Annotated in this window: 101 protein-coding genes, 1 tRNA gene and 1 pseudogene; 44 read left to right on the top strand and 59 right to left on the bottom strand. The window is 61.3% G+C overall.

The genetic code is table 11. The features are described 5' to 3' along the window. The 4 genes and pseudogenes from ACROHD_RS09050 to ACROHD_RS09035 form a co-directional block, all read right to left on the bottom strand. A pseudogene (locus ACROHD_RS09050) lies at positions 1–450 on the bottom strand (efflux RND transporter periplasmic adaptor subunit); the annotation flags it as partial. 85 nt (positions 451–535) lie between these two features. Beyond that, complete coding sequence (moaB, locus tag ACROHD_RS09045; RefSeq protein ID WP_432677329.1) at positions 536–1,078, bottom strand: molybdenum cofactor biosynthesis protein B; 543 nt, start codon at positions 1,076–1,078, stop codon at positions 536–538. Beyond that, positions 1,075–1,674 carry a metallophosphoesterase family protein gene (locus ACROHD_RS09040; protein ID WP_432677328.1) on the bottom strand — a complete coding sequence of 200 codons (600 nt, stop codon included), beginning with the start codon at positions 1,672–1,674 and terminating at the stop codon, positions 1,075–1,077. The genes moaB and ACROHD_RS09040 overlap by 4 nt, the downstream gene beginning before the upstream one ends. Beyond that, a complete protein-coding gene (locus ACROHD_RS09035) occupies positions 1,671–2,441 on the bottom strand; it encodes a uracil-DNA glycosylase (RefSeq protein WP_432677327.1) in 771 nt (256 codons plus the stop codon). Before ACROHD_RS09035 ends, ACROHD_RS09040 begins: the two co-directional genes overlap by 4 nt. A 75-nt stretch (positions 2,442–2,516) precedes the next feature. Between ACROHD_RS09035 and ACROHD_RS09030 the strand changes: the two genes are divergently transcribed. The 8 genes from ACROHD_RS09030 (at position 2,517) to ACROHD_RS08995 (ending at position 7,769) form a co-directional block, all read left to right on the top strand. Next, positions 2,517–2,978 carry a hypothetical protein gene (locus tag ACROHD_RS09030; protein WP_432677326.1) on the top strand — a complete coding sequence of 154 codons (462 nt, stop codon included), beginning with the start codon at positions 2,517–2,519 and terminating at the stop codon, positions 2,976–2,978. Further along, a complete protein-coding gene (locus ACROHD_RS09025; protein WP_432677324.1) occupies positions 2,975–3,421 on the top strand; it encodes a GNAT family N-acetyltransferase in 447 nt (148 codons plus the stop codon). Before ACROHD_RS09030 ends, ACROHD_RS09025 begins: the two co-directional genes overlap by 4 nt. A gap of 246 nt (positions 3,422–3,667) precedes the next feature. Continuing rightward, positions 3,668–4,618 (top strand): aspartate carbamoyltransferase catalytic subunit, encoded by a 951-nt coding sequence (locus ACROHD_RS09020; protein WP_432677322.1) that lies wholly within the window; start codon positions 3,668–3,670, stop codon positions 4,616–4,618. Further along, complete coding sequence (locus tag ACROHD_RS09015; protein WP_432677320.1) at positions 4,611–5,015, top strand: hypothetical protein; 405 nt, start codon at positions 4,611–4,613, stop codon at positions 5,013–5,015. The genes ACROHD_RS09020 and ACROHD_RS09015 overlap by 8 nt, the downstream gene beginning before the upstream one ends. Then, a complete protein-coding gene (locus tag ACROHD_RS09010; protein ID WP_432677319.1) occupies positions 5,012–5,587 on the top strand; it encodes a hypothetical protein in 576 nt (191 codons plus the stop codon). Before ACROHD_RS09015 ends, ACROHD_RS09010 begins: the two co-directional genes overlap by 4 nt. Beyond that, positions 5,584–6,864, top strand: a complete 1,281-nt coding sequence (gene pyrC / locus ACROHD_RS09005; protein WP_432677318.1) for a dihydroorotase — start codon at positions 5,584–5,586, stop codon at positions 6,862–6,864. The genes ACROHD_RS09010 and pyrC overlap by 4 nt, the downstream gene beginning before the upstream one ends. 2 nt (positions 6,865–6,866) lie before the next feature. After that, a complete protein-coding gene (gene plsY / locus ACROHD_RS09000; protein WP_432677337.1) occupies positions 6,867–7,475 on the top strand; it encodes a glycerol-3-phosphate 1-O-acyltransferase PlsY in 609 nt (202 codons plus the stop codon). Positions 7,476–7,478: 3 nt separating this feature from the next. After that, on the top strand, positions 7,479–7,769 hold the full coding sequence (locus ACROHD_RS08995; RefSeq protein WP_432677316.1) for a hypothetical protein: 291 nt from the start codon (positions 7,479–7,481) through the stop codon (positions 7,767–7,769). Here ACROHD_RS08995 and ACROHD_RS08990 read toward each other — a convergent pair. Beyond that, entirely contained in the window at positions 7,766–8,011 is a 246-nt protein-coding gene (locus tag ACROHD_RS08990; RefSeq protein ID WP_432677315.1) for a hypothetical protein, read from the bottom strand. The two genes, ACROHD_RS08995 and ACROHD_RS08990, sit on opposite strands and share 4 nt — an antisense overlap. 229 nt (positions 8,012–8,240) lie before the next feature. Here ACROHD_RS08990 and ACROHD_RS08985 point away from each other — a divergent pair, with 229 nt between their 5' ends. Then, positions 8,241–8,816 carry a DUF805 domain-containing protein gene (locus ACROHD_RS08985; RefSeq protein ID WP_432677314.1) on the top strand — a complete coding sequence of 192 codons (576 nt, stop codon included), beginning with the start codon at positions 8,241–8,243 and terminating at the stop codon, positions 8,814–8,816. Positions 8,817–8,819: 3 nt separating this feature from the next. Here the strand turns inward: ACROHD_RS08985 and ACROHD_RS08980 are convergent, their stop codons facing one another. The 3 genes from ACROHD_RS08980 to ACROHD_RS08970 all read right to left on the bottom strand — a co-directional run bounded on the left by ACROHD_RS08980 (position 8,820) and on the right by ACROHD_RS08970 (position 11,510). Further along, positions 8,820–10,190, bottom strand: coding sequence for a glutamate--cysteine ligase (locus ACROHD_RS08980; RefSeq protein WP_432677313.1), 1,371 nt, complete (start codon positions 10,188–10,190; stop codon positions 8,820–8,822). Positions 10,191–10,251: 61 nt separating this feature from the next. Beyond that, the gene (locus ACROHD_RS08975) at positions 10,252–10,785 is read right to left on the bottom strand and encodes a hypothetical protein (RefSeq protein WP_432677311.1); all 534 of its coding nucleotides are present in this window, start codon (positions 10,783–10,785) and stop codon (positions 10,252–10,254) included. Next, positions 10,782–11,510 carry a 16S rRNA (uracil(1498)-N(3))-methyltransferase gene (locus tag ACROHD_RS08970; protein ID WP_432677309.1) on the bottom strand — a complete coding sequence of 243 codons (729 nt, stop codon included), beginning with the start codon at positions 11,508–11,510 and terminating at the stop codon, positions 10,782–10,784. The genes ACROHD_RS08975 and ACROHD_RS08970 overlap by 4 nt, the downstream gene beginning before the upstream one ends. A gap of 12 nt (positions 11,511–11,522) precedes the next feature. Between ACROHD_RS08970 and ubiA the strand changes: the two genes are divergently transcribed. From ubiA to ACROHD_RS08955, 3 genes are read left to right on the top strand one after another with little or no spacing between them, the layout of a single operon-like run. After that, positions 11,523–12,494 carry a 4-hydroxybenzoate octaprenyltransferase gene (gene ubiA / locus ACROHD_RS08965; RefSeq protein WP_432677307.1) on the top strand — a complete coding sequence of 324 codons (972 nt, stop codon included), beginning with the start codon at positions 11,523–11,525 and terminating at the stop codon, positions 12,492–12,494. 52 nt (positions 12,495–12,546) lie between these two features. Continuing rightward, entirely contained in the window at positions 12,547–14,481 is a 1,935-nt protein-coding gene (locus tag ACROHD_RS08960; protein WP_432677306.1) for an OmpA family protein, read from the top strand. After that, on the top strand, positions 14,478–14,804 hold the full coding sequence (locus ACROHD_RS08955) for a hypothetical protein (protein WP_432677305.1): 327 nt from the start codon (positions 14,478–14,480) through the stop codon (positions 14,802–14,804). Before ACROHD_RS08960 ends, ACROHD_RS08955 begins: the two co-directional genes overlap by 4 nt. A 390-nt stretch (positions 14,805–15,194) precedes the next feature. Here the strand turns inward: ACROHD_RS08955 and ACROHD_RS08950 are convergent, their stop codons facing one another. The 11 genes from ACROHD_RS08950 to ACROHD_RS08900 all read right to left on the bottom strand — a co-directional run bounded on the left by ACROHD_RS08950 (position 15,195) and on the right by ACROHD_RS08900 (position 25,143). Then, a complete protein-coding gene (locus ACROHD_RS08950) occupies positions 15,195–15,650 on the bottom strand; it encodes a molybdenum cofactor biosynthesis protein MoaE (RefSeq protein WP_432677304.1) in 456 nt (151 codons plus the stop codon). A 1-nt stretch (position 15,651) separates the two neighbouring features. Further along, positions 15,652–15,900 (bottom strand): molybdopterin converting factor subunit 1, encoded by a 249-nt coding sequence (moaD, locus tag ACROHD_RS08945; RefSeq protein WP_432677303.1) that lies wholly within the window; start codon positions 15,898–15,900, stop codon positions 15,652–15,654. Continuing rightward, entirely contained in the window at positions 15,893–16,564 is a 672-nt protein-coding gene (gene pgsA / locus ACROHD_RS08940) for a CDP-diacylglycerol--glycerol-3-phosphate 3-phosphatidyltransferase (RefSeq protein ID WP_432677302.1), read from the bottom strand. The genes moaD and pgsA overlap by 8 nt, the downstream gene beginning before the upstream one ends. A gap of 76 nt (positions 16,565–16,640) precedes the next feature. Then, entirely contained in the window at positions 16,641–18,509 is a 1,869-nt protein-coding gene (gene uvrC, locus ACROHD_RS08935; protein WP_432677301.1) for an excinuclease ABC subunit UvrC, read from the bottom strand. 310 nt (positions 18,510–18,819) lie between these two features. After that, positions 18,820–19,596 (bottom strand): SDR family oxidoreductase, encoded by a 777-nt coding sequence (locus tag ACROHD_RS08930; RefSeq protein WP_432677300.1) that lies wholly within the window; start codon positions 19,594–19,596, stop codon positions 18,820–18,822. 13 nt (positions 19,597–19,609) lie between these two features. Further along, entirely contained in the window at positions 19,610–20,572 is a 963-nt protein-coding gene (locus ACROHD_RS08925; RefSeq protein ID WP_432677335.1) for a calcium/sodium antiporter, read from the bottom strand. Positions 20,573–20,575: 3 nt separating this feature from the next. Then, positions 20,576–20,779 carry a hypothetical protein gene (locus ACROHD_RS08920; RefSeq protein WP_432677299.1) on the bottom strand — a complete coding sequence of 68 codons (204 nt, stop codon included), beginning with the start codon at positions 20,777–20,779 and terminating at the stop codon, positions 20,576–20,578. Between the two features lies 1 nt (position 20,780). Then, on the bottom strand, positions 20,781–21,581 hold the full coding sequence (locus ACROHD_RS08915; protein WP_432677297.1) for a S49 family peptidase: 801 nt from the start codon (positions 21,579–21,581) through the stop codon (positions 20,781–20,783). A 99-nt stretch (positions 21,582–21,680) separates the two neighbouring features. Then, the gene (locus ACROHD_RS08910; protein ID WP_432677296.1) at positions 21,681–22,484 is read right to left on the bottom strand and encodes a 3-hydroxybutyrate dehydrogenase; all 804 of its coding nucleotides are present in this window, start codon (positions 22,482–22,484) and stop codon (positions 21,681–21,683) included. Further along, entirely contained in the window at positions 22,481–23,983 is a 1,503-nt protein-coding gene (locus ACROHD_RS08905; protein ID WP_432677295.1) for an AMP-binding protein, read from the bottom strand. Before ACROHD_RS08905 ends, ACROHD_RS08910 begins: the two co-directional genes overlap by 4 nt. Further along, positions 23,983–25,143 (bottom strand): acetyl-CoA acetyltransferase, encoded by a 1,161-nt coding sequence (locus ACROHD_RS08900; RefSeq protein WP_432677293.1) that lies wholly within the window; start codon positions 25,141–25,143, stop codon positions 23,983–23,985. Before ACROHD_RS08900 ends, ACROHD_RS08905 begins: the two co-directional genes overlap by 1 nt. A 125-nt stretch (positions 25,144–25,268) precedes the next feature. On the opposite strand from ACROHD_RS08900, the gene ACROHD_RS08895 reads away from it, so the two are divergent. Continuing rightward, a complete protein-coding gene (locus ACROHD_RS08895) occupies positions 25,269–25,811 on the top strand; it encodes a helix-turn-helix domain-containing protein (RefSeq protein ID WP_071691335.1) in 543 nt (180 codons plus the stop codon). 4 nt (positions 25,812–25,815) lie between these two features. Here ACROHD_RS08895 and hpaH read toward each other — a convergent pair whose 3' ends face one another. The 4 genes from hpaH to ACROHD_RS08875 form a co-directional block, all read right to left on the bottom strand. Next, on the bottom strand, positions 25,816–26,616 hold the full coding sequence (gene hpaH / locus ACROHD_RS08890) for a 2-oxo-hept-4-ene-1,7-dioate hydratase (protein ID WP_432677292.1): 801 nt from the start codon (positions 26,614–26,616) through the stop codon (positions 25,816–25,818). Continuing rightward, positions 26,610–27,488, bottom strand: coding sequence for a fumarylacetoacetate hydrolase family protein (locus ACROHD_RS08885; protein ID WP_432677290.1), 879 nt, complete (start codon positions 27,486–27,488; stop codon positions 26,610–26,612). Before ACROHD_RS08885 ends, hpaH begins: the two co-directional genes overlap by 7 nt. Before the next feature lie 12 nt (positions 27,489–27,500). After that, positions 27,501–28,481 (bottom strand): 3,4-dihydroxyphenylacetate 2,3-dioxygenase, encoded by a 981-nt coding sequence (gene hpaD / locus ACROHD_RS08880; protein ID WP_432677289.1) that lies wholly within the window; start codon positions 28,479–28,481, stop codon positions 27,501–27,503. 125 nt (positions 28,482–28,606) lie between these two features. Next, positions 28,607–29,062, bottom strand: coding sequence for an Lrp/AsnC family transcriptional regulator (locus tag ACROHD_RS08875; protein WP_432677288.1), 456 nt, complete (start codon positions 29,060–29,062; stop codon positions 28,607–28,609). Between the two features lie 110 nt (positions 29,063–29,172). On the opposite strand from ACROHD_RS08875, the gene ACROHD_RS08870 reads away from it, so the two are divergent. The 4 genes from ACROHD_RS08870 to ACROHD_RS08855 all read left to right on the top strand — a co-directional run bounded on the left by ACROHD_RS08870 (position 29,173) and on the right by ACROHD_RS08855 (position 35,246). Then, positions 29,173–30,375, top strand: a complete 1,203-nt coding sequence (locus tag ACROHD_RS08870) for a methionine gamma-lyase (protein WP_432677287.1) — start codon at positions 29,173–29,175, stop codon at positions 30,373–30,375. Positions 30,376–30,429: 54 nt separating this feature from the next. Further along, positions 30,430–31,542 (top strand): glycine cleavage T C-terminal barrel domain-containing protein, encoded by a 1,113-nt coding sequence (locus ACROHD_RS08865; protein WP_432677286.1) that lies wholly within the window; start codon positions 30,430–30,432, stop codon positions 31,540–31,542. Positions 31,543–31,604: 62 nt separating this feature from the next. Beyond that, positions 31,605–33,926, top strand: a complete 2,322-nt coding sequence (locus ACROHD_RS08860; RefSeq protein ID WP_432677284.1) for a transketolase — start codon at positions 31,605–31,607, stop codon at positions 33,924–33,926. 66 nt (positions 33,927–33,992) lie between these two features. Then, entirely contained in the window at positions 33,993–35,246 is a 1,254-nt protein-coding gene (locus ACROHD_RS08855; protein WP_432677283.1) for a DNA polymerase IV, read from the top strand. A gap of 42 nt (positions 35,247–35,288) precedes the next feature. Here ACROHD_RS08855 and ACROHD_RS08850 read toward each other — a convergent pair whose 3' ends face one another. Further along, positions 35,289–36,164 (bottom strand): N-formylglutamate amidohydrolase, encoded by an 876-nt coding sequence (locus ACROHD_RS08850; RefSeq protein ID WP_432677282.1) that lies wholly within the window; start codon positions 36,162–36,164, stop codon positions 35,289–35,291. A gap of 136 nt (positions 36,165–36,300) precedes the next feature. Here ACROHD_RS08850 and ACROHD_RS08845 point away from each other — a divergent pair. Together ACROHD_RS08845 and ykgO are read left to right on the top strand one after the other, a co-directional pair. After that, positions 36,301–36,375, top strand: a tRNA-Val gene (locus tag ACROHD_RS08845). A 66-nt stretch (positions 36,376–36,441) separates the two neighbouring features. Then, positions 36,442–36,567: a type B 50S ribosomal protein L36 gene (ykgO, locus tag ACROHD_RS08840; RefSeq protein ID WP_012177066.1), complete on the top strand. Its 126-nt coding sequence runs from the start codon at positions 36,442–36,444 to the stop codon at positions 36,565–36,567. A 114-nt stretch (positions 36,568–36,681) separates the two neighbouring features. On the opposite strand, the gene ACROHD_RS08835 is transcribed toward ykgO, so the two are convergent. The 9 genes from ACROHD_RS08835 to ACROHD_RS08795 all read right to left on the bottom strand — a co-directional run bounded on the left by ACROHD_RS08835 (position 36,682) and on the right by ACROHD_RS08795 (position 47,514). Beyond that, a complete protein-coding gene (locus tag ACROHD_RS08835; protein WP_432677280.1) occupies positions 36,682–38,751 on the bottom strand; it encodes a peptidoglycan-binding protein in 2,070 nt (689 codons plus the stop codon). A 33-nt stretch (positions 38,752–38,784) separates the two neighbouring features. After that, on the bottom strand, positions 38,785–39,981 hold the full coding sequence (locus ACROHD_RS08830) for a phenylacetate--CoA ligase family protein (RefSeq protein WP_432677279.1): 1,197 nt from the start codon (positions 39,979–39,981) through the stop codon (positions 38,785–38,787). Positions 39,982–39,995: 14 nt separating this feature from the next. Continuing rightward, positions 39,996–40,856: an ABC transporter ATP-binding protein gene (locus tag ACROHD_RS08825; protein WP_432677277.1), complete on the bottom strand. Its 861-nt coding sequence runs from the start codon at positions 40,854–40,856 to the stop codon at positions 39,996–39,998. 77 nt (positions 40,857–40,933) lie between these two features. Continuing rightward, on the bottom strand, positions 40,934–42,217 hold the full coding sequence (locus ACROHD_RS08820) for an ABC transporter substrate-binding protein (protein ID WP_432677276.1): 1,284 nt from the start codon (positions 42,215–42,217) through the stop codon (positions 40,934–40,936). An 87-nt stretch (positions 42,218–42,304) separates the two neighbouring features. Then, the gene (locus tag ACROHD_RS08815) at positions 42,305–43,381 is read right to left on the bottom strand and encodes a branched-chain amino acid ABC transporter permease (RefSeq protein WP_432677274.1); all 1,077 of its coding nucleotides are present in this window, start codon (positions 43,379–43,381) and stop codon (positions 42,305–42,307) included. A gap of 3 nt (positions 43,382–43,384) precedes the next feature. Continuing rightward, positions 43,385–43,603: a hypothetical protein gene (locus ACROHD_RS08810; RefSeq protein WP_432677273.1), complete on the bottom strand. Its 219-nt coding sequence runs from the start codon at positions 43,601–43,603 to the stop codon at positions 43,385–43,387. Between the two features lie 4 nt (positions 43,604–43,607). Further along, positions 43,608–44,618 carry a branched-chain amino acid ABC transporter permease gene (locus ACROHD_RS08805; protein WP_432677271.1) on the bottom strand — a complete coding sequence of 337 codons (1,011 nt, stop codon included), beginning with the start codon at positions 44,616–44,618 and terminating at the stop codon, positions 43,608–43,610. A 101-nt stretch (positions 44,619–44,719) separates the two neighbouring features. Continuing rightward, entirely contained in the window at positions 44,720–45,535 is an 816-nt protein-coding gene (locus tag ACROHD_RS08800; protein WP_432677333.1) for an ABC transporter ATP-binding protein, read from the bottom strand. Positions 45,536–45,537: 2 nt separating this feature from the next. Further along, positions 45,538–47,514, bottom strand: a complete 1,977-nt coding sequence (locus ACROHD_RS08795; RefSeq protein WP_432677269.1) for an AMP-binding protein — start codon at positions 47,512–47,514, stop codon at positions 45,538–45,540. A 205-nt stretch (positions 47,515–47,719) separates the two neighbouring features. Between ACROHD_RS08795 and ACROHD_RS08790 the strand changes: the two genes are divergently transcribed. Then, a complete protein-coding gene (locus tag ACROHD_RS08790; RefSeq protein ID WP_432677267.1) occupies positions 47,720–49,648 on the top strand; it encodes a hybrid sensor histidine kinase/response regulator in 1,929 nt (642 codons plus the stop codon). Beyond that, a complete protein-coding gene (locus tag ACROHD_RS08785; protein ID WP_432677265.1) occupies positions 49,645–50,346 on the top strand; it encodes a response regulator transcription factor in 702 nt (233 codons plus the stop codon). Before ACROHD_RS08790 ends, ACROHD_RS08785 begins: the two co-directional genes overlap by 4 nt. 10 nt (positions 50,347–50,356) lie before the next feature. Here ACROHD_RS08785 and ACROHD_RS08780 read toward each other — a convergent pair whose 3' ends face one another. Both ACROHD_RS08780 and ACROHD_RS08775 read right to left on the bottom strand, forming a co-directional pair. Next, positions 50,357–51,064 (bottom strand): hypothetical protein, encoded by a 708-nt coding sequence (locus ACROHD_RS08780; protein WP_432677264.1) that lies wholly within the window; start codon positions 51,062–51,064, stop codon positions 50,357–50,359. Positions 51,065–51,169: 105 nt separating this feature from the next. Then, on the bottom strand, positions 51,170–52,039 hold the full coding sequence (locus ACROHD_RS08775; RefSeq protein WP_432677262.1) for a LysR family transcriptional regulator: 870 nt from the start codon (positions 52,037–52,039) through the stop codon (positions 51,170–51,172). Between the two features lie 119 nt (positions 52,040–52,158). Here ACROHD_RS08775 and ACROHD_RS08770 point away from each other — a divergent pair, with 119 nt between their 5' ends. Beyond that, the gene (locus ACROHD_RS08770; protein ID WP_432677261.1) at positions 52,159–52,419 is read left to right on the top strand and encodes a DUF1330 domain-containing protein; all 261 of its coding nucleotides are present in this window, start codon (positions 52,159–52,161) and stop codon (positions 52,417–52,419) included. A 26-nt stretch (positions 52,420–52,445) separates the two neighbouring features. On the opposite strand, the gene ACROHD_RS08765 is transcribed toward ACROHD_RS08770, so the two are convergent. Beyond that, positions 52,446–53,660 (bottom strand): hydantoinase/carbamoylase family amidase, encoded by a 1,215-nt coding sequence (locus ACROHD_RS08765; protein WP_432677259.1) that lies wholly within the window; start codon positions 53,658–53,660, stop codon positions 52,446–52,448. A gap of 37 nt (positions 53,661–53,697) precedes the next feature. Between ACROHD_RS08765 and ACROHD_RS08760 the strand changes: the two genes are divergently transcribed. The 4 genes from ACROHD_RS08760 (at position 53,698) to ACROHD_RS08745 (ending at position 56,811) form a co-directional block, all read left to right on the top strand. Then, positions 53,698–53,859, top strand: coding sequence for a hypothetical protein (locus ACROHD_RS08760; protein ID WP_432677257.1), 162 nt, complete (start codon positions 53,698–53,700; stop codon positions 53,857–53,859). Positions 53,860–53,928: 69 nt separating this feature from the next. Further along, positions 53,929–54,588, top strand: a complete 660-nt coding sequence (locus ACROHD_RS08755) for a histidine phosphatase family protein (protein ID WP_432677255.1) — start codon at positions 53,929–53,931, stop codon at positions 54,586–54,588. A gap of 14 nt (positions 54,589–54,602) precedes the next feature. Next, positions 54,603–55,646 (top strand): saccharopine dehydrogenase, encoded by a 1,044-nt coding sequence (locus ACROHD_RS08750; protein WP_432677253.1) that lies wholly within the window; start codon positions 54,603–54,605, stop codon positions 55,644–55,646. A 25-nt stretch (positions 55,647–55,671) separates the two neighbouring features. Further along, the gene (locus ACROHD_RS08745) at positions 55,672–56,811 is read left to right on the top strand and encodes a saccharopine dehydrogenase family protein (protein WP_432677252.1); all 1,140 of its coding nucleotides are present in this window, start codon (positions 55,672–55,674) and stop codon (positions 56,809–56,811) included. A 24-nt stretch (positions 56,812–56,835) separates the two neighbouring features. On the opposite strand, the gene ACROHD_RS08740 is transcribed toward ACROHD_RS08745, so the two are convergent. From ACROHD_RS08740 to ACROHD_RS08730, 3 genes are all read right to left on the bottom strand, one after another. Continuing rightward, positions 56,836–57,153, bottom strand: coding sequence for a DUF3775 domain-containing protein (locus tag ACROHD_RS08740; RefSeq protein ID WP_432677251.1), 318 nt, complete (start codon positions 57,151–57,153; stop codon positions 56,836–56,838). Positions 57,154–57,198: 45 nt separating this feature from the next. After that, positions 57,199–57,918 carry an SDR family NAD(P)-dependent oxidoreductase gene (locus tag ACROHD_RS08735; protein WP_432677250.1) on the bottom strand — a complete coding sequence of 240 codons (720 nt, stop codon included), beginning with the start codon at positions 57,916–57,918 and terminating at the stop codon, positions 57,199–57,201. Positions 57,919–58,044: 126 nt separating this feature from the next. Further along, complete coding sequence (locus tag ACROHD_RS08730) at positions 58,045–58,209, bottom strand: hypothetical protein (protein WP_432677249.1); 165 nt, start codon at positions 58,207–58,209, stop codon at positions 58,045–58,047. A 124-nt stretch (positions 58,210–58,333) separates the two neighbouring features. Between ACROHD_RS08730 and ACROHD_RS08725 the strand changes: the two genes are divergently transcribed. Beyond that, positions 58,334–58,606, top strand: a complete 273-nt coding sequence (locus ACROHD_RS08725) for a hypothetical protein (RefSeq protein WP_432677248.1) — start codon at positions 58,334–58,336, stop codon at positions 58,604–58,606. Between the two features lie 38 nt (positions 58,607–58,644). After that, positions 58,645–59,295, top strand: coding sequence for a pseudouridine synthase (locus ACROHD_RS08720; RefSeq protein ID WP_432677246.1), 651 nt, complete (start codon positions 58,645–58,647; stop codon positions 59,293–59,295). Between the two features lie 67 nt (positions 59,296–59,362). Here ACROHD_RS08720 and ACROHD_RS08715 read toward each other — a convergent pair whose 3' ends face one another. Both ACROHD_RS08715 and ACROHD_RS08710 read right to left on the bottom strand, forming a co-directional pair. Further along, positions 59,363–60,394, bottom strand: a complete 1,032-nt coding sequence (locus ACROHD_RS08715; protein WP_432677244.1) for a serine/threonine protein kinase — start codon at positions 60,392–60,394, stop codon at positions 59,363–59,365. Between the two features lie 73 nt (positions 60,395–60,467). Beyond that, on the bottom strand, positions 60,468–61,913 hold the full coding sequence (locus ACROHD_RS08710; protein ID WP_432677243.1) for an aldehyde dehydrogenase family protein: 1,446 nt from the start codon (positions 61,911–61,913) through the stop codon (positions 60,468–60,470). 226 nt (positions 61,914–62,139) lie between these two features. On the opposite strand from ACROHD_RS08710, the gene ACROHD_RS08705 reads away from it, so the two are divergent. Then, positions 62,140–62,793, top strand: coding sequence for a peroxiredoxin (locus ACROHD_RS08705; protein WP_432677241.1), 654 nt, complete (start codon positions 62,140–62,142; stop codon positions 62,791–62,793). Positions 62,794–62,865: 72 nt separating this feature from the next. Here ACROHD_RS08705 and ACROHD_RS08700 read toward each other — a convergent pair whose 3' ends face one another. Further along, positions 62,866–63,426 carry a L,D-transpeptidase gene (locus tag ACROHD_RS08700; protein ID WP_432677240.1) on the bottom strand — a complete coding sequence of 187 codons (561 nt, stop codon included), beginning with the start codon at positions 63,424–63,426 and terminating at the stop codon, positions 62,866–62,868. A 205-nt stretch (positions 63,427–63,631) separates the two neighbouring features. On the opposite strand from ACROHD_RS08700, the gene ACROHD_RS08695 reads away from it, so the two are divergent. Next, positions 63,632–65,542 carry a PhoX family protein gene (locus tag ACROHD_RS08695; protein WP_432677239.1) on the top strand — a complete coding sequence of 637 codons (1,911 nt, stop codon included), beginning with the start codon at positions 63,632–63,634 and terminating at the stop codon, positions 65,540–65,542. A 74-nt stretch (positions 65,543–65,616) separates the two neighbouring features. On the opposite strand, the gene ACROHD_RS08690 is transcribed toward ACROHD_RS08695, so the two are convergent. The 3 genes from ACROHD_RS08690 to ACROHD_RS08680 form a co-directional block, all read right to left on the bottom strand. Beyond that, positions 65,617–66,285 (bottom strand): glycosyltransferase, encoded by a 669-nt coding sequence (locus ACROHD_RS08690; protein ID WP_432677238.1) that lies wholly within the window; start codon positions 66,283–66,285, stop codon positions 65,617–65,619. Between the two features lie 154 nt (positions 66,286–66,439). Beyond that, on the bottom strand, positions 66,440–68,569 hold the full coding sequence (pnp, locus tag ACROHD_RS08685; protein WP_432677236.1) for a polyribonucleotide nucleotidyltransferase: 2,130 nt from the start codon (positions 68,567–68,569) through the stop codon (positions 66,440–66,442). Positions 68,570–68,756: 187 nt separating this feature from the next. Further along, positions 68,757–69,638 (bottom strand): LysR family transcriptional regulator, encoded by an 882-nt coding sequence (locus ACROHD_RS08680; protein WP_432677235.1) that lies wholly within the window; start codon positions 69,636–69,638, stop codon positions 68,757–68,759. 93 nt (positions 69,639–69,731) lie between these two features. Between ACROHD_RS08680 and ACROHD_RS08675 the strand changes: the two genes are divergently transcribed. The 3 genes from ACROHD_RS08675 (at position 69,732) to ACROHD_RS08665 (ending at position 71,454) form a co-directional block, all read left to right on the top strand. After that, a complete protein-coding gene (locus tag ACROHD_RS08675) occupies positions 69,732–70,154 on the top strand; it encodes a GFA family protein (RefSeq protein ID WP_432677234.1) in 423 nt (140 codons plus the stop codon). A gap of 26 nt (positions 70,155–70,180) precedes the next feature. Continuing rightward, a complete protein-coding gene (locus ACROHD_RS08670; RefSeq protein ID WP_432677233.1) occupies positions 70,181–70,375 on the top strand; it encodes a DUF1059 domain-containing protein in 195 nt (64 codons plus the stop codon). 101 nt (positions 70,376–70,476) lie between these two features. After that, entirely contained in the window at positions 70,477–71,454 is a 978-nt protein-coding gene (locus ACROHD_RS08665; protein ID WP_432677232.1) for an asparaginase, read from the top strand. Positions 71,455–71,457: 3 nt separating this feature from the next. Here the strand turns inward: ACROHD_RS08665 and ACROHD_RS08660 are convergent, their stop codons facing one another. Then, on the bottom strand, positions 71,458–71,913 hold the full coding sequence (locus tag ACROHD_RS08660) for an Lrp/AsnC family transcriptional regulator (RefSeq protein ID WP_432677231.1): 456 nt from the start codon (positions 71,911–71,913) through the stop codon (positions 71,458–71,460). Between the two features lie 146 nt (positions 71,914–72,059). Here ACROHD_RS08660 and ACROHD_RS08655 point away from each other — a divergent pair, with 146 nt between their 5' ends. The 5 genes from ACROHD_RS08655 (at position 72,060) to lpxK (ending at position 76,776) form a co-directional block, all read left to right on the top strand. Further along, positions 72,060–72,494, top strand: a complete 435-nt coding sequence (locus ACROHD_RS08655) for a universal stress protein (RefSeq protein ID WP_432677229.1) — start codon at positions 72,060–72,062, stop codon at positions 72,492–72,494. A 19-nt stretch (positions 72,495–72,513) separates the two neighbouring features. Next, positions 72,514–74,058 carry an alanine/glycine:cation symporter family protein gene (locus ACROHD_RS08650; RefSeq protein ID WP_432677227.1) on the top strand — a complete coding sequence of 515 codons (1,545 nt, stop codon included), beginning with the start codon at positions 72,514–72,516 and terminating at the stop codon, positions 74,056–74,058. 177 nt (positions 74,059–74,235) lie between these two features. Continuing rightward, positions 74,236–74,481 carry a DUF4170 domain-containing protein gene (locus tag ACROHD_RS08645; protein WP_071691491.1) on the top strand — a complete coding sequence of 82 codons (246 nt, stop codon included), beginning with the start codon at positions 74,236–74,238 and terminating at the stop codon, positions 74,479–74,481. Positions 74,482–74,494: 13 nt separating this feature from the next. Next, positions 74,495–75,793 (top strand): 3-deoxy-D-manno-octulosonic acid transferase, encoded by a 1,299-nt coding sequence (locus ACROHD_RS08640; protein WP_432677225.1) that lies wholly within the window; start codon positions 74,495–74,497, stop codon positions 75,791–75,793. After that, positions 75,793–76,776 (top strand): tetraacyldisaccharide 4'-kinase, encoded by a 984-nt coding sequence (gene lpxK / locus ACROHD_RS08635; protein ID WP_432677224.1) that lies wholly within the window; start codon positions 75,793–75,795, stop codon positions 76,774–76,776. Before ACROHD_RS08640 ends, lpxK begins: the two co-directional genes overlap by 1 nt. Before the next feature lie 12 nt (positions 76,777–76,788). Here lpxK and ACROHD_RS08630 read toward each other — a convergent pair whose 3' ends face one another. The 4 genes from ACROHD_RS08630 to ACROHD_RS08615 form a co-directional block, all read right to left on the bottom strand. Continuing rightward, a complete protein-coding gene (locus ACROHD_RS08630; RefSeq protein WP_432677332.1) occupies positions 76,789–78,423 on the bottom strand; it encodes a thioesterase domain-containing protein in 1,635 nt (544 codons plus the stop codon). A 63-nt stretch (positions 78,424–78,486) separates the two neighbouring features. Beyond that, a complete protein-coding gene (locus ACROHD_RS08625) occupies positions 78,487–79,596 on the bottom strand; it encodes a CaiB/BaiF CoA transferase family protein (RefSeq protein WP_432677222.1) in 1,110 nt (369 codons plus the stop codon). Then, positions 79,593–80,306, bottom strand: coding sequence for a DsbA family protein (locus ACROHD_RS08620; RefSeq protein ID WP_432677221.1), 714 nt, complete (start codon positions 80,304–80,306; stop codon positions 79,593–79,595). Before ACROHD_RS08620 ends, ACROHD_RS08625 begins: the two co-directional genes overlap by 4 nt. A gap of 11 nt (positions 80,307–80,317) precedes the next feature. Further along, the gene (locus ACROHD_RS08615; RefSeq protein WP_432677219.1) at positions 80,318–80,845 is read right to left on the bottom strand and encodes a DUF721 domain-containing protein; all 528 of its coding nucleotides are present in this window, start codon (positions 80,843–80,845) and stop codon (positions 80,318–80,320) included. Between the two features lie 80 nt (positions 80,846–80,925). Between ACROHD_RS08615 and mutY the strand changes: the two genes are divergently transcribed. Beyond that, a complete protein-coding gene (gene mutY / locus ACROHD_RS08610) occupies positions 80,926–81,984 on the top strand; it encodes an A/G-specific adenine glycosylase (RefSeq protein ID WP_432677218.1) in 1,059 nt (352 codons plus the stop codon). Between the two features lie 91 nt (positions 81,985–82,075). After that, positions 82,076–83,212: an alkane 1-monooxygenase gene (locus ACROHD_RS08605; protein WP_432677330.1), complete on the top strand. Its 1,137-nt coding sequence runs from the start codon at positions 82,076–82,078 to the stop codon at positions 83,210–83,212. A 2-nt stretch (positions 83,213–83,214) separates the two neighbouring features. On the opposite strand, the gene ACROHD_RS08600 is transcribed toward ACROHD_RS08605, so the two are convergent. The 5 genes from ACROHD_RS08600 to ACROHD_RS08580 all read right to left on the bottom strand — a co-directional run bounded on the left by ACROHD_RS08600 (position 83,215) and on the right by ACROHD_RS08580 (position 86,982). Then, entirely contained in the window at positions 83,215–83,883 is a 669-nt protein-coding gene (locus ACROHD_RS08600) for a cupin domain-containing protein (protein ID WP_432677217.1), read from the bottom strand. Then, positions 83,880–84,449, bottom strand: a complete 570-nt coding sequence (locus ACROHD_RS08595; protein WP_432677215.1) for a TetR/AcrR family transcriptional regulator — start codon at positions 84,447–84,449, stop codon at positions 83,880–83,882. The genes ACROHD_RS08600 and ACROHD_RS08595 overlap by 4 nt, the downstream gene beginning before the upstream one ends. 147 nt (positions 84,450–84,596) lie before the next feature. After that, positions 84,597–85,700, bottom strand: coding sequence for a site-specific DNA-methyltransferase (locus ACROHD_RS08590; protein ID WP_432677213.1), 1,104 nt, complete (start codon positions 85,698–85,700; stop codon positions 84,597–84,599). An 89-nt stretch (positions 85,701–85,789) separates the two neighbouring features. Further along, positions 85,790–86,410, bottom strand: a complete 621-nt coding sequence (rnhB, locus tag ACROHD_RS08585) for a ribonuclease HII (RefSeq protein WP_432677211.1) — start codon at positions 86,408–86,410, stop codon at positions 85,790–85,792. Positions 86,411–86,511: 101 nt separating this feature from the next. After that, positions 86,512–86,982: a hypothetical protein gene (locus ACROHD_RS08580; RefSeq protein WP_432677210.1), complete on the bottom strand. Its 471-nt coding sequence runs from the start codon at positions 86,980–86,982 to the stop codon at positions 86,512–86,514. 187 nt (positions 86,983–87,169) lie between these two features. Between ACROHD_RS08580 and ACROHD_RS08575 the strand changes: the two genes are divergently transcribed. Beyond that, positions 87,170–87,448, top strand: a complete 279-nt coding sequence (locus ACROHD_RS08575) for a hypothetical protein (RefSeq protein ID WP_432677209.1) — start codon at positions 87,170–87,172, stop codon at positions 87,446–87,448. Further along, complete coding sequence (locus ACROHD_RS08570) at positions 87,420–88,124, top strand: winged helix-turn-helix domain-containing protein (protein ID WP_432677208.1); 705 nt, start codon at positions 87,420–87,422, stop codon at positions 88,122–88,124. Before ACROHD_RS08575 ends, ACROHD_RS08570 begins: the two co-directional genes overlap by 29 nt. A 12-nt stretch (positions 88,125–88,136) precedes the next feature. Here the strand turns inward: ACROHD_RS08570 and ACROHD_RS08565 are convergent, their stop codons facing one another. Together ACROHD_RS08565 and ACROHD_RS08560 are read right to left on the bottom strand one after the other, a co-directional pair. Continuing rightward, positions 88,137–88,409 carry a hypothetical protein gene (locus ACROHD_RS08565; protein WP_432677207.1) on the bottom strand — a complete coding sequence of 91 codons (273 nt, stop codon included), beginning with the start codon at positions 88,407–88,409 and terminating at the stop codon, positions 88,137–88,139. A gap of 78 nt (positions 88,410–88,487) precedes the next feature. Further along, a complete protein-coding gene (locus tag ACROHD_RS08560) occupies positions 88,488–88,766 on the bottom strand; it encodes a hypothetical protein (RefSeq protein WP_432677206.1) in 279 nt (92 codons plus the stop codon). Positions 88,767–88,932: 166 nt separating this feature from the next. Here ACROHD_RS08560 and ACROHD_RS08555 point away from each other — a divergent pair, with 166 nt between their 5' ends. Beyond that, a complete protein-coding gene (locus ACROHD_RS08555; protein ID WP_432677204.1) occupies positions 88,933–90,123 on the top strand; it encodes a cupin domain-containing protein in 1,191 nt (396 codons plus the stop codon). 219 nt (positions 90,124–90,342) lie between these two features. Beyond that, complete coding sequence (locus tag ACROHD_RS08550) at positions 90,343–90,585, top strand: hypothetical protein (protein ID WP_432677339.1); 243 nt, start codon at positions 90,343–90,345, stop codon at positions 90,583–90,585. A 421-nt stretch (positions 90,586–91,006) separates the two neighbouring features. Here ACROHD_RS08550 and ACROHD_RS08545 read toward each other — a convergent pair whose 3' ends face one another. Together ACROHD_RS08545 and ACROHD_RS08540 are read right to left on the bottom strand one after the other, a co-directional pair. Further along, complete coding sequence (locus tag ACROHD_RS08545) at positions 91,007–91,297, bottom strand: hypothetical protein (RefSeq protein WP_432677202.1); 291 nt, start codon at positions 91,295–91,297, stop codon at positions 91,007–91,009. After that, positions 91,294–91,699: DUF5681 domain-containing protein (locus tag ACROHD_RS08540; RefSeq protein ID WP_432677200.1), on the bottom strand; the 406-nt coding region annotated here is incomplete at its 5' end. The genes ACROHD_RS08545 and ACROHD_RS08540, both read right to left, overlap by 4 nt.

The raw sequence follows: 91,699 nt of genomic DNA, 5'->3' as shown, positions 1-91,699 counted from the left end.
CGCGGCCTCCACATCTTCGCGGGCAAGTTCAACGGCGGCCTCTGCCTCGGCGAGCGTGTTCTCCGCCTCGCGCAAATCCGTTGCAGTCACATCCAGCGCGGATTGCGCCTCTGCCGGGTCGATGCGCAGCAGCAGCGCCCCTGCGGCCACCTCACCGCCGTTCTCAAACCCATCCGCGAGTTCCAGTACAGTGCCGGCAGCCGGGGCCCGCAACTCCAGCGTGCGGCGACTGTTGATTTCACCAAAGGCGGTCAGAACCGGCGACACGTCCTGCAAGGTCAGCGGCACAACCTCAGCGGAAAACACCCGTTCGCGCGCGATGGAAGGGCGGCCTTCCTCGGCCCACCTGTCCTGCAAGGATGAATAGATCGAGTACCCCGCCCAGACCAAAAGGCCGAGCGTGAGCGATATGAGAAAAAGCCCCGAAAGGGCGCGGCGAAAAAAGCGCATGGGCCGTGGCCTTATGGACGTCCTGACTAGCTAGATAGAGCGGTGGCACCAAAGCGCCAAGCACAAGCTGACACGGGCCATCAGATCATTTCCGTCGCTTATGTTCGTCCAGGCGTGGAAAAATCTCGACAAAGTTGCATGGCCGGTGCCGATAATCGAGCTGCCAACGCAAGATCTCGTCCCAGGCATCCTTGCAGGCACCATTGCTGCCGGGAAGCGCAAAAAGGTAAGTGCCATTGGCAACGCCACCTGTCGCGCGGCTCTGCACGGCGCTGGTCCCGATCTTTTGATAGGACACCATGGTAAACACCGTCGCGAAGGCCTCGATCTCCTTCTCATAGACATCGCGATGCGCCTCGACGGTCACGTCTCGCCCCGTCAGCCCCGTGCCGCCGGTTGTGATGATAACGTCGATCTCGGGGTCCGCACACCACGCGCGCAGCTGATCCGCGATCTCCGACCGTTCGTCGCGCAGAATCTTGCGGTCTGCCAGCACATGCCCCGCTTCGCGGATACGCCCCTCCAGCACATCGCCCGACTTGTCCTCCGACAAACTGCGGGTGTCGGATACAGCCAGCACTGCAATGCGGACCGGGATGAACTCTTTACTCTCGTCAATGCGGCTCATGGTGTGACCTCAAACCAGTTCACGCGAGGGCCGAGGTTCACGACGCGGCTCTCACCGATCCGGCCGTCCTGCCCCCAACTGTCATGGATGTGCCCGCAAAACGCCAGCCGGGGCTGGATACGCTCGATCGCGGCGTGGATAGCGGTGGACCCGACCGACTGCCCGGCAGAGGTCCGATCCGCAACGCCCTTGGGTGGAGAATGGGTGATCAGGATATCAGCGCGCTCGCAGCCCGCCAGCATCTCGGCCGCGAAAGCCTCGCTCAGGTCGCAGGACCAAGATCCGAAAGGCGTGACCGGCACACCGTAGCCCAGACCGAAGAGCGTAAGCCCGCCAATCTCGCAGCCTTCGCCATGCAGAACGGTCAAGCCCGGACCTGCCGCAGCGCGCAACTCATCCGCACTTTCGGCATTGCCGGGAACCGCCACCAAAGGCGCCTGTAGCCCCGCCAGCAGCGCCATTGCCTCGGTCAGCCCCTGACGCATATTGCAGAAATCCCCGGCCCCAATGACCAGATCGGCCTCAGCGCTCGCAGCCACCAGATCGGCGGCACGGCTGCGGGCAAGGTGAAGGTCGGAGAAAGCCAGGATCTTCACCGCGCAAGCCTCGCCTTCAATGTCAGCAGATCCGCCCAGGCCTCTCGCTTCTTGGCGGGTTGGCGCAGCAGGTAGGCCGGATGGAACATGGGCAGGGCGGGGCGCCCCATTACCTCCTGCCACTGGCCGCGCAGCCGGGTAATTCCCCGCCGCCCAAGCAGCCCGTCGCAAGAGATATTGCCCATCAGCACCAGAACTTCTGGCGCGGCCAATTCGATATGGCGGGTCACGAAGGGCAGCATCATCGCCATTTCGGCAGGGCTCGGGTCACGGTTCTGCGGTGGCCGCCATGGCAGAATATTGGTGATGTAGAGCGACTGCTCCGCATCAGGGGTGTCACGCCCCATTCCGATTGCATCGAACATCCGGTCCAGCAATTGCCCGGCCCGGCCCACGAAGGGCTTGCCCTGAATATCCTCGTCGCGCCCCGGCGCTTCACCCACGATCATCAGCCGCGCCGCCGGGTTGCCATCGGCGAAGACAAAGCTGCGCGCGCCCCGTCGCAGGTCGCAGTGCGAAAACGCCTCCATCTCTGCGCGCAACGCCTCCAGGCTGTCCGCCCGCTTGGCCGCCAGCCGCGCCTCGACCACTGGATCGACCTCATCGGACTTTATCGCTGGGGCGGCAACCGGCGTCGCAGCGGCGGGCACTGGGTCCGGCACGGCAAAGCGATCCACCGGGGTCTCCCCGATGGCCTCGTCCGCGCCAAGCTCTACCTGCCACTCCAGCCAGGCCAGCGCCGTATGATAATCCAGCTGCGACTCCATACACCCAAGCTAGGCGCGCTTGCAGGCAAGGTAAATGGGCGGCATGGTTCCGGGCGAGTTTGTAGGATCCGTTTCATGCCCCGCATCATTACCGTCTCCGCGCTCTATGACGGCGTCCCCGATGAGATTTTCACTCAGGCCATCGACCTGACCGAGATGCAAAAGGCCATGCAGGGCCTTGCCCGCTACCAAGGTTTGCCCGACACCCCCATCAGTCAGGGGGACACGTACACCGTCGATATCATCCTCTTCGGGATCCTAAAGACGAAGGGCCATGTGATGCATGTGGAGACTCTCGCGCCCGACAGCCGCCTGGTCCAAAGCCGCGAACATAACCCGCAGGTGCGCCAATGGGATCATACGCTGTCGGTCGAGCCACACCCGAAAGGCTCCATCTGGACGGACCGCGTGGCGATTGATGCAGGCTGGCAGACCCCGCTGACCGCCCGCTTCGCCGCCTTTGTATATACCCGCCGCCACCGCTATCGGCAGGGGCGCGATATCACCTGCACGATCTGTAAGAGCCTATCACAATGACACGACTGACCCTACGTGCCGCAACGCCCGAAGACGTTCCGCAACTCACCGCCCTGATCCGCGCGGCCTACGCCATATATGACGGGCGCGGCATTGACCTGCCCCCGGTCAGCGAAGGCTTGGACGCGGTGGTCGCCGAAACTCCTGTCATCGTTGCCATGACCGGGCCAGAAATCAGCGGAGCCATCGTTCTGCGCGACGGCCCTGACGCCCTCCAGATCGAAAATCTCGCGGTCCACCCCGATGCCACCGGGCGCGGGCTCGGCAAACGCCTTCTGGAGGAGGCTGAGACCATCGCCCGCGCGAAGGGCTTTAACCTGCTCCGCCTCGCCACCCATCGCAACCTTACCGAGAATATCAGCCTCTACCGCCATCTCGGCTGGACCGTGACCGAAGCAACCGGCCTCAAGATCCTGATGCAAAAACCCCTGCCGCAGGTCTGAGGCTTTCTACCTGGTCCAAACTCCAAGAGGTAAGAGCCGACAGGAGACAGGGGCAGCACCCCCTAGGGGAACGCCTCTTTGACAAGCCTCGCTGCGCCAGGGACGCGGCAAGGCTCTGGGGTTCTGCATCTCGTATGCACGAGGGCGCAGGGGATGACAGGGTCAAATCGCGCGCAATCAACCCCGCTCTTGCCCCGCGGGCCGCTGCTGAATATACCGCGAGGCGATCTTACAGGACGGGCCGCCATGACCTTCGCCAAGCGCCACCTTCTGGGCATTGAGCCCTTGCATCCCACCGAAATCACCGCGCTTCTGGATCATGCCGACCGCTATGCCGAAATGGGCCGAGGCAATGCCAAGCACGGAACTGCGCTGGCGGGGCTGACCCAGATCAACATGTTCTTCGAAAACTCCACCCGCACACAGGCCAGTTTCGAACTGGCGGGCAAGCGGCTTGGGGCGGATGTGATGAACATGTCGATGCAGACAAGCTCGGTCAAAAAGGGTGAAACGCTCATCGATACGGCCCTGACGCTCAACGCCATGCACCCTGATCTTCTGGTCGTCCGTCACCCCCATTCGGGCGCGGTCAACCTGTTGGCGGAAAAGGTAAATTGCGCGGTTCTGAACGCTGGTGACGGGCGGCACGAGCACCCCACACAAGCGCTTCTGGATGCGCTGACGATCCGGCGCGCCAAGGGTCGCCTGCACCGCCTGAATATCGCCATTTGCGGCGACATCGCCCATTCCCGCGTGGCGCGGTCCAATATCCTTCTGCTCGGCAAGATGGAGAACCGGGTCAAACTGGTCGGCCCGCCTACGCTGATCCCCTCCGGTGCTGCCGATTGGGGGGTCGAGGTCTACGAGGACATGCGCGAGGGGCTGGAAGGCGCCGATGTCGTGATGATGCTGCGGCTTCAGAAAGAACGCATGGATGGCGGCTTCATCCCGTCCGAACGGGAATATTACCACCGCTTCGGGCTCGATGCGGAAAAGCTGTCCTGCGCGAAGGACGACGCCATCGTCATGCATCCCGGCCCGATGAACCGCGGCGTGGAAATCGACGGCACCATCGCCGACGACATCAACCGATCCGTCATTCAGGAACAGGTGGAAATGGGCGTCGCCGTGCGCATGGCGGCGATGGACCTTCTGGCGCAGAACCTGAAGGCCGATCGTGAGGCCGCCCATGTCTGACCCCACCACCTTCCGGGCCGACCGCATGACCTACTGGCGTGAACATGCCTGGATCGCGGCGATTGCCATGGCGCTTGGCATGGGGGTTCTGTGGATCATGGACAATCCGCATGTCTGGACCGGCGCAGTTGGTGGGTTGTTCGCCGTTGCCGTGCGCGCCTTCTACCTTGCCTCGGACGAAGCCAATGCCGAATGGGTGCTGACCGCATCAGACCTGTCCGGCCCCGATAATCGCCATGTCCGCCTGAGAGATATCGACAAGCTGCGCAGCCTTGGCAGCGCGGTGCAGATCATCACCCGCTCGGGCGACAAGCACCTGATGAAATACATGGCCGACCGCCCTGCGGTGATGGCAAAGATCGAGGCCGCCATGGCCCGCGCGGGAAACGCGCCATGAGCACAGCCCATAACAGTTGGAACGGCATTCTTGCCCCGGATGAGGAGATCCTCTGGCAAGGTCAGCCGCACACGGCCATCAACTGGCGGGGGCTGATCAACCCATTGACTCTGATGGGCGTCTTCTTCACCGGCTTTTCGCTGTTCTGGATTGGTATGGCCTTCGCCATGACCGCAGGCACGGACGCGCCCTTTCCGTTCAATTTCTTCCCGCTTTTCGGTCTGCCTTTTTTGGCTATCGGGCTGTGGATGCTTGGCGGGAGATTGGTGATGGACGCATGGGTGCGCGGGCAGACATGGTACACTCTGACCAACCAGACCGCGTTCATAGCCCGCAAGATCTTTGGCAAGAAGACGCTGGAAAGCTGGCCTTTACAGGACATGGATCGCATCGTCTGGGAAGAGGGCGACCCCGGTTCCGTCATCTTTCACATGAAGGGCGGCGCAGGTGTGCGTCACGGCAATAACGGAACGCCCATAAAGTTCCTGGGATTCCACCAGATCGACGACTCGCAGCGGGTATATAGCCTGATGCGCAGGGCACGGCGTGAACTGAGAGAAAGACAAGCATGACCATCCTCTTCACCAATGCCCGCCTGATCGACCCCGAGGCAGAGAGCGACGCCACCGGCTGGCTGCTGGTCCGTGACGGGCGCATCTCGGATCGGGGCATCGGCGCGGCCCCTGCCGTTGACGCGCGGGTGATTGATGCGGGCGGCAAGTGCCTGGCCCCCGGCATCGTCGATATCGGCGTGAAGACCTGCGAACCGGGCGAGCGGCATAAGGAAAGCATCCGGACTGCCGGCGCTGCAGCGGCGGCGGGCGGGGTCACCACCATGGTCACGCGTCCCGACACCACCCCCCCAATCGACACGCCCGAAGCGCTCGAATTCGTCAAACGTCGCGGGGAACAGGTCTCTCTCGTCCGTATGCTGCCCACGGCCGCCCTGACCAAGGCCCGCGAAGGCCGCGAAATGACCGAGATCGGGTTTCTGCTGGATGCCGGGGCCGCTGCGTTCACCGATTGCGACCACGTAGTCACCGACACCAAGGTTCTGACCCGCGCAATGACCTATGCGCGTAGCCTTGGGGCGCTCATCATCATGCATCCGCAAGACCCGGGACTGAGTAGCGGTGCCGCCGTGACCTCTGGCAAATTCGCGTCGCTGAAGGGCCTGCCTGCCGTGTCGCCGATGGCCGAACGGATCGGGCTGGAACGCGACCTTGCGCTGGTCGAGATGACCCGCGCCCGCTATCACGCCGACCAGATCACCACCGCCGCTGCACTGTCCGCGCTGGCGCGCGCCAAGGCCGCCGGGCTGGATGTGACGGCGGGTGTGTCCATCCATCATCTGACACTGAATGAATTCGACGTGGGCGACTACCGCACCTTCTTCAAGGTCAAGCCGCCGCTTCGGGCCGAGGATGACCGGATCTCGATGGTCGAGGCCGTGGCCGATGGCACCATCGACATAATCAGTTCCATGCACACCCCCCAGGACGAAGAATCCAAGCGCCTGCCCTTCGAGGTTGCGGCATCGGGGGCGGTGGCACTGGAAACCCTGCTGCCCGCCGCCATGCGGCTTTACCATGCCGGGCAACTGTCCCTGCCGCAGCTGTTCCGCGCCATGGCGCTGAACCCGGCGCGACGGCTTGGCCTCGACACGGGTACCTTGGCCCAGGGCGCGCCTGCGGACCTGGTTCTGTTCGATCCCAATGCCCCCTTCGTGATGGACCGGTTCAAGCTGCGGTCAAAGTCAAAAAATACCCCCTTTGACGGAATGCGGATGGAGGGCAAGGTGCTGATGACACTTGTCGCGGGCGAGCCCGTCTTTGAAAGGACCACCTGATGCTGCCAGTGTTCGAGACCTCTGCCGCCCTGTTGGCTGTCACCGCAGTGCTGGCCTACCTGCTTGGGTCCGTGCCCTTTGGCCTCGTCATGGCGCGGCTTTTCGGGCTTGGCGATATCCGCCAGATCGGATCGGGCAACATTGGTGCCACCAACGTGCTGCGCACCGGCAACAAGCCCGCCGCGGCGCTGACGCTTGTGCTGGATGCGGGCAAGGGTGGTATCGCGGTGCTGGTCGCGCGCTATGTTTTGGCGGAAGACGCCGCGCAGATCGCGGGCTTTGCCGCCTTCCTGGGCCATTGCTTCCCCATCTTTCTTGGCTTCAAGGGCGGCAAAGGCGTGGCAACATTCCTCGGGACGCTGCTGGCGCTGTTCTGGCCTGCGGGCATCGCGGCATGCCTGACATGGGCGCTGATCGCGGGCATCTTCCGCATCTCGTCGCTGTCTGCACTGGTCGCGGCGGCCCTGTCGCCGGTCTGGATAAGCATTCTTGGCATGCCGTCCGCCGGATTGGCCACTGCGCTGCTGGCGGCGCTGATCTTCATGCGCCATGACGCCAATATCAAACGCCTGATCGCGGGCGAAGAACCCAGGATCGGCCGCAAGGGCTGAGCCTTGGAGGACTTCCTTGCCGCCTTCGATGCGCAGCCATTCGGGGAGTTTACAGGCATCGCTCATGGCCGCCGATACGTCGCCGTGAAATCGGGCTTCGCTGGCGGGGCCAGCCAGAAACTGGTGGCCGAGGAACTGGGCGGCACCGACTATATCAGCCTTAATCTCTATCGCACCCGTTCAGGCGCGCTATTGCGCCCCTGCGAGATGCCCGAGACCAAAGTGATCGCCTTCGTGCTCGATTTCACGATTGACGCTGCGCCCGATAGCAGGCGCAGCGCTGACCATGCTTAGCCACGGTTTTCAAGCGCTTCGGCGGTGCGCTTGGTGTTGTGATAGATGCCGAGGAACAGATACATCATGCCACCCATCAGGACGACGTAAAGCCCGCCGAAGATCAGCAGTCCGATACCCTGCAGGAAACCACCCGCCGGGCTGAACATGGTGAACAGGGCGCCACCGACCACGCCGATGATCATCAGGATAACAATGACGGTGATCAGTTTGTCTAACGCACCAATGAAGAAATCACGCATTTCTTTAGCTCCATTTGTCTAATTAGTTCTCATAGGAGACCTGAAAGCGGGTATCGGTTCAATAAAAACTTCCCGGCACCTGCCTGTCGGGATTGGCAACTGACCGCGAAGGATGCCGATGATCGGCCCGAGGCAGCAAAGCCCTAGACCTGTCCCGACGCCGCCCAACTCCAGCCACAGTCCCATGGCCCAATGAGCGCGAAACATTACTCGTGACCCAGAGGACACCATGGGATTTTTTAGCGCCATTAAGACCTGCTACAAGAAAAGCTTCACCTTCTCGGGCCGCGCAACACGGTCAGAATACTGGTGGTTCGCGCTGTTCCAAGCCCTTCTGGTTTTCGGCATCTATGCCTGGTTCATAAGCTATCTGCTCGCCAATCCTCAAATCCTTGAGGAACTGACATACAGCGGTACCCTGCCCGCCGGATACATGAACAATTTCTGGATCATCACCGCCGCATATTTCCTGTTGTTCTTCATGCCAAGCCTCTCGGCCATGGTCCGGCGCCTGCATGACACCGACCGCAGCGGCTGGTGGTATTTCATCATGTTCGTACCGCTGATCGGCGGCATCTGGATGTTGGTGCTTCTGTGTCTGCCGGGCAGCAACGGGCGCAACACCTATGGCCCCGATCCGCTCGGGCCCCGTCGTCGTCTGAACGACCACCCCGCCCTGATGGGACAAATGGATCCCGAAATCAAAGCCGCGATGCGCGAGCAGCAGCAGGCCGATTTCAAGGAATACTACAAATCCCGCGTCCTGCCGCAAATCCAGCAGAACAAGGCCGCGCGCGGGGTCTGACGCTTAGTAGCTGAACTCGGAATAGATCCGGCTGAGGTCGCCGTTCCAGTCGCCGTTGTAATGGTCCAACAGCTCGTCCGCAGGCACCTGGCCGCTTTCGATGCTTTCCTTCAGCGCGTTCAGGAAATGGGTTTCATCGGGCACCATGCCGCCAGCTCCGGGGCGCGCGCGTGCCTTCAGGCCCGCCTCGGAAATCGCCACTGCCTCACGCGCGAGCTCATGCATACTGATGCCATTCACCTTGGCTTGCAGCCCGTCGACAGACGCCGCTACGCGCAATTCATCCCGCGCTTCAGCGTCCCAGCCTTTGACCAGATCCCAGGCCGCGTCCAACGACGTCTGGTCATAGAGCAGACCCACCCAGAACGCGGGCAAGGCACACAGCCTGCGCCACGGGCCGCCATCGGCCCCGCGCATCTCGATGAACTTCTTGATCCGCGCCTCGGGGAACACCGTTGTCAGGTGGTCGGCCCAGTCTGACAGAGTTGGCGTTTCCCCCGGCAGCGCCGGCAGTTCGCCCTTCAGGAAATCGCGGAACGACTGACCAAGAGCATTGATGTAATTGCCATCGCGATAGACGAAGTACATTGGCACATCGAGAACGTAGTCCACCCACCGTTCAAACCCGAACCCTTCTTCGAAGACGAAGGGCAGCATACCGGTGCGTGCGTCGTCCAGCGCCCGCCAGACACGGGACCGCCAGGATTTGTGACCATTGGGCTTGCCTTCAAGGAAGGGCGAATTGGCGAACAGCGCGGTCGCAACGGGTTGCAGCGCCAACGCCACGCGCAGCTTTTGCACCATGTCGGCTTCGGAGCCGAAATCGAGGTTCACCTGAACGGTGCATGTCCGGCGCATCATGGTCGTGCCCATGGTGCCAACCTTTTGCATGTAGCCGTCCATCAGCTTGTAACGCCCCTTGGGCATCAGCGGCATCTCGTCATGCGTCCAGATCGGAGCAGCACCCAGACCGATGAAGCCCACGCCGATCTTGTCGGCAATATCCTTCACGTCGCGCAGGTGGTCGTTCACCTCGTCGCAGGTCTGGTGGATGGTTTCCAGCGGCGCGCCAGACAATTCCAACTGCCCGCCCGGTTCAAGGCTGATATTCGCACCATCCTTGGTCAGGCCAATCAGATTGCCGCCCTCGATCAGAGGATCCCATCCGTGGCCGTCGCGCAGCCCCTCCAGCACCGCCAGGATCGAGCGTTCGCCCGCATAGGGCAGCGGCTTCAGCGTGTCCTTGCAATAACCGAACTTCTCGTGCTCGGTGCCAATGCGCCAGTCTTCCTTCGGCTTACACCCATCGGCGAGGTATTCCGCCAGTTGTTCGTGCCGCTCGATCGGGCCGCCGCCGGATTGGGGGATAGACATCGGGTGCGCTCCTGATCTGACGCGTTTCGGACGCCCTTGATGGGTGCAAAACCCGGAAGTGTCAATTCAGCGCTGTCGGCCAGCCTGCACCATCTTCGCGTTCCCAGATCAGCACCAGCCCGGTGCCCGAGCGGTTTAGTTTCCAGACCATCTGGCCGGTTTGAATGCCAGGCAGCCGCAGGAAGGCGTCAAACAGCCGATCCGCCCCGGTCGCACTCACCGGAATGTGAAGCGCCGCCGCATGGTTCTGGCGCAGGACCCAGACCGGCGGACGGCTGCGATTGTCGAGCATCAGGACGGTCATGTCTTCGATGTCGATCACGCCCCCATCCAGCGGCCCCATATAGGTCACGCGGCCCTCATCCAGGGTGACGATGCCGGGTCCGGTCGCCGCCTGCCGGAACCGCCCGCGCTGGATACCACCCCACAACAGGAACAGCCCGATAGCTGCAAACACAAAACCAATGCCCAAAAGAATGACGGTCAGCGCGGCCAGCGCGATGAAGCCTCCCGCGACCAGCACCGCCAGCCCAATGAGCGCCTCGCGCCAACGGCGAAGGGTGGCCATGGCCTCTGGTCGGAAGAAGCCGCTCACCAGTCGCCCCTTGTCGACTGGAACAGCGTCAGCGCCGCGACGGCGGCGGTATCGGCGCGCAGGATGCGGGGGCCGAGGCTGATCGCCGTGGCAAAAGGTAAAGCCAGGATGCGGGCGCGCTCCTTTTCGGAAAATCCTCCCTCAGGGCCGATCAGGATCGCCCATTTGTCACCCTCGGGTGCAGCCTCAAGCGCGGCGCGGGCACCGACAAGGCTTTCGTCGCAGAAGATCAGCTGCCGATCTTCGGGCCAGTCCGCCAACAGCCGGTCGAGCTTTTGCAGATCCTCCACAAGGGGCACATAAGTGCCGCCGCATTGCTCTGCCGCTTCAACCGCATGGGCCTGCAACCGGTCCTGCCGAATACGCTCGGCATTGGTGAAATCCGTCTGCACAGGCATGATCTGCGCGGCCCCCATCTCGGCGGCTTTTTCGACGATGAAATCTGTGCGCGCCTTCTTGATCGGGGCAAACAGCAACCACAGGTCCGGCGGCATCATCTGCGGCGCGGCCTGATCCTTGCATTCCATCATGCCGCCGCGCTTGCCGGCCTCCGCCACCGTGGCCGTCCATTCCCCGTCAGACCCGTTGAACAGGGCCACCTCGGCCCCTTGCGTAAGCCGCATGACCCCGAAAAGGTAATGCGCCTGATCCCGCGACAGGACAACCGTTTGCCCTGCCCCGAGGGGATGGTCTACGTAGAGGCGGATCTTGGCACGCGATGACATGGAACGGACCTTATGACCGGCTTAAACGAAACGCCAGAGGGGCAAGTGCATGACGCCGTGCGCGGCAATTGGGTGGACCGGCTGGCCCCGGCCTGGTCGCGCCCGTATCTGCGCCTGTCGCGCGCCGACCGACCCATAGGCACGTGGCTGCTTTTGCTGCCCTGCTGGTGGGGCGTGGGGCTTGCCGCCGCTGCCACTACGCCGAGGTGGGAGGATCTTTGGATCGTTGCCGGTTGCGGAATCGGCGCCTTTCTGATGCGCGGCGCGGGTTGCACCTGGAACGACATCACCGACCGCGACTTTGATGCCGCCGTTGCGCGCACCCGGTCGCGGCCCATCCCGTCAGGGCAGGTCAGCGTCAAGCAGGCCCTCGCTTGGCTGGCCATTCAGGCATTGCTTGCCTTAGCGATCCTTCTGACCTTCAACAGCGCCGCGATCCTGATGGGTTTCATTTCTCTGCTGCCAGTGATGGTCTACCCGTTCGCCAAACGCTTTACCTGGTGGCCGCAGGTCTTTCTGGGCATCGCCTTCAATTGGGGCGCCCTGCTGGCATGGGTCGCTCATACCGGCAGCCTCAGCTGGCCGCCGATTGTGCTGTACCTGTCGGGCATGGCCTGGACGATCTTTTATGACACGATCTATGCCCATCAGGACAAAGAAGACGACGCGCTGATCGGTGTTAAATCCACCGCCCGGCTGTTTGGCGACAACACCAAGCCCATCTTGCGTGGCTTCCTGGTGCTGTCGGTCGCGCTGATGGCGGTGGCCATTATCGGCGCGCTGACACCCAATGCCGGGGTGCTGTCGCTGGTGCTGGCACTGGCCGGGGCGTGGGGGTTTGGCTGGCATATGGTCTGGCAGATGGGGCGGCTGGATATCGACGACCCGGATGTCTGCATGGGTCTTTTCCGCGCCAATCGGGACACAGGATTGATCCCTGCGCTGTTTTTTGCCGTAGCGGCGCTCGTTTCATTGAACCTGTAGGGTCAAGTCGTTAAAGCATTTTCCAACGGAACCTGGGGCCCATATAGCACGCATGCGTTTAGCCTTTCATTTTGCCGCTGTCGGGGCCTTTGCGCTTGCCGCCGTTCTCAGCCTGTTCATGGCTGTGTTCGGCGCTCGTCAGATCGAACAGCAATCTGTGCAGGCGATGAACTTCGCCATGCGCGAAGATGGGCTGGACTGGGTCGAGATCGGCGCGGACGGGCTACGCGTGCTGATGGCGGGCACCGCCCCGGACGAGGCCGCCCGCTTCCATGCCCTGCGACGCGCCGCCGAGATCGTGGATGCCGACCGGATCATTGATATCATGGACGTGCTGGACCCCGAAGGGATCGAGCCGCCGCGATTTTCGCTGGAGATGCTGCGCAATGATGATGGCGTTTCGCTTATCGGATTGGTGCCGACCGCCGATGGCGACGACAGGCTGAACACCGACATTACGGATCTGGCCGACGGTCTGCATGTGGCCAATATGGTGGAGACAGCCGATTTTCCAGTCCCCGCCGGATGGGCACCCGCACTGCGCTTCGGCCTTCTGGCACTGGCGGAACTGCCGCGTGCCAAAGTGTCGGTTTATGACGGGGAAGTGGTGGTCGAGGCCGTTGCCGACAGCCGGCAGCAACGCGACCAGTGGCAACGTTTCCTAGAGGAAAATCGTCCCTCATCTGTTGCGCTTGAGATGGATATCTCCGCGCCGCGCCCGGTGATCACCCCCTTCACCCTGCGCTATGTGCAGACACCGGAGGGTGGCCGGTTCGAGGCCTGTTCCGCAGGGACAGAGGAAAGCCGCACCCGCATCCTGACCGCCGCCCGCAATGCCGGTCTGACCGGGCAGGACAGCTGCCGCATCGGACTTGGCGTTCCGTCACCCAACTGGGCCACTGCCGCCGAAATGGCTATTGCCGCTGTCAGCCGCTTTGACAATGCAACCGTCACCTTCTCGGATGCGGACATAACCCTGATCGTGGCACAGGGCACCCCATCGGACCTGTTTGACGAAGTGATCGGCGAACTGGATGCCGCCTTGCCGCAGGTCTTTTCGTTGCACGCCGTTCTGCCCGATCCTCCGCCCGAGGAAAGTGCCGAGGACGGCCCGCCGACCTTTACCGCCACGCGCAGCCCCGAGGGCTATGTCCAACTGCGTGGCCGCCTGCCTGATGAGCGGATTACCCAAGCTGTGCAGGCCTATGCAATGGCGCTGTTCGGTCGGCAGAACACCTATGTCGCGACCCGCGTAGATGAGGACTTGCCAGGCGGCTGGACCCTCCGGGTGATGGCGGGGCTTGAAGCTATGGCCGAACTGCATAACGGATCGGTCGTGGTGGAGCCAGAAACGGTGCGCATCCGGGGCAATTCCGGAAGCGAGAACACCACATCCGATCTCAGCCAGCTGATGAGCGAACTTCTGGGCGCCGCCGAAGGCTTCGAGATCGACGTGACCTATGTGGCCAGCCTCGACCCGCAAACCGGGCTGTTGACATCCCAACAATGCCTCGACCGGATCAACACGATCCTTGATCAGCGCAAGATCACATTTGATCCCGGCTCGGTTGAGATCAACGAGGAAACCGGGCGCATTCTGGACGACCTGGCGGACATCCTGCCCGACTGTTCCCATGTCGACATGGAGATTGGTGGCCATACGGACAGCCAGGGCCGCGAGGAGATGAACCTGCGGCTAAGCCAGGGCCGCGCAGACGCGGTTCTGAACGGCTTGCTGGCGCGCCGGGTGCTGACGTCGAACCTGACCGCGCAGGGTTATGGCGAGACGCGGCCCATTGCCTCCAACGACACTGAGGAAGGACGCGAAACCAACCGTCGGATCGAATTCCTTTTGGCCTCGGACATTGCCGAACGCGACGCGTTGGAAGCCGCAGAAGCCCGCGCCGCCATGCTGGCCGACGCGCCCCGGCCCGTCATGCGCCCCGACAACCTTGTGCCCGCAGCGGCAACGGAGGATACCGAATGAACCGCACCGAATTCATCGTGGTGATCGCGATCATCCTGTTCGTGGCCTTCGCACTTGGCTGGTTCGCAAACTGGTTGGTGCACCGCCTGACGCGGGTGTCGGGTATCGACATGAACGAGCTCGAGGAGATGGCCAAGGCGCTGCATGACGCGGAAGAAACCCGCGATCAGGCGATTTCCTATCTACAGCATCGCGAGGCCGAGCTGACCAACCAGATCACCCAGACCGAGGCGGAGCTACGGGCGGCCATGGAGGGCCTGCGCGAAGCCCGCCAGGAAGCCGAAGAGCTGCGCATTTACGTAGAACAGCAGAACCAGGGCTGAGGGATTTCGCCGCCTTCGGCGTCGACCCGGGAACGGCCCTCCTCAACCCCCGGCTTGTGCCGGGGGCCTCGTCGGTCCGTGTTGCCACGAGATATCGGCCAGGCAAGGTCGCGCTTCCCTCACGCTGCAATACGCTGCCGGGTGGGATGCCTCTGGCGGCAACATGTTTCCCCAAAAAGAAGACCGCGCTTAAAGATTTATTAGGGTTGTTGTGCTTTCGTGTGCTTCAAGCGCTTGCCGGGTGACGCCGGTTTCCGGAACACGAGCGGATATTCGGGCCTTTGCCGAAGACAGCCCCAACAGGGCCAAGGCAGGCCGGTTCCATGCCCATTGCCCCGCATTCCTGCGGCGCCGCAGTCCTTTCGAACAAGGAAGACAAAACGCTGAGCTTTACGGCTTCTGCCAGCGCGCGAGGGCGTCCTCGTCCTCGTCGCGGGCCGCAACCCATGCCGCACCGTCGGGCGTGACTTCTTTCTTCCAGAACGGGGCGCGGGATTTCAGGTAATCCATCAGAAACTCTGCCGCCGCGAAAGCATCGGCCCGGTGGCGCGACGCAGTGGCGACCATCATGATCGTTTCACCCTGCCCCATTCGGCCGAAGCGATGCAGGATGAAGGCATCGGTAAGCGACCAGCGGTCCATCGCCTCCTGTGCGATCTTTGACAGCGCCTTTTCGGTCATGCCTGGGTAGTGCTCGATCTCCATCGCATCGAGATCGCCGGTCGCCACGTCGCGCACGATGCCGGAAAAGCTGACCACCGCGCCCGCATTGTCCTGTCGGGCTGCAAACCGGTTGAGCATCTCGCCCATATCAAATGTCTCGGCCTGAACGACAATCTCGGGCATTTCAGCCCCCTGTCATCGGCGGAAAGAAGGCCACTTCCTTCGCACCCGCAATCGGCGCACCCAAATCCACCAGTTCCTGATCCACGGCGGCACGAATTGCCTTGAGGTCGGAAAAGGCTAAGGCATAGCCCTCGTCCCGCGCCTTCAATTCCTCGATCAGTTCGGCCACTGTGGTTGCCGCGGTTTCAAGGCTCTCATGGCCAGTGCCCACGCGCTCGCGCAGCCAGGCGAAATAGCGCAGCTCAATCATGGGGCTCCTCCCTTAGATGCGGCATTGCCTTGGCGAGATAGTCCACCCCCGTCACCACGGTCAGACCGGCAGCCAGCCAAAGAAGGATTATGCCCCCGAAATAAGCCCGGTTGGCCCACTGACTGAGCGCGACGAGGTGAAACTCGTCCTCAACTTCTCCGGCGAATATCTGCGCAACAATTTCGGGCGACATGCCGATCACGTTCATGCCGAAATGGTGTTCAAAGATGCCATAGGAAAACAGCACCGCGATGGCGATCATCTGAACGGTTGTCTTCCATTTGGCCAGCTTCGTAACCTGCAGCGTTCCCGCCTTGTTGCCCAAAAACTCCCGCAGGCCGGAAACGAACACCTCTCTGAACAGGATCGCGGCGACCGGCAGGATCAGCAGCGTCTGGAAGCCGAAAAGCCCCATCAGGGTGGCCAACGCGATGACCACCATCGCTTTGTCGGCAATCGGGTCGAGCATCGCGCCGAAGCGGCTGTGCTGTTTCCAGAGCCGCGCCAGATACCCGTCGAGCCAATCGGTCAGGGCCGCCGTCACGAAGAGGATCAGCGCCACCCAATCGGCGTAGGGGCGCGGCAGGATCAGGAAGATGATCGCAACGCCGGGGGCTGCGGCAAGCCGCGCAACAGTCAGGATATTTGGCAGGGTCCATCTCATGGGCAAGCATTAGCGCGGTTGCGGGGGCTGGACCAGCCCCGGCAGCACTGCACCGTGGGAATTTGCACCACAGTGATCACCCCTTTTCATGGAAGAAGTCGTAGATCGTTTCCGCCAGCGCATCCGAGATCCCGTCGACTGCCTTCAGGTCGGCTAGATCCGCACGACCCACGGCCTTGGCGCTGCCAAAATGGGCCAGAAGCGCGCGTTTTCGGGTGGCGCCGACGCCGGGCACGTCGTCAAGCGGCGTCGCCCCCACGGCCTTGGCGCGTTTGGCGCGGTGAGTACCGATGGCAAAGCGGTGCGCCTCGTCCCGCAGGCGCTGCACGAAATAGAGCACCGGGTCATTGCGTTTCAGGGCAAAGGCGGGTTTGCCCATGCGGTGGAATTCCTCTTTGCCCGCATCGCGGTCAATCCCCTTGGCGACGCCAATAAAGGGCACGTCGTCAATTCCCAGATCCGCAAGGATTTCTGCAACCGCGCTGACCTGGCCCGCACCACCGTCGATCAGCAGAAGATCGGGCCATGCGTCGCTTTCGCGGTCAGGATCTTCCTTCAGCAATCGCTTGAAGCGGCGGTTCAGCACTTCTTTCATCATGCCGAAATCGTCGCCGGGTGTCAGGCTTTCGTCTTTGATGTTGTACTTGCGATACTGGCTTTTCAGAAAACCTTCGCGACCGGCCACGATCATACCGCCAACGGCGTTGGTGCCCTGGATGTGGGAGTTGTCGTAGACTTCGATCCGCTCGGGCGGTTTTTCCAAGCCGAAGGCCTCTGCCAATCCATCCAGCAACCTGCCTTGAGTGGCGGCCTCGCTCATCTTGCGGGCGAGGCTTTCGCGGGCGTTCCTTGCCGCGAATGAGACCAGCTCAGCCTTTTCCCCACGCAGGGGCACCAACAGTTCCACCTTGCGGCCGCGTTTGTCGGACAGCGCCTGAGCCATCAAGTCGGCGTTCTCGATCGGATGACTCAACAGGATCTGTCGGGGCGGGTCTTTCTCGTCATAGAACTGGCCGAGGAACGCCTCCAGCACCTCGGCCTCTTCCGCGCCCGAGCCGGTACGCGGGTAGAAATCGCGGTTGCCCCAGTTCTGGTTGGCGCGGATAAAAAACACCTGCACGCAGGCTTGCCCGCCTTCCATATGCAGTGCCACGACATCGGCCTCGGCCACGCCGCGCGGGTTGATGCCTTGCACGCCCTGCACCACGGTCAGCGCCCGGATGCGATCACGCAACGCAGCGGCGCGTTCGAATTCCATCGCGTCAGAGGCGGCCTGCATGTCACGCGCCAGTGCTTCCTGGATATGGCCGCCATTGCCCGACAGGAACCGTTCAGCATCCTTCACGGACTGCGCATAATCCTCTTCCGAGATCAGACCAACGCAAGGGCCGCTGCATCGCTTGATCTGGTACAGCAGACAGGGCCGTGTGCGGCTGTCAAAGGTCGCGTCAGAGCAGTTCCGCAACAGGAACACCTTTTGCAGCTGATTGAGTGTCCGGTTGACCGCGTCAGCGCTGGCGAAGGGGCCATAATAGTTGCCCTTTTCCTTCTTCGCGCCGCGATGTTTTTTGATCTGGGGGAACCGATGCGCGGCCGAGACGAGGATGTTGGGGAAGCTCTTGTCGTCGCGTAGCAGCACGTTGTAGCGCGGTTTCAGCTGCTTGATCAGGTTCTGTTCCAGAAGAAGCGCCTCGGTCTCGGTGCGCGTGGTCAGGAACATCATCTCGGTCGTTTCGCGGATCATCCGGGCGATCCGCGCGCTATGACCTGTGGGCTTGGCATAGTTCGCGACACGCTTTTTGAGATTGCGCGCCTTACCCACGTAAAGCACCCGCGACTGCGCATCGAGCATTCGATAAACACCCGGAGAGCCGTCAAGCAACTTCAGGTACGAGGCGATCAGATCGTGGCCGGTCAGCGGCGTATCGGGCGGCGTTTCAGACATCGTGATCCAGTTGAAGCGATTCCATTGCCGGCTGCAACGATCAGCCGGCGGGTTCAAGAAAAACCTTGTCCACGGTTTCTGTGGATAACCTTAGGGATAAAATGTTGGGATCGGCGATTTTTCCTTGTATTTGGCAGGGTTCATCGTTTTGCCTAATTTTTAGGCAATACTTTAGGGCACTGAAAACAAAAGATATTTTTCTTTCCACAGGACAGGTAAGGAACCATGTCATAGAAGCGTCACGCGCCTGTTACCATAGGGCTAACGGTGGAAAACTGCTGGCGACCTGCCGAAAAAGACGGGTGCGGGCCTATTCAACGCCCAGGATATCGGGGGTTTGCCAGGCCAGGTGCTGGCCGCCATCGACACAGATTAGCTGCCCCGTCACGCTGCGCGCGTGAAGGAAATAAAGCAGCGCCTGAACAATGCCCTCTGCATCCGCACCACGGCTCAGAACCGTTGCCTTGCGCTGACGTGCAAAATGGCTGTCGGACTGGCGCGCGCCCTGCATGGTGGGACCAGGTCCGATCGCATTGACCCGCACATTCGGGGCCAGTGCCTGCGCGGCAGTGCGGGTAAAGGCCCACAGCCCCATCTTGGCGATTGTGTAGCTCATGAATTCGGGCGTCAGCTTCTGCACCCGCTGGTCGACCATGTTGACCACCAGCCCCCGCGCTTGTGGTTCACCGTTCTCGTCAGGCTCTGCTGGGGGCATCTGGGCAGCCAGTGCCTGCGTCAGAACCATCGGTGCGCGCAGGTTCGATTCAATATGACGGTCCCAACTGGTGCGGGTCATCGACTGAATGTTGTCGTATTCAAAGACCGACGCATTGTTAACCAGCACTGTCACCGGCTGGCCGAGTGCCTCAACCACACGAGGAAACAGCGCCTGAGTCTGGTCCTCGTTCAGCAGATCAGCCTGCAAGGCCACCGCCCGGCGGCCAAGCGCACGGATGTCCGCAACGGTGGTCTCGGCCTCATCGGTGGACCCGGCATAGTGGATCGCCACGTCATGGCCTGCCTCTGCCAAAGCAAGCGCCATGGCCCGGCCAAGCCGTTTCGCCCCACCTGTAACAAGTGCCGTCATGGCCAATCTCCGCTTAGCTCAGAACGCTGGCCACATAGAGGATGTAAAGCGCGCTGAAGACCAGCCCCGTAATGCGTCCGAAAACCCAACGGTGATAGACAAAGGGGATCAGCAGCAGCGACGCGGCAAGCATTATCCACAGATCGAAGTGCAGGATTTCGGGGTCAACCGGAATGGGCCCGACAAGCGACGCAACGCCGATGATGCCCAGAAGGTTAAAGATGTTCGAGCCGATCACATTGCCTAGCGCCACCTCGGCATGGCGGCGCAGGGCGGCCATCACCGTCGTGGCCAGTTCCGGCAGCGAGGTGCCGACGGCGACAAGCGTCAGACCAATTGCGGTTTCACTGACCCCAAAGGCGCGTGCGATCACCACGGAACTGTCCACCAGCAGATCGGCGCCCAAAGGCAGGCCGATCAGGCCGAGCAGCAGGAACACGAAGATCTGCCACCAGGGCATGTCGGGGTCGGCGCCCTCTACATCCTCCAGCTCTTCCAGCGCTGCGGCGGCTGCACTGTCGCGTTTGTGGCGACGCGCGCTCCAGGCAGCTTCGCCCAGCATCACTGCGAGCCCGGCGAGCAGGATCAGGCCGTGCCACCAGATAAACGGCCCGGCAAAAGCCAGCGCAATGAAAGCCAGCGTCGCAACGATCATGATCACGAAGTTGCGTCGCGTGTCGCAATTGCTGGTGTCGAGCCCGGACAGCAGTGCGGGGATACCGAGCACCATCAGCACATTGGCCGTGTTGGACCCCACCACATTGCCCAGCGCCAGCCCGGGCACGTCATCCAGAATGGCGCTGATCGAGATCAAGAGCTCGGGTGCCGAGGTTCCGAAGGCCACGATGGTCAAGCTGACAATCAGCGCCGGGATGCCCAGACGAAGGCTCAGGTTCACCGCACCCCTGACCAGCGTGTCCCCCGCGAGAAGGAGGATCACCAGGCCAAGTCCCGCCAGAAGGAATTCGGTAATCAGCACTTAGCTGCGCCCCTCGTTGCAATTGCGGCACGCCCCGCCAGTCACGTTGATCTGCCCGCAGGTGCGGCAGGTGCGGGGTCGTGGCAGGCTGCCGCTTTTGCGGCGCCCCGAAACGCGCCGCGCCCCGCCAGGCCAACGCAGCCGTCCGAACATGGCCAGAACCGCCATGCCTATGAGAAAGAAAGTTGCAATCTTGACCAGCATGTCAGAGCCCGTACCGCGCCCAGGTGGCGCGATCCTCAACCTGGCCCAGGGCCTCTGCCGTCAGGCTTGCGCCAAAGCGCTGAAACAACCCGCGCTTGGGGCCGTGAACGGCAAAACGGGTCTTGTCGCCGTAAAGCTCTTTCATCTTGGGCACCAGATGGGCGATGCCATCGGCCAGACCAAGATCGACGGCACGCTGGCCTACCCAGAATTCGCCGGTGAAGATATCGGCGTCCGCCGACAACCGGTCGCCCCTTCGCGCTTTCACATGGGCGATGAAGCTGTCGTGAATCTGCGCCTGAAGCCCTTTCAACCGTTCAACATCTTCGTCCCGCTCGGGCCGGAACGGGTCCAGCATGGACTTGTCCTTGCCCGCCGTATGGACGCGTCTTTCGATGCCGTGACGGGTGATGAATTCGTGCAGGCCGAAGCTGGCAGAGATCACCCCGATGGAGCCGGCGATAGAGCTGTCATCAAGCCAGATGTGATCGGCCGCACAGGCCAGCCAGTAACCGCCCGAGGCCGCCACATCCTCGACAAAGGCATGAACGGGCAGCTCCTTCTCCTCGGCCAGCCGCCGGATACGGGCGGCAATCAACGAGGATTGCGCAGGCGAGCCGCCAGGTGAGTTGATGACCAATGCCACCGCCTTGGGCTTGCCCTTGGCAAAGGCCTTTTCGATGACAGGTGCCATGGCCATGTCGTTCAGCACCCCGGCCCGGCTGCCGCTGGCAATAGGTCCGGTCAGCCGGATGACGGCGACCAACGGGTCGGATGACATAAATGGGATGAAGCGTTTCATAGAGGCCCATTTAGCCACGCCCCCGGCACCCGGCAAGGGCGACCCTTGCGGAATGCCGGTTCTGTGACCTGCCAGTCGCAGAAACTCTTGAAAAGACCCCTATTGCGCGGTCCAGCCGCCGTCCACGGGAATGGCGGTGCCAGTCATGTTGTGGGCCATCGGATCACAAAGCCACAGCGCCAGCCGCCCAATCTCGGACGGGTCAGAGGTGCGACGGGTGGGCTGCTTTTCGGCCAGCAGATCGGCAATCGCCGCGTCTCGGTCGCCACCGATGATCTGGGCACGCGCCTCGATCTGCGGCGCGATCAGCGCGGTTTCGGTCCAGCCGGGGCAGATGCAGTTCACCGTCACGCCGCCCGAAGCCTTGCTGCCCGCCGTCGCATATTCCAAAGCTGCCACCTTGCTGAGGCCAATGATCCCGTGCTTGGCCGCCACATAGGGCGCCTTGTGCACCGATCCGATCAGCCCCTGGACCGAGGCGATGTTCACCACCCGTCCAAAGCCGCGATCGGCCATCACCGGCAAGGCATGTTGCATAGTGTGAAAGGCCGCCGACAGGTTCACGGCAATAATCGCGTTCCAGCTGGCGCGTGGCATGTCGGCAATCGGCGCAGGGTGCTGGATACCGGCGTTGTTCACAAGGATATCGGCCCCGCCCCAATCGGCAACCGCCGCCATCAGCGCATCAATCTCTTCGGGCTGCATCAGGTCGCCGGGGAAGAAGCGGACCTCACTTGCGCCAGCGCCCGACAGGGCCGCGCTTGCCTGCTCAATCTGCGCTTCATCGGCGATCCCATGCAGCGCGATGCGCGCACCGGCTCCGGCCAGCGCCTCAGCAATCGCAAAGCCGATCCCCTGCACCGATCCGGTGACTAGCGCCGTTTTTCCCGAAAGATCCGTCATCTGTCATTCTCCAGCAGTTTGCGCAGTTCGGTTTTCAGCACCTTGCCGTAATTGTTCTTGGGCAGCGCCTTGACCCGACGATACTGTTTGGGCCGCTTGAACCGGGCGATATTCTCAAGGCAGAGCTGATCGAGTTCCTCCGGCCGCGCCTGACCGACATAGAAGGCCACTACCTCCTCGCCCCATTCGGGATGCGGTTTGCCGACGACCGAAGCCTCTGACACGGAGTCGTGCATCAGCAGCACTTCCTCCACCTCGCGCGGGTAGATGTTGGACCCGCCAGAGATGATCATGTCCTTGGATCGGTCCTGCATGGTGACATAGCCATCGGCGTCCATGAAGCCCATGTCCCCGGTCATCAGCCAGCCATTCACCAGCGTCTTGGCGGTGGCCTCCTCGTTTTGCCAATAGCCGGGCATGACGGTGTCGCCCTTGACCATGATTTCTCCATGTTCGCCCGGCGGCAGCGGGTTGCCCTCGGCGTCGCCGATCCGCACCTCGACCGCCGATTGGGCGCGCCCGACGGAGGCGAGGCGCTGCCGCCACCGGGGATGGCTGCGGTCGGTCACGTCGTGGCGGGAAAGCGCGGTGATCCCCATCGGGCATTCGCCCTGTCCATAGATCTGCACGAAGACCGGCCCGAAATGGTCCACAGCTTCGACAATATCGGCGACATACATCGGCCCGCCCGCATAGACGACCGTCCGCAACCCTTCTCCGCTTTCGCCGGTCGCTTTCGCGATCTCGGTCATACGTTTGACCATGGTTGGGGCGGCGAACATGTGGATGCGCCCATGATGCTTGGCCAGCGCGAAAATCTCGGCCTCATCAAAGCCGCCTGACGGCGGGAAAACGTGGCGCGTACCGGCCCGCACATGCATCAAGTTGTAGATCCCGGCCCCGTGGGAAAGGGGTGCGGCGTAAAGCGCGGCGTCGTCGGGGCTGACCGCATCGGCATCGACCTCGTAACACAGCGCCATGGAGATCAGCATCCGGTGGGTGATCATCACCCCCTTTGGCCGCCCGGTTGTGCCGGAAGTGTAGAAGAGCCAGGCCAGATCGTCCGGGCTGCGGTCCTGCGGGGGGATCGGGTCGGCAGCGTAGATGGCATCCATCCCGGTGCCGATATCGACAATCTCACCGGTCGCCTCTGCCTCGCGCAAATCTTCGACCATGCCGGGGGAGGCGAAGGTCAGCCTGGTGCCGGAATCGCCGATAATCCACGCGGCCTCTCGCCCGTGCAGCTTGGCGTTGATCGGCACAACCGCCGCGCCCGCGTACCACGCGCCATATTGCACGATCAGGTAGTCGGGCACGTTCTTCATGAACAGCGCCACCCTGTCACCGGGGCCGATGCCGTTCGCCGCCAGCCAGCCTGCCACGGCAGCAGCTTTCGCGTGGAAGCCGCCATAATCTTCTACAAGATCTGTTCCAAGATACATCGCAGGACGGTCGGGGCTGACCTGAGCCATGCGGTGAAGCCAGAAGGAGATGTTCATCAGGCGCGCTCGGCCTCGAATATGGTGCAATAATTGGCGACGCCAGAGCCGCCCATATTGAACACCATACCCAAAGACGCGCCGTCTTGCTGCATATCTTCTGCGGTTCCCGTCACCTGCCGCGACACCAGAACATGCATAGAGACACCCGTGGCCCCAACCGGATGCCCCTTGGCCTTCAGCCCGCCAGACAGGTTCACAGGCAACCGCCCGTTCCGCATGACCGCGCCCTCGCGCAGCAGGGTCTCGCCCTGCCCCGGCGCGGCCAGCCCCATGGCCTCGTAAATCATCAGCTCGGCGATGGTGAAACAGTCATGCACCTCGGCCACATGCAGATCATCGAGCGTCACGCCACCTGCAAGAAACGCCCGCCGGAACGCCTCTCGCGGGCCTTCGAACGCCGTCAGGTCCCGGCGCGACATGGGCAGGAAGTCGTTCACCTGCTCCGCCGCCCGCAGACGCACGGCGCGGGGCATGGTCTTGGCCACATCATCTGCCACGAGCACGATGGCCGCCGCCCCGTCAGACACCAGTGAGCAATCGGACATCTTCAGGGGTGCCGCGATCATCGGGTTGCGTTCGCTTTCGGTCGCGCAGAACTCGACCGGCAATTCCTTGTGCAATTGCGCCAGCGGGTTCGCCATGGCGTTGGCGTGGTTCTTGGCGGCGATCATCGCCAGCGCCTCGGTCTTGTCGCCGTATTTGTCGAAATAGGCCCGCGCGAAGCCCGCAAAGACGGCGGGGAAGGACAGGCCCGCCTCCTCCTTCTGATAGGCCGCGTGGCCGAGCGCGGCGGCAACGTCGCGGGTGGGCAGGTGGGTCATCTTCTCAACACCCAGAACCAAAGCCACCTTAGCCTCGCCCGCCATGATCGCATTGCGCGCCGCGAAGACGGCGGCAGAACCGGACGCACAGGCGTTTTCCAGCCGCGTTGCGGGGGTGAAGCGCATCGACGGGTCAATCGACAGGGCCATCGAAGCAGGGAACCCATCGGGCACCATGCCGCCGTTGAAATGGCCCATCCAGATGCCGTCCACCTCGCCCGGAGCAACACCGGCATGGGCCAGCGCCTCGCGCCCCGCTTCTACTACAAGATCTTCGACCCCCTGCCCGTCCAGCTTGCCGAACTTCGTGTGGCCCCAACCGACGATATGAACCATGGCTGTTCCTCCCTAAGATGCTGGCGGCAGGATGCGCCTGCACGCGGCACCGGGCAATTCCGTAGAACTACGGGGGCGATCACGGGGTATCCCCAAAGCCGTGCATTCGCGCTAAAGCTAATGGCATGGACCCGCACGCCCTTGCCTTTACCCACGCGCCGCTTGGCCTTGTCCTGTTGGAAAACCGGGTGATCCGGGCTGCCAATCTGCGCTTTGCCGAGATCTTTGCCGGGCCAGTGGAGGGATTCACGGGCATGGACATGGCGCGGCTTTACCCGTCGGTGGAGGACTACCAGAGGATCGGGGCGCGGGGTCTGGCGGCGATGCGCGAAAGCGGCACCTATGACGATGAACGGATCATGCAGCGCCTGACAGGGGAGCTCTTCTGGTGCCGTGGCCGGGGCAGATCCCTGACGCCGGACGACCCGTTCGCACGCGGCGTCTGGTCGTTCTCGGACCTGTCAGAGGCGCGCCCCGTGGTACAGCTGACCCCCCGCGAACGGGAGGTGGCGATGTTAACCGGGCAGGGCCTGACCTCGAAGGAGATCGGTCGCAAGCTGGACCTATCATACCGCACGGTGGAACAGCACCGCGCCCGTCTGCTGAAGAAGTTCGACGCCCGCAATATCGCAGAATTGGTGGCGCGGTTTTCGGGGATGCCGTTTTAGCGGGTCAGGCAAACCTCACCGAAACCGACCCGAACGACCCGTAATCGGCGTGGATATTCGTGCCCGGCGGGCATTCCACCGGGGCCACGAACGACCCCGCCAGAACCACCTGGCCCGCCTCCAGATGCTGGCCGTAGCGGCCCATGCGTTCTGACAGCCAGACAATGCCCATGACGGGATCGTTCAGCACCGCCGCACCAAGCCCCGTGGCCACCACCTGATCGTTCTTCGTCAGGATCGCGCCGACCCACCGGAGGTCGAAATCCTCGGGCGCGTGGCGCTGCCCGCCCAGAACGATGCCGCCATTCGCGGCGTTATCCGCCACGGTGTCGAAGATCTTGCGCGACTGGCCGGTCACGGGGTCGGCGCGCTGAATGCGGGTGTCGAGGATCTCGATAGCGGGGGCCACGTAGTCGGTCGCGGCCAGCACTTGGTCACGCGTCACCGCGCCCCTGAGCGGAGCCTTCAGAACAAACGCAATCTCCGCCTCGATCCGGGGTTGAATGAACCGCCCTGCGGGCACGGTACCGCCATCAGCGAAATCCATGTCGTCATAGATGACACCGCTATCGGGTGTGTCGATGCCAAGGGCGTCTTGCATGACCTTGGACGTCAGGCCGATCTTCCAGCCGATAATGCGACGGCCCTCGGCCAGTTTGCGGGCCATCTGGGCGGATTGGATCGCATAGGCATCATCCAGCGTGATGCCAGGATGGCGCAGCGACAAAAGCCCGATCTGGCGCTGCTCGGCCTCTGCCTGCAACAGGTCCTCGGCCGCTTGCGTGACCTCGGCCTGCGTCAGCATCCTTCGTCCTCCACCCCGTTGCGCAAGGTGCCAATGCCTTCGGCCTCCACCTCGATCACGTCACCGGGCTGCAACCAGATCGGCGGATCGAACCGCGCGCCTGCGCCGGTGGGGGTGCCGCAGACGATCACATCGCCGGGGACCAGAGTGGTGAAGGTCGAGACATAGTTCACGATATAGCGGAAATCATAGAGCATCCTGCCCGTGCGGTCTTGCTGCCGGACCTCGCCATTCACGCGGGTGGTGAGTGCGATATCATCGAGCTGCGAGGCATCCCGGAACGGCACCAGCCACGGGCCGATAGATCCGGACCGGTCCCAGTTCTTGCCTTGCGTGACGTTGAACTTCGCGTGACGTACCCAATCGCGGATCGTACCTTCGTTGCACAGGGTCAGGGCGGCGATGTGATCATAGGCGTCTTCGCGCGCAATGCGGCGGCCACCCTTGCCTATGACAATGGTCACTTCGCCTTCGTAATCCAGCTGTGGCGATTCCGGCGGGCGGATCAGGTTTTGCCCGTGGCCGACGAAGCTGCGCGGGAAGCGGATGAACATGGACGGCTTGCCGGGCGCGGCTTGCCCGTCCTTGTATTCGGCATTCCGGTCGGGGAAATTCACGCCGATGCAGATGATCTTTTCGGGCCGTGCCACCGGGATCAGGTAGCTTATGTCTTGCTCCTGAAAGGTCGGGGGCTGCGTGTCAGCGGCGGCGATGACCTCCTCCAGCGCACCGGATTCCACCACGTCCTGTAGGGTTGCAAACCGGGCACCAAACTGCGGGGTCATGTCGATGATGCCGGCATCGGTCACGACGCCATAGCGATCAGCACCGTCAGCATGGAACGCGGCGATGCGGGCGGGGATATCTTTCATGTCAGACACCTTTCACGGGGCAATGATGGGCTGCGATGCCAGATCGCTGTCGACCAGATCGGCCCCATCAAAGACCGACCCAAGCTCGAACCAACTGCGTGGCGCGGGCGCACCCCAGAGCGTCTGGCGCTGCGGGTCTTTCAGATCCCATTTGATCGGCTCGTGATCCGGGTCGATGGTCTGGTAGTCTGAACAATAGATCTCGGTCCGATGACCGTCCTTGTCGCGGATGTAGAGGAAGAAGGCGTTGGAAATCCCGTGCCGCCCCGGCCCGCGTTCGATGTTTTCCAGGTAGCCCGAAGTCGACATCAGGTCGAGCAGGTCGATGATGTTCAACGGTGTCGGCACCCAGAATGCAACATGGTGCAGCCGCGGCCCGGTGCCGTTGGTAAAGGCAATGTCATGCACGCCGCCCTTGCGGTGCATCCACGCGGCCCAGGACCGACCGGTTTGTGAGTCCTCTGTATATTCCGTTACGCGGAAACCGATGTCGCTGTAAAACGCCACGCTTTCATCCACATTCGATGAGAACAGGTTGAAGTGGTCGATGCGGAGCGGCTTGACCCCTCGGTACAGCTTGTATTGCTGGTGGATCGGCGGCAACCGGTCCATTTTTGCGTAGAACTCCAGCGGCACTCCGAACGGGTCGCGCGTGGCCAGAACACGGCCCATGAAGGGGCGCTCGATCCACGAGACGGGCAGGTCGCGGGCGGCAAACCAATGCGCGGCCTTGTCCAGATCTTCCTCGCTCCAGACCTTGAACCCAAGACTGCCCACGGACCCGGAATCCGCCCGGCGCAGGATCAGGCAGTGATGGCCCCGTTCCTCCATCGCGCGCAGATAGATCGCGTCTGCATCCTCGTGCGTGACTTGCAGCCCGAGCGTGTCCACATAGAACCCCCGCGACCAGTTCAGGTCCGTCACGCGCAGTTCTACATGGCTAAGACGGACGATATTGAAGGGCGGTGTCAGGTTGGGCGCTGGAATCGGCATAGGTTCCTCCGACTGTTATACCGTGCGCAGCGCAAGGCCGCATTTGATTGCTTTGTTAAGCATCTGCCCGCGCTGAGTCAACATCAAAGGGCGCGATCCACCTAGGGCCGTTCCGGTGATGGCCACTAGATGACGGGAAACACCATGCTGTCCTTTACGGTGCCATAGGCGAAGCTGGTGTCGATGGACCCGATACCGCCAACGCGGTGCAGGCGCGCCCGAATGAACGCTTCGTATTCATCGAGCGACGCGACAACGACCCGCAACTGGTAGTCGGTCTGGCCGGTCATGACATGGCATTCCAGCACTTCTTCCATCCGGCCGACCTCTCGTTCAAAGGTCTGAACGGTGGCTTCATCATGGCGTTCCAGCTGAATGCGAACGAACGCGGTGATCGGCAGCCCATAGGCTTTGGCATCCACACGCGCCGAATATCCCTGGATGACGCCCGCTTTTTCCAGAATGCGCACCCGGCGCAAGCAAGGAGAGGGCGACAGGCTGACCGCTTCGGCCAGGTCTTGATTCGACATTCGGCCGTCGCGTTGCAGGGTGCGAATGATCTGGCGGTCTTTTTCGTCCATATCGGCTCTCATAATGGCAGTTTATGCCAAATAGTATTCATCTATTGGCATATTTCGCAATATCTGGATGTAAGTTCAGAAATATCCTGCCCCAAACAGGAGATTCCCAGATGACCGATCCCAAAGGCTTCGCCACACGCGCTATCCACACCGGATACGACCCCTTGCAGAATGAAGGGGCCCTGACGCCGCCGCTGCATCTGACATCGACATTCACTTTTGAAACCGCCGAGGTCGGGGCCGAGCTGTTCGCCGGGGAACGCGCCGGTCACATCTATTCGCGCATATCAAACCCGACGCTCGACCTGCTGGAACAGCGCATGGCGTCGCTGGAAGGGGCCGAGGCCGGTCTGGCCCTGGCGTCGGGCATGGGAGCGGTCACATCGGTCCTGTGGACGCTATTGTCACCGGGCGATGAGGTGATCGTGGACAAGACACTCTATGGCTGCACCTTCGCCTATATGCATCACGGGCTGCGCAAGTTCGGGATCACCATCACCCATGTCGACCTGACCGAACCAGACAACCTGACCGCAGCGATGACCGACCGCACCCGCGTGGTCTATTTCGAAACCCCCGCAAACCCCAATATGCGGCTGGTGGATATCGCTGCGGTATCCAAGATCGCCCATGCAGGAGGCGCGCAGGTTGTCGTCGACAACACTTATGCCACGCCCTACCTGACCCGCCCGATAGCGCTTGGCGCTGATCTGGTGCTGCATTCGGCCACCAAGTATCTGGGCGGGCACGGCGACCTTGTGGCAGGCATCGTCGTGGGCCGGGCCGAGCAGATCACCGAAATCCGGCTTGTCGGCATGAAGGACATGACAGGTGCCGTGATGGCGCCCTTCAACGCGATGTTGATTATGCGCGGACTGAAGACGCTTGCGCTTCGGATGGACCGGCATTGTGCCTCTGCCCAAGTGGTTGCGAACTGGCTGGAAGGTCATCCAGAGGTCGCCAAGGTGCACTTCCCTGGGCTGGAAAGCTTTGATCAGCACGCTTTGGCCAAGCAGCAGATGACACAGCCCGGTGCGATGATCGCGTTTGAACTGAAAGGCGGGATGGATGCCGGTCGGCGGATGATGAACAACCTTGGCATGATCGCGCGGGCCGTGTCGCTTGGCGATGCAGAAACCCTGATCCAGCACCCCGCCTCGATGACCCATTCCACCTACACGCCCGAAGAACGGGCAGAACATGGCATCAGCGACGGGTTGATCCGGCTGTCGGTGGGGCTGGAGGATGTGGAAGATATCCTTGCCGATCTCCACGGCGCCTTGTCCCCAAGGCTGAGTGTTGTAGCTGGCTGACACCGCTTATAGCCCTAGACTGCGACCAACTTCGACTCAGCATCAGGAAGACACATGACCTTTCACATCGGCATCGGCCCCAACCTGCGCAAATCCGCCTATTTCGACGCAACGGTTCGCGACGGAGTGCGCAGCTTCTCGGTCTACAATCACATGCTGATCCCCGGCCATTTCGGTGACCCTGAAGCCGAGTATGACCGCCTGATCAACGGTGTTGCCATGTGGGATGTGGCGGCACAGCGGCAAGTGGAACTGTCGGGACCGGATGCGGGACGCCTTGCGCAGTATCTGACCCCGCGCAATCTGGCGAAAACCCGAATCGGTCAGGGGCGTTACGTGCCGCTTTGTGACCATGACGGCTGGCTGATCAATGATCCGGTTCTGCTGAAACTCTCCGAAGACCGCTATTGGCTGTCGGTTGCCGACAGCGACATTCATCTTTGGGCAGCCGCCATCGGGCGCGAACGGGGCTGGGATGTTCAGGTCTCTGAACCCGATGTCTCGCCACTTGCCATCCAGGGGCCCAAAGCCGTTGATCTGGCCGCCAAGCTGTTTGGACAGCAGGTTCGGGACTTTAAGTATTTTGGCTTTGCTGAGACCGATCTTGACGGAATTCCACTGGTTCTGGCGCGGTCTGGTTGGTCAAAGCAGGGCGGGTACGAGCTCTATCTGCAGGACAGCCTCTGCGGTATGGCCCTGTGGGACAAGGTCAGGGAAGCCGGGCAGGAGTTCGGGATCGGCCCGGGCGCCCCTAACGACATTGAGCGACTGGAAAGCGGGCTGATTTCCTATGGTGCCGACATGCGCTGGCAGGATCACCGCGCCAATCCGTTTGAGATGGGCTTTGGCCCGCTGATAGACCTGACCAGCGACCATGACTTCATCGGCCGCGCGGCGCTGGAACGGATGGCGCAATCTGCCGCCACCCGCACCCGTATTGGCCTGATCATCGACGGCAACCCGACACCGCCAGGTCATCCGGTGCCGCTTGGCCAGGGCGAAGACGAGGTCGGAACCGTCAGCGAATTCGCCTTTTCCCCTCGGCTTGGCAAGACTATCGGCGTTGCGCTGATCCGGGCCGATCTGGCGGGATCGACTGCGCCGCTTCACGTCCGGGTCGGTGGGCAGGACCATACGGTTCGCCAGACCGGCATACCCTTTATCTGAGCCTCCTGAGGACCGTCATGACCACCGACCTGACCCATCTCTAAGCGGTTGAACAGCGGCTTTTGTGGCTGTCGCACTGGATGATCCACAACGCCAATCACATCCGCCCCAAGGTGGACGGGATCAAGATCGGCGGGCATCAGGCCAGTTCTGCTTCGATGGTGTCGATCATGACGGCGCTCTATTTCTCGGCCCTGCGGCCAGAGGATCGGGTGGCGGTCAAGCCTCATGCCTCGCCTGTCTTTCATGCGATGCAGTATCTGATGGGCAATCTCGACCGCGCGCGGATGGAAAACTTTCGCGGGCTTGGTGGGGTGCAAAGCTACCCGTCCCGCACCAAGGATGTGGATGATGTGGATTTCTCCACCGGGTCTGTCGGGCTCGGTGTTGCCATCACCTCGTTCGCGTCGCTGGTGCAGGACTATATCGCCGCCAAGGACTGGGGCGCCGGCCTGCCGCTTGGCCGCATGGTTGCGCTGGTTGGCGACGCGGAACTGGACGAGGGCAATATCTACGAGGCCCTGCAAGAGGGCTGGAAGAGCGATCTGCGCAATTGCTGGTGGATTATCGACTATAACCGCCAGTCGCTGGACGGGATCGTGCGTGAGGGGCTGTTCGGCCGGGTTGAGAAGATTTTCGACGCCTTCGGCTGGGACGTGGTGCGGGTGAAATACGGCACCCTGCAACGCGCTGCGTTTGAGGAACCGGGCGGCGACGCCTTGCGCAATTGGATCGACGCCTGCCCGAACGCGGAATATTCGGCGCTGACCTATCAGGGCGGTGAGGTCTGGCGCAAACGGCTGATGGACGATCTGGGGGATCAGGGCGATGTGACGGCTTTGATCGAGCGTCGGTCCGACAGCGAACTTGCGGCGCTGATGGAAAACCTCGGCGGCAATTGCGTGGAAACGATGGCCGAGACCTTCGCCGCCATCGACCATGACCGGCCAACCTGCTTCCTGGCCTATACAATCAAGGGCTGGGGCACGCCGATAGCGGGACACAAGGACAACCACGGCGGCCTGATGACCAAGGCGCAAATGGCCGGGTGGCAGGCGCATATGGGCGTGACCGAGGGAGAGGAATGGGAGCCGCTTGCAACCATCCAGAACCCCGACGCCTTCCGCGCCTATCTGTCCAAGGTGCCGTTCTTCGCCAAGGGTGCGCGGCGCTATTGCGATGACCAACTGCCCGCGCCCGCGATTTCCATTTCCACGGATCGAGAGATCTCGACCCAGACCGCGTTCGGCAAGATCCTCGACGATTTGGCGAAGGGTGACAGCACGCTGGCCAGCCGGATCGTCACGACTTCGCCCGATGTGACCGGCACCACCTCGATCGGACCTTGGGTGAACCGACGCAAGCTTTTTGCCCGCAAGGCCCAGACCGATGCCTTCATCGAACATCGCATCCCCTCCACCGCGAAATGGAACTTCGCGCCCGAGGGCCAGCATATCGAGCTTGGCATTGCGGAAATGAACCTCTTCCTGCTTCTGGGCGCGGCGGGGCTGTCGCACAGCCTGTTCGGCAAGCGGCTAATCCCCATTGGCACTGTCTATGATCCGTTCATCCATCGTGGCCTCGATGCGCTGAACTATGCCTGCTACCAGGACGCGCGGTTTATGATTGTGGGCACGCCCTCGGGCGTCACGCTCGCCCCCGAGGGCGGCGCGCATCAGTCCATCGGCACACCACTCACCGGCATGGCACAGGACGGGTTGGCCAGTTTCGAACCCGCCTTTGCCGACGAACTTGCGGTAATCATGGAATGGGCCTTCGACTACCTGCAACGCGACGGAGAGGGCGACCCGGATGAGCGCACATGGCTGCGCGATGAAACGGGTGGATCGGTTTTTCTGCGGCTCACGACCAAGCCGCTGGAACAGCCCGGCAAACGTCATGACAACGCCTTCCGGCAGGGTGCGATTGACGGCGCCTATTGGCTGCGCCCGCCAGGGCCGAATTGCGATGTGGTGATCGCCTATCAGGGGGCCGTGGCGGATGAGGCTATCGCGGCGGCGGGCATGATCGGCGGCGCACGGCGGGACGTGGGCGTTCTGGCCGTGACCTCGGCGGACCGACTTAATGCAGGATGGACAGCCGCTCAGCGAGAACGTGCACGTGGCAACCTGGCGGCGACCGCCCATATCGAGCGGCTGCTCGACCCATTGCCCGCCCATTGCACATTGGTCACCGTGCTGGACGGCCATCCCGCCACGCTTGGCTGGCTCGGGTCGGTTGCCGGGCACCGCACCATTGCACACGGGGTGGAACATTTCGGCCAGACCGGCACCATAGGCGATCTCTACCAGCACTTCCGGCTGGACCGGAACGCGCTGGCCGATTCCGCGATCCGGCTGACCATGGGCGCGCAACCACGGTGACTGGCCCCCCATCGCCCCGGCCCTTTTCGCATTCCGGTCGTCGCAAGGGCACTGTAGACTAGCGCCATGCCATCGCTTTGCCGTGACTGTCTGACCCCTTTTGAGACCGGCGCCCGCTGCCCTGCCTGCGGACGGCCAAGGATCGTGTCACACCCGGAGCTGTTTGATCTCTCCATCGCGCATATGGATTGCGACGCCTTCTATGCCTCGGTCGAGAAGCGCGACAATCCAGACCTGCGCGACAAGCCCGTGATCATTGGCGGCGGCAAGCGGGGTGTGGTTTCGACCGCCTGCTATATCGCTCGGATCAAGGGCGTGCGGTCGGCCATGCCGATGTTCAAAGCACTGGAGCTTTGCCCCGAAGCAGTCGTCGTGCGTGGCCGGATGGAGGTCTATGCCGCCGTTTCCAAACAAATCCGCGCGATGATCGAGGAGATGACGCCCTCTATCGAACCCCTGTCGCTCGATGAGGCGTTCATGGATTTGACTGGCACCGCGCGGCTGCATGGCCGCCCGCCCGCCGTGATGCTGGCGCGGCTGGTCAAGCGCATGAAGGAGGAGATCGGCATTACCGGCAGCATCGGCCTGTCCCACAATAAGTTTCTCGCCAAGATCGCCTCTGACCTCGACAAGCCGCGCGGGTTTTCGGTGATCGGACAGGCCGAGACGATGGATTTTCTGGAACAGAAACCGGTGCGCATGATCTGGGGTATCGGCGAGGCCGGTCAGGCATCACTCGACAAGGTGGGCATCCGCACCTTCGCCGACCTGCGCCGGTGGGACCGGGAAGATCTGGTGGCACGCTTCGGGTCGATGGGGGACCGGCTGTGGCATCTGGCGCGCGGGCAGGACCGGCGGCGCGTTAGCCGCGATGCGCCGATGAAAAGCATTTCGTCGGAGACGACGTTTTTCGAGGACACAGCCGATCCTGATTTGCTGGACGGGCACCTGTGGCGGCTGGCCGAGAAGGTGTCGGACCGGCTGAAAGCCAAGCGGCTGGCCGGGCGTGTGGTGGTGTTGAAGCTGAAGCGATCTGACTTTCAGCTGATCACCAGGCGGCGCAGCCTCAGCGACCCTACCCAGATCGCCGACCGAATCTACCGCGCCACGAAAGAGCTGTTCGACACTGCCCCCCATACGAAACCCTACCGGCTGATCGGTGTGGGGCTGGCGGATCTGCTGTCAGAGGATATGGCCGACCGGTCCGGCAATCTTCTGGACCCACAGGAAGCATCCCGCATCAAGGCCGAACGCGCGGCAGATGAGATTCGTAAGAAATTCGGGGGCGACGCGATCCTGAAGGGGCGATCGCTGCGCTAACGGCGCGCGCAGCGCCAGCACGCGGTTTCGAAACCGCGTCCCCTACTCCGCCGCCATCGGCAAGGCATCCTCGCCCCGGATCATCTGGCGCAGCACCCCGGTCACCAGTTTCTTGACGCTTTGGAAATTGCCATTCGGGCGGATCAGCTGTTCGTTCATATATAGCGAGCGGTTGATCTCGATCTGCACGGCGTGGCGCCCCCGCGACGGTCGCCCGTAATGCTGCGTGATATAGGCTCCGGCGAAGGGGCTGTTACGGCTGACCACCAGCCCGGCGGCGGAAAATCCTGCGTCCAGGCGATCGACGATACCCGCCCCCGCCGACGCACCGAACCTGTCACCCAGAACCACGTCAGGCCGCGCCTGTCCAGGATTGCGCGAGAGCGTGTCCAGTGCCTCGTTCGGCATCGAGTGGAAGTCGAGCAGCACCGCCTCGCCGGTATCCTGCAGCGTCTCACGCACCAGCCCTTCAAGGCAGGCGTGATAGGGATGCCAAACCTTGTCGATCCTCTCCTCCGCCTCTTCCTGGCTCAGCTTGCCGCGATAGATCACACGGCCACCCGCCACGACCCGTGGGATCACCCCGAGCCCCGAACTGATGCGCGGGTTCACGGCGCTGCGCCGCACCCCGTCGATTACCGCAGGGTCCAGCTCATCATTCGACCGGTTCAGATCCAGAAACGCGCGGGGGTATTCGGCTGCCAGCAGAGGTGCGCCTAGCGCCGGGGCCTCCGCGACCAGCATATCAACGAAGGCGTCCTCAGACGACCGGATCGCCCGTTCGTCCAGAACTGTCCGGCGAATGAAGCTCCACGGGTAGTGGCGCCCGGAATGGGGCGACGCAACGATAACCGATCCGACCTGGGTTTCAGGTCTTTCAAGCCGATAGGCTGCGCGGTATTCGGTGGTCTCGGTCATGGGATTTATCATTACCCGAATTTTGTGCTGTCAAAAGCCCTTGAACACCTTCCCGACTCCTTTTATAGACCGCCTACCCAACGTGGCAGGGGCCGCGGCTGGCATGTATGTGCCGGCCTGGTCGTTGCGATTTCGGGGGCGATTAGCTCAGCGGTAGAGCACTTCGTTGACATCGAAGGGGTCACTGGTTCGATCCCAGTATCGCCCACCATCTTCCCTTGGTAACAAGGGGTTAACCCAAAGGCGCATCGCCGCGCCGCGACGAAGGAGAGGCCAGATGAAGGTCAAGAACTCGCTCCGCTCGCTCAAGCAGCGTCACCGCGATTGCCGCGTCGTGCGCCGCAAGGGCCGTGTCTACGTCATCAACAAGACGCAGCGCCGGTTCAAAGCCCGCCAGGGCTGAGCCACAGCAGATTTCGCATGCAAAAGCGCCGCAGGTCATCCCTGCGGCGCTTTTCTTTGTTCTGTCCAAGATCCGGCCAAGGCGCATATGAGTCGCACCGGGCCGGATCCTGCATCAGTTGTTGGCCATTCCTTCAACCAACAGCGCTGCTGCGGTCACCGCATCTACAACCCCGGTAACGGGCAACCCACGCGCCTGCTGATAGGCACGCAAGGCGTCATAGGTCTGGGCGGTAAAGGTGCCATCCGCAGCCCCGGGATTGAACCCTAGATTGTCCAGCGCCCGTTCCACCGCAACCCGCTGGCCCAGATTCAAGGGAATGCCGCCAGAAGGCGGCGGGGCCAGCGCATCAATCCGCTGCTGTGCTTCGGTCGCATGACGACCATTGGGAAAACGGTTGAGGTACTGGCGATAGGCCTGCACGGTGTTCGCAGCCTCGGCCTGTTGCCATGCCTGATTATCGGCGCGAATCGCATCGATCCGGTTGCTCGCATCAGATGCATGACGCCCGTTCGGATATTGGTTCAGATAGGCGCGATAGGCCGGGATCGTGTCTGCCGCCTCGGCCTGCTGCCACGCCTGATTATCCGCTCGAATGGCATTGATCCGCTGCTGTGCCTGCACCGCATGGGCCCCGTTCGGATAGTCGTTCAGATACTGGCGATAGGCCGGGATTGTGTCGCGGGCCTGTGCTTGCTGCCACGCGGCGGGTTCGCCCGCAGCCTGCTGCAACTGCGCCAGACGTTGCTGCGCCTGTTGCGCGTGCAGGCCGTTGGGATAGTCGTTCAGATAGGCACGATAGCCCGCGATCGTATCGCGCGCCTGCGCCAGCTGCCACGCCTGCCCTTCCTGCTGCGCAAGAATGGTGTTCAGGCGTTGGCGTGCGAGCTGAGAGAACTCACCATTTGGATAGCGCCCCAGATAGGCGCGCAGCCCGGCTTCATCCTGTCCACGCCCGGTCTGGTTCCAAAAGGCGATATCGGCCTGACGGGCCTGTTCCGCCTCGATCGCATCCAGCCGTTGACGGGCAAGCTGCGCGAACTGACCGTTGGGATAACGACCCAGATAGGCCCGAAGACCCGCCTCGTCACTGCCCTGGCCGGTCTGGTTCCAATAGGCCAGATCCTGCGCGCGGATCTCTTCGCGCCGGACATCGCCCTGATCGCTGAGCCGGGTAATCTGAGCCGCATCGAGATAGCCGGTGACCTGCAACCCGTTTGCTTGCTGCCACTGTCGTATGCCACCACGCGTACCGGGGCCGAACAGACCGTCAATACCGCTGTTGTAATAGCCCAGGACCGCCAGATCGCGCTGAATGTTGCGCTTGTCTTCGCGCGACAGACCAAGGGCATTCTCAGCCTCTTCCGGAGTCAGCTGCGGCGCAGGCGGTTCCAGTGCGGCAATGCGAGCCTGTGCCTGTGCGGCGTAGTAACCGGCGGGGTAGCGGTTCAGATAGGCGCGATAGGCAAAGACATTGTCCAGCGTCGACATCGCGTCCCAATAGGCTTGCTCATCGGCGGGCACGACAGGGGTCACAACGGGGGCCGGAATGAACGGCACAAAGGGATCGTCCAGCGCCACGACGGTCATGCCGGGGGCAGCGGCAAAAGCATCGCGAAGGGGGCGGCCCGGCGTCAACAGATCGCTGCGCAGGAACCGCGCGACCGACGCGGGATGCCCGGTGGCAAGCGTCACGCCCTCTGGCACCGCCAGCGGGCCGAGCCCGTCTTGCAGTCCGGCCCCAAGGGCAATGCCCTGATTTTCAGGGGCCAGCAGGATGACCGACCGTGCCGATGACGCCGCCGCAATATCCATCAAAAGCTGTACGGGTATGCCCGCGCCAGACACGCTGCCCAGATCCTGCTGACCAGCATCGCGGCCCAGGAACCAGCTAAGCCCGCCATGGCTGACGAAGCGGCCAGACAGAGCGATAACCAGCGTGTCCTGTTCATCGGCGGTGACCAGCCGTGTGACCAGTTGGCGTAAGGTAGCTGCATCTGCATCAAGGGCGGAAATCAGCTCAAACCCGGCCTGATCCAGCTGGGTCAGGGCCGTTCCAAGATAGCGAGGGGCACCGTAACTCGTGGTTGAGGCCGCATCGACGGTTCCCACGACAAGGGCCGTATCGGCCCCCGCCGGCATGGCGACACCCATCAACAACAGGGCTTTTACAAATGATTTCATGGCTCAAACCTCCTTCAAATGAGGCGGACGAGATCATTCGTAGCTGCGCCGATCCTCGATGACTTTTCCATCATTCGGCAAGCTGCCAGCGGGAACGAGCTCGATTCGCCCCCTTAACTTTAGCGTATCCAGGACAGTTTGTTCATAAACGCTTCCGTCAGTGCCTGCCGTTTCCAGTTGCACCAGCATCACGTCCATCTCGCCTTCACGCTCGGCAATGACACGGGCGCGGCCCACATCGCTGTGACGTGCGACCAGATCGGCCACCTGTTCGGGGCGCACGAACATCCCCTTGATCTTGGTGGTCTGGTCGGCGCGGCCCATCCAGCCCTTGATCCGCATATTGGTCCGGCCGCAGGGGCTTTCCCCCGCCATTACGGCAGACAGATCACCGGTTGCGAAGCGGATCAGCGGGTAATCGGGATTAAGCGTCGTCACCACGACTTCGCCGACCTCGCCAGGCGCAACGGGGTCGCCCGTGCCGGGGCGGACGATTTCCACGATCACGCCCTCATCGACGATCATGCCCTCCTGCGCCGCGCTTTCATGGGCGATATTGCCCAGATCGGCAGTGGCATAGTTCTGCAGGCACAGAATGCCGCGATCGGCATACTCCTGGCGCAGGCTCGGGAACAGTGCCCCTCCGCCAACGGCCGCCTTGGTGATCTTCAGGCTCAGGCCCATCTGGTCGGCCTTGTCGAGGATCACCTTCAGGAAATCGGGCGTGCCTGCATAAGCAGTGGTGCCGATGTCATGGGCGGCGCGGACCTGCAATTCGGTCTGGCCGGTGCCCGCAGGCACCACGGTGGCCCCTACGGCGCGCGCGCCGCTTTCGAAGATCATGCCAGCAGGCGTCAGGTGGTAGCCAAAGCAATTCTGAACAATATCGTCCGACCCGATGCCAACGGCGGTCAGGAACCGCCCGATGCGCCACCAGTCATGGCTGATCCCGCCCGGTTCATAGATCGGGCCGGGACTTTGGAAGATATGCGCCACGTTCTGTACGGCGATTTGGCCAAAGGGCGGGTTTTGCTGTTGCCAGCCCGACAGGGTCGACTTGCGTAGGACCGGCAGCTTGCTCAGCTCTGACAGGTCGGATAGCGGCGCGGCGTCCACCATGCCTGCCCCCGACGCCGCCACGCGGGCAATCTGCGCGTTCACCGCTGCCAGTTGCTCGCTGGCGCGTTGATCGGCGCTTCGGGTTTCCAAGGTATCGAAATACGTACTCACGGCACCGTCCCTCATTACGCCAGCCACCGCTTGCGGCGGCGGTAGGACCGCACATCACGAAAGCTCTTGCGGCCTTCATCGGACATGCCGAGATAGAATTCCTTCACATCCGGGTTCTCGCGAAGCTCTTTCGCGGGGCCGTCCATCACCACGCGACCCGATTCCAGGATGTAGCCGTAATGGGCAAAGCGCAGCGCCACGTTGGTGTTCTGCTCCGCCAGAAGGAAAGTATAGCCTTCCTCCTCGTTCAGCGTTTTCACGATGCCGAAGATTTGTTCCACCAACTGCGGCGCCAGACCCATCGAAGGCTCATCCAGCAGGATGGTTTCCGGTCGACTCATCAGCGCGCGGCCAATGGCCGTCATCTGCTGTTCGCCGCCCGACGTATAGCCGGACTGGCTTTTGCGGCGCTCTTTCAGTCGGGGGAAATAGGTGTAAACCATTTCGAGGTCGGCAGCGACTGCACCCTTCCCGTCCTTGCGCGTATAAGCGCCGGTCATCAGGTTTTCCTCGACGGTCAGGTGTTCGAAACAGTGGCGGCCTTCCATCACCTGGATCACACCGCGATCCACCAGATCGGAAGGCGACAGATCCTGCACGCGCTCACCGCGGTAGCTGATGCTGCCCTTGGTCACCTCGCCGCGTTCGGAATGCAGCAGGTTGGAAATGGCTTTCAGCGTCGTGGTTTTGCCCGCACCGTTACCGCCAAGCAGCGCCGTGATGCCTCCCTTGGGCACCTTCAGGCTCACGCCCTTGAGCACGAGGATCACGTGGTTGTAGATCACCTCGATATTGTTGACCTCCAGCAGCGTTTCCGCGCCTTGGTCTTCGGGGGCGAACCCGTCTCCGTGCACTTCGTGAACCTGATCCAGCATGTTCTTCAACCTTTGATCTCAAGGTCCGGCGGCAGCGTCAGGCCGCCGCCGGAGATGTCATGTGGCTCGACAGCCGATTACATGCCGCAATCGCGCGGCTCGATGCCGTTCTCGGCGGCGAAGGCGGCCGAGTCTTCCTCGATCAGCGGCTGCGTGACAGAGTCGTCAGGCGCGATGAAGTCGGTGACAGTCACCCACTGCTGGTCGGCGGCGTTCCACTGCTGGATACGGCCCATGCCGGGACCACCATGGTTGGCGCAGGACACTTCGAACGCCGGGCCAACACCGGGCATACCCAGTTCAACCATGCGCTCTTCGGTGATGTTCAGCGCTTCCATGCCGTCACGCATCATCGCCGGGGTGATATCGGCCACACCGTGCATTTCCTGCGCCGTTGCAGCAGCTTCGGCGGCCAGCATCGCGGCATACATGCCACGGATGTAGAGAACCGAACCCAGGTTCGAGCCGTCACCGGCAGCCAGCCCGGCGTCGATCACATGCTCTTGGATTTCATCCAGAACCGGCAGGTCGCCCACACCGTTCATGTTCAGCGACAGATAACCGTCAGCGGCTTCGCCAGCAGGCGTCACGTCATGTTCCGCACCGGCCCACCAGTTGCCGATGAAGTGGTCCATCGGGAAACGGATGTTGGCAGCTTCCTGAACCGCAACCTGGTTCATGACGCCCCAGCCCCACATCACAACATAGTCCGGACGCTCGCGGCGGATGGTCAGCCACTGGTTGCCCTGTTCCTGACCAGGGTGATCGACGGCCAGCTGCACCAGCTCGAAACCAAGCTGTTCAGACAGCACTTCCAGGGTGCGGATCGGCTCACGGCCATAGGCCGAGTTGTGGTAGAGCAGCGCGATCTTCTGACCTTCAAGCGAGCCTTCGTTCTGGCTCAGCAGGTAGTTCACGATCACCGATGCCGAATCCCAGTAGTTGCCCGGGTAGTTGAACACCCACTCGAACACTTCGCCGTTGGCGGCAGAGGTCCGGCCATAGCCCATCGAGTGCAGCGGGATGCCGTCCGCGGTCACACGGGGGATCAGCTGATAGGTGATACCAGTGGACAGCGGCTGATAGACCAGCGCGCCTTCGCCACGGGTTGCCTCGTAGCATTCCACGCCACGCTCAGTGTTGTAGGCGGTTTCGCATTCGATGACGTTGGTCATCACGCCACCAATGCCGCCATCACGCTGGTTGAGCAGCGTGAAATAGTCGGCATAGCCGTCGGCGAACGGAATGCCGCCTGCCGCGTAGGGGCCAGTCCGGTAGGACAGCGAGGGGAATACGAGATCCGCCATCGCGGGCCCTGCGGCCATAAGGCCAGCCAGTGCCATTGTTGCCAGTTTCTTCATCGGTAAGGTCCTCCCTTGGTTTTGTCCGATGTTCTTTTGTCGCCGGGATCTTCCTCCTGATCCCGGCCAGTGTTGGCTGGCCCCGCCTTAGTGCGGGAACGGCCAGAGTCTCAGTTTCTCTTTCGCCAGGCGCGAAAGCTGCGCCAGCCCGTGCGGCTCCACGATCAGGAAGATCACGATCAGGGCCCCCACGATAATCAGCTGGATATGCGCCACGATATCCGTGGGCCAACCCAGCATGTCCACTCCGATGATCTTCAGAAACACCGGCAGCAAAACCATGAAGGCCGCGCCCGCAAAGCTGCCGAAGATGCTGCCAAGGCCGCCGATGATGATCATGAACAGAACCAGGAACGATTTCTGAATGCCAAAGGCTTCGCCCACCTCGACCGCACCCAGGTAGACCGAGAACAGCAGCGCCCCAGAAACGCCCACGAAGAAGGACGAGATGGCAAAGGCGGTCAGCTTGGATTTCAGCGGGTTCACCCCGATGATCTCGGCTGCGATATCCATGTCGCGAATGGCCATCCACTGGCGGCCCACCGACCCGCGGGTCAGGTTGCGCGCAATCCAGGCCAGCACGATCACGAAGAACAGGCAGAACAGATACTTGACCCAGACCTCGGCATTGGGGCCTGTCACCGCCATGCCGAACATGCTGCGTTCAGGGGCGTTGATCTGGCCCGAAGCCGAATAGTTGTAGAACCACGGCACCCGGTTGAACAACCACACCAGGAAGAACTGCGCCGCCAGTGTCGCCACCGCAAGGTAGAACCCCTTGATGCGCAGCGATGGCAAGCCAAACAGCACGCCAACGATGGCCGTCACCAGCCCTGACAACAGGGTCACGCTGACCATGTCCATCCATGGGAATGCCGTCATCAGCTTGTAGGTGGCATAGGCCCCCACGGCCATGAACCCGCCGGTGCCAAGGCTGACCTGCCCGCAATAGCCGGTCAGGATGTTCAGCCCAAGCGCCGCAATTGCATAGATCAGGAAGGGCAGCAGCAGAGAGTTGGCCCAGTAATCCGAGATTGTCATCGGAATGATCACGATGGCGACAAACAGCACAACGTAATAACGCCAGCGGTCGAACGCGATCGGGAAGGTCTGGTTATCGGCGGAGTAGCTGGTTTTGAAATCGCCGGCTTCACGGTAGAACATGGATCAAACCTCCGACCGGTTTTGCATGGGATGATGGGGCAACTGCTGTCCCTTCGAAAGTTTCAGATAAGCCCAGACACCTGCCAGCATCCCCGCCGCAGCGAGAAGAAGGGCAATCAGCGTCTGCTGGCTGTCAGGCTGTTCCGCGGTCAGGGCAAGGTACCCGAAGGCCCAGAACCCTGACCACGAAATCACGTTGATGATGGCAATCAGCTTGCGCATCGGGTCAGACCCTCTCGATGATCTTCTCGCCGAACAGGCCCTGCGGCCGGAAGACGAGGAAGACGAGCGCCAGCACATAGGCGAACCAGTTTTCGGTCGCGCCGCCGATCATCGGGCCAATGGCGAATTCGAACAGGGCTTCGCCCACACCGATGATCAGCCCGCCCACGATGGCGCCGGGGATCGAGGTGAAGCCGCCCAGCATCAGAACCGGCAGCGCCTTCAGCGCAATCAGCGACAAGCTGAACTGAACGCCCGATTTGCTGCCCCACATGATGCCGGCGACCAGCGCCACGAAGCCCGCCAGCGACCACACCAGGATCCACACGAAGTTGAGCGAGATGCCAACCGACAGCGCCGCCTGGTGGTCATCGGCCACGGCGCGCATGGCGCGGCCCTGCTTGGTGTATTGCGCAAAGGCCACCAGACCGGCCACCAGCACGGCAGCCACGATGGACGCCACGATATCGAGATTGTCGATGAAGAATCCGTAGCCGAACCAGTTGTAGGTGGTTTCGTCGATGGCAAGGTTGATGCCCTGCGGCAGACCCACATCCAGCGTGCGGATCTCGGACCCCCACATCAGGTCGGCCACACCTTCAAGGAAATAGGCGAGGCCGATGGTGGCCATGAACAGGATGATCGGCTCCTGCCCGACAAGGTGCTTGAAGACCACTTTCTGCACGGCCCAGGCAAAGAAGATCATCACCGCAACAGTCAGAAGGATGGACATCACGATCCAAGGTGCTTGCTGAATCAGTTCGTCGCTGTGCCAGCTAAAGTAATGCAACTCGGTCCCGAAGATCGCGTTGATCAGGTGGCTGAAGGGCACCCGGCCCTCCTGGATGCCGACCAGCGTCATCGCGGCAAAGAGCGCCATCACGCCCTGCGCGTAGTTGAAGATGCCGGAGGCCTTGTAGATCAGCACGAAGCCCAGCGCGACGAGGGCATACATCACCCCGGTCATGAGGCCGTTGAGCGAGACCTCCATGGCAAAGACTAGTTGTTCAGGCATGGTGGCCTCCGCTCGTCATGGGCGCATTTTGTCTGCACGGGTGGTGTCCGGGGGGTGTACAGGGGGTGTGCGGTTGGCACCCCCCCATCTTCGGGGCGAAATCAGTCATGGCTGACCCCCAGATAGGCGTCGATAACTTCCTGGTTGGACCGCACTTCGTCGGGTGTGCCGTCACCGATCTTCTTGCCGTAATCCATCACGACGACGCGGTCGGACAGGTCCATGACCACGCCCATGTCGTGCTCGATCAGCGCGATTGTGGTGCCGTATTCATCATTCACGTCGAGGATGAAGCGGCTCATGTCCTCTTTCTCTTCGACGTTCATGCCCGCCATAGGTTCGTCGAGCAGCAGGAGCTTGGGCTCCGCGACCAGCGCGCGCGCCAGTTCCACCCGCTTTTTCAGACCGTAAGGCAGGCGGCCCACGGGCGTCTTGCGGATCGACTGAATTTCAAGGAAGTCAATGATTTCCTCGGCTTTTTCGCGGTTTGCTACCTCTTCCCGCTCGGCCTTGCCCCACCAGATCGCCTGATCAAGAAAGCTTGCGGACATGTGGTTCAGGCGGCCGGTCATCACGTTGTCCAGAACCGTCATCCCCTCGAAAAGGGCGATGTTTTGGAAGGTGCGGGCGATGCCCTGCCGGGCCACTTCGAAGGGCTTCATCGGGCCGCGCTTTTCACCGTGGAACCAGACCTCACCTTCCTGCGGCTTGTAGAAGCCCGAGATGACGTTCAGCATCGAGGACTTTCCGGCCCCGTTCGGGCCAATAATGGCGCGGATCTCGCCCTCGCGGATGTCGAAGGAAATGTCCTTGATCGCCACCACACCACCAAAGCGCAGCGTGATGTTTTTCATTTCCATCATAGTGTTACCGATGGTTCGACCATCGGAGGTCACATAGGGTTCGTAATGCATCATGGTCATTCTGCGGCCACCTGCGCCTGGCCCGCGGCCTCCACGACGGCGGCGTCGCGAATCTCCAGCGTGGCGGTGATCTTGCCCTTGCGACCATCTTCGTAGGTCACTTCGGTTTCGGTATATTGCTCGGACTTGCCGGAGTAGAGTGCGTCGATCAGATCGGCGAATTTCTCTTCGACGATGCGGCGGCGCACCTTGCGGGTCCGGGTCATCTCGCCGTCATCGGCGTCCAGTTCCTTATGGAGAACAAGAAAACGATGCACCTGGCAACCCGACAGCATCGGGTCTTGAGCGACGGATTTATTGACCTCTTCGACATGGGACTGGATCGTGTCCAGAACCTGCTTGTGCCCCGCCAGTTCCTGATAGGACGCATAGGCAATGTTGTTACGCTCAGCCCAGTTGCCGACGGCGGCCAGGTCGATGTTGATGAAGGCGGTGCACATGTCGCGCCCGTTCCCGAAGACCACGGCCTCAAGGATATTCGGGTAGAACTTGAGCTTGTTTTCCACGTATTTCGGCGCGAAGAGACGGCCATCGGCCATCTTGCCAACGTCCTTGGCGCGGTCGATGATCCGCAGGTGGCCAGAACCCTCCTCGATAAAGCCAGCGTCGCCCGTCGCGACCCAGCCTTCCGGGTCCTTGGTGTCGGCGGTGCTTTCTGGGTTCTTGTAGTATTCCACGAATGTGCCGGGGCTGCGGTAGTAGATCTCGCCGCTGTCGCCAATCTTGATTTCCACACCGGGGCTGGGAACGCCCACGGTATCGGCGCGCACTTCGCCATCAGGCTGCTGCGTGATGAACACCGTCGCTTCCGTCTGGCCATAAAGCTGTTTGAGGTTGATGCCGAGCGAGCGGTAGAATTCAAAGATCTCGGGCCCGATCGCCTCACCCGCCGTGTAGCCCACGCGCACGCGGGAAAATCCGAGCGTATTCTTCAGCGGGCCATAGATCAGCTTGTCACCGATCCAGTATTTCAGCTTGTCGCCAAAGCTGACCGGCTTGCCGTCCAGCAGAGCGGGACCGACTTTCTTGGCGTGGTCCATATACTTGTGGAACATCTTGCGCTTGAAAGTGCCCGCGTCTTCCATTCGGATCATAACGTTCGTAAGCGTCGTCTCGAACACGCGGGGCGGAGCGAAGAAATAGGTCGGCCCAATCTCTCGCAGGTCGGTCATCATCGTTTCCGGTGATTCCGGGCAATTGGTGCAGAAGCCGGTCCAGTAGGCCTGACCGATGGAAAAGATGAAGTCACCCACCCACGCCATCGGCAGATACGCAAGAATTTCATCAGAAGGCCGCAGGCTGTCGAACTCGGATGAAGCGCGCGCGGTTTCGATTACATTGCGGTTCGACAGCACAACGCCCTTGGACTTGCCGGTGGTGCCCGAGGTGTAGAGCATCACACAGGTGTCGTCGTATTTCAGCGACGCTTCACGTTCAGCCAGTTCCGCTTCGAACCGTTCATGCGCAGCGCGACCATCGGCCTGAATATCCGCCAGCGCGTGAAGCTTGGTGTGGTCATATTTCCGCAGACCGCGGGAATCCTGGTAGATGATGTGTTCGATCTGATGCACGGTTTCCTGCACCTCGATCACCTTATCGACCTGCTCCTGATCGCCGCAAACGACAAAGCGGGCGCCGGAATGGTCCAGCGCATAGGTCATCTCTTCGGCCACCGCGTCCTGATACATGGGCACCGGCACTGCCCCCACCTTCATCGCGGCAACCATCGACCAGTACATGGCCGGACGGTTGCGGCCCACGATGGCGACATGGTCGCCCTTCGCGACGCCAAGCGCGAGATACCCATAGGCAATTGCCTGGATTTCCTCGGCCGCTTCCGCCCAGGTCCAGGTCTGCCAAATCCCGAATTCCTTTTCCCGATAGGCGGGCTTGCTTCCGAATTGTGCAACGTTCCTAGCGAGCAACGCAGGAACGGATTCAGGCACGCCCGAAACCGCTTTGATCTGAGCCAAGTTTTGTCCTCCCTTCGCCGGTCATCCCGACGCCTACGCGGTTGTCAGGCAAATGCGAATCCGCCAGTCCACCGTGTTGCCGCAATGGTTGGTCGTCAATTTTTACCTGACTTTTGCCCAATTCTAACGAATTGTAACAAGCGGCTGGCGGGTCTTGGCGCGGGGGAACCTAGCGTGTAGCGGATGGGTGGAAGGAGCTTTAGCGATGGCAAGATCAGACGCCACTGCGCATATGACGCGCGCCGGGTTGAACCTTATTCAACAGGCTCTCACGATCTATGACCGCGACCTGAAACTCGCCGTATGCAACCGTCCCTTCCAGACCATGTTCGACCTGCCAGAAGCACTGGTCACCCCCGGTGCGACATTTCGCGATACAATCCGTTTTCTGGTAGAGCGCGGCGAATATGGCGAGGTGGACGACCCCGAAGCGTTTGTGACCGGCCGCGTGGAGCAAGCGCGCGCGTTCGAGCCACATTATATGGAACGCCGCAGATCCAATGGGCGGATGATCAGCGTCGAGGGAAGCCCGCTGCCAGAGGGCGGGTGGGTCACGGTCTATACCGACATTACCAGCATAAAGAGCCAGGAGTCCCTTCTGCGCGCGCGATCAGAAGAGTTGTCCGATCAGCTTCTGACCCATGCCGAGGAACTGGCCCGCACCAACCGCCAGCTCGCCGCCACCATCGCCCAGTTGGAAGAGGCCAAGCGCGGATTGGCCGAAATGGAGGCGCGCACCCGCCTGACCACGGAAATGACACCGGCCCATATCGGCCATGTGGATACCGATGGCGTCTACACCTTTACCAATCGCCGCCTGTCTTCGGTCTTGCCGGGACGATCGAATGAGATTGTGGGCCTGCCCTTTGACGAGGCGCTTGGGATCAAGACATCTCGTCGCCTGCGGCCGCATCTGGACCGGGCCATGCAGGGGGACTCGAGCGTCCTTGAATTCACCGATGAGGATTCAGGCCGCCGCATCCGCACCGCCTTTACCCCCGACCGGGTGGGAGAAAACGGGCCAATCAACGGCGTTTACCTGCTGTCCACCGACGTGACCGAGGAAACGCAGGCCCGCGCGGTCCTGATCCAGACCAACAAACGCGAACTGGCCGCACAGCTGACCAGTGGAATGGCGCATGACTTTTCCAATCTGCTGACCATCATTCTCGGATTGCAGAGCCGTCTGGCCAGAATGGACCTACCAGACGCGGCGCAGGAACTGACCAGCGCCACCACCGCTGCCGCCCGCCGCGGCGGAACTCTGCTGGACCGGATCGCGCGTATTTCCGGCCCGCGTGAACTGCATCCGGCCCCGGTCGATATGCGCCGCTTCTTCGAGACCTTCGAGGCTTTGGCCCGCGCCCCTTTGTCGGACAATATCCGCCTGTCCATCACCCAGAACGTGCCGGATCCGTTGCTGTTGCTGGATGAGGGATCTTTGCAGGACAGCTTGCTCAACCTTGTGCTCAACGCCCGCGATGCGATTGGCCCGGAGGGGGGCGAGATCCGTATTCGCGCCCAGAAGGTGCGAGATACCTGGCTGGACATCGTGGTAGAAGACACCGGGCCCGGCTTTTCGAAGGAGGCGCTGGAATTCGCACTCGACCCGTTCTTTACCACCAAGGGTCAGGCAGGATCCGGGCTTGGCCTGTCGATGGTCTTTGACTTCGCCAAGCTCTCTGGCGGCAATGTGCGGCTGGAAAATCACCGAGAGGGCGCGCGTGTCACGTATCGGCTGCCCTTCCGCGCTGTCCCCCTGTCAGAAGCGACACCAATGCTGATCCTGCTTGTCGAGGATATGCCCGACCTGCGCGTGTCCGTGCGCGAGATGCTGACCGACATGGGCCATCAGGTGATCGAGGCCGCCAGTTTTGCCGAAGCTGACACGCTGGCCGATTTGCCCGCCATCAATATGGTTCTGTCAGATATCAAGCTGTCGGGCCACACAACCGGGGTCGACCTGCTGGCCCGCCTTGCGCGGCGGCGACCTGACCTGAAGCTGGCCCTTATGACGTCGCTGCCCGACGCGCATCCGCTGCGGCAACGGGGTGCGGCGTGCTGGCCCGTTCTGTCGAAACCCTTCGACAGCGGTCAGCTTCACGCCATACTGGCGCAGGAGGATGAGGCATGAGCGAACCGCTGGTCACCATTCTGGATGACGAACCCCAAATCCGGCTGATGCTCTCGGAGGCATTGACCGAGGCCGGGTTCCGCACAGCAGCCTATTCACGCGCGACCGAGTTCGAGGCGGCTTTGCGCAAGACAACGCCGGATGTGTGCCTTGTCGATCTTGGATTGCCGGATCGCGATGGCTTGGCCGTTGTGCACCGGCTGGCGCTTGAATCGGGTGCGTCGATCATCATCATCTCGGGCCGTGCGCAGGTGCAGGACCGTGTGACCGGGCTGGAACTGGGGGCCGATGATTACATCATCAAACCCTTCGATCCCGCCGAGGTCGTGGCTCGTGTCCGCGCCCGCCTGCGCGACACGCGCAGCCGCCCGGCCCAGTCAGACATCGCCCGTTTCGAAGGATGGACAGCCTATTTCGATCGCTACGTGATGGAAGACGAAGCCGGTGAGGAGGTTAGCTTTTCCCATGCGGAGGGCGAGGTTCTGCGCCTCTTCCTTGACAGCCCCAAGCGCCTGATCAGCCGCCAGCAGATGCAAGAGGCTTTGGGCGGTGCAGCAGGTGAAAGCTTTGACAGGGCCATGGATGTCCGCATTTCCCGCTTGCGCACCAAGTTGAAGGAAGACCCAAAGAACCCACGCCTGATCAAGACGATCTATGGCGCGGGCTATATCTTCCTTGGCGATGTGAAGTGGGATTGAACGGCGCCCGTTAGCGGCTCTGCAATGCCTCAATCGCGCGCGTCAGATCTTCGATGACCTGTGTCTGCCGCTCCACCACCGCTCTTAGCTGTGCGACCTCTGCCGCCAATCCGGCCAATTCCGGCGCGGGCATGGCATCGGGCACTTCATAGCTTACGGTCACTGTGGGGTCGGCGAAGCGGTTGATATTGCCGTCTTCCCGGAAATCGAGCCGGACAATCAGTTCTCCATCCTGAAGGAAGGGCGCAATAGCGGTGCGTGGCAGGTCAAAGCTAAGATCGAGGGCAGATGCAGAGCCGGTGGCACCGATGATATTCTGCTGCACGCTGGCCGCCAGACTGGCATTGACCCGCGCCTCATCTGCTTCAGAACCGTCGAACAGAAGCCCGAAATTCGCCCCCTCGATCAGAAGACGAAACCTTTCATTCGGGTTGTTCGCACCGGGATCGGCAAAGAGATCCGCATCCGGCGATGTCAGCCGGATCGTCACGTCGCCTTGTGCATCAGGATTCAGGCCGGTCAGAACGAAGTCATAAACTCCGCGCACCCCGGTATTCCCCGCGATGGTCGCGCAGTCGTCATAGTCCCCCGCGCCATCCACATCGGTGGCGCAAAGGTCACCGGAAAAGGTGGAGGTTTGCGAAAATATGTCGGCCTGCGCTGCTTGCGTCATGCTGAGAGCACCGATGAAAGCGGCGATCAGGGGGGTAGGCTTCATGATTTGTCCTTTGGTTAATAACCGGCGTAGAAATGCCGTATGGCATCCATAAATCAAGGGATAATCAGCGTGCTCAAAGGAACAGCCAAAGACAAGGCGGTTCTGCTAGGCCACGAAATCCCCGCGCCTTGCCCTGAAATAGGGGACCAGCATGTCCCGGAACGCGCGGGGCTTGGCCGCCCGCCATACATCCTTGTGCCCGACAAGCCAAATATCGGCATAAGGCTGCGGCGGCAGGAGGGGAACCTGCACCAGACCCGGCTCTCTGCGTCCGATGAACATGGGCAACCGTGCGACGCCAAGCCCCTCTCGTGCGGCACCGATCACTGGCACCACATCATCGAACTTCATGCGGATATAGGCATTGGGGTAGGCTTCCAGTGACACCTTTGGTGGCGTTGTCATGGACACGAAACTGACCCATGGAATCTGCATCTGGGGGGCTTCTGCAATCTGTGCGGCCAGATCGGGTGAGGCGAAGCTGGCGGTCTGCTGTTCCGCAAGCCGCAACCCCATCAGGTCATCACCTGGATCGCGGCTGATGCGGATCGCGAGGTCGGCCTCGCGTCGGGTCAGGTCCAGCAGTTCATTCGTGGCGCGGACGACCAGTTCCACCTCGGGATGCGCTTGTGAAAACTGCGCCATGATCGGGGCGAGATAGGGACCGATCAGCAATTGCGGGGCGGTGATCACCAACTGACCAGCAAGTGTTTCATCGCGCGCTGCAACCTCTCGGGTCAGGTCAAACTCGGCCAGTTCCATCCGTTCGGCATTGCGCGCCACGGCCAACGCTGCCTCGGTCGGAACATAGCCATCGGCCAGCCTATCAAACAGCACTGTGCCAAGTGCCTCCTCAGCCCGGCTGATCCGCCGCGCCACAGTGGTGTAGTTCAGGCCAAGCGCCGTCCCCGCCCCGGCAAGGGTGCGATGCCGGACAAGGGCCAGCACGGTGCGCAGATCGTCCCAATTCACCATACATGCGTATTCGCATATTGTGTAGGATAAATCACGCGTTTTCGCTTGGTTAGGGACAGTCCATCTTGTGTCCATCAACGCAACACAGGAAAGCGAACATGATTCACGCGATTGCCAAAATGACTGTCACAGATCCCGAGATGCTGGCCGCCTACCGCGCTCAGGCCGCCGATGCCTTGTCCCGCCACGGCGGCGCAGTTGTCACGGCCTCACCAAACCCGACGCTTTTGGAGGGCGACGGCCCTGCACCGAACATGATGGCGCTGCTGTCATTCCCGGATCGGGATGCGGCGCTTGGCTGGATCAACGACCCCGATCTTGCACCGATCCACGCAAAGCGGAATGCTGCGGGAGACTCGGAAATTCTGCTGATTGGGTGATAGGGATCGGCCCCGGCGCGAAGCGTTCAGCCCGGGGCGAGATCCCCCGCCGCGCGGGCCAGAACCTTGAGGCCGGTCACAAGATCGGCCTCGTCGGTATCTTCCGCGAAATCATGGCTGATTCCGCCGATGGACGGAACGAACAGCATCCCGACAGGCATCATCCGCGACAGGTTGGAGGCATCGTGCAAGGCGCCAGAAGGCATAGACCGCCACTTTCCAGGTGCGATCTGACCGGCTGCCCTCGACAGCGCCTCTTGCATTCGGGCATCCATCGGCACCGGTACCAGATCGTTGCGCAGACGATCAGCAGTGATGTTCAGCCCTGTGCCGTTCTCAACCTCCAGCAGCACGGAATCGATCACCCGTTCCATCCTGTCCAGCCGTTCGACATCGCCATCACGCCATTGAATTGTGAACACCGCCTTGCCCGGAACAATGGACGACGCATTCGGTGACAACCGCATATGCCCGATGGTCCAGACGGTCTGAGGCGTCACCAAGTTGCGGAACCGGTCATTCAGCAGCGTTGCGATCCGCACCGCGCCCTGAAACGCATCCCTTCGTATCGCCATGGGCGTTGTGCCCGCGTGGTTTTGCTTGCCTCTGACAGTGACCTGCAATTGCCTGAGGCCAACAATCGAAGTCACAACCCCAACCGCTTCACCAACCTGATCCAGAACGGGGCCCTGTTCGATATGGCATTCCAGGAATCCTGTGAACCGTTCCGGGTCCACGAAATCGGGCCTTGCCATATGGGCAACCGTGGCGCGGGCCTCGGCAAAGCTTTGACCATCGGTAGCTCGGAACGTGTCTGCCTCGGCCAAGGTGGTGCTGCCTGACCAGATATCGCTGCCGGTCAGAGCTCCGTAACGGCCTTCCTCATCCTGAAAGCTGACACAGGAAATGGCTGGTCCGCCGGCCTCACGCGCTGCGCGGGCTATCTCAAGCCCCATGATCACACCCAGCGCCCCATCGAGCCAGCCACCCTCGGGCTGAGAATCGGAATGCGATCCGATCAGCAGCGACGGGCCATCGACCAGTCCGAAGAGATTGCCGGCCGGATCCATATGAGGGGTTAGACCAGCTTCTTCCATACGGGCAGAAAGCCATGTTCGCGCGGCCACATCCGCCGGTGAAAACGCGGGCCGCACCACACCCGTTCCCTCTGCGCCAAAACTGCGGAGATGGTGAAGGTCGGCCAGAAAGCGTGTGGAATCGATGTCAAATACCTGTGCCATATCCCATTCCTAGCCCGTTTTGTGCTATCGTCCAGTCATGGACCCTGTAACGCTTGCCTTTTACGCTGTGGTGTGTGGCCTTTTGGGCCTTGCCGGGCCGAACCTTGGTCGCCCGATGATCCGCCTTGGCATCGGGGCCGCCGTTGGCTTGATTGCTGCCGGAGCTCTTCCCACGATCCGCGCCAGTATCGGGCTCTGAGACGCTTCGCCCCTTTCCTCCCGCGCCGTGACGTCCTAAGCGGGGGTCAGACTGCGCGAGGAAAAACCTATGTCCTACATCACCCTCGTGCGCCACGGTCAGGCCAATACCGAAGCGCGCGATGAAGATAGCTATGACCGGCTAAGCGAGCTTGGCACTCAACAGGCACGGTGGTTGGGAGAGCATCTGGCGCGCACCGGAGAACATTTTCCGCGGCTGGTGTCAGGCACGTTACGGCGGCACCGCGAAACGGCCGCGGCCATCGGGCTTGCAGGCCATGCCGAACCGCAGATCGACGAGCGCTTCAACGAGATGGAGTTTTTCACACTGGCCACGCTCTACCGTGATCAGCACGGCGTGCCGATTCCCGAAGACCGAGAGGATTTCACCGACCATCTGCCGCGCCTGTTCTCCGCATGGCAGGCAGGAGAGATCGACAACACACCCGAAACCTTCGAAGCGTTCGAAACCCGCGTGCACGACGCTTTGGAAGACGTCGGTGCTGGCGATGGCCGGGTGATGGTCGTCACGTCCGGCGGGGTTATCGGCATGGCGATGCGAATCACGCTTGGGCTGGACATGATGGGCTATGCCCGTGCCTGCCTGGCGGTGGAGAATACCTCGCTCAGCCGCTGGCTGCCGCTGCGTGGCTCGCTGGCGTTGACGCAATTCAACGCCCTGCCGCATCTGGAACACCCGGAACGGCAGTTTGCCCGCACCCATCTTTGACCGGAGGAGCCGACATGACACATCTTTGGGTTCGCGCCGAACAGCGCCCGAACGAGGAACGCGCCGGAGTGACGGCAGAGGGCGTTCGCGCCCTGATCGCGGCAGGCATCCGGGTGACGGTCGAGGAAAGCTCGGTCCGTGCGGCCGGCTTGACAGGTTATGCCGAAGCCGGGGCCGAGATCGCGCCGGAAAACAGCTGGCCCGACGCGCCCTCTGACGCGATTATCTTTGGTCTCAAAGAACTGCCCGAGGACGGCACACCCCTTCCGCATCGCCACATCATGTTCGGTCACGCCTTCAAGGGGCAGTTTTCGGGCCGCGCGCTGCTGGATCGGTTCAAGGCAGGGGGCGGCACGCTATACGATCTGGAATACCTGGTGAATGAGGACGGCCGCCGCGTCGCCGCCTTCGGCTACTGGGCCGGGTTCGCGGGCGCAGCGGTTTCCCTGAAAGCTTGGATTGCGCAACAATCTGGCGACATCTGCCCACCCGTTGGGGCCTATCCCGGCAAGGATGCGCTATTGGCCGATCTGGCGGAGGGCATGGCCGGTCTGACCGCGCCCCGCGCCATGGTGATCGGCGCGCTTGGCCGTGTCGGCACCGGTGCGGCCGATCTGTGCGAGGCCATGGGGATGTGTGTCACCAAATGGGATATCGCAGAAACCGCCAGCGGCGGGCCGTTCCCCGAGATCCTCGACCATGACATCTTCTTCAACTGCATCCTCGCGCGCCCTGGTACGCCGGTCTTCGTCCCGCGCGAGGCGCTGGCGCAACCGCGCAACCTGACTGTCATCGGGGACGTCGCCTGCGACCCTGACAGCGACTACAACCCGGTTCCGGTCTATGATCGTGCAACAACGTGGGCTGCGCCCGTCCTGCGCGTTCACGACACGCCCCCGATGGACGTGATGGCCATCGACAACCTGCCCTCGATGCTGCCGGTGGAATCCTCTCAGGACTACGCGGCGCAGCTTCTGCCCTCTCTGCTGACGCTTACCGACATTGAAAGCGGGGTCTGGGCGCGGGCAAAAGCCGAATTTGACAAGCATGTGGGCTGAGCGCCCAGACAAGGAGAGCCGTGACATGACGATCCATTGGTGCGGAACCGGCCTGTCGGCCATCCCTGGCCTGCGCAGGCTGATCGAAGCGGGCCAGCCCGTTGTGGTGTGGAACCGGACGATTGCCAAGGCCGAAGAGGCCGTGGGTGATTTGACCAAGGACATCCGGGTCTTCGACCTCGACGCGATCGGCGCGGCACTGCAACCCGGCGACGTGGCCGTGTCGATGCTGCCCGGAGACTGGCATGTTCCGCTGGCCGAGCTGTGCATTACCAAGGGCGCGCATTTTGTGTCCTCCTCGTACATCGCGCCCGAGATGCGGGCGCTGGATGCGAAAGCGAAAGAGGCGGGGCTGGCACTGGTCAATGAGGTGGGTCTCGACCCGGGCATCGACCATCTGATGGCCCATGCGCTGGTGGCTGACTACCGGTCGTCCGATGCGTTTGACCCGGCCAACACCCATAGCTTCATAAGCTATTGCGGCGGCATCCCTAAAATTCCCAACCCCTTCCGCTACAAGTTCAGCTGGTCGCCCCTTGGCGTGCTGAAGGCGCTGCGGTCGCCGTCGAAGTCATTGGCCGGAGGCGCCGAAAAGATCGTGACCCGCCCATGGGACGCGATTTCCAGCTACGAGGCCCCGCTTCCCACGCCGGAAAGCTTCGAGGTCTATCCCAATCGCGACTCCCTGCCCTTCATGACAGAATATGGCTTTGACGCGGATTGGACTGTCGACACCTTCGTGCGCGGCACATTGCGATTGAACGGCTGGAAGGACGCCTGGACCCCGGTCTTCCGTGAGATCGAGACGTTGCAGGACCCCGAAGGGGATGCCCGGCTGAAGGAAATGTCCGATCAGTTCTGGACCGAGAACGCCTATGATGAGGGCGAGCCAGACCGCGTGGTTCTCTGCGTGTCGCTCAAGGCAGAGCAGGACGGTCAGACCGTCTGGCACAAGACCTATGCGATGGATGCCTGGGGCGACGATCACGGAACCGCAATGGCACGTCTGGTCTCTGTCCCGGTGTCGCTCGCAGTTGAGGCGGTTCTGGCGGGTCGCATCGGGGCCGGTGTTTCCGCCGCGCCGTCAGACTTGATGCTGGTACGCGAATGGATGGGCGTTGTCGCCGATCTGGCGCAACATCTGGCAATCGTCGATCACCAATAAGCAGGGGGCCTTCGGGCCCCTTTTTTATAGCAGATCTTCTTCCGCCTCGGACGGGTCGACACCTAGCGCCTCCAGCCCTGCTTCCAGGTGATCCGAAAGATGTGGTGTACCGATGAGATAATCTGCCGTTGGCGTCGTCGCCTCCGCCCGTGCGGTCGCCAGTGCCTCGGCAAAATCTTCAACCTCAAAACTGCCGCGCCCGATCCACATGACAGCGACAACCTCGGCCTGCTCATCTTCGTTCAGGGTTTCAAGAAACCCACGCAGCTCTCCTTCCGCTCGGTCGAGTTCGTGTCCCATCAGGATGATCTGTGCGACCTTGTGGGTGGAAATGGCCAGCATGTCGGGTCCTCCGGTTTGTCCGTGTCTTGGGGCCGCGCGCCCGGGTCAATCCTGCGCTTGTTTTGTCAGCCATGCAACGGCGGGCCGGGTCAGCCAGCCGGGAAGAGCGTGAAGCAGCCGCACCAACACCCCCGCAGCAGACGGAACCGTCCGCCGAAAACGCGGGGTGCCCATATGTTCAAAAATTCCCGCGGCAGCAGTGTCCGGCGCAACATCAATCCAGCCCCCCGGCACACCGAGCGTCACCAATTGCACGGCCAGCTCTGTCCCCTTTGCATCGACCGCCAACGATTCCGCCAACAGGCGCACACCTGCCTTAGAGGCCGCGTAGCCCGCCTGCCCGGGCGCCCCGCCGATCCCGGCAAGACTGTCGAGCAACACGATGTGCCCGCGCCCCGCGAAGATCGGCAGCGCGATGCCAAGCGCATTGGCGATTCCGGTCAGATTGGTGGATATCACTCTGCCGACTCCCGCTGCGTTCCAGTGCTCGGAACTTGCCCGGCAGTGTTCGTCCAGCGCGTAGACAAGGCCGTTGATCGTTCCCAGCTCGATGGCAACGTCTTCGAGCCCCTGTTCCTGGGTGATATCGAGGGGAATGTAGCTGGCCCGCCCCGGAAGAGTGACCATCAAGTCTTCCAGCCTACCCTGATCGCGACCTGACAGAACCAGCGAGACACCGGCACGGCTGAGCTTCTCGGCCAATGCAGCGCCAAGGGGGGTATCTGCCCCCAACAGCCAGTATCGCATTCCCGCCCAATCGCGCATCTCATCCTCCGGTGTCGCGTCGGAGGAAAGGTTTCATTTCCGCGTAGGCAGGTCCAGCGCAGATGGAACGCATTATCGTCGCAGCAAATGCCTGCCCCGGAAACTGTCGGGGCAGGAGAGGTTCGGTCAGCCCAGAACGCGGTTTCCGATTGTCCGGTCCCGCATCTGCGCCTGTCCGCCAAGCAGTGACCAGATGCGGAACATGGTCTGTGCATCGCTGGCGCGGTCGATTTCCTCTGGATGGGTTTCCTTGAGTTTCAGGACGCGGATTTCCGACTTGGTATTGATCATGACGTTCACCTGTTGGTTCACGCCCCCACAGCCCGATCAGACTGCATGGTGTCGGTTACTTTGGGCTTAACAGCGGTCGGGAAAACGCGTTCAATTGGACTAAGTTCGAGGAAAGAGGGACGCCATGGATAACAGCATTCTCATTCTTCTGAGCGCACAGGGGCTTTGTTTCGCACTGTGGGCTATGCTGTCCTTCCGGGCCATCTTCCAGATCCGCGCGATTGCCGCCGGGCATACAGGGCAGATGTTTCCGGGCCCGTTTTCCTTCCTGTCCGCCTTGGGCGCCTGGCTGAAGGATCCGTCACATCGCGGGGCCAGATACCTGTGGATCCTGTCCCTCATCGGAATCATGACACCGTCGGTGATCATAGCCCTGCGGGCAGGCAGCCTGGAATAGGTCTTTCGGAACGGCGCCACAGCCAATAAACCGGGGCCATGAAACCGCTCGACTACCGCCCCCCGCAGGATCCACTGGATATCTTGCATCACGATCACGAGATTCTGCTTGTCAACAAACCGAGCGGGCTTTTGTCCGTGCCGGGCAAGGGTGAACACCTGTCCGATTGCCTGATCGCCCGCGTGCAGGAGGCCTTCCCCGAGGCGCTGCTGGTGCATCGGCTGGATATGGATACATCGGGCGTAATGATCTTTGGCCTGACCCCTCATGCGCAGAGGCACCTGGGTCTGCAATTTGAGAAACGGCAGACCAAGAAAACCTACGTGGCGCGGGTCTGGGGCCAGATGACGGAAAAGACCGGAGAGGTCGACCTGCCGCTGATCGTGGACTGGCCCAACCGGCCCCTGCAGATGGTCGATCATGAAAACGGCAAACCGGCACAGACCGAATGGCGGGTCATGCGCGTCGGTGATGGTGAGACCCGGGTGCGGCTCTACCCGCGCACCGGACGGTCGCATCAGCTGCGCGTCCATATGCGAGAGCTTGGGCATCCCATCTTGGGCGACCCGTTCTACGCCACAGGTCCTGCGCTCGATTTTCCTCGGCTGATGCTGCACGCTGAAAGCCTGCGCCTGAGGCATCCCGATGGTGGCAAAGGCGTCACCTTCTCGGTCAAAGCCCCGTTCTGAACGACGCGCCGGGAAGGATTTTCAAAATCCTTTCAACGATCTTTCAAGATCGTTCCCACGCCCGTTTCTACCGCAGCACCCGGTCGGTAAGGTTCAGCCGGTTTGCGACAATCGGGCAAAGAAGCGGCTCTAGATCAGGCTCTTGCCGCAGGAGTTCTTCCAGATCATCCAACCGGTTCGTGGCGATCAGCTGCAATACATCGCTGCGCAGGCTGCCGTCTGAGCGACGGGGCAAGCAGTTAACCGGCTGAACCAGTTCTGCCTGAGCCTCGGACACCAATGCCCGGACCGTGTCGGCACCAAGATCGGTTTCGACAAAGGCATAGATCCCCACCCCACGGGCAGGCTGCGCATAGGTGCATAGGGCAATATCGCGCACCGCATCATTGCCGGACAGCGCCGCACGGATCGCGGGCCCATCTCGTTCAATCCTGTCCTCTGTCCCTTCGCCATCCGACCAATTCATCAGGCGTCTTGTCACGGTGTTGTAGAGAGGCTTGGCCGTGGCCATCCAGATGCGCGTCGGAAATGATTTGCGCGCCAGCATCCGGCGTTCCGTGGCGGTCAGAAGATCGGGCGCAAAGGCGCGTTTCTGCTTTAGCAGGTGGCGCAGGTCTTCCCTTGCCATCGTTCGGAACATCACGCCCCGACGGCGATGCACGCTGGCCAACTGAAAGTCGATCACCGCCGCGCGACCCTGTGGCGTGCGAAGCCAGTTCTGGGGTTTGGCGATATCGTTGTGGGTCACTCCCCGACGCCGCATCTGGCGAAGCAAGCGCTTGGCGTCACGATAAAACAGCGGATCCACGGGGCGTGCCAATTGCAGCGGCGTGCCCTCTGACCAACTGCGCAGCAGGCCGACCTTGTCCACGCGCAACAGCTCTGGGGTGCCCTCTATCCCCTGCACCGCCCGCAGGCCCCGAATTTCCTTGCGCGCCAGAAACCACGCCAAAGGCCGCGCCCAGATCGGCACGCCATCCAGCTTGCGCAGGGCCACTTTACAGGATGGATCTTCTACAAGATGCCCCGCGATGGTTTCCGAGAACACATCGCGTTTCAGAACCGTGTCCGGCACGAAAGTCAGGGGCAGCTCTGGCATATCGGGAGACCCCAAAAGACAACATCCGGAGGCGTCATACCCCCGGATGCAAAGGTTTGTCCACGATTACGCGTCAGGCGTCTTCAGACGACCAGCCCGACACCGCCTTGACCTCGCAGAAGTCTTCCAGCCCGAAGACACCGCCTTCGCGCCCATTACCGGATTTCTTCATGCCACCGAACGGGCTGCCGGCACCGCGCGACTGCCCGTTCATCTCGACCATGCCAGACCGCAAGCGCCGTGCAAGCCGGTTGCGCGTGGCGCCATCCTGGGTCTGGACGTAGTTCGTGAGCCCGTATTCGGTGTCATTGGCGATTGCCAAAGCTTCTGCCTCATCTTCAAACGGGATAATCGACAGGACCGGGCCAAAGATCTCCTCGCGCGCGATGGTCATATCGTTGTTCACGTCGGCGAAAACCGTGGGGCGCACGAAATAGCCCTTGTTGAAGCCTTCGGGCCGCCCAAGGCCACCGGCGACCAGCCGCGCGCCCTCTTCGATGCCCTTTGCGATCAGCCCTTGGATCTTGTCGAACTGCATCTGGCTGACCACAGGGCCGATGTGACGACCGGATTCGCTGGCCAGACCCACCTTGGTCGCCTCTGCCGTTGCGGCGGCGATTTCCACGGCCTGATCGTAAATCTCGCGCTGGACCAGCATCCTCGTGGGGGCGTTGCAGGACTGGCCGGAGTTGTTGAAGCAATGGAGCGCACCGCGCTTCACGGCCTTTTCATCCGCATCGGCAAAGATGATGTTGGCGCCTTTGCCACCAAGCTCCAGATGGACGGGCTTCAACGTATCCGCCGCATTTTTGGAAATCGCGATGCCCGCGCGGGTCGATCCGGTGAAGCTGATCGCGTCGATACCGGGATGGGCTGTCATCGCGGACCCGACGCCCGCGCCATCGCCGTTGATCATGTTGAAGACACCGGCAGGCACGCCCGCCTCATCGAGAATCTCTGCCCAGACCAACGACGACAAAGGCGCAATCTCGGAAGGTTTCAGAATCATCGTGCAGCCGGTTGCCAGCGCCGGGATCACCTTCAGCGTCACCTGATTCATGGGCCAGTTCCACGGCGTGATCATACCCACGACGCCGACGCCTTCGTAGATGATACGGTCATTGGGGGCATGATCGCCGAGGGGGCGCTCGAACTCGAATTCCTCCAGCGCCTTGATGAAGTTCGAGATGTGCCAGCTGCCCGCCGTAACCTGGGAACTGCGCGACATGTCGATGGGGGCGCCCATCTCGGTCGAGATCGCCTGCGCCATATCCTCACCACGGGCCTTGTAGACGTCCAGCACCTTGCGGATCAGGTCCAGCCGCTCCTGTTTGGACGTATAGGCATAGCTTTCAAACGCGGTGCGTGCGGCGGCAACTGCGGCATCCACATCAGCCTGCCCACCAAGCGAAATTGTCGCGCAGACTTCCTCGGTCGAGGGGTTGATGACGTCGAAATCATTGGGTTGGCTTGGGGCCACCCACTGGCCGTTGATGTAGAAATCTGTGCTCTTGGGCATGATCTGTCTCCCTTGTTCGGCGCGGAGCCTGTCATTGACTGCTGCCAAGGACAAGGCCCTCTGTTTGTGACGCGACGGCGTGCCGGGAACGGGTGTTCCGGCTTGCGCGCTGCGTCGGAATGTCCATCCCTATTATGCAATCATTCTAGGCTGCGCCCGTGTATCCTGGGCCCAGAACACCTATTCTTTTTAATGACGATTCAAACCAAGCCCGCAGGAGACCGAAATGGGACTTCGTATCAACGACACCATCCCCAACCTGACCGTCGAAACCGATCAGGGCAGCTTTGCGCTGCATGATTGGATCGGCGACAACTGGGCGATCCTGTTCAGCCACCCCAAGGACTTCACGCCCGTCTGCACCACCGAATTCGGCGCCGTCGCGCAGCTGGCCGATGAATGGGAAAAGCGCGGCACCAAGGTGTTGGGGATTTCCGTCGATGGCGTGGAAGAGCATGTGAAGTGGAAGGGCGATATCGAGGCCGTGGGCGGCGCCAAAGCGGGCTTCCCGATCGTGGCGGACAAGGACCTGCAACTGTCCAAAGCTTTCGATATGCTTCAGGCCGACTACTACCTGTCCGACAACCCGACCCCCGCCGACAGCCAGACCGTACGTACCGTGTTCATCATCGGTCCCGACAAAAAGCTGAAACTGTCGATGACCTATCCGATGAACGTGGGGCGCAATTTTGCCGAGGTGCTGCGTGCGCTTGATGCCCTGCAAACGGCCGCACGTGAAACCATCGCGACCCCGGCGAACTGGACGCCGGGCGCTGACGTGGTTGTGCCTATGACGGTCAGCGATGAGGACGCCATCGCCAAATACGGCTCGATCGACAAGAAACTGCCCTATCTGCGCATGGCAAAGCTGAAGGGCTGAACGCCCAAGCAGAGACAAAAGAAAAGGCCCCCAGAGTTAAACTGGGGGCCTTTTTCTTGCGATCGAAAGGGATCAGACCGCGTGCAGCGTTACCCGAGTACCGATGTCGACCATGTCATAAAGCTGCTCCACATGATCATTGACCATTCGGATGCACCCGGAAGAGGCCGACATGCCAATCGACCAGGGTTGCGGTGTTCCATGAATACGCAAAAGCGAATCGCCATAACCCGTGTAAAGGTACAGCGCCCGCGCCCCGAGCGGGTTGTCAGGTCCGCCTTCCATGCCGCCAGCGAACTGGGAATAGAGGTGCGGTTCGCGAGCTATCATGCCCGGTGTGGGCGTCCAGCTTGGCCATTCAGCCTTGCGCCCAACACGGAATGTGCCAACGGCTTGCCGCCCCTCGCGGCCCACGGCGACGCCAAATCTTAGCGCTGTGTCATTTTCATGTACCAGATATAGGAAATGTGCCCCCATATCGACATGGACCGTGCCCGGTCTGAATCCCGGATTGATGTCAACCATCTGCGGTTCATACCGCGTGGACAACTGCCAGCCGTCTTGCGCCCTGGCAATGGTTGGAGTCAGAGCCAAAGCGGCCCCTGAGGCAATGAAATGTCGGCGGGTCAGCATTGGCAGCACCCCTCCCCTTTAGCAATTTTCTGATCGTTACGAAGTTTGGCCGATCCTCGCCGGGGCGGGCAAGTCTTTGTTTGATAACGTTTCTGTAAACAATCACACCCGAGAGTTTCACAAAGACGATTCAAACCTGTCACACAGCTTTGACAGGCCCACGCTAGCCAACGCGGCAGTTGCAACCATCGCGCAAGAGGCCGCCATGAAAGACTCCGATCTCAGCCACCTGTCCTGGGACGAGTGGGATGAACATCACGATCCCCGCCCCGAAGAAACTGATTTTGACCGCGTGGTCGAGGCCGCCCTGTCGCGCCGCGGCTTCCTGTCGGGCCTTGTCGCGTTCGGCTCTGGCGCTGCTGCCATGGGCGCGGGCCTGATGAATTCCACCGCTGCTCTGGCCATGGGCCATGGTGCAAGCCGTTTTGCCTTCACCCCCATTGCCGCTCAGACCGATTTCACCGTCCATGTGCCCGAAGGTTATTCCTGGGCACCGTTGGCCCGGTGGGGCGATCCGTTGTTCTCCGACGCGCCCGCAACGCTCGACCCTGCCACAGGCGTGACAGTCGAAGCCTCTGATCGGGTGTTCGGGGAAAACACCGACGGGATGGAGCTGTTCAATGTCGATGGCCACGAGCTGATTGCCGTGAACCATGAATATGTGAACCCCGAGGTGAACCTTCCCGCGAGCGGTGGCGAGATCGAGACCGCCGACGCGGTGCTGACTTTGCAGAACATGCAAGGCGTCACCGTAATGGAAGTGGCCCATGGGGAAGCTGGCTGGCAGATCGTTGTCGATAGCCCCTTCAACCGCCGTATCCATCACAACACCGAAATGCGCCTGTCCGGCCCAGCCGCTGGCGACGCGATGCTGCAAACCTCGGCCGACCCGTCCGGCACGCAGGTTCTGGGCACGCTGAACAACTGCGGCGCGGGCCGCACGCCCTGGGGCACCTACCTGACCTGTGAGGAGAACTTTAACGGCTATTTCGGTTCTACCGATCCGAACTTCGAACGCCCCGCCGCGTTCCGCCGTTACGGGATCAACCTCGAAAGCCGCTACAACTACGAACAGCACGATGCGCGCTTCGATATCTCGGCTGAACCCAACGAACCCAACCGTTTCGGCTATATCGTCGAGATCGACCCGTCGAACCCGGACAGCACCCCGGTGAAGCGCACCGCGCTTGGCCGCTTCAAGCATGAAAACGCCGCTTGCGCGATTGCCCCCGATGGCCGCGTGGCCGTCTATATGGGCGATGATGAACGGGGCGAGTTTTTGTACAAGTTCCTGTCCAACGGCGTCTACCAGACCGGCGGCAACACCGATGGCCTTCTGGATGATGGCCAGCTGTATGTTGCCCGTTTCAACGAGGATGGCAGCGGTGAGTGGGTTGCCCTGACCCCAGAAGCCACCGGTATGTCCGAGGTCGAAATCCTGGTTCACACCCGTATGGCCGCCTCTGCCGTCGGCGCAACCACAATGGACCGCCCCGAGTGGGTCGCCGTGAACCCGATCGCGGTCGAAGCCTATTGCGCGCTGACCAATAACAGCCGCCGCGCGCTGCTCAACGATGACAGCACCATGCGTACCAACGCTGGCGGCGACGTGATGGACCTGAATGCGGTCAACCCGCGCGCGGGCAACCGCTATGGCCAGATCGTGCGCTGGCGCCCGGCAGATGACGATCACGCGTCGGACAGCTTCGCCTGGGATCTGTACGTGATGGCCGGGAACCCAGAAGTGCATGACGACGCCTATGGCGGATCGGACAACGTCAACGCTGGCAACCTGTTCAACTCGCCCGATGGGATGATGTTCGACACAGCCGGGTTGCTGTGGATCCAGACCGATGGTGACGACAGCAACGAGGGCGATTTCGCGGGCATGGGCAATAACCAAATGCTCTGCGGTGACCCGGAAACCGGTGAAATCGTGCGCTTCCTGACCGGCCCCAACGGCTCGGAAGTGACGGGCATCACCTGGTCATCGGATCGGCGTACCATGTTCGTGGGCATTCAGCATCCCTCGGCCCCGTTCCCCGATGGTGACGGCCAATTGGCCCGTTCTTCCATTGTGGCCGTTTGGCGCAACGATGGCGGGCTTGTCGGCTAAGCTCTGCCCAAGACGATTTTAGCACCAGATTTTTGCTTAAAGCCCCGGCAGGCATCGCTTGCCGGGGATTTTTGTCAGGCCTGAGCCGCCATCAGCGGGTTGGACTTGCGGGCAATGGAATGCTCCGCCCCGATATGACGGCACCCGCCGTTGTCCAGATATCCGACATGCCGCCTCGCCTCGCGCATATGGCGCGAGATGTCCTTTTCCTTGCCGAAGCGGCTATAGCCGCCAAGATCCTGCCAGGTGCTGCGGCGGATCACATGCGGGTTGAAGGTGAACCCGTACCAGCGCATGTGGACGCGGGTCATAAGCGCGTAGGAAACGCCGTCAACCTCCTCATAAGTGACGCGGGCCGCACGTTGCGGTTCGATCGGCATGTCATCCAGTTCCCGCACGCAGATCGACGTCAGCGAGGGGTCGGAGTCCAGCAGGGAGATGGCTTCTGGCAGGAAGTCGGTCCGCGAGAATTCCCAATCATCCTCGATATGGAAGATATAGGGCGTATCCACGGCCTCATACATCGCGTCTACAGCGGGGTGATGACCCACGCGACCCCCGAGGTCGATGCGTTTGCCATGAGGGCAGAGCTTGTCGAACATCCGGTTCGTTGGCTCATCCCCGAAATCATTGATCGCCACAATCGGCAGCAACTGCATTTGCGGCCCGAGACTTGCAATCGTCTGTTCCAGATAGTCGGGGCGCAGCCCCATCGTCATGCAAATCGTGATCTGCCCGCTCATCTCTTTGCCTCTCTGCCCTACCCCCGGCGGTGTGCGCTCTTGCGGGCAGGTCTGCTCGTTATCCTTATCTTTACACAGTTTTTCCCAAAACTTCGGCAAAAAAATGACCCCGGAGAAATCTCCGGGGTCATGGATAGGTATCTGGTGCTTGGGCTTACTCGCCAGCGTCCGGCGCTTCTTCCTTGCCGGTTTCCTGGTTGACCATCTTCATGGCCAGACGGACCTTGCCGCGATCGTCGAAGCCCAGAAGTTTGACCCACACTTCCTGACCTTCTTTCAGAACGTCGGAGGGGTGGTTCAGGCGGCGGTTCTCGATCTGGGACACGTGCACCAGACCGTCGCGCTTGCCGAAGAAGTTCACGAAGGCGCCGAAATCGACGATCTTCACGACCTTGCCCTTGTAGATCTGGCCTTCTTCCGGCTCTGCCACGATCGCATGGATCATGTCATAGGCCTTCTGGATGGCCTCGCCATTCGGGCTGGCGATCTTGATGATGCCGTCGTCGTTGATGTCGACCTTGGCGCCCGAGACTTCCACGATCTCGCGGATGACCTTACCGCCAGAGCCGATCACTTCACGGATCTTGTCGGTCGGGATCTGCATTGTCTCGATGCGCGGTGCGTGGATCGAGAACGAGCCCGCTTCGGTCATAGCTTTCGCCATTTCACCAAGGATGTGAAGCCGGCCGGCCTTGGCCTGCGCCAGAGCCTTTTCCATGATCTCGGGCGTGATGCCCGCAACCTTGATGTCCATCTGCAGCGAGGTGATGCCGTTTTCGGTACCGGCCACTTTGAAGTCCATGTCGCCGAGGTGATCCTCGTCGCCAAGGATGTCGGTCAGAACCGCATAGTCGCCGTCCTCTTCCAGGATCAGGCCCATGGCCACACCGGCAACCGGCGCCTTCAGCGGAACACCCGCATCCATCATCGACAGCGAGCCGCCGCAGACAGACGCCATGGAGGAGGAGCCGTTCGATTCGGTGATCTCCGAAACCACACGGATGGTGTAGGGGAAATCGGTGGCGGCGGGCAGAACGGCCTGAAGGGCGCGCCATGCCAGTTTGCCGTGACCGATTTCACGACGGCCCGGAGGGCCCACGCGACCGGCTTCACCGACCGAGTAGGGCGGGAAGTTGTAGTGCAGCAGGAAGTTCGATTTGAAGTTCCCGTGCAGCGCGTCGATGAACTGCTCGTCGTCGCCGGTGCCAAGGGTGGTCACAACCAAACCTTGGGTTTCGCCACGGGTGAACAGGGCAGAACCGTGGGTCCGGGGCAGAAGGCCGGTTTCAGACACGATCGGGCGCACGGTATCCAGTGCACGGCCGTCGATCCGCTTGCCGGTCTTTACCACGTCGCCCCGCAGAACGGCGGCTTCCAGCTTTTTCAGCGCGGAACCGAGGTTTTCGTCCTCGCGCTGCTCCTCGGTCAGGGCCTCGATGATGGCGGCCTTTGCGTCGGAAACAGCGGTGGTGCGTTCCTGCTTGTCGGTGATGGCATAGGCGGCGCGGATCTTCTCCTCGCCGGCGGCCTTCACAGCGTCATAAAGCGCCGAGTAATCGGCAGGCTGGAAGTCGAAGGGCTCTTTCGCGGCGTCTTCAGCCAGGCTGATGATCAGGTCGATCACCGGCTGGATCTGTTCATGCGCGAAGGTCACGGCGCCCAGCATCTCTGCTTCGGACAGCTCGTACGCTTCGGATTCCACCATCATCACGGCGTTCTTGGTGCCGGCCACAACCAGATCAAGACGCTGATCGGGGTTGTTGCGCAGGTCGTGCATGTCATCGACCGTCGGGTTCAGAACGTATTCACCGTCCTCGAAGCCAACGCGGCAGCCAGCAATCGGGCCACGGAACGGCGCGCCCGAGATGGTCAGCGCAGCAGAAGCGGCGATCATGGCGACGATGTCAGGATCGTTGACCAGGTCGTGGCTCAGCACGGTGCACATGACCAGCACTTCGTTCTTGAAGCCGGGCACGAACAGCGGGCGGATCGGACGGTCGATCAGGCGCGCGGTCAGGGTTTCCTTCTCGGTGGGGCGGGCCTCACGCTTGAAGAAGCCACCCGGCACTTTACCGGCGGCATAGTACTTTTCCTGGTAGTGCACGGTCAGCGGGAAAAAGTCCTGCCCCGGCTTGGGTTGCTTGGCGAAGGTCACGTTGGCCATGACCGAGGTTTCACCGAGCGTGGCGATGACCGAGCCATCAGCCTGACGGGCAACCTTACCCGTTTCCAGTGTAAGCGTTTCTTCGCCCCACTGCATGGATTTCGTCGTAACGTTGAACATGTATCGTATCCTCGATGGGAGCACTCCCAGCCCCTGCCGGGTCTCCCGTTTGCATGGCGGCCCCATTGCCGCCGACCCCAATCCTATTCATGCGCCCGGGGTCAAAGGCATCACGTCTCAGATGGGCGGCCACATACAGGAGTTTGACGCAGATAGAAAGAGAAACCGGATTCAACTGCGATCGACGTCACGCACGAACGGTTTCGGCCTGTCTCATCAGCCAGTTCACGAAGCAGCGGACAGTGGGGCGAAGGTGACCATCTCCGGTTTCGACATAATAGTTTCCGAAACCGGATTCCGAAAACAGTGCCACCACCCGGCCAGCCTTCAGATCCTCGCGGAAGAAAGCCCGCGCCGAATAGGTGATCCCGTCCCCACGCCTGACAGCGTCCATGATCAGGTGACCCGGCATGTTTGTCACGGTCAGAGGCGTTTCGGGTATGACGCCGTGAAACGTCAGCCAGCCCGCCGCCTCGTTGGTGCCGAGTTCCTGCAGCCAAGGTAACGCCACCAAGGCTGCGGGAGTCGAGACATCGCGACCCTCGATCAGTTCGGGAGTCGCGACGATAATCATGTCGGAAACAACCAAGGAATGAACGGCCGGCTTCGGTCGACGCAAATCGTGATAGCGGATAGCAACATCGACACCGCCGGGGCGCAGCTCGATCACCTCTGCCGTTGGATTGATAACCAGAGGGATCTCAGGATGCACTGTTTGAAACTCCGTGACCCGCGGCATAAACCACTCGGTCGCGAAGGCAGGTGACATCGTCACTTGCAATGGGCGCGCGACTTCCGCCTCTGTCAACTCGGCCACACCCGCGAAGATCTGGGCAAACCCGGAATCCAGCTTCTTTGCCAGCGCGACCCCTTCAGGCGACAGTGCCAATCCTCGACCGCTGCGGGTCACGAGTGCCACATTCAACCGATCTTCAAGCAGTCGCACCTGCTGACTCACGGCAGCTGGTGTCACGTTCAACCGATCTGCCGCGCGGCTAAAACTGCCGGACTCGGCGACAGCCGAAAAGGCGCGCAGACTGTTCAAAGGGGGAAGTGTCAGCCAATCCATTGTTTAGATATTCTATCATATCGCCATTCTTTTTGAATTGCTCAAACTGGCCCCGCGCCCAACAGTTCGTAAACAAGCTACACGGAGGACGCGATGGCAGCGGGACGCACACATCACGAGGGGGGCTGCTACTGCGGCGCCATCAGGTATCGCATTTCCGGCGAACCGACCTTTTCGGCCCATTGTCATTGTCGCTCGTGCCAGCGCGCCCTTGGCGGTGCGTTCGTTACCTGGGCAGTGGTCGCCCTCAAAAACTTCGAGGTTGTGCGCGGGGTCATCAAGACCTGCGAAAAGACCAAGGGCATCCATCGCGGCTTCTGCGGCGATTGCGGCACCACTCTGACCTATGCCGCCAAAAACGAGGTTGAGGGCGAGGATTGGAGCAAGGACGCATGGTTCACCGCAGCATCGCTGGACGATCCCGCGATCGTCACCCCGAAAAACCATGTCTACGTCTCACACAAACAGCCCTGGATCACGCTAAATGACGGGCTGCCCTGTTTCGAGAAATTCTGATTTTTCAACCGAAAGGAGACCCACTGATGGCCGATAGCTATTCATATGCCTGCAAGGATTACCCCGGGATGGAGGGTTGCCCCGGCAAGGTCACTGCGTCTACCGAAGACGAAGTCGTCAAGCTGATGGAGCTGCATGCCGTCGTCGCCCATGGGGAAGACCCGTCAAGCTGGACGGAAGAGGACCGCGCCTTTCTGGGATCCCTGATCAAACAGGATTGACCGGCCCAAAATGGCGGCCATGGCGACCTTGACGCTATGCCCTACACGGTCCACAGCAACCTCGCAAACATCCGCTTCCAGATGATGACACGGGGTCAGGCATGAACCAACGCAAACGCATTCTGCTTCTCCACACCGGCGGCACCATAGGGATGGTTTCGACAGGTCGCGGACTGAAACCCGAACTCGGGGTCGTGGAAGCCGCAGTTGAGCAATTGCTGACAGAGCGCGGGACCGATCTGCGGGTCGAGATCATCCGGCTGGATCCCTTGATCGACAGCGCCAATGCAACCCCTGCCGACTGGAACCGGCTGGCGACTGAAATTGTCGGGCGGGCCGATCAGCACGGCGCGATCCTCATCACTCATGGCACCGATACGCTGGCCTTCACGTCTTCTGCCCTGACCATGGCGCTGGAGGGATTGAACACGCCAGTGATCCTGACCGGTTCGATGATCCCGCTGAGCGTGCCGGACAGTGACGGTTGGGCCAACCTGGGTGACGCACTTCAAGCGACCCAAACCGCTGAACCCGGCGTCTGGATTCAGTTCGCGGGCAAGCTGCTGCGCGGGCCGCGGGCGCGCAAGATCCACAGCTCCGCCCCCGACGCCTTTTCCGCAATGCTGTCGGACCGCCCGCCGCGCCGCGAGGGTGAAACGCTCCGCCAGCACCGGTTCGGCCACGCCCGAATTGCCGTTGTGCCGGTTGCGCCCGGATGTGACATGCGAGTGGTGGGCTTTGCCATGGACCACAGCGATGGTGTCGTCCTGCGCTGCTACGGCAGCGGCACCGTGCCGGACGATCCGCTGCTGGAACAGGGACTGGCGCGCGCCGCCGACCGGGGCATTCCCGTGGTTGCAGTCAGCGAAACGCTGGCGGGCGGCACATCGCTTGGCCACTATGCGGCCGGGGCGGTGCTGTTGGATCACGGGGTGATCGACGGGCGCGACATGACGCTGGAGGCGGCCTATGCCAAGCTGACGCTTGCGCTGGCCACTGTGAAGGGCCGCTCAGCGCTTGCTGAGTTTGTCGAAACGCCGCTGTGCGGGGAATTCGGCGCGCCGTTTCCGGTGCCCTGACCGTTATTCCAGGTGATAGCCTTGGAACTCCTTGACCGTGGACAGGCTGAGCAGCGTTTTCATCTGCGTGACTGACGGGATCTCTGACAGGCGGTCGCGATAGAGCTTTTCGTAGGCTTCCGTGTTCCGGGCTGCGAGGCGAATGAGATAGTCGAACTCACCCGAGATCATATGGCATTCCAATACCTCTGGCATGTGCCGGATCGCCTCTTCAAAGGCCAGGATGTGCTCTTTCCTCTGGCTCGATAGTTTGACCTCGATGAAGATCTGAATTTCAAGTCCCACGGCTTTGCGGCTGAGCCGCGCCGTGTAATTCGCGATCTTGCCAGTGCTTTCCAAAAGTTTCACCCGCCTATGGCAGGCAGACAGAGACAACCCGACCTGATCGGATAGCCTCGCCATGGAGATTTGGCCGTCCCGCTGCAAGACGGAAAGAATTTTCATGTCCAACTGGTCCATCGGAAATTTTCCCTAAACAAGCTACTTTTACATCTATTTTTCGCAAATTTTCTTCTTATGCAAGAAATACGGGAATCTTTCTCGTGCAGGTGATGGTATCTTATGGGTGTCTCGCAGGAGGCAAATACAACCTAAGGGAGGCATGAATGTCCCATAAGATCGTCGTCGGGTTCGACGGCAGCGAAAGTGCCCGCGCGGCCCTGACCTTCGCTGTCGAAGCAGCCCGCAAAAACGGGGGTGAGATTCTCATCGCCCACGTCCTGGAATGGTCCCCCTATTCCTTCCTGACCCCGACAGAACTGGAAGAGCGTCACAAGCGGCGCGGGGAAGAGCTGGAGCGCGCCGAGAAAGCGATCCTGAGCCCCGTCGTGGAAAGCGTGAAAGCCAGCGGTGTCGCGGTCTCGACCGCCCTTCGCTACGGCCATATCGCCGAAACGCTGGTCAGCATCGCCAAGGAAGAAGGTGCCGATCAGATCGTCATTGGCCGGACAGGGCATTCCAGCCTGTCGTCGCGGCTGTTCGGATCGGTTGCGGGCAGCCTCGCGCAAGTTGCGCCGGTCGCTGTGACCATCGTTCCATAATCCATCCACAGGACACGTCATGAAAACGCATTACAAGGCCGCGGCAACTGCCGCGACGGCCTGGCTGGCTGCATCCGCACCCGCCATGGCACAGTCCATTGACCAGCGCGTGAACGAGATTTTCGCGAATTCTACAGGCTGGTTCGTCAACTTCATCTTCAGCCCCTTCCCCGGCACGTCCTTTCCGTGGATCGTGGCCTGGCTGGTTGTCGCGGCAACCGTCTTCACGGTTTATTTCGGACTGATCCAGTTCCGCGCGTTCCCGCATTCCATCGCGCTTGTGAAAGGCGACTATTCCGATCCCAACGACGCGGGCGAAGTCAGCCACTTCCAGGCCCTTGCTACCGCCCTGTCGGGCACTGTGGGCCTGGGCAACATCGCAGGTGTGGCTGTCGCTATCGGCATTGGCGGTCCCGGCGCAACGTTCTGGATGATCCTCGCGGGCCTGATGGGCATGGCGTCGAAATTCACCGAATGTACGCTCGGTGTGAAATACCGGAACGAATACGAGGACGGCACCGTTTCGGGTGGCCCCATGTACTACATGACCAAGGGCTTTGCCGAACGTGGCCTGCCCGGCGGCAAGGCCATGGCGATCCTGTTCTCGATCTTCTGTATCCTTGGCGCACTTGGCGGCGGCAACATGTTCCAGGCCAACCAGGCCCATGCACAGCTGACCAACGTTGTGGGTGATTACCCCGGCTGGATTACCGGGGTGATTTTCGCGGGCATCGTTTTTGCTGTGATCGTGGGTGGCCTGCAATCTATCGCGAAGGTCACTGAAAAGGTCGTTCCGATCATGGGTGTGATGTACGTGGCAACCGCGTTGGTCATTCTGCTGATGAATGCCGACATGATCGGATGGGCCTTCGGCCAGATCTTTGAAGGGGCCTTCACCGGGCTCGGCGTCGCTGGCGGCATGGTGGGCGCACTGATCCAGGGCTTCAAGCGGGCCGCTTTCTCGAACGAAGCGGGCGTTGGTTCCGCTGCAATCGCCCACTCGGCGGTTCGGACCAAGGAACCGATCACCGAAGGTTTCGTGTCGCTACTGGAACCCTTCATCGACACCGTCGTGATCTGCACGATGACCGCTCTGGTGATCATCATCACCGGACAGCTGGTATCCGACCCTGAAACCGGTCTTTACCTGCTGAACGAAGGCGGCAGCATGATCCAGACCGTTGATGGCAATTCCGGCGTGGCGCTGACTTCGGCGGCCTTCTCTTCGGCCTTCGGCTGGTTCCAGTACGTGCTGGCCATCGCGGTGATCCTGTTTGCCTTCTCGACCATGATCAGCTGGTCCTACTACGGCCTCAAGGCATGGACCTTCCTGTTTGGTGAAGGCAAGACCACGGAACTGGTGTTCAAGGTGATCTTCTGCATCTTCGTGGTGATCGGTGCCGCCGCCAGCCTTGGTCCGGTGATCGATTTCTCGGATGCGGCGATCTTTGCCATGGCCGTGGTCAACATCATCGCACTTTACCTGCTGATGCCGATCGTCAAGCGCGAGCTGGACAGCTATCTCTCGCGGCTGAAGTCGGGCGAGATCCGCAAGTTCCACTGACGGGCTAGCCTATTGAAACATGATCTGCGCGCTTCCGGGAACTCTCGGGGGCGCGTTTTCGTGCAGCCACATTGGCCGCATCCCGGCTCAATCATCGCGCGACGGCCGGTCGGCTTGACCCCTGCCCGCAAATCCCTAGGGTGCCGCCAACCTGTGGCACCAACCCCCGAGGCCCCCATGACACAACGCCTGCACCTTGTTTTCGGCGGAGAGCTGATCGACCCGACAAAGAGCGCCTTCAAAGATGTCGACGCTATAGACATCGTCGGCATGTTCCCCGACTACGCCAGCGCCTATGATGCCTGGAAGGACGCAGCGCAGCGCACCGTGGACAATGCCCATATGCGTTACTACATCGCCCATATTCACCGCCTGCGCGACGAAGAGCGCGAGGCGTCCCCAACCGAAGAGCTTGACAGCTGAAGGCACCCCCTCGATGCGGTTTTCCCCTGCGCTTGCGGCCTATATGGCCTTCTCGGCCCGTGCGACACGGTTCGCCGAGAAGAAACTTTCGGCGCGGCTGGACGCGGGCAAGGAAAACCCCGATCGCATCGACGAGCGGCGCGGTATCGCCGGGATGCCACGGCCAGAGGGCGATCTGATCTGGTTTCACGCTGCCAGCGTCGGAGAGTCCCTGTCGCTGCTAGAGCTGATCCGCCGCATGTCTGAGGAACGGCCGGACCTGAATTTTCTTGTGACAACTGGAACGGTCACATCGGCACAGGTCATGGCGGCACGTTTGCCGGAGTCAGCGTTTCATCAATTCATTCCGGTTGACGCCCTGCCCTATGTGCGCCGGTTCCTTGATCACTGGCGCCCGACCCTGGCCGTATGGACGGAAAGCGAGCTTTGGCCCGCCCTGATCGTGGAAACCAAGGCGCGCGCCATTCCGATGGTCATCATCAATGCGCGCATGTCCAAGACAAGCCACGACCGCTGGCGCTTTTTGCGCGGCATGGTCCGCAGCCTGTTGGAGCGGTTCGATGAGGCGCATGTTCAGGACGATCTGACCGCGTCCTACCTGCGGCATCTCGGGTTGCCGGGTGAAAGGCTCTACGTCACCGGCACGCTTAAAGAAGGGGCCGCGGCGCTACCTTGCGATGAAACAGTCCGCGCCGGGCTGGCCCGGCAGTTGAACGGGCGACCGACCTGGCTGGCGGCCTCGACCCATCAGGGGGAGGAGCAGAAGATCCTCGACGCTCATAAGCAGGCGCTGCGGGTCAACCCGCGCCTTCTTCTGGTGCTTGTTCCCCGTCACCCGCATCGTGGCGACGAGATTGCTGCCCTGATCGAAGCGTGCGGATGCAGCTTTGCCCGCCGCAGCGCAGGTGAACAGCCCGACTCTGACACAGCGGTTTATCTGGCCGATACCCTTGGGGAGCTTGGTCTGTGGTACCGCCTCGCGCCGATCAGCTTTGTTGGCGGGTCGCTGGAACCCATTGGCGGTCACAATCCGTTTGAACCGGCAGCGCTCGGCTCGGTCATTTTGCATGGGCCTTATGTCAGCAACTTCGTCGACATCTTCCAGCGGCTGTCCGAGGCAGGTGCGTCGCGTCTAGTGTCTTCGCCAGACTCACTCGCGGCAGCCGTGAATGACCTGTTGAACCCCGACCGCGCCGCCGAGATGGCCCATGCCGCATGGGAGGTCTGCTCCGCCGGAGCAGAGGTCACCGACAAGGCGCTCGACATGCTGTTCGACCATCTGGACCGCACCCCGCGGCTGACGGCAAACTGATGCAGGCGCCGGGGTTCTGGCATAGAAAACCGGGGCTACTGAGCCTTCTGCTGTCTCCACTCGGTAAGCTCTATGCCGGGACAACTGCCCGGCGGCTGCGCAAGGTAACGCCACATCGCGCGGGCGTTCCGGTGATCTGCGTCGGCAATCTGAATGCAGGTGGCACCGGAAAAACCCCGACCGTAATCGCACTGGCCGAGCGACTGAAGGAACGCGGCATTGCCGCCCATGTTGTCAGCCGGGGCTATGGCGGATCGGTCGAGGGTCCGCATCGGGTGGACGAGGCCAATGATCGTGCTGAACGCGTTGGCGACGAACCCCTTCTGCTTGCGGCTTTCGTGCCGGTCTGGGTCGCCAAGAACCGCGCCGCCGGGGCAGATGCCGCCGTGCAGGCCGGCGCGGAGGTTATCTTGATGGATGACGGGTTTCAGAACCCCGACTTGCACAAGGACTTATCCATCATCGTCGTCGATGCCGGGCGCGGGTTCGGGAATGGCAAGACCATCCCCGCCGGCCCCCTGCGCGAACCCGTCGCCACCGGCCTTGCGCGCGCTGATCTGGTCCTGTCCATCGGACCCTCAGCTGCACAGACCCGGTTTCAGAAAGACTGGGGTGGACAGATCTCCCTGCCACATATCAAGGGCAGGCTAGAGCCGCTGCCAACCGGTATGCCGTTCGAAGGGCTGCCGGTGTTGGCCTTTGCAGGAATCGGAGATCCTGGGAAGTTCTTTGCAACGCTAAGATCCATGGGGGCAGACGTTTTGCGGGCAGAACCCCTCTCGGACCACCAGCTTTTGACGGATGCCCTGCTGACCCGGTTGGAACAAGATGCCTTCGCCCTGGGCGCGCAATTGGTCACGACTGAAAAGGACGCCGTGCGCCTGCCCAGATCTTTCAGGCCAAAGGTGCTGACGGTGCCGGTCAGGTTGCGGTTTGACAATCCAGACCCTCTGGACGCCGCGCTTGATCGGGTTCTCGGCTAAGACCGGTCGCTTTCACGTAATCGCATTTGCCAACGCGATTTCTCCGGCTTGCATCCGCACCGCAACGCTTTGCTTTACCTGTTGCGGTGCACTGCGCAGCAATTCCAATGCCTCACCGTGTCTTTGATCGCTAAGCATCAACTTCGCCAAACCGACCCAGCCACTGATGCCTTCCTTATGAAGCTCGATCGCCCGCCGGAAGGCGATTTCCGCCTGTGCCTTGTCCCCCCTCAAAACGTGAATTTCCGCATCAATCAGATGTAGCCCCGGATTGCCGGGATGTCGTTTCAGGGTCTCTTTGATCAGCTCATCCCCGTCATCAAGCCGGGATGCATCAATCAGCATTCGGGCCAGGGACATTACGGCACGTACCACGGAATGATCGGTCTCAATCACATGGCGAAACGTCTTTTCTGCGTCGTCGCTGCACCCATAGGCTAGTTGTATTTCCCCTAGCAGCGTGTTCAGAAACCCGGACTCCGGATCCAGTTTCAGGCCATCTTCGACAACCTTTTTCGCTTCAGCGATGCGCTCCTCTTTCTGCATAAGGCTGACGCAACGGCTGCGGCTGTCGGTTTTCTCGGGGGCGAGCTCAATCGCTTTGCAATATGCCGCTATGCTATCGCCAACTCTTTGGCACTGCTCCAGAAGTATCCCTTTGAAATGCCACTCTGTTGCAGAGTCCGATGGCATTGAGACAATGCTTTCTGCCAAACGAACGCGATCCGCGTGGAGGCTGGCGGCACTGAGAAGGCCGACCAGTTCGAAATGTGCATTCCCCAACTTATCCGCATCCTGGGTCGCGAACTGAAGCACCGCGATCGCCTCATCAATCTGACCGTTCTGCCTTAGGGCCGCCGCAAGATTGACAGCAATCCAGTCCGGCGCTTTGGGATTCAAAGCCAACGCCCGCTGATACCCGTCGATCTCCGCGGCAAGATCACCTGATTTGGAATATCTGAAGGCCTCGAAGGCCGCTTCGGGCACTTCTTTCAGCCGTGAAGGAAAAAAGTCAGGGGCAGTATCGCCGGAATAGCTGGCTCTCTGCCCTGCGGCCAGGTCGAGCGCGACGTGCAGATTTGGCGCCCATTCGTTTATTGCAGCCGCTGAAACGATGCCTGTGTGGGTGTACGGCTCCACAAATACCTCTACCCCTCCATCGGTAAGGAAATCCCAATCACAGGCAGGGCCGGACAGCCGGGCGCCTGTCCCGATATCAGACTTGATCAAGGTGACTTTCCCAGAGAAGCGATAGAGCGGGTTCGCATCTATGACCTGGCGGCCGGATGCAATTGGATCCTCCCCAACACACGGGGCCTGGTTGATGTTGAACCGGCGCCGATGAACATCTGCTTCATCGTCAATGACACCAACGAACGCGACCTCTTCGCCAGCTTTCTGCAAAGCGACCGCAGTATAATACGCTGCCTGCCCGCCGTAGGAATGACCTATCAGAAAATAGGGGGCAGATACGCCCGATGCCTTGATCTGTTCAAGATGCAACCGGCTGATCTGGTCGGGGTGACGGGGATACAGTCCAGACTCTCGAACCCGCTCAAGGCTGAGCAGGTCAAAATCACCCCCAAGCGCCTGCTGCAGATGCCCAAAGTAGGCCGCTTGACCGCCAAGCGACGGAAAGACAAACAGCGTATTCTGGCGTCGAGATAGTCTCTTGAACAGCTTTTTGATCCCCCCCCGGAAGCTATAAAGCTAGGTCTTTCCTAGCTTCGGCGAAGCCTGGTTCAGTTTTAGATCAGCGTCCGAAAACCGGAATGGAGACCGTACGCCCGGCACGCCTTCGGGTTCGATCCGCATTCCGCGGGCTTGAACCTGTGGATCTTCAAACACCTCGGCCATATCGTTGATCGGCCCGGCAGGTACGCCCTCGGCTTCGCAGGCAGCCAACAGATCGGCTTTGCTGCGCTGACGGGTGCGGCCCATCAAGCGGGCGATCATTGCTTCGCGATTCGCAATTCGGTCGGCGTTGGTCAGAAACTCTGGCGCTTGCGCCATGTCCTCTAACCCCAAAATCCCGCAGAGCCGCCGATACTGAGCGTCATTGCCTGTGGCGATGATGATGAAACCGTCTGAGCAATCGAACACCTGATAAGGTGTCAGGTTCGGGTGGTAATTGCCCGTTCGTCCCGGCGGCGTGCCGGTTGCCAGATAGTTCATCGCCTGATTGGCCGTGATCGACACCGCACAATCCAGCAACGCCATGTCAATGTGCTGGCCCTTCCCGGTTCGTTCGCGTTGATAGAGCGCTGCCAGAATTCCGTTGACTGAATACAGCCCCGTGAACAGATCCGTCACTGCAACCCCGACACGCTGCGGTTGCCCGTCCGGGTCGCCTGTGATCGACATAAGACCTGACATGCCTTGAATAATATAGTCGTACCCCGCGCGATGCGCATAGGGGCCGGTCTGCCCGAAGCCGGTGATTGAACAATAGATCAGCCTTGGGTTGATCTTGGATAGACTTTCATAATCCAACCCGTATTTGACCAGACCGCCAAGCTTGAAATTCTCGATCAGAATGTCTGCATCTGCGGCAAGCTTGCGGACAAGCTCTTGCCCTTCCAGTGTGCGAAAATCTGCAAAGACAGATTGTTTGCCCCGGTTGCAGGAATGGAAATAGGCGGCGGTTTTGTCACCATCACGTTCAATGAACGGAGGCCCCCATTGGCGCGTGTCGTCGCCAGCCGGGCTTTCAACTTTGATCACCTCGGCGCCAAGATCCGACAAAGTCTGACCGGCCCAGGGGCCGGCCAGGATACGTGCAAGCTCAAGTACCTTGAGCCCTTCAAGCGGTGTGCTCATTCCGCGGCTTCAGCGATCAGCCCGTCGAGCAATTCGGCAAAGGCATCGTAGCCCATGTTGGAATACATTTCGCCATTGATGACGAAGCTGGGCGTGCCCTGAACACCATCGGCTTCGGCCTGCTCCTGCGAGAGCGTGACCATCGCCTGAGCCATGTCGTTATTGGTCAGGCATACATCCAATGCCTCGTTGGTCAGCCCTGCACGCAGGCCAAGGCGGCGCAGGTTGGCGGCAACTTCAGCCGGTTCGCCCTGAACCCATTCGCGCTGCTCTTCCATGATCATCTCGGAGATGCCGAAATAGCGCAGCGGGCCACCACAACGGGCGACCATGCCGGCCCACAGACCGTAACGGTCAAAATAGATCTCCCGAATGACAAAGCGGATCTGACCGGTATCGACGTAGTTTTCCACCAGGCCGGGGTAGACCTCTTCATGGAAGCGCGCGCAGTGCGGGCAGGTAAACGAGGCATATTCAATCACCGTAATGGGGGCATCCTCGTCGCCCATGACCATCTCGATCACCTCGGGCGCGGCGGTTTCTTCCGCGTCGGCAGAGGCGGCGTCGCCATTTCCGGCCTCTTGGGCGCTGGCGGCCATCAGCGGTTGGCTTGTGGTCTGGCTCACCGACTGCGATGCAGTCAGATAGAGGTAACCCCCAAGTGCCACCATCACAGCGGACAGTGCGGTTAGAATAAGGGTGCGGGACATGAGTGCTCTCCTCAACAGGTGTTCTTGGTTAGAACGTTCCGGGCCAGGCGTTCAAGCGCCTCTTTCAGACGTTCATCGTGAATCGGGGCTGCAGCCGCCTCGGCGGCTTTCAGAATCTCGGGGCTCGGCTCTCGCTTGGGTTTTGGCCGGGCGGTGAACTGTACCTGCCCTTCGGCAAAACCGGTGGGGGCGGTTTGGGTAATCTGCACTTTGCTGACGGCGTTATAGCCGTAGCACGCATTCACCTTTTGGCGGATCGTGTCTTTCTGCATCTCAAGCAAAGGCGCATGGCCGCCCGTGGTCAGCAGAACCAGCGTTGTCCCGATCCCGCCATGGGCATGGCGGATCTTGACTGGCATGGCGCTGGCGGCAATCTCCTCGCCCACGATCTCGGGCCAATGAGTGATCAGCTTAGCCTCAGAAAACCCGCGCTTTTCCAGCGGGCCACGCAGATGCCCGGCGACCAGCTTGGACGCGGCCTCGAACCCGCGCTTGCGGCGGGGGGACTTGGGCGGCATTGTGGGCCGGGCTGCGGACATTGGCTTTCCTTTCTTCCCCCTTAATCTATCCTTCCTGAGCGGGGGAACCAATGGGTCAGCAACGGGCAGGGACATAAAACTTGCGTGACGAAGATTACAGCACCGTCCTGCTGGACTGGTACGACCGACATGCCCGAGAGCTGCCATGGCGGGTGGGACCGGCGGATCGCGCTGCGGGTATCAGGCCCGATCCTTACGCGGTCTGGCTGTCAGAGGTCATGCTACAACAGACAACCGTCGCCGCCGTAAAGGACTATTTCCACCGCTTTACAACACGTTGGCCGACGGTTGAGGCGTTGGCAGGCGAGGCGGATTCAGAGGTCATGGGCGAGTGGGCCGGTCTTGGCTACTACGCCCGCGCCCGCAACCTTCTGAAATGCGCGCGCGCGGTGGCGGATCAGCATGGAGGGCGTTTCCCCGATACCGAAAAGGCTTTGCTGACTTTGCCCGGCATCGGGCCCTATACCGCCGCTGCCATCGCTTCCATCGCCTTTGATCGGCCCGCTCCCGTGATGGACGGCAATGTGGAGCGAGTCATGTCGCGGCTCTTTGCGGAAACCGTACCGCTGCCGGAAGTGAAGCCGGTCTTGAAGTCTCACGCTGCACGACTGACACCGCAAAGGCGCCCCGGCGACCATGCGCAGTCGGTGATGGACCTTGGCGCGACAATCTGCACGCCCCGCAATCCCGCCTGCGGACTCTGCCCGTTGCGCGACCCCTGCCAGGCACGGGCCGAAGGCATCGCCGCCGAGTTGCCCCGCAAGTCCCCCAAGAAGGCCAAGCCCACCCGGTTCGGCATTGCCTACCTGGCCCGCAGCAGGGATGGCGCTTGGCTTCTGGAAACGCGGCCCGAGAAAGGATTGCTAGGCGGGATGCTGGGATGGCCCGGATCGGACTGGACCGAGGATACCCCGCAAGAAGCCCCGCCGCTGCAAGCTGATTGGCACGATCCCGGGCTGGAAGTGCGTCACACATTCACTCATTTTCACCTGCGCCTTGCGCTGCGACTCGCCACGGTGAGTGCCGCCAAACCGGACCGGGGAGAGTTCCTGCCACGCGCGGCGTTCCGCCCTGCCAACCTGCCCACGGTGATGCGCAAAGCCTTTGACCTTGCGCAAGGTGCGTGGCCAGAGGATTGAGATACGCTGCCTCATGCGCAAGACTGCGTTTAACCCGTTTTCAGGTTTGCATGTAACCAGTATCCGACAGCTCAGTCACAAAGGCCCCATGATGATCCCTGCCTCTCAGGTTGCCAAACTGCAAAACGCCCTGCCCTTCTGGATGTCGGTCCTGCTGGTGCCGCTGGCGGTGTTCGGGGCCTGGGCCGGGGGGCTGGCGCTGCTGGTCCTGCCGCTTTATGCGATCGGGCTGACGACGCTTCTGGATGCTGTTTCCGGCCTCAACCAGGAAAACCCCGATCCCGAAACGCCCGAGGACGGGATGTTCTGGTATCGGCTTGTCACGCTGATCTGGTTCCCGGTGCAGATCGTGACCGTCCTGTCGCTGATCTGGTACGCCACACACTCCAGCCATCTCGCCACTTGGGAGAAGCTTCTACTGTTCTACGGGGTAGGCGTCATGTCGGGGGGCATCGGCATCGTCTACGCGCATGAGCTTATGCACCAGAAAAACAACCTGGAGCGCTGGTTAGGCGATCTTTTGATGGCCTCGGTTCTCTACAGCCATTTCCGCAGCGAACACCTGCTGGTTCACCACATCCATGTGGGCACGCCCCGTGACCCTGTGACCGCGCGCTATAACGAGGGCTTCCACCGCTTCTTCTGGCGGGTTCTGCGCGATTGCCCGCGATCCGCCTTCCGGGCGGAAAAGGCAATGCTGGCACGGAAGGGGCGGCCCTGGCATGACGCGGCCAACCCGTTCTGGCGCTATTGGGCGTTGCAGGCTGCGATGATCGTGGTCGTGCTGCTGATCGGGGGATGGCCCGGGCTTGGCCTATTCCTGTTCCAGGCCTTCATCGCTGTGACACTTCTGGAGCTGACGAATTACATCGAACACTACGGCCTGACCCGAAAATTTCTAGGCAATGGCAAATACGAGCATGTCCAGCCACGTCACAGCTGGAACGCTTCGCACCGGGTATCGAATTGGCTGCTGATCAACCTGCAACGCCATTCGGACCATCACTACAAGCCGAGCCGCCGCTTCCCGCTGTTGCAGACCTATTCCGAGGCCGAAGCACCGCAACTGCCGCTCGGATACCCGGCGATGACCGCGATTGCCCTGTTTCCTCCGCTTTGGCGCAAGCACATGAACCCGCGCGTGCGCCAATGGCGGCAGATGTATTACCCCGAGATCACCGATTGGCGGGCTTACAACAAGGGTCACACGCCGATGCCGCGCGGGTAGTGCTAGGCCGCCATGTCCGCCAGATGGCCTGTCTTCACATAGATCAGACAGCCTTCGTCTGACCATGGATTGTGGCGTGACAGGTGCGGGCTACGGATCCAGGTGCCAGCGGGATAGTCGCCATGCTCGTCCTGAAAGGTGCCTTCGATCACGAAAATCTCTTCCCCGCCCCAATGGGCGTGATCGGCAAACCGAGTGCCCGGCGCCCATCTGACAAGCGCGACGTTTTCCGTTTCATGCGAATGCAGGGGCAGCACCGTCAATCCGGGGCGCGAGCCGGGAAAGAAGGGTTCCTCATGGGTCGCGATGGCCTTTTGCTCGGTATCCGTGTCCGCAAACTGGTGCAGCTTGACCAGAATCGTGCAGCCCTCTGGCCCGATATGGGGCCGATGCGCTGTGCCGATCGGGTTGCGCACATAGGTGCCTGCCGGGTAGTCGCCATGTTCGTCCGAGAACACACCTTCCAACACCAGAAACTCCTCTCCTCCGCCATGGGAATGCGGATCAAACCTGCTGTTCGGGGCGAAGCGCACGATGGTTGTGGCGCGGGCAACCTCGTCTCCGATCCGGTCCAGCATCATCCGCTGAACGCCAGATGCGGGGGAGTCGACCCAGGCATAATCTTCAGGCCGGATGACCACGCGTTCGGAGAAATCGGCATTCAGTTTCATTGAGGAGCTCCCGTTATCAGTCGGTCATTGAATTGCGAAACCGCATCGGTGAAGCGGTCAGGATTGCGCGAGGCGCGGGCAACGAGCTGTGCGCCTTCGACAAGGGCAAAAAGCGCTGCGGCCTCTTTCCGGGGATCGATCACCGCGTGAACGGAGCCATCCTCGCGTGCACGCTGGAACTGGCCAACCAGCCAATCCGTGACGTCATGGCGAAAGGATTCGACCCGCGCCAGCGTGGTCGCTGGCAAGCTGTTGGTCGACGCGCTGAAAGCCACGCAGAGGCACAGGCTGTCGCCATCTCCAAGTGCGCTACGATAGAGGGATAGGAAACCGGCAAGAGCAGAGGCCGCATTGGGGCTTTGATCTACGACGTGGCCGAGCGCCTCGATTATCCGCGCCGAATAGTCCTCGATCAGGGCAAGCGTCAGATCGGCCTTGGTGGCAAAGTGATAGTGGACACTGGCTTTGCGAATTCCGGTAGCGGCTGCAAGGTCGGCATAGCTGAACGCATCAATCCCCCGGCTACGGGCCAGGGTTTCGGCGTGGTTCAAGAGGTCGGCTTTCATGGTCATGCCTACCAACTAGTAGGTAGAATTTCCAAAGTCCAGTCACAGTGACGTGAAAAAGCCCCGCCAGCGCGTTGCCGCGGGCGGGGAGAGGTGTCGTGCCAGGACCGTTCAGGCCACAGGCACGGGCGGTAATTTTTGGAGTTCTCAGCCGCTTAGTTCGGACCGGACCTGCTGGCGCAGGATATCAATCGGCACGGTTTTGCCCTCGCGCCGGAAGTGCCAGTAAGTCCAGCCATTGCAGGACGGCGCGCCTTCCAGCTTTGCCCCAACCTGGTGGATGGAACCCTTGGTGTTGGAGACAACAAGCGTACCATCGGCCCGGATCTTGGCGACCTTGCCGCGCGGGCTGACCAGTTCCTCTCCCGGGTTCAGCAAGCCACGCTCCACCAGCTGTCCAAAGGGAATTCGCGGTTCAGCGCGCTTGGAGGTCGTGACCTCAAGCGAGGTGCGGTCGAACCGGCGGATGGATTTCAGGCGCTTCTCGGCAACGTCGCGATAGGCCGCCTCACGCTCAATCCCGATATAGTCACGGCCCAGTTTCTTGGCGACCGCACCGGTGGTGCCTGTGCCAAAGAACGGGTCCAGCACGACGTCACCGGGATTGGTGGTGGCTACCAGAATGCGGTGCAGCAGGCTTTCGGGCTTTTGTGTCGGATGGGCCTTGTCGCCCTTTTCATCCTTCAAACGCTCATGCCCGTTGCAGATCGGCAGAACCCAGTCAGACCGCATCTGCACACCTTCGTTCAGCGATTTGAGCGCCTCGTAGTTGAAGGTGTATTTCGCACCTTCCGATTTCGAGGCCCAGATCAGCGTTTCATGTGCGTTGGTCAGCCGCTTGCCCCGAAAGTTTGGCATCGGATTGGACTTGCGCCACACGACGTCATTCAAAATCCAGTAGCCCTGGTTCTGAAGCTCGGCCCCGACGCGGAAGATGTTGTGATAGCTGCCAATGACCCAGATCGCGCCATTGGGTTTCAACAACCGCTGCGCCGCCTTCAGCCATTCCCTGGTGAAGCGGTCATAGACGGCGAAACTGTCGAACTGGTCCCAGTGATCATCGACCGCGTCCACCATGGAGTTATCGGGGCGATGCAGGTTGCCTTTGAGTTGCAGGTTATAGGGCGGATCCGCGAAAATCAGGTCAACGGATGCCTCCGGCAGACTGTTCATCGCATCGATGCAGTCCCCAGATAATATGGTGTTTAGCGGAAGCGCGGACGCCCCCGTTGCTTGTGGTTTATTGGTCATTACTGCCTCTGACTTGGCGCCTCTTTCGGGCACTCACTTGTCCCTTAAGGATGAGTCAAAGGTGATTCGCCGTCAATTTCTTTTTTGAATCAGGAGGTTAGAGATTTTCCTTGATACAAGATGTTGTGGACGGGCTTGAAGCTGCGTCTATGGTGAGGGGTCACCCCCAAATCTAGAAGCGCCTGTTTGTGATCGGCTGTGGGGTAGCCCGCGTTGCGTTCCCAACCATAGCCAGGAAATTGCCTTGAAAGCGCCATCATGTGCTCATCTCGCCCCACTTTTGCCGCAATTGATGCCGCGGCAATCGACAGGCTTCGGCCATCGCCCTTGATGATGGTTGTTGCCCGGCAGGGCAGATCTGGCGGCAGCGCGTTGCCATCCACCAGCGCGTGATCGACCGCAGCGAGCCCCGCCAAAGCGCGGGTCATCGCGAGGAAGGTGGCGTTTCGGATGTTCAGCGCGTCAATCTCTTCGACACTGGCCCACCCAAGCGATACCTCGGCGCTTTCCAAAAGCACCTCCAGAAGCGCAGTGCGTTTTCGTGCCGTCAATTTCTTGGAATCGTTCAGCCCCTCGGGGATCGCACCGGGGTCCAAAACGACGGCGGCGGCAGTCACTGGTCCGGCAAGGGGGCCGCGGCCAACCTCATCGACACCGGCCACGCGGCCACCGATTTGCATCTCGAAGCTGAAATCTGGTCCATCTGTCATAGGGCCAGAGACCATGCCTGCCCGTCGGAGACAACAAAAAGGCGACGAGGCCAAAGCCCCGCCGCCTTCCGTGGCACTGCTCGATGAAAGCTGGTCAGCCGTTACGACCGAACCCAGCCATGGCGATACAGACACTGGGCGTCATAAACATCGCGCCAGCCCTGATAAGTGAAGATGCTTTCACGGCAGCTGTTGGGAAGGGCCGCGTAATGGGGAACATGCTGCTGCATACAACGGGCCCCGAACGCGCGAAGATCGACGCTCGGCCCTTCAAAGCGGCGGTGACAGGAACTGGGGGCGATCAGGCTCGGCACCAGAACCTGCGGCGCAACGTAATGTGTTGCCGGGGGATGAACATAACGAGTCACCGGGGCCGGTGCATAATGATGGGTATGGCTGTGTCGATCGTTCAGGATGTTGCCCAAAATTACGATTCCTGCAGCGGCACCAAGGAAGGTGCGCAGGTCATCGCGGTCGGCACGGGCTTCGGTAGTGCTGGCGAAAGTGCCGGTCAGGGCGACGGTCACTGCCAGCCCCACGGCGGCAAGTGATTTGGGAAGGGATTTAAACATGGGTTGGTCTCCGGATTGATGAGTGTTGGGGGCACGTCATGAAACACCGCGGGTATGCGCGGTTGGTGCGACCAAAATCCTTCCAACCCTGTCAGACAGGCAATATCAGCGCCCCGATATCGGATAACAGGCCATTTTCCGGGGTCTGATATTGAATGACAGCGCCATCTGACACTAACTCAATCCCATGAAACAGCTTCTTCTTTCCCTCGCCCTCATGGGCCTCGCCTCTACGGCCAACGCAACTTGCTTCGCCGATTACAAGGCAAAGATGGATAACCCGCTCCGCCTGCATTACGGTGTGATCGAGTTGCCGGATTCTGCCTGTTCGGTTGGCGCCGCTGCGTCGAACATCGCAGGTCGCCTGACGGGCGGCTGGCAGCTCCTGGAAGTTATGTCAGTCTTTGACGAGGCTGGCCTCGATTCGAGGAGAGAACGTGCAGGACAATACTACCTCCGCTTCTGAGTCGCGGATAACCGGTACCCGGGTTGTTCAACTCGGGATCGTGGCAGTCGTCGCCATCCTCGCGGTGGCGGCGATTTTGTTGTTTTCCTACCTGCCAGATGCAGGCGCGTTCAATGACGCGGTGGAGGAGATCTTCGTCGTCAACGACGCGCTGACCACAACGGAATCCATAAGAATACTTGAGATTCTGGCGCAATCCGGCACCACATTTTCCAAGGTTCTGGCAAGCTACCGCGCCATTATCTTCGTGCTGATCGTCTTCGCCACGGCGCTGTTGATCGCCTGTTTGGTCTTTCTCGTCACCATCATCACCCTGAACCGCCGGATGCATGAGATCGAACGGTCGGGCATCCAGGTGTCCTCGCTGGTGGTCAGCCGTGAAGAGGGTGTCGTCTACCTCAACAACATGGAATTCAAGCTGACCGCGGCAGCGATGGAAACCCTTTCCGTTCTGGCCGAAGCGCGGATGGATGACGATGTGCTGTCGGGAGCGGAAATCGAATCAATGGTGTCGGGCAAACCGGCTGCCGATTGCGAAGAAGCGGCGGGGGCCACCCGAATCAAGCGCCTGCGCGATACGCTCGGCAATCAGATGGTCAGCGAATTGCTGGTCAAGAACATCGCCCGCCGGGGCTATATGCTGGCGATCGACAAGGACGTGATCAAGATGATCTGACGGGGGTCCGGCCTAGCAGTTATTGGGCCGACCCCTGCCATAGCCGGACCTGTCCGAAATCGAGCCATTGTCGCTATCCGTATAGCCGGTGCGCGTACCACCCGGCCCACGCGGGCAGGCATTGCCGTCATTCCAGGACCCGCTATCACCGTCGGCGGCCTGCGCCTGTCCGGGCAGCAACGCAACCGTGCCGCCGGCCGCAGCCAGTCCAAGGAACCGGCGTCGTCCGCTGCGGCCCACCTGAATATCACTATCCAGCAGGGTCTTTTCGGTTTTGTCGGTCATCTTGGCCTTCCAATCTTAGAACAACGAACGGGCCCCTGTTCGGACCCGCTGAGCAGTATATCAGATGTCGCGCCGAAATCAGCAGTAAGGCGCACCGCGTCCGTACCCGCCGCGGTCGGTGATCGCGCCATTGTCGCTGTCGGTATAGCCGGTATAGGCCCCGCCACGGCCGCGCGGGCAAGATCCCCTGTCTGTCCAGTTTCCGTTATCAACGTCGCTGGCCTGTGCGGTGGTTGGGGTCAGCGCTACAACGCCACTCGCCGCCATCAGTCCAAGCACGGCCCGTCGCGCGGGACGCACGGTTGAAATATCGCTGTCGGTCAGCGTCTTTTGGCCGGTCATTTCTTTTTTCGACATGGTGGCCTTCCTTGCTGCCAAATCATGTGTAATACTCACACGAACTATATGATCAGGGAGCCCCTCAGTCAATGGCTGCTCTGTTCATCGGCCAATTCACGCCGGTTGAGCAAACTGGCTTGTTACAGGGCTGGGGCTAAGCTCCAGCGGATGGGAGAACGGACAGATGTCCATGACTTTCGATCAGGCCATCGCGCCGGTCACTGCGCAGGAATTTTTCGACCACTCGTTTGAGAAGACGCATCTCGTCATTCGCCGGGGGCAGGCAAACTATTATTCCAGCCTACTGTCCAGCGCCGATATTGACTGGGCGGTTTCAACGCTTGGCCTTTCCGTGCCCGAGGTCAACGTGGTGCAAGCCGACCGTGAAATCACATCCGCCGATTTTGCCTATGACAGCGGCTTCGTTGATCCGGTTGCAGTCAACCAACTGTTTGCCGAAGGCGCGACGGTGATTATGTCGAACCTGCAGGAACGGCTGCCAAAGCTGGCCAATTTCTGCCGGGAACTGGAAAAGGTCTTTTCCGCCCGTGTACAAACCAACATCTACATGACGCCTGCCCACAGCCAGGGCTTCAAGGCCCATTACGACGGGCATGACGTTCTGGTGTTGCAGGTCGAGGGCACCAAGGAATGGCGTATCTACGACACGCCTGTCCAACTGCCGCTGGAGGAGCAGGCCTTCAACCCCCATGATGTACCAATCGGAGAGCTTACCGACAGTTTCGTGCTGGAACCCGGCGACATGGTCTATGTGCCCCGCGGGTTGACCCATGATGCCGTGTCCACCGACCAGACCAGCCTGCATATCACGACCGGCCTCATGATGCGGTCCTGGGCCGATGTTATGGTCGAGGCGGTGCGGAAACTGGCCCTGAACGACGCCGCATTCCGGGAAGGGCTGCCGCCTGGCTTTGCGAACGAGGGCTTTGACACCAGCAGGGCGGAGGCCAAGTTCGCCGCGCTATTGGGCAAGCTATCAAGCGCATCGCTGGAGCCAGTACTGAATGACTTCCGTGAAGACTTCATCGCCACCCGTCTGCCTCGCGCCCATGGCCAGTTGGCGCAGATGGCACGGTTGGACAGGCTTGGCCCGGATAGCGTGATGGGCGCGCGGCCAACCCTGATCTACAGCCTGACCGATGTGCCCGCGAAAGATGATCAGCCTGAGAGCATCGCCCTGTCCTGTCAGGGAACGGTCATCACCCTGCCCGCCCACGCCCGCGAGCCGCTGGAATTCGCAATCTCCACCCCCCGATTCAAGATGGATGACATGCCGGGCGATTTGGATGATGCCGGAAAACTCGTCTTGCTGCGCCGACTGGTGCGTGAGGGTTTGGTGCAGTTCATCGAATAGGCGCGCCGCCCCGGTAGAGGCACGATCGCACCCGATTTTGTTGGGATTGTTGAGACCTTTGCGTGATCAGAATCGAGACTGACCATCCCGATGAGTGCTGGAAAGAAATGGTGTTGCCTGGTTTGACACTCGACTGGACAGCAGATCCACGCCGTGATCGTTCCACCTGTGTCCTGATCGAATAGCGGCAAGTGCCGTGTTTCTGCGATGGAGGAAGGCATGAGGAAAGAACAGCCGACGATCCATGTTGGGATCGACGTTTCGAAGGACAAGCTGGCGGTCGCGATTGCCGGTGGTGTGGGACATCGCCCGCCGCACTATGCCTACCAGTTAGTTGCATGCGACATGCGCCCAATGGCGGGCGCGAGATCAACGGCATCCTTGACCGCTTCACACCCGAAGAATGCGCAAACTACTTCCAAAACGCCGGGTATGCTTCCGTCAAAACCTGAAACGCTCTAGAAGGGGTCTTCTATCAGCGGATGCCCGCTGGCGACGAAGCGCCCCAAGGCGTCAATGACTCCCGTCTGAGCGCAAGCAGGGGCAAAACGAAAACGCGCTGTCGGCTGGTATGTCTCTCGGCGCAATCATTAGCGGCTGGTTCCACAGTCGCCGTCAGCTGCAGCCCATCGGAAACATCTCGCTATCAGAGGTTAGGCAGAAGCTCTATGAACAGTGCTACGAGTTCGATAAAGTCGCGGCCAGCGAAGTAGTCAGGGTCATGTTCCGGTTGTGACAGCGGATCATCTGAACGCCACCGAGATCCGGACGCTGCGAATTGCAGACAACAGATTGGCCGAGCTGTTTGATTTGAATGAAGAGGCTTTGCAGATCGAGTTGGTGGCGTTGAGAGTCGCAACACCCGCCGTTCCCGTGCGGCCCGCTACCGGGTCTGCGCAGCCGCGACGAACGCCCCGAGGTTCAACTGCGATTCGTTCGCCAAGAGTTCCTCGAAGAGCGCCTGCACCTCGGGATCGTCCCCCGCGCGACGCTGCCACTCGCGGATCGCCGCGACCGGATCGGCCACATAGCTCGACCACTCAAACCCTACAGCCTCCATGCACTTCCGGTATTCAGCAATGAGTTCCGCGTCGGTCATGTTGTGCAGGTCATCCGAAGCTCTCTGGGCCCTCCGGTCCTCCAGCCGCTCCAGGCGTCTAGCGATCTGCTTCATCGACCGCTCTCCAGCGCCTGCAACCGCTGCTCCAACTCGGTCAACTCCAGCGTGCGCCGATATTGCTCCACGAGCGTCATCACCGAGGCGCCCTCCATCGGCGTGATCTCCCCGCCCGACACAGCGCCGAGGATCGCTTGAGCTGCCTCAGCGGCGTCCCCCGCTGTTTTCATCGGCGGAAGGTCCATCTCGATCGGCTGGTCCTTTCTCGGAGGCGCGATGCGCTCAAGGCATAGACGGAGCGCCGTCGTGTCACCCTCCAGAGCAAGATCGACAGCCTTGCGTGTTAACGCCTCGGCTTCCCCCTGCAACAGACCCTCGACAACTCGTGTCGTCTTGTGGCGCGCGCCCTTGGGCCGCCCGGGATTGCCCTTGGCGAACCGGCCAGAGCTGTCAGTATAC

The organism is Nioella aestuarii (assembly GCF_050896395.1).
Lineage (GTDB): Bacteria > Pseudomonadota > Alphaproteobacteria > Rhodobacterales > Rhodobacteraceae > Nioella > Nioella aestuarii.
This window is presented reverse-complemented; position numbering and strand designations above follow the sequence as displayed.

Excerpts from the sequence above, each read along its gene's own strand:
- moaB (WP_432677329.1), bottom strand. The coding sequence starts at position 1,078 with ATGAGCCGCATTGACGAGAGTAAAGAGTTCATCCCGGTCCGCATTGCA.
- ACROHD_RS09035 (WP_432677327.1), bottom strand. The coding sequence starts at position 2,441 with ATGGAGTCGCAGCTGGATTATCATACGGCGCTGGCCTGGCTGGAGTGG.
- ACROHD_RS09030 (WP_432677326.1), top strand. The coding sequence starts at position 2,517 with ATGCCCCGCATCATTACCGTCTCCGCGCTCTATGACGGCGTCCCCGAT.
- ACROHD_RS09025 (WP_432677324.1), top strand. The coding sequence starts at position 2,975 with ATGACACGACTGACCCTACGTGCCGCAACGCCCGAAGACGTTCCGCAA.
- ACROHD_RS09020 (WP_432677322.1), top strand. The coding sequence starts at position 3,668 with ATGACCTTCGCCAAGCGCCACCTTCTGGGCATTGAGCCCTTGCATCCC.
- ACROHD_RS09015 (WP_432677320.1), top strand. The coding sequence starts at position 4,611 with ATGTCTGACCCCACCACCTTCCGGGCCGACCGCATGACCTACTGGCGT.
- ACROHD_RS09010 (WP_432677319.1), top strand. The coding sequence starts at position 5,012 with ATGAGCACAGCCCATAACAGTTGGAACGGCATTCTTGCCCCGGATGAG.
- pyrC (WP_432677318.1), top strand. The coding sequence starts at position 5,584 with ATGACCATCCTCTTCACCAATGCCCGCCTGATCGACCCCGAGGCAGAG.
- ACROHD_RS08990 (WP_432677315.1), bottom strand. The coding sequence starts at position 8,011 with ATGCGTGATTTCTTCATTGGTGCGTTAGACAAACTGATCACCGTCATT.
- ACROHD_RS08985 (WP_432677314.1), top strand. The coding sequence starts at position 8,241 with ATGGGATTTTTTAGCGCCATTAAGACCTGCTACAAGAAAAGCTTCACC.
- ACROHD_RS08980 (WP_432677313.1), bottom strand. The coding sequence starts at position 10,190 with ATGTCTATCCCCCAATCCGGCGGCGGCCCGATCGAGCGGCACGAACAA.
- ACROHD_RS08970 (WP_432677309.1), bottom strand. The coding sequence starts at position 11,510 with ATGTCATCGCGTGCCAAGATCCGCCTCTACGTAGACCATCCCCTCGGG.
- ubiA (WP_432677307.1), top strand. The coding sequence starts at position 11,523 with ATGACCGGCTTAAACGAAACGCCAGAGGGGCAAGTGCATGACGCCGTG.
- ACROHD_RS08960 (WP_432677306.1), top strand. The coding sequence starts at position 12,547 with ATGCGTTTAGCCTTTCATTTTGCCGCTGTCGGGGCCTTTGCGCTTGCC.
- ACROHD_RS08955 (WP_432677305.1), top strand. The coding sequence starts at position 14,478 with ATGAACCGCACCGAATTCATCGTGGTGATCGCGATCATCCTGTTCGTG.
- ACROHD_RS08950 (WP_432677304.1), bottom strand. The coding sequence starts at position 15,650 with ATGCCCGAGATTGTCGTTCAGGCCGAGACATTTGATATGGGCGAGATG.
- moaD (WP_432677303.1), bottom strand. The coding sequence starts at position 15,900 with ATGATTGAGCTGCGCTATTTCGCCTGGCTGCGCGAGCGCGTGGGCACT.
- pgsA (WP_432677302.1), bottom strand. The coding sequence starts at position 16,564 with ATGAGATGGACCCTGCCAAATATCCTGACTGTTGCGCGGCTTGCCGCA.
- uvrC (WP_432677301.1), bottom strand. The coding sequence starts at position 18,509 with ATGTCTGAAACGCCGCCCGATACGCCGCTGACCGGCCACGATCTGATC.
- ACROHD_RS08930 (WP_432677300.1), bottom strand. The coding sequence starts at position 19,596 with ATGACGGCACTTGTTACAGGTGGGGCGAAACGGCTTGGCCGGGCCATG.
- ACROHD_RS08920 (WP_432677299.1), bottom strand. The coding sequence starts at position 20,779 with ATGCTGGTCAAGATTGCAACTTTCTTTCTCATAGGCATGGCGGTTCTG.
- ACROHD_RS08915 (WP_432677297.1), bottom strand. The coding sequence starts at position 21,581 with ATGAAACGCTTCATCCCATTTATGTCATCCGACCCGTTGGTCGCCGTC.
- ACROHD_RS08910 (WP_432677296.1), bottom strand. The coding sequence starts at position 22,484 with ATGACGGATCTTTCGGGAAAAACGGCGCTAGTCACCGGATCGGTGCAG.
- ACROHD_RS08905 (WP_432677295.1), bottom strand. The coding sequence starts at position 23,983 with ATGAACATCTCCTTCTGGCTTCACCGCATGGCTCAGGTCAGCCCCGAC.
- ACROHD_RS08900 (WP_432677293.1), bottom strand. The coding sequence starts at position 25,143 with ATGGTTCATATCGTCGGTTGGGGCCACACGAAGTTCGGCAAGCTGGAC.
- ACROHD_RS08895 (WP_071691335.1), top strand. The coding sequence starts at position 25,269 with ATGGACCCGCACGCCCTTGCCTTTACCCACGCGCCGCTTGGCCTTGTC.
- hpaH (WP_432677292.1), bottom strand. The coding sequence starts at position 26,616 with ATGCTGACGCAGGCCGAGGTCACGCAAGCGGCCGAGGACCTGTTGCAG.
- ACROHD_RS08885 (WP_432677290.1), bottom strand. The coding sequence starts at position 27,488 with ATGAAAGATATCCCCGCCCGCATCGCCGCGTTCCATGCTGACGGTGCT.
- hpaD (WP_432677289.1), bottom strand. The coding sequence starts at position 28,481 with ATGCCGATTCCAGCGCCCAACCTGACACCGCCCTTCAATATCGTCCGT.
- ACROHD_RS08875 (WP_432677288.1), bottom strand. The coding sequence starts at position 29,062 with ATGGACGAAAAAGACCGCCAGATCATTCGCACCCTGCAACGCGACGGC.
- ACROHD_RS08870 (WP_432677287.1), top strand. The coding sequence starts at position 29,173 with ATGACCGATCCCAAAGGCTTCGCCACACGCGCTATCCACACCGGATAC.
- ACROHD_RS08865 (WP_432677286.1), top strand. The coding sequence starts at position 30,430 with ATGACCTTTCACATCGGCATCGGCCCCAACCTGCGCAAATCCGCCTAT.
- ACROHD_RS08855 (WP_432677283.1), top strand. The coding sequence starts at position 33,993 with ATGCCATCGCTTTGCCGTGACTGTCTGACCCCTTTTGAGACCGGCGCC.
- ACROHD_RS08850 (WP_432677282.1), bottom strand. The coding sequence starts at position 36,164 with ATGACCGAGACCACCGAATACCGCGCAGCCTATCGGCTTGAAAGACCT.
- ykgO (WP_012177066.1), top strand. The coding sequence starts at position 36,442 with ATGAAGGTCAAGAACTCGCTCCGCTCGCTCAAGCAGCGTCACCGCGAT.
- ACROHD_RS08835 (WP_432677280.1), bottom strand. The coding sequence starts at position 38,751 with ATGAAATCATTTGTAAAAGCCCTGTTGTTGATGGGTGTCGCCATGCCG.
- ACROHD_RS08825 (WP_432677277.1), bottom strand. The coding sequence starts at position 40,856 with ATGCTGGATCAGGTTCACGAAGTGCACGGAGACGGGTTCGCCCCCGAA.
- ACROHD_RS08820 (WP_432677276.1), bottom strand. The coding sequence starts at position 42,217 with ATGAAGAAACTGGCAACAATGGCACTGGCTGGCCTTATGGCCGCAGGG.
- ACROHD_RS08815 (WP_432677274.1), bottom strand. The coding sequence starts at position 43,381 with ATGTTCTACCGTGAAGCCGGCGATTTCAAAACCAGCTACTCCGCCGAT.
- ACROHD_RS08810 (WP_432677273.1), bottom strand. The coding sequence starts at position 43,603 with ATGCGCAAGCTGATTGCCATCATCAACGTGATTTCGTGGTCAGGGTTC.
- ACROHD_RS08805 (WP_432677271.1), bottom strand. The coding sequence starts at position 44,618 with ATGCCTGAACAACTAGTCTTTGCCATGGAGGTCTCGCTCAACGGCCTC.
- ACROHD_RS08800 (WP_432677333.1), bottom strand. The coding sequence starts at position 45,535 with ATGATGCATTACGAACCCTATGTGACCTCCGATGGTCGAACCATCGGT.
- ACROHD_RS08790 (WP_432677267.1), top strand. The coding sequence starts at position 47,720 with ATGGCAAGATCAGACGCCACTGCGCATATGACGCGCGCCGGGTTGAAC.
- ACROHD_RS08785 (WP_432677265.1), top strand. The coding sequence starts at position 49,645 with ATGAGCGAACCGCTGGTCACCATTCTGGATGACGAACCCCAAATCCGG.
- ACROHD_RS08780 (WP_432677264.1), bottom strand. The coding sequence starts at position 51,064 with ATGAAGCCTACCCCCCTGATCGCCGCTTTCATCGGTGCTCTCAGCATG.
- ACROHD_RS08775 (WP_432677262.1), bottom strand. The coding sequence starts at position 52,039 with ATGGTGAATTGGGACGATCTGCGCACCGTGCTGGCCCTTGTCCGGCAT.
- ACROHD_RS08770 (WP_432677261.1), top strand. The coding sequence starts at position 52,159 with ATGACTGTCACAGATCCCGAGATGCTGGCCGCCTACCGCGCTCAGGCC.
- ACROHD_RS08765 (WP_432677259.1), bottom strand. The coding sequence starts at position 53,660 with ATGGCACAGGTATTTGACATCGATTCCACACGCTTTCTGGCCGACCTT.
- ACROHD_RS08760 (WP_432677257.1), top strand. The coding sequence starts at position 53,698 with ATGGACCCTGTAACGCTTGCCTTTTACGCTGTGGTGTGTGGCCTTTTG.
- ACROHD_RS08755 (WP_432677255.1), top strand. The coding sequence starts at position 53,929 with ATGTCCTACATCACCCTCGTGCGCCACGGTCAGGCCAATACCGAAGCG.
- ACROHD_RS08750 (WP_432677253.1), top strand. The coding sequence starts at position 54,603 with ATGACACATCTTTGGGTTCGCGCCGAACAGCGCCCGAACGAGGAACGC.
- ACROHD_RS08745 (WP_432677252.1), top strand. The coding sequence starts at position 55,672 with ATGACGATCCATTGGTGCGGAACCGGCCTGTCGGCCATCCCTGGCCTG.
- ACROHD_RS08740 (WP_432677251.1), bottom strand. The coding sequence starts at position 57,153 with ATGCTGGCCATTTCCACCCACAAGGTCGCACAGATCATCCTGATGGGA.
- ACROHD_RS08735 (WP_432677250.1), bottom strand. The coding sequence starts at position 57,918 with ATGCGCGATTGGGCGGGAATGCGATACTGGCTGTTGGGGGCAGATACC.
- ACROHD_RS08730 (WP_432677249.1), bottom strand. The coding sequence starts at position 58,209 with ATGATCAATACCAAGTCGGAAATCCGCGTCCTGAAACTCAAGGAAACC.
- ACROHD_RS08725 (WP_432677248.1), top strand. The coding sequence starts at position 58,334 with ATGGATAACAGCATTCTCATTCTTCTGAGCGCACAGGGGCTTTGTTTC.
- ACROHD_RS08720 (WP_432677246.1), top strand. The coding sequence starts at position 58,645 with ATGAAACCGCTCGACTACCGCCCCCCGCAGGATCCACTGGATATCTTG.
- ACROHD_RS08715 (WP_432677244.1), bottom strand. The coding sequence starts at position 60,394 with ATGCCAGAGCTGCCCCTGACTTTCGTGCCGGACACGGTTCTGAAACGC.
- ACROHD_RS08710 (WP_432677243.1), bottom strand. The coding sequence starts at position 61,913 with ATGCCCAAGAGCACAGATTTCTACATCAACGGCCAGTGGGTGGCCCCA.
- ACROHD_RS08705 (WP_432677241.1), top strand. The coding sequence starts at position 62,140 with ATGGGACTTCGTATCAACGACACCATCCCCAACCTGACCGTCGAAACC.
- ACROHD_RS08700 (WP_432677240.1), bottom strand. The coding sequence starts at position 63,426 with ATGCTGACCCGCCGACATTTCATTGCCTCAGGGGCCGCTTTGGCTCTG.
- ACROHD_RS08695 (WP_432677239.1), top strand. The coding sequence starts at position 63,632 with ATGAAAGACTCCGATCTCAGCCACCTGTCCTGGGACGAGTGGGATGAA.
- ACROHD_RS08690 (WP_432677238.1), bottom strand. The coding sequence starts at position 66,285 with ATGAGCGGGCAGATCACGATTTGCATGACGATGGGGCTGCGCCCCGAC.
- pnp (WP_432677236.1), bottom strand. The coding sequence starts at position 68,569 with ATGTTCAACGTTACGACGAAATCCATGCAGTGGGGCGAAGAAACGCTT.
- ACROHD_RS08680 (WP_432677235.1), bottom strand. The coding sequence starts at position 69,638 with ATGGATTGGCTGACACTTCCCCCTTTGAACAGTCTGCGCGCCTTTTCG.
- ACROHD_RS08675 (WP_432677234.1), top strand. The coding sequence starts at position 69,732 with ATGGCAGCGGGACGCACACATCACGAGGGGGGCTGCTACTGCGGCGCC.
- ACROHD_RS08670 (WP_432677233.1), top strand. The coding sequence starts at position 70,181 with ATGGCCGATAGCTATTCATATGCCTGCAAGGATTACCCCGGGATGGAG.
- ACROHD_RS08665 (WP_432677232.1), top strand. The coding sequence starts at position 70,477 with ATGAACCAACGCAAACGCATTCTGCTTCTCCACACCGGCGGCACCATA.
- ACROHD_RS08660 (WP_432677231.1), bottom strand. The coding sequence starts at position 71,913 with ATGGACCAGTTGGACATGAAAATTCTTTCCGTCTTGCAGCGGGACGGC.
- ACROHD_RS08655 (WP_432677229.1), top strand. The coding sequence starts at position 72,060 with ATGTCCCATAAGATCGTCGTCGGGTTCGACGGCAGCGAAAGTGCCCGC.
- ACROHD_RS08650 (WP_432677227.1), top strand. The coding sequence starts at position 72,514 with ATGAAAACGCATTACAAGGCCGCGGCAACTGCCGCGACGGCCTGGCTG.
- ACROHD_RS08645 (WP_071691491.1), top strand. The coding sequence starts at position 74,236 with ATGACACAACGCCTGCACCTTGTTTTCGGCGGAGAGCTGATCGACCCG.
- ACROHD_RS08640 (WP_432677225.1), top strand. The coding sequence starts at position 74,495 with ATGCGGTTTTCCCCTGCGCTTGCGGCCTATATGGCCTTCTCGGCCCGT.
- lpxK (WP_432677224.1), top strand. The coding sequence starts at position 75,793 with ATGCAGGCGCCGGGGTTCTGGCATAGAAAACCGGGGCTACTGAGCCTT.
- ACROHD_RS08625 (WP_432677222.1), bottom strand. The coding sequence starts at position 79,596 with ATGAGCACACCGCTTGAAGGGCTCAAGGTACTTGAGCTTGCACGTATC.
- ACROHD_RS08620 (WP_432677221.1), bottom strand. The coding sequence starts at position 80,306 with ATGTCCCGCACCCTTATTCTAACCGCACTGTCCGCTGTGATGGTGGCA.
- ACROHD_RS08615 (WP_432677219.1), bottom strand. The coding sequence starts at position 80,845 with ATGTCCGCAGCCCGGCCCACAATGCCGCCCAAGTCCCCCCGCCGCAAG.
- ACROHD_RS08605 (WP_432677330.1), top strand. The coding sequence starts at position 82,076 with ATGATCCCTGCCTCTCAGGTTGCCAAACTGCAAAACGCCCTGCCCTTC.
- ACROHD_RS08600 (WP_432677217.1), bottom strand. The coding sequence starts at position 83,883 with ATGAAACTGAATGCCGATTTCTCCGAACGCGTGGTCATCCGGCCTGAA.
- ACROHD_RS08595 (WP_432677215.1), bottom strand. The coding sequence starts at position 84,449 with ATGAAAGCCGACCTCTTGAACCACGCCGAAACCCTGGCCCGTAGCCGG.
- ACROHD_RS08590 (WP_432677213.1), bottom strand. The coding sequence starts at position 85,700 with ATGACCAATAAACCACAAGCAACGGGGGCGTCCGCGCTTCCGCTAAAC.
- rnhB (WP_432677211.1), bottom strand. The coding sequence starts at position 86,410 with ATGACAGATGGACCAGATTTCAGCTTCGAGATGCAAATCGGTGGCCGC.
- ACROHD_RS08580 (WP_432677210.1), bottom strand. The coding sequence starts at position 86,982 with ATGTTTAAATCCCTTCCCAAATCACTTGCCGCCGTGGGGCTGGCAGTG.
- ACROHD_RS08575 (WP_432677209.1), top strand. The coding sequence starts at position 87,170 with ATGAAACAGCTTCTTCTTTCCCTCGCCCTCATGGGCCTCGCCTCTACG.
- ACROHD_RS08565 (WP_432677207.1), bottom strand. The coding sequence starts at position 88,409 with ATGACCGACAAAACCGAAAAGACCCTGCTGGATAGTGATATTCAGGTG.
- ACROHD_RS08560 (WP_432677206.1), bottom strand. The coding sequence starts at position 88,766 with ATGTCGAAAAAAGAAATGACCGGCCAAAAGACGCTGACCGACAGCGAT.
- ACROHD_RS08555 (WP_432677204.1), top strand. The coding sequence starts at position 88,933 with ATGTCCATGACTTTCGATCAGGCCATCGCGCCGGTCACTGCGCAGGAA.
- ACROHD_RS08550 (WP_432677339.1), top strand. The coding sequence starts at position 90,343 with ATGAGGAAAGAACAGCCGACGATCCATGTTGGGATCGACGTTTCGAAG.
- ACROHD_RS08545 (WP_432677202.1), bottom strand. The coding sequence starts at position 91,297 with ATGAAGCAGATCGCTAGACGCCTGGAGCGGCTGGAGGACCGGAGGGCC.